At 64.1% G+C, this 111528-nt stretch carries 113 protein-coding genes (1 of these 113 only partly in view); 61 read left to right on the top strand and 52 right to left on the bottom strand.

Annotation, left to right across the window (positions count from 1 at the left end; genetic code table 11):
* The 3 genes in view from ACELLULO517_RS04880 to ACELLULO517_RS04870 are tightly spaced (at most 18 nt apart) and all read right to left on the bottom strand, a layout consistent with a single transcriptional unit that may run on beyond the window.
* Nucleotides 1-1013: the 5' portion of a DHA2 family efflux MFS transporter permease subunit gene (locus tag ACELLULO517_RS04880; protein WP_227306187.1), read on the bottom strand. The gene continues 556 nt to the left of window position 1, outside the view; only the first 1013 of its 1569 coding nucleotides appear in the window; the start codon lies at nucleotides 1011-1013; its stop codon lies off the left edge, out of view.
* Between the two features lie 18 nt (nucleotides 1014-1031).
* Nucleotides 1032-2177, bottom strand: a complete 1146-nt coding sequence (locus ACELLULO517_RS04875) for an HlyD family secretion protein (protein ID WP_227306186.1) — start codon at nucleotides 2175-2177, stop codon at nucleotides 1032-1034.
* 2 nt (nucleotides 2178-2179) lie between these two features.
* A complete protein-coding gene (locus tag ACELLULO517_RS04870) occupies nucleotides 2180-2671 on the bottom strand; it encodes a MarR family winged helix-turn-helix transcriptional regulator (RefSeq protein ID WP_227306185.1) in 492 nt (163 codons plus the stop codon).
* Between the two features lie 185 nt (nucleotides 2672-2856).
* Here ACELLULO517_RS04870 and ACELLULO517_RS04865 point away from each other — a divergent pair, with 185 nt between their 5' ends.
* From ACELLULO517_RS04865 to ACELLULO517_RS04855, 3 genes are all read left to right on the top strand, one after another.
* Nucleotides 2857-3519, top strand: a complete 663-nt coding sequence (locus ACELLULO517_RS04865; RefSeq protein WP_227306184.1) for a glutathione S-transferase — start codon at nucleotides 2857-2859, stop codon at nucleotides 3517-3519.
* A gap of 89 nt (nucleotides 3520-3608) precedes the next feature.
* Nucleotides 3609-4223 carry a TetR/AcrR family transcriptional regulator gene (locus ACELLULO517_RS04860; RefSeq protein ID WP_227306183.1) on the top strand — a complete coding sequence of 205 codons (615 nt, stop codon included), beginning with the start codon at nucleotides 3609-3611 and terminating at the stop codon, nucleotides 4221-4223.
* 22 nt (nucleotides 4224-4245) lie between these two features.
* Nucleotides 4246-5130, top strand: a complete 885-nt coding sequence (locus ACELLULO517_RS04855; protein ID WP_227306182.1) for an alpha/beta fold hydrolase — start codon at nucleotides 4246-4248, stop codon at nucleotides 5128-5130.
* 2 nt (nucleotides 5131-5132) lie between these two features.
* Here the strand turns inward: ACELLULO517_RS04855 and ACELLULO517_RS04850 are convergent, their stop codons facing one another.
* On the bottom strand, nucleotides 5133-5996 hold the full coding sequence (locus ACELLULO517_RS04850; protein WP_227306181.1) for a DMT family transporter: 864 nt from the start codon (nucleotides 5994-5996) through the stop codon (nucleotides 5133-5135).
* Nucleotides 5997-6128: 132 nt separating this feature from the next.
* Here ACELLULO517_RS04850 and ACELLULO517_RS04845 point away from each other — a divergent pair, with 132 nt between their 5' ends.
* Nucleotides 6129-7352: an MFS transporter gene (locus ACELLULO517_RS04845; RefSeq protein WP_227306900.1), complete on the top strand. Its 1224-nt coding sequence runs from the start codon at nucleotides 6129-6131 to the stop codon at nucleotides 7350-7352.
* A gap of 177 nt (nucleotides 7353-7529) precedes the next feature.
* Here ACELLULO517_RS04845 and ACELLULO517_RS04840 read toward each other — a convergent pair whose 3' ends face one another.
* Nucleotides 7530-8312 carry an alpha/beta fold hydrolase gene (locus ACELLULO517_RS04840; RefSeq protein ID WP_227306180.1) on the bottom strand — a complete coding sequence of 261 codons (783 nt, stop codon included), beginning with the start codon at nucleotides 8310-8312 and terminating at the stop codon, nucleotides 7530-7532.
* 97 nt (nucleotides 8313-8409) lie between these two features.
* Between ACELLULO517_RS04840 and ACELLULO517_RS04835 the strand changes: the two genes are divergently transcribed.
* Nucleotides 8410-9297, top strand: coding sequence for a LysR family transcriptional regulator (locus ACELLULO517_RS04835; protein ID WP_227306179.1), 888 nt, complete (start codon nucleotides 8410-8412; stop codon nucleotides 9295-9297).
* Here the strand turns inward: ACELLULO517_RS04835 and ACELLULO517_RS04830 are convergent.
* The 8 genes from ACELLULO517_RS04830 to ACELLULO517_RS04795 all read right to left on the bottom strand — a co-directional run bounded on the left by ACELLULO517_RS04830 (nucleotide 9287) and on the right by ACELLULO517_RS04795 (nucleotide 19743).
* Nucleotides 9287-9682, bottom strand: coding sequence for an NUDIX hydrolase (locus tag ACELLULO517_RS04830; protein ID WP_227306178.1), 396 nt, complete (start codon nucleotides 9680-9682; stop codon nucleotides 9287-9289). The two genes, ACELLULO517_RS04835 and ACELLULO517_RS04830, sit on opposite strands and share 11 nt — an antisense overlap.
* A gap of 7 nt (nucleotides 9683-9689) precedes the next feature.
* Nucleotides 9690-10340: a CoA transferase subunit B gene (locus tag ACELLULO517_RS04825; RefSeq protein ID WP_227306177.1), complete on the bottom strand. Its 651-nt coding sequence runs from the start codon at nucleotides 10338-10340 to the stop codon at nucleotides 9690-9692.
* A 94-nt stretch (nucleotides 10341-10434) separates the two neighbouring features.
* Complete coding sequence (locus ACELLULO517_RS04820) at nucleotides 10435-11145, bottom strand: CoA transferase subunit A (RefSeq protein WP_406566238.1); 711 nt, start codon at nucleotides 11143-11145, stop codon at nucleotides 10435-10437.
* Nucleotides 11145-12461 (bottom strand): AmpG family muropeptide MFS transporter, encoded by a 1317-nt coding sequence (locus tag ACELLULO517_RS04815; protein ID WP_227306176.1) that lies wholly within the window; start codon nucleotides 12459-12461, stop codon nucleotides 11145-11147. The genes ACELLULO517_RS04820 and ACELLULO517_RS04815 overlap by 1 nt, the downstream gene beginning before the upstream one ends.
* Nucleotides 12462-13335: 874 nt before the next feature.
* Entirely contained in the window at nucleotides 13336-14763 is a 1428-nt protein-coding gene (locus ACELLULO517_RS04810) for an efflux transporter outer membrane subunit (RefSeq protein WP_227306175.1), read from the bottom strand.
* Between the two features lie 2 nt (nucleotides 14764-14765).
* Entirely contained in the window at nucleotides 14766-17912 is a 3147-nt protein-coding gene (locus ACELLULO517_RS04805) for an efflux RND transporter permease subunit (RefSeq protein WP_227306174.1), read from the bottom strand.
* Between the two features lie 20 nt (nucleotides 17913-17932).
* On the bottom strand, nucleotides 17933-19048 hold the full coding sequence (locus tag ACELLULO517_RS04800; RefSeq protein ID WP_227306173.1) for an efflux RND transporter periplasmic adaptor subunit: 1116 nt from the start codon (nucleotides 19046-19048) through the stop codon (nucleotides 17933-17935).
* An 83-nt stretch (nucleotides 19049-19131) separates the two neighbouring features.
* The gene (locus tag ACELLULO517_RS04795) at nucleotides 19132-19743 is read right to left on the bottom strand and encodes a TetR/AcrR family transcriptional regulator (protein WP_227306172.1); all 612 of its coding nucleotides are present in this window, start codon (nucleotides 19741-19743) and stop codon (nucleotides 19132-19134) included.
* 159 nt (nucleotides 19744-19902) lie between these two features.
* On the opposite strand from ACELLULO517_RS04795, the gene ACELLULO517_RS04790 reads away from it, so the two are divergent.
* From ACELLULO517_RS04790 to ACELLULO517_RS04780, 3 genes are read left to right on the top strand one after another with little or no spacing between them, the layout of a single operon-like run.
* Entirely contained in the window at nucleotides 19903-20394 is a 492-nt protein-coding gene (locus ACELLULO517_RS04790; RefSeq protein WP_227306171.1) for a GNAT family N-acetyltransferase, read from the top strand.
* Nucleotides 20391-20966 (top strand): helix-turn-helix domain-containing protein, encoded by a 576-nt coding sequence (locus ACELLULO517_RS04785; RefSeq protein ID WP_227306170.1) that lies wholly within the window; start codon nucleotides 20391-20393, stop codon nucleotides 20964-20966. The genes ACELLULO517_RS04790 and ACELLULO517_RS04785 overlap by 4 nt, the downstream gene beginning before the upstream one ends.
* A gap of 2 nt (nucleotides 20967-20968) precedes the next feature.
* Nucleotides 20969-21487: a GNAT family N-acetyltransferase gene (locus ACELLULO517_RS04780; protein ID WP_227306169.1), complete on the top strand. Its 519-nt coding sequence runs from the start codon at nucleotides 20969-20971 to the stop codon at nucleotides 21485-21487.
* On the opposite strand, the gene ACELLULO517_RS04775 is transcribed toward ACELLULO517_RS04780, so the two are convergent.
* Entirely contained in the window at nucleotides 21450-22877 is a 1428-nt protein-coding gene (locus ACELLULO517_RS04775; RefSeq protein ID WP_227306168.1) for an MFS transporter, read from the bottom strand. The genes ACELLULO517_RS04780 and ACELLULO517_RS04775 overlap by 38 nt on opposite strands.
* Nucleotides 22878-22950: 73 nt before the next feature.
* Between ACELLULO517_RS04775 and soxR the strand changes: the two genes are divergently transcribed.
* A complete protein-coding gene (gene soxR / locus ACELLULO517_RS04770) occupies nucleotides 22951-23403 on the top strand; it encodes a redox-sensitive transcriptional activator SoxR (protein WP_227306167.1) in 453 nt (150 codons plus the stop codon).
* 51 nt (nucleotides 23404-23454) lie between these two features.
* On the opposite strand, the gene typA is transcribed toward soxR, so the two are convergent.
* From typA to ACELLULO517_RS04755, 3 genes are all read right to left on the bottom strand, one after another.
* Nucleotides 23455-25284, bottom strand: a complete 1830-nt coding sequence (typA, locus tag ACELLULO517_RS04765) for a translational GTPase TypA (protein WP_227306166.1) — start codon at nucleotides 25282-25284, stop codon at nucleotides 23455-23457.
* Nucleotides 25285-25582: 298 nt separating this feature from the next.
* Nucleotides 25583-25780 carry a hypothetical protein gene (locus tag ACELLULO517_RS04760; RefSeq protein ID WP_227306165.1) on the bottom strand — a complete coding sequence of 66 codons (198 nt, stop codon included), beginning with the start codon at nucleotides 25778-25780 and terminating at the stop codon, nucleotides 25583-25585.
* 232 nt (nucleotides 25781-26012) lie between these two features.
* A complete protein-coding gene (locus tag ACELLULO517_RS04755) occupies nucleotides 26013-27281 on the bottom strand; it encodes an RsmB/NOP family class I SAM-dependent RNA methyltransferase (protein ID WP_227306164.1) in 1269 nt (422 codons plus the stop codon).
* Nucleotides 27282-27361: 80 nt separating this feature from the next.
* Here ACELLULO517_RS04755 and ACELLULO517_RS04750 point away from each other — a divergent pair, with 80 nt between their 5' ends.
* Entirely contained in the window at nucleotides 27362-28204 is an 843-nt protein-coding gene (locus tag ACELLULO517_RS04750) for an undecaprenyl-diphosphate phosphatase (protein ID WP_227306163.1), read from the top strand.
* A gap of 11 nt (nucleotides 28205-28215) precedes the next feature.
* Nucleotides 28216-29070 carry a GDSL-type esterase/lipase family protein gene (locus tag ACELLULO517_RS04745; protein WP_227306162.1) on the top strand — a complete coding sequence of 285 codons (855 nt, stop codon included), beginning with the start codon at nucleotides 28216-28218 and terminating at the stop codon, nucleotides 29068-29070.
* 191 nt (nucleotides 29071-29261) lie between these two features.
* Here the strand turns inward: ACELLULO517_RS04745 and ACELLULO517_RS04740 are convergent, their stop codons facing one another.
* Nucleotides 29262-30242: a magnesium transporter CorA family protein gene (locus ACELLULO517_RS04740; RefSeq protein ID WP_227306161.1), complete on the bottom strand. Its 981-nt coding sequence runs from the start codon at nucleotides 30240-30242 to the stop codon at nucleotides 29262-29264.
* Between the two features lie 396 nt (nucleotides 30243-30638).
* Nucleotides 30639-31439 carry a type I methionyl aminopeptidase gene (gene map / locus ACELLULO517_RS04735; RefSeq protein WP_227306160.1) on the bottom strand — a complete coding sequence of 267 codons (801 nt, stop codon included), beginning with the start codon at nucleotides 31437-31439 and terminating at the stop codon, nucleotides 30639-30641.
* A 185-nt stretch (nucleotides 31440-31624) separates the two neighbouring features.
* Here map and ACELLULO517_RS04730 point away from each other — a divergent pair, with 185 nt between their 5' ends.
* From ACELLULO517_RS04730 to ACELLULO517_RS04665, 14 genes are all read left to right on the top strand, one after another.
* Nucleotides 31625-32608 carry a lytic murein transglycosylase gene (locus ACELLULO517_RS04730; protein WP_227306159.1) on the top strand — a complete coding sequence of 328 codons (984 nt, stop codon included), beginning with the start codon at nucleotides 31625-31627 and terminating at the stop codon, nucleotides 32606-32608.
* Nucleotides 32605-33492, top strand: coding sequence for an SPOR domain-containing protein (locus ACELLULO517_RS04725; protein WP_227306158.1), 888 nt, complete (start codon nucleotides 32605-32607; stop codon nucleotides 33490-33492). The genes ACELLULO517_RS04730 and ACELLULO517_RS04725 overlap by 4 nt, the downstream gene beginning before the upstream one ends.
* A gap of 49 nt (nucleotides 33493-33541) precedes the next feature.
* Complete coding sequence (locus tag ACELLULO517_RS04720; RefSeq protein ID WP_227306157.1) at nucleotides 33542-34783, top strand: D-alanyl-D-alanine carboxypeptidase family protein; 1242 nt, start codon at nucleotides 33542-33544, stop codon at nucleotides 34781-34783.
* A gap of 2 nt (nucleotides 34784-34785) precedes the next feature.
* Nucleotides 34786-35448: a dTMP kinase gene (gene tmk / locus ACELLULO517_RS04715; RefSeq protein ID WP_227306156.1), complete on the top strand. Its 663-nt coding sequence runs from the start codon at nucleotides 34786-34788 to the stop codon at nucleotides 35446-35448.
* A gap of 7 nt (nucleotides 35449-35455) precedes the next feature.
* On the top strand, nucleotides 35456-35887 hold the full coding sequence (locus ACELLULO517_RS04710; protein WP_227306155.1) for an FKBP-type peptidyl-prolyl cis-trans isomerase: 432 nt from the start codon (nucleotides 35456-35458) through the stop codon (nucleotides 35885-35887).
* The gene (locus ACELLULO517_RS04705) at nucleotides 35884-36888 is read left to right on the top strand and encodes a DNA polymerase III subunit delta' (protein WP_227306898.1); all 1005 of its coding nucleotides are present in this window, start codon (nucleotides 35884-35886) and stop codon (nucleotides 36886-36888) included. The genes ACELLULO517_RS04710 and ACELLULO517_RS04705 overlap by 4 nt, the downstream gene beginning before the upstream one ends.
* Nucleotides 36885-38423 (top strand): methionine--tRNA ligase, encoded by a 1539-nt coding sequence (metG, locus tag ACELLULO517_RS04700; protein WP_227306154.1) that lies wholly within the window; start codon nucleotides 36885-36887, stop codon nucleotides 38421-38423. The genes ACELLULO517_RS04705 and metG overlap by 4 nt, the downstream gene beginning before the upstream one ends.
* A gap of 2 nt (nucleotides 38424-38425) precedes the next feature.
* Entirely contained in the window at nucleotides 38426-39205 is a 780-nt protein-coding gene (locus ACELLULO517_RS04695; RefSeq protein ID WP_227306153.1) for a TatD family hydrolase, read from the top strand.
* Nucleotides 39202-39993, top strand: a complete 792-nt coding sequence (locus tag ACELLULO517_RS04690; protein ID WP_227306152.1) for an MBL fold metallo-hydrolase — start codon at nucleotides 39202-39204, stop codon at nucleotides 39991-39993. The genes ACELLULO517_RS04695 and ACELLULO517_RS04690 overlap by 4 nt, the downstream gene beginning before the upstream one ends.
* Nucleotides 39994-40070: 77 nt before the next feature.
* Nucleotides 40071-40298 (top strand): hypothetical protein, encoded by a 228-nt coding sequence (locus tag ACELLULO517_RS04685; protein WP_227306151.1) that lies wholly within the window; start codon nucleotides 40071-40073, stop codon nucleotides 40296-40298.
* Nucleotides 40299-40387: 89 nt separating this feature from the next.
* Entirely contained in the window at nucleotides 40388-41344 is a 957-nt protein-coding gene (msrP, locus tag ACELLULO517_RS04680; RefSeq protein ID WP_227306150.1) for a protein-methionine-sulfoxide reductase catalytic subunit MsrP, read from the top strand.
* A complete protein-coding gene (locus ACELLULO517_RS04675; RefSeq protein ID WP_227306149.1) occupies nucleotides 41341-41655 on the top strand; it encodes a hypothetical protein in 315 nt (104 codons plus the stop codon). The genes msrP and ACELLULO517_RS04675 overlap by 4 nt, the downstream gene beginning before the upstream one ends.
* 69 nt (nucleotides 41656-41724) lie before the next feature.
* Nucleotides 41725-42093 (top strand): DUF779 domain-containing protein, encoded by a 369-nt coding sequence (locus ACELLULO517_RS04670; RefSeq protein ID WP_227306148.1) that lies wholly within the window; start codon nucleotides 41725-41727, stop codon nucleotides 42091-42093.
* A 16-nt stretch (nucleotides 42094-42109) separates the two neighbouring features.
* Nucleotides 42110-42754, top strand: a complete 645-nt coding sequence (locus tag ACELLULO517_RS04665) for an FMN-binding negative transcriptional regulator (protein WP_227306147.1) — start codon at nucleotides 42110-42112, stop codon at nucleotides 42752-42754.
* A gap of 8 nt (nucleotides 42755-42762) precedes the next feature.
* On the opposite strand, the gene ACELLULO517_RS04660 is transcribed toward ACELLULO517_RS04665, so the two are convergent.
* The 8 genes from ACELLULO517_RS04660 to ACELLULO517_RS04625 form a co-directional block, all read right to left on the bottom strand.
* Nucleotides 42763-43587, bottom strand: a complete 825-nt coding sequence (locus tag ACELLULO517_RS04660) for a helix-turn-helix domain-containing protein (RefSeq protein WP_227306146.1) — start codon at nucleotides 43585-43587, stop codon at nucleotides 42763-42765.
* Nucleotides 43584-44522 (bottom strand): ABC transporter permease, encoded by a 939-nt coding sequence (locus ACELLULO517_RS04655; RefSeq protein ID WP_227306145.1) that lies wholly within the window; start codon nucleotides 44520-44522, stop codon nucleotides 43584-43586. The genes ACELLULO517_RS04660 and ACELLULO517_RS04655 overlap by 4 nt, the downstream gene beginning before the upstream one ends.
* Complete coding sequence (locus tag ACELLULO517_RS04650) at nucleotides 44522-45592, bottom strand: ABC transporter permease (RefSeq protein ID WP_227306144.1); 1071 nt, start codon at nucleotides 45590-45592, stop codon at nucleotides 44522-44524. The genes ACELLULO517_RS04655 and ACELLULO517_RS04650 overlap by 1 nt, the downstream gene beginning before the upstream one ends.
* A 5-nt stretch (nucleotides 45593-45597) precedes the next feature.
* Entirely contained in the window at nucleotides 45598-47091 is a 1494-nt protein-coding gene (locus tag ACELLULO517_RS04645; protein WP_227306143.1) for an ABC transporter ATP-binding protein, read from the bottom strand.
* A 9-nt stretch (nucleotides 47092-47100) separates the two neighbouring features.
* The gene (locus tag ACELLULO517_RS04640; protein WP_227306142.1) at nucleotides 47101-48087 is read right to left on the bottom strand and encodes a BMP family protein; all 987 of its coding nucleotides are present in this window, start codon (nucleotides 48085-48087) and stop codon (nucleotides 47101-47103) included.
* Between the two features lie 61 nt (nucleotides 48088-48148).
* Nucleotides 48149-48574, bottom strand: a complete 426-nt coding sequence (locus ACELLULO517_RS04635; RefSeq protein WP_227306141.1) for a RidA family protein — start codon at nucleotides 48572-48574, stop codon at nucleotides 48149-48151.
* Nucleotides 48546-49646, bottom strand: coding sequence for an LLM class flavin-dependent oxidoreductase (locus ACELLULO517_RS04630; RefSeq protein WP_227306140.1), 1101 nt, complete (start codon nucleotides 49644-49646; stop codon nucleotides 48546-48548). The genes ACELLULO517_RS04635 and ACELLULO517_RS04630 overlap by 29 nt, the downstream gene beginning before the upstream one ends.
* 168 nt (nucleotides 49647-49814) lie before the next feature.
* Entirely contained in the window at nucleotides 49815-50732 is a 918-nt protein-coding gene (locus ACELLULO517_RS04625) for a LysR family transcriptional regulator (RefSeq protein WP_227306139.1), read from the bottom strand.
* 201 nt (nucleotides 50733-50933) lie between these two features.
* Here ACELLULO517_RS04625 and ACELLULO517_RS04620 point away from each other — a divergent pair, with 201 nt between their 5' ends.
* From ACELLULO517_RS04620 to ACELLULO517_RS04590, 7 genes are all read left to right on the top strand, one after another.
* Nucleotides 50934-51722 (top strand): alpha/beta fold hydrolase, encoded by a 789-nt coding sequence (locus ACELLULO517_RS04620; protein WP_227306138.1) that lies wholly within the window; start codon nucleotides 50934-50936, stop codon nucleotides 51720-51722.
* Nucleotides 51723-51827: 105 nt separating this feature from the next.
* A complete protein-coding gene (locus tag ACELLULO517_RS04615) occupies nucleotides 51828-52787 on the top strand; it encodes an ABC transporter substrate-binding protein (RefSeq protein WP_227306137.1) in 960 nt (319 codons plus the stop codon).
* Between the two features lie 93 nt (nucleotides 52788-52880).
* Entirely contained in the window at nucleotides 52881-53606 is a 726-nt protein-coding gene (locus ACELLULO517_RS04610; protein ID WP_227306136.1) for a TenA family protein, read from the top strand.
* Nucleotides 53603-54352 (top strand): ABC transporter ATP-binding protein, encoded by a 750-nt coding sequence (locus ACELLULO517_RS04605; protein WP_227306135.1) that lies wholly within the window; start codon nucleotides 53603-53605, stop codon nucleotides 54350-54352. The genes ACELLULO517_RS04610 and ACELLULO517_RS04605 overlap by 4 nt, the downstream gene beginning before the upstream one ends.
* Nucleotides 54349-55119 carry an ABC transporter permease gene (locus ACELLULO517_RS04600; RefSeq protein ID WP_227306134.1) on the top strand — a complete coding sequence of 257 codons (771 nt, stop codon included), beginning with the start codon at nucleotides 54349-54351 and terminating at the stop codon, nucleotides 55117-55119. Before ACELLULO517_RS04605 ends, ACELLULO517_RS04600 begins: the two co-directional genes overlap by 4 nt.
* Nucleotides 55120-55160: 41 nt before the next feature.
* The gene (locus ACELLULO517_RS04595) at nucleotides 55161-56486 is read left to right on the top strand and encodes an amidohydrolase family protein (protein ID WP_227306133.1); all 1326 of its coding nucleotides are present in this window, start codon (nucleotides 55161-55163) and stop codon (nucleotides 56484-56486) included.
* Entirely contained in the window at nucleotides 56483-57802 is a 1320-nt protein-coding gene (locus ACELLULO517_RS04590) for an acetylornithine deacetylase (protein ID WP_227306132.1), read from the top strand. Before ACELLULO517_RS04595 ends, ACELLULO517_RS04590 begins: the two co-directional genes overlap by 4 nt.
* Here ACELLULO517_RS04590 and uxuA read toward each other — a convergent pair.
* A complete protein-coding gene (uxuA, locus tag ACELLULO517_RS04585; RefSeq protein WP_227306131.1) occupies nucleotides 57799-58974 on the bottom strand; it encodes a mannonate dehydratase in 1176 nt (391 codons plus the stop codon). The two genes, ACELLULO517_RS04590 and uxuA, sit on opposite strands and share 4 nt — an antisense overlap.
* Before the next feature lie 119 nt (nucleotides 58975-59093).
* On the opposite strand from uxuA, the gene ACELLULO517_RS04580 reads away from it, so the two are divergent.
* The gene (locus ACELLULO517_RS04580; protein WP_227306130.1) at nucleotides 59094-59879 is read left to right on the top strand and encodes an SDR family NAD(P)-dependent oxidoreductase; all 786 of its coding nucleotides are present in this window, start codon (nucleotides 59094-59096) and stop codon (nucleotides 59877-59879) included.
* A gap of 77 nt (nucleotides 59880-59956) precedes the next feature.
* Here ACELLULO517_RS04580 and ACELLULO517_RS04575 read toward each other — a convergent pair whose 3' ends face one another.
* Nucleotides 59957-60244: a hypothetical protein gene (locus tag ACELLULO517_RS04575; protein WP_227306129.1), complete on the bottom strand. Its 288-nt coding sequence runs from the start codon at nucleotides 60242-60244 to the stop codon at nucleotides 59957-59959.
* Between the two features lie 116 nt (nucleotides 60245-60360).
* On the bottom strand, nucleotides 60361-60585 hold the full coding sequence (locus tag ACELLULO517_RS04570; protein ID WP_227306128.1) for a hypothetical protein: 225 nt from the start codon (nucleotides 60583-60585) through the stop codon (nucleotides 60361-60363).
* Nucleotides 60586-60769: 184 nt separating this feature from the next.
* On the opposite strand from ACELLULO517_RS04570, the gene ACELLULO517_RS04565 reads away from it, so the two are divergent.
* Both ACELLULO517_RS04565 and ACELLULO517_RS04560 read left to right on the top strand, forming a co-directional pair.
* Nucleotides 60770-61051 carry a hypothetical protein gene (locus ACELLULO517_RS04565; protein ID WP_227306127.1) on the top strand — a complete coding sequence of 94 codons (282 nt, stop codon included), beginning with the start codon at nucleotides 60770-60772 and terminating at the stop codon, nucleotides 61049-61051.
* A 110-nt stretch (nucleotides 61052-61161) separates the two neighbouring features.
* Nucleotides 61162-61332, top strand: coding sequence for a hypothetical protein (locus tag ACELLULO517_RS04560; RefSeq protein WP_227306126.1), 171 nt, complete (start codon nucleotides 61162-61164; stop codon nucleotides 61330-61332).
* Nucleotides 61333-61340: 8 nt separating this feature from the next.
* Here the strand turns inward: ACELLULO517_RS04560 and ACELLULO517_RS04555 are convergent, their stop codons facing one another.
* The 7 genes from ACELLULO517_RS04555 to ACELLULO517_RS04525 all read right to left on the bottom strand — a co-directional run bounded on the left by ACELLULO517_RS04555 (nucleotide 61341) and on the right by ACELLULO517_RS04525 (nucleotide 68847).
* Nucleotides 61341-62135: an ABC transporter permease gene (locus ACELLULO517_RS04555; RefSeq protein WP_227306125.1), complete on the bottom strand. Its 795-nt coding sequence runs from the start codon at nucleotides 62133-62135 to the stop codon at nucleotides 61341-61343.
* The gene (locus tag ACELLULO517_RS04550) at nucleotides 62125-63003 is read right to left on the bottom strand and encodes an ABC transporter permease (protein WP_227306124.1); all 879 of its coding nucleotides are present in this window, start codon (nucleotides 63001-63003) and stop codon (nucleotides 62125-62127) included. The genes ACELLULO517_RS04555 and ACELLULO517_RS04550 overlap by 11 nt, the downstream gene beginning before the upstream one ends.
* 1 nt (nucleotide 63004) lies before the next feature.
* Nucleotides 63005-64165 carry an ABC transporter substrate-binding protein gene (locus ACELLULO517_RS04545; RefSeq protein ID WP_227306123.1) on the bottom strand — a complete coding sequence of 387 codons (1161 nt, stop codon included), beginning with the start codon at nucleotides 64163-64165 and terminating at the stop codon, nucleotides 63005-63007.
* A gap of 27 nt (nucleotides 64166-64192) precedes the next feature.
* Nucleotides 64193-65209 (bottom strand): ABC transporter ATP-binding protein, encoded by a 1017-nt coding sequence (locus ACELLULO517_RS04540; protein WP_227306122.1) that lies wholly within the window; start codon nucleotides 65207-65209, stop codon nucleotides 64193-64195.
* A 96-nt stretch (nucleotides 65210-65305) separates the two neighbouring features.
* On the bottom strand, nucleotides 65306-66271 hold the full coding sequence (locus ACELLULO517_RS04535) for an ABC transporter permease (protein ID WP_227306121.1): 966 nt from the start codon (nucleotides 66269-66271) through the stop codon (nucleotides 65306-65308).
* Entirely contained in the window at nucleotides 66268-67821 is a 1554-nt protein-coding gene (locus ACELLULO517_RS04530; RefSeq protein WP_227306120.1) for a sugar ABC transporter ATP-binding protein, read from the bottom strand. Before ACELLULO517_RS04530 ends, ACELLULO517_RS04535 begins: the two co-directional genes overlap by 4 nt.
* A gap of 66 nt (nucleotides 67822-67887) precedes the next feature.
* The gene (locus tag ACELLULO517_RS04525; protein WP_227306119.1) at nucleotides 67888-68847 is read right to left on the bottom strand and encodes a substrate-binding domain-containing protein; all 960 of its coding nucleotides are present in this window, start codon (nucleotides 68845-68847) and stop codon (nucleotides 67888-67890) included.
* A 478-nt stretch (nucleotides 68848-69325) separates the two neighbouring features.
* On the opposite strand from ACELLULO517_RS04525, the gene ACELLULO517_RS04520 reads away from it, so the two are divergent.
* The 3 genes from ACELLULO517_RS04520 to ACELLULO517_RS04510 all read left to right on the top strand — a co-directional run bounded on the left by ACELLULO517_RS04520 (nucleotide 69326) and on the right by ACELLULO517_RS04510 (nucleotide 72377).
* Complete coding sequence (locus ACELLULO517_RS04520; protein WP_227306118.1) at nucleotides 69326-70732, top strand: purine-cytosine permease family protein; 1407 nt, start codon at nucleotides 69326-69328, stop codon at nucleotides 70730-70732.
* A gap of 99 nt (nucleotides 70733-70831) precedes the next feature.
* On the top strand, nucleotides 70832-71158 hold the full coding sequence (locus ACELLULO517_RS04515) for a hypothetical protein (protein WP_227306117.1): 327 nt from the start codon (nucleotides 70832-70834) through the stop codon (nucleotides 71156-71158).
* A gap of 10 nt (nucleotides 71159-71168) precedes the next feature.
* Entirely contained in the window at nucleotides 71169-72377 is a 1209-nt protein-coding gene (locus ACELLULO517_RS04510) for an MFS transporter (RefSeq protein WP_227306116.1), read from the top strand.
* Between the two features lie 207 nt (nucleotides 72378-72584).
* Here the strand turns inward: ACELLULO517_RS04510 and ACELLULO517_RS04505 are convergent, their stop codons facing one another.
* The 3 genes from ACELLULO517_RS04505 to ACELLULO517_RS04495 form a co-directional block, all read right to left on the bottom strand.
* Entirely contained in the window at nucleotides 72585-73184 is a 600-nt protein-coding gene (locus ACELLULO517_RS04505) for a hypothetical protein (RefSeq protein WP_227306115.1), read from the bottom strand.
* 96 nt (nucleotides 73185-73280) lie between these two features.
* On the bottom strand, nucleotides 73281-74072 hold the full coding sequence (locus tag ACELLULO517_RS04500) for a gamma-glutamyl-gamma-aminobutyrate hydrolase family protein (protein WP_227306114.1): 792 nt from the start codon (nucleotides 74070-74072) through the stop codon (nucleotides 73281-73283).
* Nucleotides 74073-74188: 116 nt separating this feature from the next.
* Nucleotides 74189-74884 (bottom strand): GntR family transcriptional regulator, encoded by a 696-nt coding sequence (locus ACELLULO517_RS04495; RefSeq protein ID WP_227306113.1) that lies wholly within the window; start codon nucleotides 74882-74884, stop codon nucleotides 74189-74191.
* 101 nt (nucleotides 74885-74985) lie between these two features.
* Here ACELLULO517_RS04495 and ACELLULO517_RS04490 point away from each other — a divergent pair, with 101 nt between their 5' ends.
* From ACELLULO517_RS04490 to ACELLULO517_RS04465, 6 genes are all read left to right on the top strand, one after another.
* On the top strand, nucleotides 74986-76350 hold the full coding sequence (locus ACELLULO517_RS04490) for a glutamine synthetase family protein (RefSeq protein WP_227306112.1): 1365 nt from the start codon (nucleotides 74986-74988) through the stop codon (nucleotides 76348-76350).
* 2 nt (nucleotides 76351-76352) lie between these two features.
* Nucleotides 76353-77648, top strand: a complete 1296-nt coding sequence (locus ACELLULO517_RS04485) for an NAD(P)/FAD-dependent oxidoreductase (RefSeq protein WP_227306111.1) — start codon at nucleotides 76353-76355, stop codon at nucleotides 77646-77648.
* Between the two features lie 60 nt (nucleotides 77649-77708).
* Entirely contained in the window at nucleotides 77709-79079 is a 1371-nt protein-coding gene (locus ACELLULO517_RS04480; protein ID WP_227306110.1) for an aminotransferase, read from the top strand.
* Between the two features lie 112 nt (nucleotides 79080-79191).
* Nucleotides 79192-79809, top strand: coding sequence for a LysE family translocator (locus ACELLULO517_RS04475; RefSeq protein ID WP_227306109.1), 618 nt, complete (start codon nucleotides 79192-79194; stop codon nucleotides 79807-79809).
* Complete coding sequence (locus tag ACELLULO517_RS04470) at nucleotides 79806-80792, top strand: phosphotransferase (protein ID WP_227306108.1); 987 nt, start codon at nucleotides 79806-79808, stop codon at nucleotides 80790-80792. Before ACELLULO517_RS04475 ends, ACELLULO517_RS04470 begins: the two co-directional genes overlap by 4 nt.
* 138 nt (nucleotides 80793-80930) lie before the next feature.
* The gene (locus tag ACELLULO517_RS04465; protein ID WP_227306107.1) at nucleotides 80931-82523 is read left to right on the top strand and encodes an FAD-dependent monooxygenase; all 1593 of its coding nucleotides are present in this window, start codon (nucleotides 80931-80933) and stop codon (nucleotides 82521-82523) included.
* Here ACELLULO517_RS04465 and ACELLULO517_RS04460 read toward each other — a convergent pair.
* Both ACELLULO517_RS04460 and ACELLULO517_RS04455 read right to left on the bottom strand, forming a co-directional pair.
* A complete protein-coding gene (locus ACELLULO517_RS04460) occupies nucleotides 82483-83082 on the bottom strand; it encodes an isochorismatase family protein (RefSeq protein WP_227306106.1) in 600 nt (199 codons plus the stop codon). The genes ACELLULO517_RS04465 and ACELLULO517_RS04460 overlap by 41 nt on opposite strands.
* Nucleotides 83079-84179 carry an oxidoreductase gene (locus ACELLULO517_RS04455; RefSeq protein ID WP_227306105.1) on the bottom strand — a complete coding sequence of 367 codons (1101 nt, stop codon included), beginning with the start codon at nucleotides 84177-84179 and terminating at the stop codon, nucleotides 83079-83081. The genes ACELLULO517_RS04460 and ACELLULO517_RS04455 overlap by 4 nt, the downstream gene beginning before the upstream one ends.
* 238 nt (nucleotides 84180-84417) lie before the next feature.
* On the opposite strand from ACELLULO517_RS04455, the gene ACELLULO517_RS04450 reads away from it, so the two are divergent.
* From ACELLULO517_RS04450 to ACELLULO517_RS04435, 4 genes are all read left to right on the top strand, one after another.
* Nucleotides 84418-85548: an ABC transporter ATP-binding protein gene (locus tag ACELLULO517_RS04450; protein ID WP_227306104.1), complete on the top strand. Its 1131-nt coding sequence runs from the start codon at nucleotides 84418-84420 to the stop codon at nucleotides 85546-85548.
* A 448-nt stretch (nucleotides 85549-85996) separates the two neighbouring features.
* Nucleotides 85997-88690 carry a valine--tRNA ligase gene (locus ACELLULO517_RS04445; RefSeq protein ID WP_227306103.1) on the top strand — a complete coding sequence of 898 codons (2694 nt, stop codon included), beginning with the start codon at nucleotides 85997-85999 and terminating at the stop codon, nucleotides 88688-88690.
* A gap of 115 nt (nucleotides 88691-88805) precedes the next feature.
* Entirely contained in the window at nucleotides 88806-89144 is a 339-nt protein-coding gene (locus ACELLULO517_RS04440; RefSeq protein WP_227306102.1) for a hypothetical protein, read from the top strand.
* 91 nt (nucleotides 89145-89235) lie between these two features.
* Nucleotides 89236-89655: an OmpA family protein gene (locus tag ACELLULO517_RS04435; protein ID WP_227306101.1), complete on the top strand. Its 420-nt coding sequence runs from the start codon at nucleotides 89236-89238 to the stop codon at nucleotides 89653-89655.
* Nucleotides 89656-89666: 11 nt separating this feature from the next.
* Here the strand turns inward: ACELLULO517_RS04435 and ACELLULO517_RS04430 are convergent, their stop codons facing one another.
* Genes ACELLULO517_RS04430 through ACELLULO517_RS04420 form a run of 3 tightly spaced genes read right to left on the bottom strand, consistent with a single transcriptional unit; the run spans nucleotide 89667 to nucleotide 93279 of the window.
* The gene (locus ACELLULO517_RS04430; RefSeq protein ID WP_227306100.1) at nucleotides 89667-90002 is read right to left on the bottom strand and encodes a hypothetical protein; all 336 of its coding nucleotides are present in this window, start codon (nucleotides 90000-90002) and stop codon (nucleotides 89667-89669) included.
* Nucleotides 89999-90709: a ligase-associated DNA damage response endonuclease PdeM gene (gene pdeM / locus ACELLULO517_RS04425; RefSeq protein ID WP_227306099.1), complete on the bottom strand. Its 711-nt coding sequence runs from the start codon at nucleotides 90707-90709 to the stop codon at nucleotides 89999-90001. The genes ACELLULO517_RS04430 and pdeM overlap by 4 nt, the downstream gene beginning before the upstream one ends.
* A 44-nt stretch (nucleotides 90710-90753) precedes the next feature.
* Nucleotides 90754-93279, bottom strand: a complete 2526-nt coding sequence (locus ACELLULO517_RS04420) for a ligase-associated DNA damage response DEXH box helicase (RefSeq protein ID WP_227306098.1) — start codon at nucleotides 93277-93279, stop codon at nucleotides 90754-90756.
* Between the two features lie 229 nt (nucleotides 93280-93508).
* On the opposite strand from ACELLULO517_RS04420, the gene ACELLULO517_RS04415 reads away from it, so the two are divergent.
* On the top strand, nucleotides 93509-94168 hold the full coding sequence (locus ACELLULO517_RS04415) for a hypothetical protein (protein ID WP_227306097.1): 660 nt from the start codon (nucleotides 93509-93511) through the stop codon (nucleotides 94166-94168).
* Between the two features lie 131 nt (nucleotides 94169-94299).
* Here the strand turns inward: ACELLULO517_RS04415 and ACELLULO517_RS04410 are convergent, their stop codons facing one another.
* Nucleotides 94300-94548, bottom strand: coding sequence for a hypothetical protein (locus ACELLULO517_RS04410; RefSeq protein WP_227306096.1), 249 nt, complete (start codon nucleotides 94546-94548; stop codon nucleotides 94300-94302).
* 126 nt (nucleotides 94549-94674) lie between these two features.
* Here ACELLULO517_RS04410 and ACELLULO517_RS04405 point away from each other — a divergent pair, with 126 nt between their 5' ends.
* From ACELLULO517_RS04405 to ACELLULO517_RS04380, 6 genes are all read left to right on the top strand, one after another.
* On the top strand, nucleotides 94675-95229 hold the full coding sequence (locus tag ACELLULO517_RS04405) for a response regulator (RefSeq protein ID WP_227306095.1): 555 nt from the start codon (nucleotides 94675-94677) through the stop codon (nucleotides 95227-95229).
* A gap of 247 nt (nucleotides 95230-95476) precedes the next feature.
* Nucleotides 95477-96517 carry a ligase-associated DNA damage response exonuclease gene (locus ACELLULO517_RS04400; RefSeq protein WP_227306094.1) on the top strand — a complete coding sequence of 347 codons (1041 nt, stop codon included), beginning with the start codon at nucleotides 95477-95479 and terminating at the stop codon, nucleotides 96515-96517.
* A complete protein-coding gene (locus tag ACELLULO517_RS04395; RefSeq protein ID WP_227306093.1) occupies nucleotides 96514-98121 on the top strand; it encodes a cisplatin damage response ATP-dependent DNA ligase in 1608 nt (535 codons plus the stop codon). Before ACELLULO517_RS04400 ends, ACELLULO517_RS04395 begins: the two co-directional genes overlap by 4 nt.
* A gap of 183 nt (nucleotides 98122-98304) precedes the next feature.
* Nucleotides 98305-98931 (top strand): MarC family protein, encoded by a 627-nt coding sequence (locus ACELLULO517_RS04390; protein WP_227306092.1) that lies wholly within the window; start codon nucleotides 98305-98307, stop codon nucleotides 98929-98931.
* A 3-nt stretch (nucleotides 98932-98934) separates the two neighbouring features.
* Nucleotides 98935-100062 (top strand): HlyD family secretion protein, encoded by a 1128-nt coding sequence (locus ACELLULO517_RS04385; RefSeq protein ID WP_227306091.1) that lies wholly within the window; start codon nucleotides 98935-98937, stop codon nucleotides 100060-100062.
* 1 nt (nucleotide 100063) lies between these two features.
* Nucleotides 100064-101065 (top strand): hypothetical protein, encoded by a 1002-nt coding sequence (locus ACELLULO517_RS04380; protein WP_227306090.1) that lies wholly within the window; start codon nucleotides 100064-100066, stop codon nucleotides 101063-101065.
* Here ACELLULO517_RS04380 and ACELLULO517_RS04375 read toward each other — a convergent pair.
* A complete protein-coding gene (locus ACELLULO517_RS04375; protein ID WP_227306089.1) occupies nucleotides 101049-101867 on the bottom strand; it encodes a helix-turn-helix domain-containing protein in 819 nt (272 codons plus the stop codon). The genes ACELLULO517_RS04380 and ACELLULO517_RS04375 overlap by 17 nt on opposite strands.
* Nucleotides 101868-101990: 123 nt before the next feature.
* On the opposite strand from ACELLULO517_RS04375, the gene ACELLULO517_RS04370 reads away from it, so the two are divergent.
* Nucleotides 101991-102539, top strand: coding sequence for a carboxymuconolactone decarboxylase family protein (locus ACELLULO517_RS04370; protein WP_227306088.1), 549 nt, complete (start codon nucleotides 101991-101993; stop codon nucleotides 102537-102539).
* A 54-nt stretch (nucleotides 102540-102593) separates the two neighbouring features.
* On the opposite strand, the gene ACELLULO517_RS04365 is transcribed toward ACELLULO517_RS04370, so the two are convergent.
* A complete protein-coding gene (locus ACELLULO517_RS04365) occupies nucleotides 102594-105173 on the bottom strand; it encodes an HWE histidine kinase domain-containing protein (RefSeq protein ID WP_227306087.1) in 2580 nt (859 codons plus the stop codon).
* A gap of 343 nt (nucleotides 105174-105516) precedes the next feature.
* On the opposite strand from ACELLULO517_RS04365, the gene ACELLULO517_RS04360 reads away from it, so the two are divergent.
* Genes ACELLULO517_RS04360 through ACELLULO517_RS04345 form a run of 4 tightly spaced genes read left to right on the top strand, consistent with a single transcriptional unit; the run spans nucleotide 105517 to nucleotide 106972 of the window.
* Nucleotides 105517-105741, top strand: a complete 225-nt coding sequence (locus ACELLULO517_RS04360; RefSeq protein ID WP_319796409.1) for an antitoxin MazE family protein — start codon at nucleotides 105517-105519, stop codon at nucleotides 105739-105741.
* The gene (locus ACELLULO517_RS04355) at nucleotides 105738-106118 is read left to right on the top strand and encodes a type II toxin-antitoxin system PemK/MazF family toxin (RefSeq protein WP_227306086.1); all 381 of its coding nucleotides are present in this window, start codon (nucleotides 105738-105740) and stop codon (nucleotides 106116-106118) included. Before ACELLULO517_RS04360 ends, ACELLULO517_RS04355 begins: the two co-directional genes overlap by 4 nt.
* A 33-nt stretch (nucleotides 106119-106151) precedes the next feature.
* On the top strand, nucleotides 106152-106481 hold the full coding sequence (locus tag ACELLULO517_RS04350; protein ID WP_227306085.1) for a c-type cytochrome: 330 nt from the start codon (nucleotides 106152-106154) through the stop codon (nucleotides 106479-106481).
* 11 nt (nucleotides 106482-106492) lie between these two features.
* Nucleotides 106493-106972 carry a lytic transglycosylase domain-containing protein gene (locus ACELLULO517_RS04345; protein ID WP_227306084.1) on the top strand — a complete coding sequence of 160 codons (480 nt, stop codon included), beginning with the start codon at nucleotides 106493-106495 and terminating at the stop codon, nucleotides 106970-106972.
* On the opposite strand, the gene ACELLULO517_RS04340 is transcribed toward ACELLULO517_RS04345, so the two are convergent.
* From ACELLULO517_RS04340 to ACELLULO517_RS04325, 4 genes are all read right to left on the bottom strand, one after another.
* Nucleotides 106973-107404 (bottom strand): RES family NAD+ phosphorylase, encoded by a 432-nt coding sequence (locus tag ACELLULO517_RS04340; protein ID WP_227306083.1) that lies wholly within the window; start codon nucleotides 107402-107404, stop codon nucleotides 106973-106975.
* A 28-nt stretch (nucleotides 107405-107432) separates the two neighbouring features.
* Nucleotides 107433-107876, bottom strand: a complete 444-nt coding sequence (gene parS / locus ACELLULO517_RS04335) for a type II RES/Xre toxin-antitoxin system antitoxin (RefSeq protein WP_227306082.1) — start codon at nucleotides 107874-107876, stop codon at nucleotides 107433-107435.
* Nucleotides 107877-107933: 57 nt separating this feature from the next.
* Complete coding sequence (locus ACELLULO517_RS04330) at nucleotides 107934-108962, bottom strand: aldo/keto reductase (RefSeq protein WP_227306081.1); 1029 nt, start codon at nucleotides 108960-108962, stop codon at nucleotides 107934-107936.
* Between the two features lie 298 nt (nucleotides 108963-109260).
* Nucleotides 109261-110049, bottom strand: coding sequence for a class I SAM-dependent methyltransferase (locus ACELLULO517_RS04325; RefSeq protein ID WP_227306080.1), 789 nt, complete (start codon nucleotides 110047-110049; stop codon nucleotides 109261-109263).
* A gap of 641 nt (nucleotides 110050-110690) precedes the next feature.
* Between ACELLULO517_RS04325 and ACELLULO517_RS04320 the strand changes: the two genes are divergently transcribed.
* Nucleotides 110691-111528 (top strand): hypothetical protein (locus tag ACELLULO517_RS04320; RefSeq protein ID WP_227306079.1); only part of this gene is annotated, 838 nt, incomplete at its 3' end.

Below are 111528 nucleotides of genomic sequence, written 5' to 3'. Positions count from 1 at the left end.
ACCTTGGTGCCCAGGCGCCCGCAGATCATCATCGCGGCCATGGTGCCGAAGCCGCGCGGCGCCATCTCCAACCCGGCCGAGCGCACGGAATAGCCGGAGAGGCGCTGCAAATACGGGGCCAGCAGCGCCGAACTCGACAGCAGCACAAGCCCGACCAGGAACATCATCAGGATCGCGCTGAGCATATTGCGGTCGGTGAAGATGCCTTTCGGCAGCAGCGGCTTGTTCGACGTCAGCATATGGACGGTGAACAGATAGAAGCCGAGCGCCGCGATCACCGTTTCGCAGATGACCTCGTTCGAGCCGAACCAGTCCTTGGTCTCGCCACGGTCGAGGGCGAGCTGCAATCCAGCCAGCGCGATGCCGAGGATGGCGAAACCCGTCCAGTCGAAGCCCGGCACCGGCTTGTCGTCATCCTTGCTCATGAAGATGATGACGCCGATCGTCGCCAGAATGCCGAAGGGCAGATTGACGAAGAAGACGTAGCGCCAGTTATAGAGATCGGTCAGATAGCCGCCGAGCGTCGGGCCCAAAATGGGGCCCAGCATGACGCCCATGCCCCAGATCGACATCGCCGATCCGCGCTTCTCGATCGGATAGATATTGAGCAGTGTCGATTGCGACAGCGGCACCAAGGCCGCGCCGAAGACGCCTTGCAGGAAGCGGAAGATCACCATTTCGCCGATGCTGCCGGCGACACCGCACAGCATGGATGTGACGGTGAACCCGATCAGGCTGACCGTCAGCACGTTCTTGGTGCCGAAGCGCGCACTCATCCAGCCGACCGGCGCCGTCATGATGGCGGCGGCGACGACATAGGAGGTCAGCACCCAGTTGATCTGGTCGGAATTGGCCGAGAGCGTGCCTTGCATATAGGGCAAGGCGACATTCGCGATCGTGCTGTCCAGCGCCTGCATCAGCGTCGCCAGCATGACGCAGATGGTGACGATGGTCCGCGTCAGCGGCGTGATGCGCTCATGCAACGGAATGGGATTGGCGACGGTCGCGGACATTGTCTTGCTTTCGCGCGCTTACCAGAGATCCGAGAAATGGCGCTTATGTCCGGTATCGACCGAAACCTCGACGCTCATGCCCGCACGCAGCGGCAGATCCTTCGGCCCGCCGGTGATCTTCACGCGCATCGGAATACGCTGCACGACCTTCACCCAGTTGCCGGAGGAGTTTTCGGCCGGCAGGAGGGAGAATTGGCTGCCGGACGCCGGTGAGATGCTGTCCACGATGCCGGTCCATTTCGCGCCGGGATAGGAATCGACCGTGATCGTTACCGCCTGGTTCGGCCGCACATTCGTAAGCTGCGTTTCCTTGAACTGCGCCGTGACCCAGACATCGTCGGTGGAGACGATGCCGAAGGCGGAGGCGGCGGCCGTCAGATACTGGCCGCGCTGGAGGTTTTCCACATTCGTCACGATGCCGTTGAAGGGCGCGCGGACGATGGTGTGGTCAAGCTGGCGCTCCGCTTCCGCGACATCGGCCTGAGCGCTGAGGTAATCCGGCAACTGCTCGACCGGCGTGGTGATATCCCCGCCCAGTTTGGCGAGCTGCGTCTTGGCCTGTTCCTGCAAGGATTCCAAGCGCGACTGATCGGCCATCAGCTTGAAATGGGCGTCGTCATATTCGGCGCGGGTGACGCCGCCGCTATGGATGAGCGAGGCGTAGCGGCCGAAATCGGCCTGGTCCTGCGCGACCTGAGCCGAGGCCGTATCCACGTCCTTCAGCATACGCTGATAGTCTTCCTTGGAGGCGTTCAGCGTCTCCGCGGTCTGGGCCAGCTTGGCCTTGGCGCCGTCCACCATGATCTGGAAATGATGCTCGCCGAGATGGAACAGAACCTGGCCGGTCGTCACATGCTCGCCCTCATGCACCAGCACGCGGGAGACGATGCCGGAAACATCGGTCGTGGCATTCACTTCGGCCGCCTGCACATAGGCGTCATCGGTCGAGATATACTGGCCGCCGGTCAGCCAGACATAGCCACTGCCGACGATGACGACGGCAATGCCGCCCAGCATCAGGATCGGGCGCAGGACGCTGCGCTTGCGGCGCGCCGGCTTGGTGGGCGTCGACTGCGCGGGCGGCGGGGGCGGGGCGCTGGCTTCGGCCTTTCTGGCCTCACCGGCATCGGCCGTGGTGCGATCGCGCGTAGAGATCTGGTTCATGCTCAGACTGCTGCTTTGGTGCTGTCGGTTATGGGCTGCGGGAAGCTGTCGCCGCCCTTCAGCGCGTGGGAAACATTCGTTTTGATCCGCACCATGCCGGCCCGCATGGTGGCGATGGTTGTATCGTCAATGCCCTGGCCGATCATCGTGACGATTTCGCGGCGGCGTTCGGCCAGTTCCGCCAAGACAGGCTCGGCGGCGGGCAGCAGTTGCAAGCGCCAGACGCGACGGTCCTGCTCGTCCGGCACCCGTTCCACCAGGCCGTGGCTTTCCAGCCGGTCGACCAGGCGGCCGACCGTAATCGGCTCCACCGCCATCATCTGGGCGAGGTCTTTCTGCGAGAGGCCGGGATTTTGGGCGAGCTTGATCAGCAGAACCCATTGCGCCTTGGACATGCCGCGCGTCCGCGCAATGCGATCGGCATAGACGCCGATCAGCCGCGCGATATCGCCGATGAGGAAGAGGACATCTTCCTCCTGGGGGTAATTGGCCATCGCGAGATATTATAACGCCTGTTATTATATCGATAGATGCGATGCGGTTATGAGCACTCTAGCAACGATGTTATGAATGACATTGCCGAGACAGACGGAGACAGGGGGAGGGGCATGCGCTGCTGGCCCTTGCCCCGAGGGCTATCGATGATGTTTCTGGCCGCGCAAGAGCGGAGTGAAGATCCATGAGTGACGGTCGGCTTGTTATCGGCTCGCGTCGCTATTCCTCCTGGTCCATGCGGGGCTGGCTGCCCGTCGCGGCCGCAGGGCTGGACGTGTCGGAAGTCGTCATTCCTCTCCAGGGTGGCCAGACCGAGGCCGTGAAGGCGCAGTCGCCGAGCGGTCTGGTCCCTTATCTGGAGCATAACGGCGCCCGCATCTGGGAAAGCCTTGCGATCATTGAATATTGCGCGGAGTTCGACCAGACGCTTTGGCCGAAAAAGCGCCGTGCGCGGGCCTTGGCGCGGGCCGTCGCCGCTGAGATGCATGCGGGTTTCCGCGCGCTGCGTCAGGCCATGCCGATGAATCTCGGCCGCGACGATTACGCCGGCCTTGGCCAGACGGAATTCGCGCTGGACGATATCGCCCGCATCGAACACATCTGGGCGGAAGCCAAGGCCGAATTCGGCGAGGGCGGGCCCTTTCTGTTCGGGGAGCGTTTCACCGGCGCCGATATCATGTTCGCGCCGATCGTCGCGCGGTTCCTCACCTACCAGCCGCCGCTCAAGACCACGAGCCAGGAGTATTGCGAGGCCGTGCGCCAGCATCCGCTGGTCGATGCCTGGTACAAGGCCGCCGCCGAAGAGCCGGACGAGTGGAAGATCGAGAAATACGAAAACCTGCGCTAAGCCCCGGGAAAACCGGACCGACAGGAAGGGCGCTGCGGCGCCCTTTTTTGTGGCTTGATTATAGAATGATCATTTCCTAATGTCTTCTCATGAGCCAGAAAACAAACCTGACCCAAGCACGGACAGCGGGCCGCCCGCGCAGCTTCGATATGGCGGACGCGGTGAACCGCGCGGTCCTCGTCTTCAGGGAGCGCGGCTATCAGGCGGCTTCGATCGATGTCATCAGTCGCGGCACGGGGCTGACCGTCGGCAGCCTCTACAAGGCTTTCCGCGACAAGAAGGACATTTTCGCGGCGGCCTTCGCCCGCTACCTGGAAGAACGCCAGACGACCGTCACCGCGCGACTGGCCGGGGTGGAGACCGGGCGGGCGCGTATCGCGACCTTGCTCGACCTCTATCTGGAAGCCGCCAGCGGCGCGGAAGGCCGGCGCGGCTGTCTGGTGGTGGCCAGCCTGGCCGAGGCCTCGGGGCTCGACGCGACGCAGCGGGCCGCCTTGGCGGAGGCTATCGGCGCGAATGAAACGCGGCTGTGCGATCTGCTGCGCGAGGGGCAGTCGGACGGCTCCGTTCGGCTGGATCTTGATGTGCCGGCGGCCGCCGATGTGCTGCTCGCTTTGCTGCAGGGCATCCGGGTTCTGGGCAAGCTGCGCGAACCGCGCGACCGCATCGGCTTCATCGCCATGGCCCTGAAAACGCTCGACTGAAACCGACGGAAAGGAATGGATCATGCGTGATCGTGCGGCGGCGCCCGAAGGCTTTGCCCATCATTTCGAGACCGTGCGGGGGTTGCGCCTGCATTACGTCGCGGGCGGCGATGACCGGGCGGCGCCCTTGGTTCTGATCGCGGGCTATCCGGAAAGCTGGTACGCTTGGCGGCGCGTGATGCCACTGCTGGCCGGGCGCTTCCGGGTCATCGCGATCGATCTTCCCGGCCAGGGCGATTCCGACAAGCCGGCGGACGGCTATGACACCGGAACGATTGCCGAGATCCTGCATGACCTGTTGCGGCAGATCGGCCTGTCGCGGAACGGCTATGGGCTCGTCGCCCATGATGTCGGCGCCTGGGTCGCCTTTCCCTATGCGCTGCGCTTCTCGTCCGAGGTGACTCGGCTGGTGCTGATGGATGCCGGCATTCCGGGCGTGACCCTGCCGGACAGCCTGCCCACGGCGCCCGACCGCGCCTGGCGGACCTGGCATTTTCCCTTCCACGCCATCCCCGATCTGCCGGAACTGCTGATCGCAGGGCGGGAGCGGGTCTATCTCGACTGGTTTCTGCGCCGGAAGGCGGTCGATCCCTTCAGCTTCAGCGAAACCGATCTCGATGAATATGAGCGCATCTTCACCCAGCCCGGCGCCTTGCGGGCGGGGCTGGCCTTCTATCGCGCCGCGTCCCTGTCAGCCGTGCAGAACCATGCGCTCGCGGCCCAGGGCAAGCTGCCGATGCCGGTGCTCGCCCTCAGTGCCGATCAGGGCTCGATCCCGGATATGGCGGAACCGCTGCGCCCCTATGCCGCCGATATCAGCGGCGCGCGCCTGACTCGCTGCGGGCATTTTCTGCCCGAGGAACAGCCGCAGGCGGTCGTCGATCACCTGCTACGCTTCTTCGGCTAGCGCTAACGGACGTTGATCAGCCCGACCCCGACCAGAATGAGCAGAATGCCGCTCCATTGCCGCGCCGTCAGCCTTTCCTTCAGCAGCGCGAAGCCGAGGATCGCGGTGATGGTGCTGCAAAGCGAACTCAGCACCGCGACGATGGCGACCTGCCCGGTCGCGAGGCCGAGGGCGAGGCAAAGAAAAGCGAAGCCGGTCAGGGTGCCATAGCCGAACGTATAGGGCATCAGCCGGGCGGGTGGCGGCATCAGATTATGGCGCCGGACCGTGGCGACCGTGATGGCAAGCAGGATCGAGGATAGCGAACCGATCCAGAGCGGCGCCACCGGCCCCATATGCGGCATCACGAAACGCCCTTGCAGCCAAAGCGCGGTGCCGTAGCCGAAGGCGGCCAGCACCGCCCAGCCGATGCCAGCGCCACGATGATGAGGGTCGGTTGTGCGGGCACCGCGCCGCATGGCGGTGACGGCGATGCCGAGCACGGTCAGCGCAATGCCGATGGCGGCCGGCAGCGCCAGATGCTCCCCCGTCAGCACGGCCAGGACGGTGGAGACCGCGCCATAGCTCGCGACCACCGGGACGACCAGGGACAAAGCGCCGACGATCAAGCCGCGCACCATCGCGTAGTTCGACACCGTATTGATGGCGGCCGCCAGAAGGGCGAGACCCCAATAGGCATGGGGTGCGGCCAGGGCCGGATGGCGAAAGGCCGGGATGAAGATGAGGCAGACGGAAAAGATCAGGCAGCCGGGGATCTGGCCATAGAAGGTCGAGCGCCAGGGGCCGAGCCCCCGCGCGGAGAAGCGCGCCAGAAAATCCGCGACACCCCACAGAATCGCGGCGAGCAGCCCCAATGTGATCGCCATGGCACCTGCTAGCGAGGGGCCGGATGGCTGTCATCCGGTGGCCAATGCAGGGCGGACGCGCGCCAACCCCTTTCTCTTCTGACCTAGTCATGCTCTAGGCACAGAGGATCTAGAGAGAACTGCGTGTTGAATATGCAGGCTGTGGCGATGACGGGCAGCGGCAGCCCCAGATATCTGCCGGCAAGATGCGTCGTCATCCTGGCGGTCGCCATCGCCATGGCCGGCAGCAGCGCGCCTTCGCCGATCTACGGCCTTTATCAGCAGCATATGCATTTGAACCATATGATGCTGACCGTCATTTACGGCGCCTATTCGCTCGGCACGGTGGCGGCCTTGTTCCTGCTCGGCCGCTTGTCCGATCGCATTGCGGATCGCCGCGTGCTGCTGATCCTGGCGCTCGGCTGTTCGGTCCTGGGCAGCGTGCTGATGGCGATCGCGGGCTCCGTGCCGCTGCTGCTCGTCGGTCGTTTCTTTGCCGGCATGGGCACGGGCTGCATCATCGGGCCGGCGACCGCCGCTTTGGTGGAACTCGATCCCCTGCGGGATCGCGTGCGGGCCGCCGTCATGGCGACCGTCGCCGTCACCGCCGGCATCACGAGCGGCATCGTCATCACGGCTGCCGCCTTGGAAGCCAATTTCATCCCAACGCTGCTGGCCTTTCTGACGATCATCGTCGTCTCCGGCGCCGTCATCGTCATGCTGCTTCTGGTGCCCTGGGCGCCGCGCGATGTGCTGCCCGCGACGGCCCATCATTCATCCCCCGCCAAACCCTCGATGGCGCTGATGATCCGCGAGGCCGGGGTCGGATTCTGGATTTCCTGCGCCGGCATGGTGACGGCCTGGATGGTTGGCGGCTGCTTCCTGGCGCTCGGCGCGATCTTCGCCCGCCAGCTGGCCGGCATTCGCGACCCGGGCATGGCGGCGCTGACGGTCGCCGGGTTCCAGATCGTGGCCGGCTGCGTTCAGCTCGGCGGCCGCAATATGCCGCCGCGCCGGCTGCTGATGGCGGCGGCAAGCTGTTCGATCATCGGGCTGACGCTCGCGACGCTCGGGGCTGCGGTCGGGTCGGCGGCGTTATTCTGTCTCGGCGCGCTATTCACGGGCATGGGCTATGGCGGCGGCTTCTCGGCCTCCGCCGCCATCGGCAATCGCAGCGCCCCGGCGCGCGCGCGGGCGGCCATCGTCTCGCTCACCTATATCGCGGGCTATCTGGGCAATCTGTTTCCCGTCATCCTGCTCGGCGTGATCGCCGACCATTTCGGTCTTTTCGCGGCGATCACGGTTTTGACGGTCGGCGCGGCGGCCTTGGGCATCTCCCTCATTCTCGCCGTGCGCCGGTTGCCCGCAGAGAGCTAGAGCCTGTCAGGTTTCAATAAATAATACGTCATCCGCGGGCTCGTCCCGCGGACCTACCCGCCGCGGCGCCACATCGGCGTCTGGGCGCCGGAACGGGTAGACCCGCGGCATGAGGCTCGGCCGGACAGGCCGCGGGCGACGGACTTGGGGGCGTTTCCAACTAAACCTGACGGGGCTCTAACCGCTGAGGCGGCCCAGCATGTCGCGGCAGGCGTCCGCCACAGAATCGGGCGCTTCGAGCGGCGATAGATGGCCCGCGCCGGCGTTGACCCGGAACTTCGCCTGCGGCAGCTGCGCGGCATAGAGGGCGCGCAGGCGGTCCGGATTTTCGACCTTGTCGGCCGCGCCGACCAGAATGGTGACAGGACCGTCGAAAGCGCTCAGCCCCTGGCCAAGATCGGCGACCATGCCCGTCTCGGGCCAAGCGCGTTTCGCGCCGTCCGCGCCGCCCAGCGTATCCTCCGTCACCATGGCGCGGTCCTCGTCCGACAGCGGGCCATGGGTCAGCACGCCGATCGCCTGAGCGACGCCTTCGGCTGATTGGTAGGACGCCAGCATCGCCGCCCGGATTTCGGCTGGGACCGGCATGGGCGCGGTGGGGGCAGGGGCGACCAGCACCAGCCCGGCCAGACCCGGAAGCCCGCGCATCGCGAGCATCTGTGCGACCTTGCCGCCCATGGAGTGACCGACCAAGGCAAAGCGTGTCAGTCCCTTGGCCGCGATCACCGCCCCCACATCATCGGCCATGGCGTCCAGATCATAGCGCTCGTCATTCGCGACGGAGGCGCCCCAGCCGCGCAGATCGGGCATCAACAGATGCGCGTCGCCCAGGCGCGCGGCGACATGCCGCCAGGTGCGGCCGGAACCACCCCAGTAATGCAGGAAGACGAGCGCGGTCTTGCCCGATCCCTGTTCGGTCAGCGCGATCTTTGCCCCGGCCGTTTCGATGATGTCATGCATGATCCAACTCCTTGCTTGCGGTCATCGGAAGATGCATCCGGATGTGAAAACTGATAATCAGCCGTCTGTCAGATACGATCAGAACTGAGGATAGGTAATGGCCTTGGATCGGCTGACCGGCATGGCGGTGTTCCGCACGGCCGTAGAGGACGGCAGCCTTGCCGCGGCCGGGCGTCGGCATGGGCTTTCCGCCGAAATGGCCGGGCGTCATCTGCGCGATCTGGAGACGCGGCTCGGCCTGCGCTTGCTCAACCGCTCCACGCGCCAGCTCAGCCTGACGGACGCCGGACGGGTCTATCTGGCGCGCTGCATCGCGGTTCTGGACGAGATCGCGGCGGCGGAGGCCGAGGTCGGCGCGCAGCAGACCGAGCCACGCGGCCTGCTGCGGGTTGCCGCACCGCTCGCCTTCGGCACCGGCGCCCTGGCGCCGGCCGTCCATGCCTATATGGCCCGCTATCCGGACGTGACGCTGCAGATGGATCTGTCGGAGCGTGGGGTCGATCTCCTGGGCGAAGGGTTCGACCTCGCGCTGCGTCTCGGCACCTTGCCGGATTCCGGGTTGATCGCCCGGCGGCTCGCGACCTTTCCGCTGCTGATCGCGGCCAAGCCCGGTCATCCGCCGATCCGGGTGCCGGCCGATCTCTCGGGGCAGGAGATGCTGATCTACAGCCAGACCGCGACGCCGGACCGGCTGGCGCTGACAGGGCCGGACGGCAAGGTTGAGAGCATTGCCGTAAGCGGTCGGGTTCAGGCGAGCGATATCGGCTTTCTGCTCGAACTGGCCTTGCTGGGCCAAGGGCTGCTGGTGGCGCCGGCTTTCGTGGTTGAGCGTGCGATCGCGGAAGGCCGGCTGGTGGCGGTTCTGCCCGATTGGCACCTGCGCGATCTGCCGCTGCATGCGCTGGTGCCGCATCGCGCGCTGATGGCTGCCACCTTGCGCAGCTTCATCGACAGCATGGCCGCCTGGTTCGGGCCTAAAACCTGAGGGTCGCCAGCGCTTGCCGCGTCGCTTCGGTCAGCGGCGCGGGCAGGTCATCCAGCGCGAACCAGCCGAGACCAGCCAGCGCCTCCGGCTCCATCAGCCTGGGCTCGCCTTCGAAGCGGTCCACGCGATAGACCGGCGCCACCCAATGCTCCCCGGCTGCTTCGTCGATCTGGTTGACGATGCATAGCAAATGGCGGGCTTCGATGCGGATGCCGAGTTCCTCGGCAATTTCGCGCGCAACGGCGTCTTCCACGCGCTCGAAAGGATCGACCTTGCCGCCGGGCAGGCCCCAGCTTCCGGCCTCCGGTGCGCGGCGGCGCTGCACCAGAAGCAGAAACCCGTCCTTCAGAATGGCCGCGCCGCAGCCGACCCTAGGCAGGGACAAGGGAAGTTCAGGCCGCTTTCGCGAGATTGGTATGCACGGCGAAGGGCGCTTCGGTCTTTGCGCGCACGTCTTCCACCGTCACGCCGGGCGCAAGATCGACCAGCGTCAGTCCCGGACGACCGACATCGAAGACGCAGAGATCGGTGACGATAAGGTCGACCACGCCCTTGCCGGTCAGCGGCAGGGTGCATTCCTTGAGGATTTTCGCCTCGCCCTTGGCGGTATGTTCCATCAGCACGACGACGCGCTTGACGCCGGCGACAAGGTCCATCGCACCGCCCATGCCCTTGACCATCTTGCCCGGCACCATCCAGTTCGCAAGGTCGCCGTTCTCGGCCACCTGCAGCGCGCCGAGGATGGAGAGGTTGATATGTCCGCCACGGATCATGGCGAAGCTTTCGGCGCTGTCGAAGAAGCTGGTCGTCGGCAGTTCCGTCACCGTCTGCTTGCCGGCGTTGATGAGGTCGGCGTCTTCCTCGCCCTCATACGGAAACGGTCCCATGCCGAGCATGCCGTTTTCGCTATGCAGGATGATCTGCATACCGTCGGGGATGAAATTCGCCACCAGCGTCGGGATGCCGATGCCGAGGTTGACGTAGAAACCATCCTGCAATTCCTGGGCGGCGCGGGCCGCCATCTCGTCACGTGTCCAGGGCATCGGCTGTCTCCATGATCGAAAGTTTTTGCTTCTTTTTTCAAAAAGAAGCGCCTCCGTTCTTTTTTTAAAAAAAGAACCAAAAAACTTTTGTACTTTAAGCGGCGCGCTTGCGCACGGTGCGCTGCTCGATCCGCTTATCGACCGCATCCAGCTTCACGATCCGCTGCACATAGATGCCGGGGGTGATGATATGGTCGGGGTCGAAGGTGCCGGGCTCATACAATTCCTCGACCTCGACCACCGTTGTCTTCGCAGCCGAAGCCATCATCGGATTAAAATTGCGCGCGGTCTTGCGGTAGATGAGGTTGCCCTCGGTATCGCCCTTCCAGGCGTGGATGACGGCCAGATCACCGAAAATGCCGCGTTCCATGACAAACCAATTGCCGTCGAACTCCCGCGTCTCCTTGCCCTCGGCGACCGCCGTGCCATAGCCGGTGCGGGTGAAGAAGGCCGGAATGCCGGCGCCGCCGGCGCGAATACGCTCGGCCAAGGTGCCCTGCGGGTTGAATTCGATTTCCAGTTCGTTCGCCAGGAACTGCTGCATGAACAGCTTGTTCTCCCCCACATAGGAGGAGACCATTTTCTTGACCTGCTTGGTTTCCAGCAGCACGCCCAGGCCCACGCCGTCGACGCCGGCATTGTTGGAAACGATGGTGAGGCCGGTCACGCCGGCTTCGCGGATGGCCGCGATCAGCGCGCTCGGGATACCGCAAAGGCCGAAGCCGCCCGACAGGATCAGCATGTCGTTGCGGAGGAGCCCGGCCAGGGCCTCCGTGGCGCTGGCATGAACCTTGGACAAAGCCATCAGCTAACTCTCCCGTCTAATGCCCGCCTTTCCGGCGGATAGTATTTCAGCAGGTAGACCATCACCGCGATGGAGGGAAGCGTTGCGAGCGCCGTCATGACGTAGAAGCCGTGCCAGCCGAGCGTGGGCACCATAAAGCCCGACAGACCGCCCACGGTGCGGGACGCGAGGGCGGCGATCGAGGACAGAAGCGCATATTGGGTCGCGGTATGCGCAAGCGAACAGAGCGACGACAGGTAGGTAAGGAAGGCGGCATCGGCCAGGCCTTCCGCGAAGGATTCCACCACCGCCGTCGCCGTCAGCATGTGGTGGCTGCCGGCCGAATAGGACAGCAGCACATACATGAACATGCACAGCGTCTGAAAACAGCCGGTGATGAGCAAAGCGCGCCCGGTGCCGATGCGCGCCACCAGCCAGCCGCCGAGCAGCGCGCCGATCAGCACGGCTGCGAGCGAGATCGGGCCATTGGCGACGGCAACCTGCACGCGGTCGAAGCCCAGATGCCGGTAGAAGGGCACCAGCATGGTGCCGGCCAAAGCCTCGCCCAGGCGAAACAGCACGATGAACAGCAGGATCACGATCGCCCCGCGCCGGCGGATGAATTCCTGCAGCGGCTCGATCACCGATCGCGCGAAGCGCTGCGCGAAGGAGGTGTGGCCCGCCAGCATATGGGCGACGGTCGCGTCCGGCACCGGTTCCCGCGCCAACAGCGTGACGACGGGTCCGATCAGCGTCAGCGCGGCCATCACCGCGAAGACGCCATGCCAGCCGATATGCCCCACCAGCGCGATGGCGCCGGAGCCCGAGACCAGCATGGCCGCGCGATAGCCCCAGACATAGCCGGCGAGCGCCGTGCCTTGCCGCGCCTGCGGGAAGGTCTCGATACGCCAGGCGTCGATGATGGTGTCCTGACTGGCCGAGCAGAAGGCGAGGATGGCGGCGAAGACGATGAGCAGGGCCGGGGCCGTCGGGTTGCCCAGCACCATCAGCAGGCAGGACAAAGTGAGCAGCGGCTGCACCGCCATCAGCCAGCCGCGACGCCGGCCGAGGCGACGCAGGAAGCCCGGCGCGCCATTATCGAAGACCGGCGCCCAGAGGAATTTCAGGGAATAGGCGAGGCCGATTTCAGCGGTCAGGCCGATCAGCTTGAGGCTGACATTCCCCTCCGACAGCCAATAGCGGAGCGTAAAGCCTGAGAGCAGCAAGGGCAGGCCGGAGGCGAAGCCGAAGCCGATCATCAGCCAAAGCCTGGGATCGGCCAGCATGGCAGCGAAGGTCGGGCGGGTGTCGGCGGGCAGGGTCGCGGATTCGATCATCCGCCCAAGGTGTCACGGCCGGGTGAAAGCCGGAAGCGCTTCCGTCGCTCACACCCCCTATCGTCGCCCAAGCACGAAGCCATCACCACGCCCGCACCTTCCTACCGTCGCCCGCGGCCCCCTACCGTCGCCCGCGCACGTGTTGCGCCGGTCTACCCGTGCAGGCGCCATATCGGCGTCGCGACGCCCCGGCGGGTAGATCCCCGGCATGAAGCCGGGGAAGACGATAGGGGAGGTCGTGGGCGGCAAAAGTAGCGAGGGACGATTACGGATAAAGCGCCGCATCTCCCTATTCTTCGTCGCCCGCGCACGTGTTGCGCGTCTGGACAAGGCGATATCTGATCGCCGCGACAGAACTATTCATCGTCGCCCGCGCACGTGTTGCGCGGGTCTACCCGTTCAGGCGCCACATCGGCGTCGCGGCGCCCAAGCGGGTAGATCCCCGGCATGAAGCCGGGGAAGACGATAGGGGAGGCCGTGCGCGGCAAAAGTAGCGGGAGCCGATTGCGGATAAAGCGCCGCATCTCCCTATTCATCGTCGCCCGCGCACGTGTTGCGCGGGTCTACCCGTTACGGCGCCACATCGGCGTCGTGGCGCCCCGGCGGATAGGTCCCCGGGACAAGCCCGGGGAAGACGATAGGGGAGGTCGTGGGCGGCAAAAGTAGCGAGAGACGATTACGGATAAAGCGCCGCATCTCCCTATTCTTCGTCGCCCGCGCACCTGTTGCGCGGGTCTAACCGCCCAGGCGCCACATCGGCGTCGCGGCGCCGCAGCGGGTAGGTCCCCGGGACAAGCCCGGGGAAGACGAAGAAGGTGGCAGGCGGCAAAAGTAGAGCGCCCGAAAAGTAGAAGGCAACAATCGTCGAGAAAGCTCAGCTCTTCCAGCCGCCGCCGAGGGCCTTGTAGAGCGTCACCAGATTCTGCTGCTCGGACAGCTGCAGGGCGATCAGGTTCAGCTTGGCGCTGAACAGCGATTCCTCGGCCACCAGCACCGTCAGATAGGCATCGATCCCCGCCTTGAAGCGCATGGAGGAGAGATCGTAGTTCTTCTGATCCGCCGCGACCAAGGCCTGCTGGGCCGCGATCTGGTCGGCATAGGTGTCGCGGGAGACCAGCGCGTCGGACACATCATGGAAGGCCGTCTGGATGGTCTCCTGATAATCCGCGATCTCCACCCGCTTCTCGACCTTGGCGATGTCGAGATTGGCGAAGTTGGACCCCGCGTTGAAGATCGGCACGCTGACCTGCGGCTCGAAGAGCCAGCTACCCTGGCCGGCACCGAACAGATTGTTCAGCGCGCTGCTCGCCCGCCCGCCGCTCGCCGTCAGCGTGATCGACGGGAAGAACGCCGCCCGCGCCGCGCCGACATTGGCATTGGCGGCAAGCAAGGTGTGCTCGGCCGCGCGGATATCCGGCCGCCGCGCCAGCAGATCGGACGGCACGCCGGCGGACAGGGCCGGGAAGGTGGGTTCGTCGGAGAGGAAATTCACGGCCTCCATCCGCTGCTCGACGTCGCCGGGGATCGGCGCGCCGACCAGCAGAACCAGCTCGTCCATGTCTTCCGCGACGGCGCGCTGATATTGCGCCACACTTGCCTGCGCGGTGCGCAGCGTGACTTCGGCCTGCGCCTCGTCCAGCGCGGTGTCGGTGCCATTGGCCAGCAGAAGCTGGGTCAGACGCACCGAATCCGCCTCGCTCTTTACCGTATCCTGCGCAACCGCCAGGCTTTGGCGGTCGGCGAGCCAGGCGAGATATTCCGAGACGACCTCGGCCTCCAGCGTCAGCTGCGTGCCGATCGCCGTCTGCTCATTGGCGAAGGCGGTTTCCTTGGCCGATTTCGCCTTGCTGCGGATCGCGCCGAACAGGTCCAGCTCCCAGGACAAGGCTTCCGCGCCCAGGCTGTATTCGCGGACATTCTGCTGACCTGTCGTGCCGACGGTGTCACCCGGCGTCTTCGACGCCTCATACCCCGCATTGGCGTCGATGGCCGGGAAAAGGCTCGCGCGGTCGACCCCGTACTGTGCCTCCGCACTTTGCACGTTCAGCGCGGCCACGCGCAGGTTGCGGTTGTTCTCCAAAGCGAGACGGATGAGGTCCTGCGCCACCGGATCGGTGAAGAATTGCGACCAGCCGAGATCGCCGGCGGTCGCCCCGCCGATCGCCCCGGCGGACTGGCCGGCGGGACCGGCCGGCCAGGTGGGTGCGACCGAGCTGTCCGGCCGGTGATAGTCCGGGATCAGACTGCAGGCGGAAACGGATAGTAGCAGCAGGCTGCTCAATCCAAGGCGACGAATGCTCATGCTCAATGCTCCTTCGCCGGGGTCGTATGGTGCTTGCCCTCGATCGGCCGCGGCTTGACGCGGAACAGGCCGAGGACGGTGACGAAGAAGACAGGCACGAAGAAGATGGCGAGGATGGTCGCCGACAGCATGCCGCCGACCACGGCGGTGCCGATGGCGATACGGGAGGAGGCACCGGCCCCCGTCGCGATCGCCAGCGGGAAGGTGCCGCAGATGAAGGCGATGGAGGTCATCAGGATCGGCCGCAGACGTTCGCGGGCAGCCTCCAGCGCCGATTCCACCAGCGACATGCCGCTGTCGTAGAAATGCTTGGCGAATTCCACGATCAGAATGGCGTTCTTCACCGCCAGACCGACCGTCGTCAGCATGCCGACCTGGAAGTAGACGTCATTGTCCAATCCACGCAGCGCCGTTGCCGCCATGGTACCGATGAGACCCAGCGGCACCACGAGCATGACGGCGAAGGGCACCGGCCAGCTTTCATACAGCGCCGCCAGACAGAGCAGCACGACGAGGACGGAGATCGCGTAGAGCGGTCCGGTCTGCGATCCGGCCTGCACCTGTTCGTAGGACAAGCCGGTCCACTGGAAGCTGATGCCCTTGGGCAGCTTGGCGACGAGCTTCGTAATCTCGGCCATCGCGGCACCGGAGGAAACGCCTGGTGCCGGCGCACCCTGGAATTCGAAGGAGGTCAGACCGTTATAGATCTCGACCTTCTGCGGACCCGTGACCCAATGGCCGGTCACGAAGGTGCTGAGCGGCACCATGCCGCCGGTTGCGTTGTTGACATACCACTTGCCGATATCCGAGGGCAGCATGCGGGCGCTGTCGATACCCTGGACATAGACCTGCTTCACGCGACCGCCGCGCATGAACTGGTTGACGTAGTCGGACGCGAGCGCCCCCTGGATGGTGTCGTTGATGGCAGCGATCGTGACGCCATAGGCCGAGGCCTTCTCGCGATCGATATCGAGTTGGTACTGCGGCGCGTCGTTCAGGCCGTTGGGACGGGTCGCCATCAGCAACGGGTCTTTCGCGGCCATGCCGAGCAGCTGGTTACGCGCGGCATAGAGCGCATCATGACCGAGATTGCCAGCATCCTGCAGCTCGAAATCGAAGCCCGACGCATTGCCGAGTTCCAGAACCGCAGGCGGTTCCAGGATGAAGACCTGGCCATCCCGGTTGCCAAAGAAATGCCTGTTGATGGCCATCGCCACGGCGCCCGGCGTCTGGTCTGGCCTTGTGCGCTTGCTCCAATCCGTCATGCGGATCGCGACGAAGCCCGCGTTCTGCGCGCGGCCGGCGAAGTTGAAGCCATTCACCGTGAAGACGAGCTGTACGGTGCCTTTCTCATGCGCCAGCGTCCAGGCGGTCACATCATGCAGGAGTTCGCCGGTTTGCTCCGCCGTGGCACCTGCCGGCATGGAAACCTGGCCAAGCAGAAGCCCCTGATCCTCGTTCGGCAGGAAGCCTGACGGCATATGGGTAAACAGATAGCCGGCGCCGACGACGATGAGCGCGAAGACGAACATCGTGATGGGCGAGCGGCGGATCATGCCGCTGACGCCGCGGCCATAGCCTTTGCGTGCCCGCTCGAAGCCACGGTTGAAGATGGCAGCTGGGCTGCGGCCCACCATCGGGTCGCTCTTGCGCGGTTTCAGAATGGTGCCGCAAAGCGCCGGCGTCAGGATCAGAGCCACCAGCACCGACAGCGACATCGCCGAGATGATGGTGATGGAGAACTGGCGGTAGATCACGCCGGTGGAGCCGCCGAAGAAGGCCATCGGCAGGAACACGGCCGAGAGCACCAGGGCGATGCCGACGAGCGCGCCGGAGATTTCCTCCATCGACGCGATGGCGGCCTCTCGCGGCGAAAGCTTCTTTTCCTCCATCAAACGCTCGACGTTTTCGACGACGACGATCGCGTCATCGACGAGCAAGCCGACGGCCAGGACCATGGCCAGCATGGTCAGCGTATTGATGGAATAGCCGAGTGCGTTCAGCACGCCGAAGGTGCCCAGCAGCACGATCGGCACGGCGATCGTCGGGATCAGCGTCGCGCGGAAGTTCTGCAGGAAGATGAGCATGACGACGAAGACGAGGGCGATGGCTTCCGCCAGCGTCTGCACCACGTCTTCCAGCGACAGCGTGATGTAGGGCTTGCTGTCGATCGGGTAGGTCATCTGAATGCCAGGCGGGAAGCGCGTCTGCAGCGTGGCCAGTTCGGCCTTCACGGCTTTTTCGACGTCAAGCTGGTTGGCACCCGGCGTCAGCTGCAGGCCGATACCGGAAGCAGGCTCATTATTGTAAAGCGCGGACGCGCTGTAGCTCTGCGCGCCGAGTTCGACGGATGCGACATCGCTCAGCAGCACGCGGGAGCCGTCGGTCTCGACCTTGAGTAGAATATTATTGAACTGCTGCGGGTCCGTGTAACGCGTCGGACCCACGATCAGCGCATCCAGGCGCTGACCCTTGACCGCCGGCAGGCCGCCCAATTCGCCCGAGGAGACCTGGATGTTCTGCGCGGCGATGGCCGTCGTCACGTCATCGATCGTCAGGCCGTATTTGTAGAGCTTGTCGGGATCGACCCAGATGCGCATGGCGTATTCGGAGCCGAACAGCGTGTAGTTGCCGACACCCGTGATCTGCGTCAGCGGCGTTTCCAGGTTGGATGCGATGTAATCGGCAAGATCATGCTGACCCATGCTGCCGTCGGTGGAAACCAGGCTGACGATGAGGAAGAAGTTACGCGACTGCTTGACGACCGAGATGCCTTCCTGGGTCACCTCCGTCGGCAGCACGGCTTCCGCGAGCGAGAGTTTGTTCTGAACCTGCACCTGGGCAATGTCAGGGTCGGTGCCCTGCTTGAAGGTGAGGTCGATTTCCATCGAGCCGTTGGCCTGGGCCTGGGAGTTCACGTATTCCAGGCCGTCCAGGCCGGTCATATCCTGAAGGATTGGCCGAATGACGGTATCCGCGACGGTCTCGGCGGAAGCGCCGGGATAGGTCACGGTGATGGCGATTTCAGGCGGTGCGATGGAGGGGAACTGCGAAATCGGCAGCTGCATGATGGAGATGGCACCCATCATCATGATGACGATGCCGATGACCCAGGCGAAGACCGGGCGATTGATAAAGAAACGTGACACGGTGTCTTATCTCGCCCCGATCAGAACTTGGCTGTTTCGTCGACGGGCGTGACGGCCCCATTGTCCGAAACGCTGAGCAGCCCGTCGACGGCGACGCGGTCGCCAGCCTTCAACCCGCTCGTCACGATCCAATTGGCGCCGACGGCGTCACCGGTCTGAATGACGGTGAGATGGGCCTTGTTGCTGCTGTCGAGCAGGAAGACCGTCGGGTCGCCCTTTGTGTTGTGGGAGACGGCCTGCTGCGGCACCAGAATACCCTTGGCGTCCACGCCTTCCGTCAATTCGCCACGCACGAACATGCCGGGCAGCAGAATATGATTGGGATTGGCGACCAGGGCCCGCAGCAGAACGGTGCCCGTGGTCGGGCTGACCGTCACTTCGCCGAATTGCAGCTTGCCCTGAATGGGATAGGCGCTGCCGTCATCGAGCTTGATGGAGACCGGGGCGGTGCCGTCGGGCTCCATCTGGATCTGTCCGCTCGCCGCCGCCGCTTCCAGGCTGAGCAGCGCGGTCGCGGGTTCGTTGACGTCGATATAGATCGGGTCGAGCTGGGTGACGGTCGCCAGCGCCGTCGTCTGGTTCGCCGTCACCAGCGCGCCGGGGGTGACAGTGGAAGCGCCGATATGGCCGTCGATCGGGGACAGAACCTTGGTATAGGTCAGATTGATGCTGGCCTGTTCCAACGCTGCCTTGGCGATCAGGATCTGGGCCTCGGCTTCCTTGGTCGCGGCGACCGCATCGTCATAATCCTGGCCGCTGACCGCCTGGGCCTGGGCCAGCGGCCGGTAACGGGCTGATTTCGCGCGGGCGGCGACCAGGGAGGCCTGATCATAGGCCAGCGTCGCCTTATCGCTGTCATAGGTCGCCTGATAGGTCGAAGGGTCGATCTGGTAGAGCTGCTGCCCCGCCTTGACCTCGCTGCCTTCCGTAAACAAACGTTTCAACAGCACGCCCGTCACCTGCGGTTCGATGGCGGCCGTCATCACCGCCTCGGCCCGGCCGGGCAGTTCGATGGTGCGCGTCACCGGCTGCGTCTTGATGGTGACGAAGCCCACCTGAGGGGGTGGAGGCGCCGGGGCGGCAGCGGTCTTCTTGTCACAGGCGGACAGCGCGAGCGCGATGGCAGACAGGCTCACGGCAGCCCGCAGCCCAAGGCTGCGTGACGAAGAAGAAGTAACAAAATTTAACATTCGTCACCCTTTGGGCAAAAAAAATGAAATCACGAGACCGCTCGGGCGAGCAGGCGCAACTGGCGTTCCAGCCGCTCTTCAGCCGCTTCCGCGGCGATCCCGATCAGCATGAGAGGTTCGATCGAACAGGCGAGGCAGTCCAGCAAGGCAGTCGCAGTCATTGATGCATCATCGACACGAAGGCCGTCCTTCTCCACACCTTCGCGCAAGAGGTTCGCAAGTTCAAGTCGCAGTGTGCAATGGAGGAACTCACCCACGAAGCGCCATCGCTTTTCGCGCTTGATAATCGTGAACTCGATCACGTTTTGGAAAAATTGAGCGCCATGTTGCGAAACATTCGTCTCAATCATATCGATGAAGTGTCGGTTGACCGCACGAATGACATCTTCAATCCTGATCCAGGCCGGCTTCTGCTCGGCGCGGATGATCGGCAGAAGCTGCAGATGCAGTTCCCGCATGAAGTGTTCCCCGACAGCTTCGACAAGCGCGTCCTTGGTCTGGAAGAACTTGTACACATTCGCGGGAGACATATGAAGCTCGCGCGCGATATCGGCCACCGTCGTGCGGTGGGGACCGAAGCGCGAAAAAAGCTCCTTGGCTTTTTCGAGAATGAGACGATGCGTTTCAGCTTTGGGAGCCATTACAGAACACCATAGTGATGAATGACGTAATTCATCACCTGATCATGGTCAATCAGGCTCGCAGGCCAGAGCAGCCTTGCGTCGGCACAGTCGATCAATATAATGGACGATAGTCTTTTATAGGAAACGACAGCGCCGTTTCCCCGAGGAGTATCGCTCTTGATCATCCGCCCTGCCTCCGAAGCCGATCTACCCGGCATTCTCATTATTTATAACGACGTCGTTCGCACCTCCGCCGCGGTTTATACCGAGGAGGAGGCGAGCCTCGACAATCGTTTGAAATGGTATGCGGATCGACGGGCGCTCGGCTACCCCGTTTTGGTTGCGGAAGATAAAACAGGCGGGATCGCGGGCTTTTCCAGCTTCGGTGATTTCCGGCCTTGGCCGGGCTTTCGCCTGACGGTTGAGCACTCCGTCTATATTCGTGAGGATTGCCGGGGCCAGGGCCTGGGGTGCGCGCTCATCACGCCGCTTTTCGATGAAGCAAGGACCCTCGGCAAGCATGTCATGATCGGCGGGATCGACGCCGGCAATCCGGCCTCGCTGCGTCTGCATGAGAAGCTGGGCTTCGAGCGCGCCGGCACGCTGAAGGAAGTCGGCACCAAATTCGGCCGCTGGCTCGATCTTGTCTTCATGCAGCGCATTCTGTGACCGGACAAACGACGGAGGCCGAGACCGAGGCGCGAATCGCCCAGCGGGTGCGGCTGGAGCGGGACGCGCGGGGATGGTCGCTCGCCGATCTGGCCGAGCGCTCCGGTCTCGCCAAGGCGACCATCAGCAAGATCGAGCGCCAGGAGATGAGCCCGACGGCGGTGAGCCTGCTGAAACTCGCGACGGCCTTCGACCTGACGCTGGCCGGGCTTCTGCTGCGCGCCGAGCAGGCGACGGGGCGCGTATCGCGCGCGGCCGATCAGCCGCTGTGGCGCGATCCGGAGACGGGCTATCTGCGCCAGCAGATTTTCAGCCGATCGGATTTTCCGCTGGAACTGGTGCAGGTCACCATGCCGCCGGGGCAGCGCGTCACGCTGCCGGCCTCATCCTTCGTCCGGCTAAGGCAATTGCTGATGGTGCAGACGGGCACGCTGGTTCTGACCGAAGGGGCGAGTGACAGGCATGACCTCAAGGCTGGCGATTGCCTGGCCTTCGGGCCTCCGGCGGACGCGACCTTCGCGAATGAGGCGACGGAGCCTTGCACCTATACCGTCTTTCTGATGCGGAGCTGACCATGACGACGATCAAGATCCGGCCGCTTGTTGCCTCACCTGACACGCTGAGGATGCTGACCGATATTCTGGTGGAAACCGTGGCGGCGGGGGGCTCCGTCAGCTTCATGCATCCCCTCTCGCTTGAAAAGGCGAGGGCGTTCTGGCAGGGGTCGCTCGCATCGGCGGCGCTGGGCGAGCGTGTGGTCTTCGGCGCCTTTGACGGGGACAGTCTCGTCGGCACCACCACCCTCGTCACCGGCCTGCCGGAAAATCAGCCGCATCGGGCAGAGATCGCGAAGATGATGGTCGCCCTCCGCTATCGCGGCCAGGGCATCGCCTGCGCACTGCTGCGCGCGGCGGAGGCGGAGGCAGCGGCACAGGGCCGCACCCATCTGATGCTGGACACCGCGACCGATGGCGGCGCTGCCGGCCTGTATGAACGCCAAGGCTTCGTCTTCGCGGGGGAGATTCCGGATTACGCGCTCAAACCCCAAGGCGGGCTTACGGGGACAAGGCTTTACTGGAAGCGGATCGGATAGACGCCCGACCCTGGGCCGAGAAACGCCAGCAACAGACGAGGCCCGCCAGCAGCAGCGGGGCGAAGCCCGCGAAGATCCAGAACCCGACGCTGCGCGCCGTCGCCAGCGTGACATCGGCCGACAATCCAGCCGCATGGGCGGCGATTCCGGTCCCGGCCGCGCCCACCGCATAGCCTATCCGCTGCACGGTGCTGGCGGCACCGGCGGCGAGCGCGCGTTCCTGCGGGTCAGCGAGGTCGATGATACACTCGACGATCGCGGGCCAGCACAGGCCGAAGCCCGCCCCCTGCGGCATGGCACTGCCAATGATACCGGGGAGAGAACCGGCGGGGATGGCGAGCGACAGGCCGCCGATGCCGCCGAGGATGCAAAGGCAGCCCAGACGGATGAGCCAGCCTCCACGGAAGACGGGCAGGTTAGCGATCGTGATTGTGGCCAGGCTCCAGCTGATGGCTTCCACCGCCAGGATATAGCCGGAAAAGAGGGCGCTTTTGCCCAGGATGACGGTCAGCAGCAGCGGGCCGTAGGTCGCGAAGCCCGTCGTGCCGGCGGATAGGGCGAAGACCATGAACAGGCCAGCGCCGAGCGGTCGCCGAATCGCTAAAAGCCCTTGCGGCAGCAAAGGGTTTGCGGAGATCCTGTCGACGCGGGCCGCGCCGTAAAGCAGCAGAAGCCCGAGCGCACAGAGCAAGACAGGCGGGGCGCGGCCCGGCGCGATGCCGGCCTCGGCGATCGAAGCGGTCGCGAATAGCAGAAGCAGTATCTGGCGAAAGGGAAAGCTGGCCCGATCCCTTCCGTTCGGGCGATCAGCCGGCAGCCAACGGGCGGCGGCGATCCAGAGAAGAAAGGCCTGGACCGCGAAGCTGACGAAGGCCAAGCGCCACAGCCCGGCATCGGCCAGCACTCCGCCGATCAATGGGCCGAGCAGCGACCCCACGCCCCACAGGACCGAGACGACGCCGAATAATTTCGTCCAAAGATGTTGCGGGAAGGATCGCTCAATCGCGACATAGCTGAGTGTGACAAGCAATCCGCCGCCGATCCCTTGTGCCAGGCGGCCGACCAGCAGCATCTCCATGCTTCCGGCCAAGGCAGCGATGACACAACCGAAACCGTACAATGCAGATCCCAGCAGCATCACCTGTTTGATGCCCCGCTTGCCGCAGAGCATGCCAGCGGCGGCACCCGAGAGAATGGAACCGCATTCGTAGATCGCGAGATTCCAGCTCATGTAATCGACACCGCCGATATCGGCGACGACCTTCGGCAGGATGGTCGCGGTCACCAGCGTATCGGCCGCATGCAGCCAGACGCCGAGACAGATGAGAATGAAGCGGCCGAGCAATCCGGTGCGTCGCAGTTCAGCCCAGGCATCGTCCGTTCGTCGCATCCCGTCACCCGTTTCCTGATCTGGGTGAGACGGCTACAACCTCAACTATGGTTGAGGTAAAGGGGGTTTCGTCTTGGCCGGGGAATTGACCGTGGGCGCCGTCGCCAGCCGCACCGGATTGGCGGTCTCCGCCATCCATTTCTACGAGCGACGCGGGTTGATCCGCAGCCTGCGGACTGCGGGCAACCAGCGCCGCTATGACCGTGAGGTTCTGCGGCGCCTCGCACTCATCCAGGTGGCGCAGGAATTGGGGATCGGACTGGCAGAGGTGCAAGCGGTCTTCGCGACCCTGCCTGACGGCCGGACACCGACGCGAAAGGATTGGGAGGCGATTTCGCGCGGCTGGGCGGCCGATCTCGACCGGCGTATCGCGCTGATGCAGCGGCTGCGGGATGATCTGGACGGTTGCATCGGCTGCGGCTGCCTGTCGCTGGACCGCTGCGCGATCTTCAACGGCGAGGATATTCTGGCCTCATCGGGCCAGGGCGCGGTCCGTCTGCGCCGGGCGGCCAAGCGCCGCGCATAAAAAAAGGGCCGCAGCGGTTGCCCGCTGCGGCCCTTTTCGGCGTCGGTAGGATTACGCGGCGCTGGTGTCGGACGACCGATCGGCGCGCTTGCGCGCATTGGGGTCCAGATGGCGCTTGCGGATACGAACGGCGGTGGGCGTGACTTCGACCAGCTCATCGTCCTCGACATAGGCAATCGCCTGTTCCAGGGACATGCGGCGCGGCGGGATCAGAAGCATCGCGTCATCCTTGCCGGCGGCACGGATATTGGTGAGCTTCTTTTCCTTGATGACGTTCACGTCGAGATCATTCTCGCGGCTGTGCTCGCCCACGATCATGCCCGTATAGACCTTGTCGCCCGGATCGACGAAGAGCGTGCCGCGCTCCTGCAGATACCAAAGCGAATACTGCACCGCTTCGCCGTCGAGGTTCGAGATCAGGCTGCCATTGCGGCGGCCTTCGATCGCACCGGTCCAGGGGCCGTAGCCCGCGAACATGCGGTTCATGATGCCCGAACCGCGTGTGTCGGTCAGGAATTCGCTGTGATAGCCGATCAGGCCACGGCTCGGCATGCGGAAGGTGAGGCGAACTTTGCCGCCACCCGAGGGACGCATGTCCTGCAGCTGACCCTTGCGGCGGCTCAGCTTCTCGACGACGACGCCGGTATAGGGCTCGTCGACATCGGCCAGCACGTCTTCCATCGGCTCTTCGCGCTCGCCGGTCTCTTCGTTGATGCGCGTCAGCACGCGGGGACGACCGATGGTCATCTCAAAGCCTTCGCGGCGCATCGTCTCGATCAGCACGCCGAGCTGGAGTTCGCCACGGCCCGCGACTTCGAACGCGTCCGTCTCGCTGCTGATGGTGACCTTCAGCGCGACATTGCCCTGAATTTCGAACAACAGACGATCACGGATCTGGCGCGACGTCACCTTCTTGCCTTCACGGCCGCCGAGCGGGCCGTCATTGACGCGGAAGGTCATGGACAAGGTCGGCGGATCGACCGGGATCGCCTGGATCGGCGTCGTCAGTTCCGGCGCGCCGAGCGTATCGGGGATGGTGGCGTCCGTCAGGCCGGCGATGGCGATGATATCGCCTGCCTGCGCTTCCTCGACCGGGACGCGGTCAAGGCCGTTGAAGGACATCAGCTTGGTCAGGCGGCCGGTCTCGACCACCGTGCCGTCGGCGCGCAGCACCTTCAGCGGCATGTTGAGGCGGGCGCGACCCTGCTCGACACGACCGGTCAGCACGCGGCCGAGGAAGTTGTCGTAGTCGAGGATGGAGGCGAGCATCGCGAAGGGCGCTTCAAGGTCAACCTTCGGCGCCGGCACATGGCTGATGATGAGGTCGAACATCGGCGCCAGATCCTTACGCGCGCCTTCAACCTCAAGATCGGCCCAGCCCTGACGGCCGGACGCGAACAGCGTCGGGAAGTCGAGCTGATCCTCGTTCGCGTCGAGCGCGGCGAAGAGATCGAAAACCTCGTTATGGACTTCGTCGGGGCGGGCATCGCCACGGTCGATCTTGTTGACGACGACGATCGGGCGAATGCCGCGGGCCAGGGCCTTGCCGAGCACGAACTTGGTCTGCGGCAGCACGCCTTCGGCCGAATCGACCAGCAGGATCGCGCCGTCCACCATGCTCAGGATACGCTCGACCTCGCCGCCGAAATCGGCATGGCCCGGGGTATCGATGATGTTCAGACGGACGTCCTTCCAGATGACGCTCGTGCATTTGGCAAGGATGGTGATGCCGCGCTCACGTTCCAGATCATTACGGTCGAGCGCGCGCTCGGCCACCTGCTGGTGCTCACGGAAGGCGCCCGACTGCTTCAGCAGCGCGTCGACAAGCGTGGTTTTCCCATGATCGACGTGGGCGATGATGGCGATATTGCGAATGTCCATGACGTCTTCCGGTTCTGGACCCGGTAATGAGCCCGATAGTGTCAGCGGTCCGGCACATACCTGATACGAAGACGTATAGGCGTGTGACGTACGTTAAACGCCCCGCCGGTGGCGGATAGCCGCCAGAGGCAGGGCGCTTTTGTTGCGGCGCACAGATAACTGAACTTGTGCGCGGTGGCGAGAATAAAGAAACGGCTCTGCCCGCGTCAGGCAGGCGGGCGCCATGCGGCCAAGGCGGCTCAGGCCGCCAGCACCCTATAAAGGCCGCAACTCAAACCTAAGCCAAACCGAGCAGACCTCAGCGGAAGCTGACGTCGTCGTGCTCGGAATGCGCGTCGAGCGCCAGGCTCACCAGACGATGAATGGCCTCGGAGCGGTCGCCGATATGATGGGCGGCAGACCAGCTGTCGATAGCGCGGGCTTCGTCTGCGGTCACGGTCAGCGATACCGCCTCGCCGTGATCGGCGTTACGATGATCGTCCGAACGATAAGCCATGGGAAATGGTCTCCTGACAAAACATTTGCTCAGACAGACTACCTAATCTCACCGCCCATGCGATGCATAAAAAGCCGATACCTGCTTTGTTGTTGTTTTAACAACTGATTGGCCCCGGAAATCCTTCATTTCTAAGGACTTTCACGGTGGCGTGAGCGAAAATGACACAGTATCCGCCATGCTTGCGTCACAATCCTCCGCCACAGTCTTCAACCCGCTGACGGGCTTATGCTTACAGACGGCGCAAGCGGGCGATGAAGAAGCCGTCCAACCCGCCCAGATCCCCCCAAAGCCCGGGATGTGTGCGAACAAAACCGTCGCGCGTCACAGCGAATTCCAATCCCGGAATCTCGGACCGCCGGATCGGGTCGATCTTCACCGGCAGCCAGCTGAGCGCGGCGGCGATCCGGTCCGGCCCTTCCTGCGGCTGCAGCGAGCAGACGGCGTAGATCAGCCGCCCGCCGGGCTGCAGCATGCCGATGGCCGCCGTCAGCAACCGGTCCTGGGTCGCGGCCAGGCTCATCATATCGCCCTGCTGCTTCAGATAAGGCACGTCCGGATGGCGCCGGATGGTGCCTGTCGCACTGCAGGGCGCGTCGAGCAGGATGGCGTCCAGCTTGCCGTCCGGCTTCCAGGTCGCGGCGTCGCCGGTGATGATCTCGGCCGTCAGGCCCAGGCGTTCCAGATTGCCGGTCAGGCGGGGCACGCGGGCCGACATCAGTTCGATCGCGGTCACGCGGGCGCCGGCAGCGGCCATCTGCGCTGTCTTGCCACCGGGGGCCGCGCAAAGATCGGCGACATATTCGCCCGGCTGGGCGTTCAGAATGCGCGCGGGCAGGGCGGCGGCGGCATCCTGCACCCAGGCGCGACCGGCAACGAAGGCCGGAATATCGGCGACGCGCGTGCCGGCCGGGAAGCGGACCGACCCGGTCGGCAGCAGATCGCCGCCTTCGGGCACCGGCTCTCCCGGCATCAGCGTGATATCGAGCGGCGCTTCCGTCTGATGGGCGACTGCGATATCGCGGGCGTCCTTGCCCCAGCCGGTCCAAAGCCAGGGCGGCGTATCCAGGCGCGGCCCGTCCAATTCCTCCAGCGCGGCCTGTCCGTTCTCCGAGACGCGGCGCAGCACCGCATTCACCAAGCCTGCGAATTTTTCAAGTTTTCGCGCGCGCGCAAGCCCGACCGCCGTGGCGACGGCGGCATGGGCCGGCGTGTCCAGAAACAGCAGCCCGGCCGCGCCCAGGCGCAGCACATGCATGACCAGATCCGGCGGCACGCGCTTCAGATAAGGGTCCAGCACCGTATCGATGGTGCCGCGGCGACGCAGCGCGGTCGCGGCCAGCCGGTGGGCGGCGGCCTTGTCGCGCGCGTCCATCGGCGGCAGCGAATCGAGCCCATCCTCCAACGAGCGGTGCCGGTCCAGCACCGCTGACAGGAGAGAAAGGGCAGCCGAACGCGTGGGATCGGAGGCGAGGGGGGAGATATTATCGTCGTGCTTCACAGCCTGCCTATACCGCGTTCTGATGATTGCGACCTGTGCGAAGCGCGCTATGAAGACCGGCCCTGAGGAGAAGGCTGAGCATGGACCCGATACAAGCGATCGTCATTGCCGTCGTGCAGGGGGCGACCGAACTTTTCCCGGTCAGCAGCCTGGGCCATGCGGTCATCCTGCCGGCCCTTCTCCATTGGAATCTCGACCAGCACGGCGACAATTTCCTGCCCTTTCTGGTCATGCTGCATGTCGGCACCGCGCTCGCTTTGCTTGGCTTCTTCTGGCGCGACTGGCTGGCGATCCTGCGCGGCCTCATCGGTATCGGCTCGGCACATGAGGTGGCCGAGGCGCGGCGGGTGTTCCTGCTGATCGTCATTGCCACCATTCCGGTCGTCATCCTCGGCGGCGGGTTGGAGCATCTGCTGCGCCGCGTCTTTGCGACTCCGCTGATCGCCGCGATCTTCCTCGTCGTGAACGGTCTGGTGCTGCTGGTCGGCGAGAAGCTGAAGGGCAGCAAAGCCAGCACGCTGCCGCTGTCGAAGCTCGGCGCCCGCGACGCCTTCATCATCGGCTGCTGGCAGTGCCTGGCGCTGATCCCCGGCATGTCACGCTCGGGTGCCTCCATCCTCGGCGGCGTGCTGCGCGGGCTGGATCATGAAGATTCGGCGCATTTTTCCTTCCTCATCGCCCTGCCGGTGATCGTCGCGGCGGCAGTGCTGGAAGTGCCGAAGCTGATGCATGACCATGCGGCCCAAGGCACGATGAGCCTGGCCGTGATCGCGGCCGTCGTCGCCGGCGTCACGGCGCTGGCCAGCACCGCCTTCCTGATGCGCTGGTTCCGTGGCCATCAGAACTGGGCCATGACACCCTTCGCCATCTACTGCATCGTCGCGGGTGTGCTATCCGCAGGCTTCCTCGTCATTGCAGGTTAAAGACTCGTCTCATGAAACGGTGGATTCTCGCAGCCAGCCTGCTTCTGCCTCTGGCCTTTGCCGCTCCGGCGACAGCCGCGGAGCCCGGCGTGAAACCGGCGACGCTTGCCGTGGATCTTGCGACCGCGCCGATCGGCCGGTCCGAGCTGCCCTGGTGGCGGGAGCGATTCGACCGCAGCCTGGAGCGGGTGCGGCAGGGCCATGTCGATCTCATATGGCTGGGCGATTCGATCACCCAGAACTGGGAATTGGCGGGGCCTGAGCCCTTCGCCGATTACCGCCCGGTCTGGAACCGCTTCTACGGCGACCGTCAGGCCGTCAATATGGGCTTCCGGGGCGATACCACCGCCAGTGTCATCTGGCGGCTGGATCATGGCGAGGTCGCCGGGCTGAACCCGCGCGCGCTGGTGCTGCTGATCGGCGCGAATAATTTCGGCCATGTTCACTGGGATGCCAGCCAGACCTTGGCGGGCATCAATGCCATCGTCCATATCCTGCGCACGAAGCTGCCCGATACGCAGATCCTGCTGCTGGCGGTGCTGCCCAGCGAGCGCTCGCCCTGGATTACCGAGAATACGGCGGCGGTGAACGCCATGCTGGCCGCGTCCTATCGCGACCGGCCCTTTGTCACCTTCATGAATGTGGGCAATCTTTTCTACCGTGACGGCCGCGTGAACCGCGGGCTTTATCTCGACCCGCATCAGGCGGTGATGGCGAGCCACGCGGCGGGCCTGACTACGGCGACCGTGAACAGCATCGCCCTGCACCCGGACGCGCAGGGCATGGCCCTGATCGCGGAAACGATCGAGCCGGTATTGCACAAGCTGATGGCCGACCGCGATCACCGGCGCGTGCCGGCCGGCTGACCGACCGCTTGGGGCCGCGCTCCCGGATTAAAGCCTGTCAGGTTTCAATAGATAATTCGTCATCCGCGAACTTGTTGCGCGGACCTACCCGCCGAGGCGCCCAGACGGCCGCTTGCCTGCACGCAAGGGTCGATGCGCGGCATGAAGCCGCGCATGACAGATTTGGGGGCATTGCCAACTAATCAGACGGCTTAAAGCCAGCCGCGGACCTTGAACCAAATCAGCGGCAGCACGGCGGATAGGACAATCATGGCGATCCCGTACGGATAGCCATAGGTCCAGTTCAGCTCCGGAATATCCTTGAAATTCATGCCGTAGATGCTGGCAATCAGCGTCGGCGGCACACCGACGACCGAGACGACGGTCAGAACCTTGATGATGTTGTTCTGCGCGTTGTTGATCAGGCCAAGCGTCGCATCCAGCAGGAACTGCAGCTTGTTGTTGAGATGACCATCATAGTCGCTGAGGGAGGTGATGTCCTGCCGCAGCGACTTCAGCCGCTCGCGATTCTCGCGGTCGATCCAGGTCGCGGCGATCTGCCCAACATAGGGCAGGATACGGCCGACGCCGAGCAGGCTGTCACGAATGCTGGACATCAGATCGGCGGCGCGGCCCAGGCGTTTCAGGACGCTTTGCAGCTCATTGTCCAGCCTGCGCCCGTGCTTGGGGCCGGCGCCGGCATCGCTGAAGATCTGCTTCGAGACCGCATCCAACTCGTCGCGCATATTCTCAAGCAAGTCGGACATCCGATCGCTGATGGCTTCCAGCAGGGACAGGAAAATGTCGATCGGCTCGCCCGATTCCATCGGCTTGCGATGCTGCGTCTCCAGGAAATTATGGAAGGCGCGGCTGCGGTTGAAGCGGATGGTGACCAGCTTCTCGCGATTGAGGATGAAGCCGATGGGGCGGACATCGGCCGGCATGCCATCCATTTTGGCGACCAGCGGCATGCTGAGATAGATCGCGGTGCCATCATAGAAGAGCCGGCTTGATGTCTCGATCTCACTGAGTTCGTCTTCGGTCGAAACCTCCAGGCCGGTCGCTGCTTGGACCCTGGCCTTTTCCTCATCGGTCGGGTTGAGCAGGTCTATCCATTGTGCCTGCGACAGATCGCCCTCGGCGGGAAAGTCACAGAGGGGAATCCCTTCGCGCGCGGCATAGGCACCCAGCATAGAGACGTCCTTAAACAGAGAAAACCGAAGGCCGAGCGGCCTTAGCCTAGCGCGGGCAAGGTGGCAGGTGACAAATTGGTGTCACAGGCGGCAGAAATCATGGTCGCAATGTCGGATAGGCACCACCAAAACGGCTTTCGGCCGGGCAAGGCCCCCGCATATGGCTTGCCTGGTGACAGTGCAAAGGCCTGTCGCTGGATCTTGTCACAAGCTGAATAAGCAGGCGCCTAGAGCAGATCCCGGTCAGATAGAATCATCTGACCGGGTGAAGATGCTCGCAAAAACAATAACCTAGAGCGGCACCTGTGAGCGTAAGCGAGCAGGAAACGCTCTAAGGTCAGCATCGGCCCGGACGCTCTCGCCATGCTGGTGCGAAAGCGTCCGTCCGGAGGCCGATCAGGCGTAAGGCGGCTTGGTATGCCCGGCCGGCGATAGCGTAAAAACCTCGCAGCCGGTCTCGGTAATGCCGATCATATGCTCGAACTGCGCCGACAGGCTGCGGTCGCGCGTCACCGCGGTCCAGCCGTCATCCAGGATCTTCACCTCGGGCCGGCCGGCGTTGATCATCGGCTCGATGGTAAAGACCATGCCGGGGCGAAGCTTGGTGCCCAAGCCGGGGCGGCCGTAATGCAGGACATTGGGCGGCTCATGAAAGCGCAGGCCGATACCGTGGCCGCAGAAATCCCGCACGATCGTCAGGCGCTGCGGCTCGACATAGCTTTGGATGGCGTGGCCGATATCGCCCAGCGTATTGCCGGGGCGGGCGACGGCAATGCCGCGCATCAGCGACTCGTAGGTGATATCCATCAGCCGCTTGGCCTTGGTGCTGGGCGTGCCGGCCGCATACATGCGGCTGCTGTCGCCGTACCAGCCGTCCAGAATGACGGTGATGTCGATATTCAGGATATCGGCTTCTTCCAGCTTTCGCGCGCCGGGAATGCCGTGGCAGACGACATGGTTGATGGAGGTGCAGATCGATTTCGGATAGCCGCGATAGTTCAGCGGCGCCGGCACGGCCTTATGATCCAGGATAAAATCGTGGCAGAGCTGATCCAGCCGCTCGGTCGTGACACCGGGCAACACGAAAGGCGCGATCATATCCAGCGTTTCGGCAGCCAGCCGTCCAGCCGCATGCAGCGCCGGGAAATTTTCCTGCGCGTAAAGGCTGATCTGCCGCGCGTCCGTCTCGCCATCCATACCCTGATCTCCAACGCCTTTCTTGGCCTGTTTTTGGGCCCACAAGCGGCGGAGAATGCGCTGCGCGCCTCGCCGCGTGCAAGGGCGATGCGGGCAGGGCAGGGTTCGCCGCGTCCGATGGGGCTTGGGCCCAGGTGACAATCCCGTCAGTTGCTTGACAGCGCAGCCTCTGGCAGACAGCGGACATGCGCCGCCGCACCCTTCTCCACGCGATTCCCGCTGCTTCCGCGACCCTGCTTCTGGGTAGCGAGGGGGCGGCGTGGGCCGCCACCGGCAGCTTCCAGAGCTTTCTGGTCGAGGTCGATCGCATGGCCGCCGGGCAGGGCGTCAGCTACGCCACCCGCCGCGCCGCGCTCTATGGTCTGCAGCCGAATTCGGACGTCATCCGGCTCGACAATTATCAGGCGGAATTCACCCAGACCTGGGCGCAGTATTCGGCCAAGCGCCTCTCCGCCGCGCGGGTCGCCGCCGGGCAGCAGAAATACGCGGCGAGCCAGCAGGTTCTGGCGGCGGTCCGCACGGAATACGGCGTCGATCCCGGCGTCATTCTCGGCATCTGGGGGTTGGAGACCAATTACGGCAGCTATACCGGCGGTTTTTCGGTCGTGCAGGCTTTGGCGACCCTGGCCTGGTCCAGCCATCGCCCGGCCTATTTCCGCTCGGAACTGATCGCGGCCCTTCATATTATCGACAGCGGCGCGGTCTCGGCCCAGGGCATGACCGGCTCCTATGCCGGGGCCATGGGCCAGCCGCAATTCATGCCGAGCGTCTATCTCAAGCTCGCCGTCAGCTTCTCCGGCCAAAGCCGCCCGAATATCTGGACGAATATACCGGACAGCCTGGCCTCCATCGGCAATTACCTGCGCGTCTCCGGCTGGAAACAGGGACAGCCCTGGGGCGAGCAGGTCATCCTCGGCCCCTCGGTCGACGCGCCGGCGATCGATCCGGATCAGGCGCAGCCGCTGTCGCAATGGCTCGCCATGGGCGTGCGGCGCTTGCCCGGCCATGCCTATGTGTCCGCGTCCCTGCCGGGGCGCGTGATCCAGCCGGACGGCGTCGGCGGCGCGGCCTATCTTGTCTATCCGAATTACAAGGCGATCCGCCGCTATAACCCGTCCGACTTCTACGCCCTTTCGGTCGGCCTGCTCGGCAATCTCGTTACCGCATGAAGCTCGTCACTTTTGCCGCTTTCGGCGCGATGATGGCGGTCGCGGGCTGCGTCAAAAGCGGGCCGCCGGTTGCCTCCCATCCGCATTACGTCATCGGCCAGGGCTATCAGGCCAATGGCGCCTGGTACTACCCGCGTGAGGATTACGGCTATGACCGCACCGGTCTCGCCTCGGTCTATGGCGATGACGCTTCGCCGCTGACGACCGACGGCGAAGCCTATGACGCCGGGGCGCTGACCGGTGCCAGCCAGATCCTGCAACTGCCCTGCATTGTCCAAGTGACCAATCTGCAGACCGGCCGGCAGATCCTGCTGCGCGTGAATGATCGCGGCCCCGGCAATCCTGGCCGTATCCTGGCGGTGACGCCGCGCGCGGCGCAGTTGCTCGGCATTCCGGCCGATGGCGCGGCCGAGGTCAGGGTCACGATCCAGAAGGACGCAAGTCAGGCGCTGGCCGACAGCCTCGGCGGCGGCATCAAGATCGCGGCCGCGCCCATGGGTGGTTTTCAGGCCGAAAGCCTTGCCCCGCCGACCGGCGTCGCGTCTGCCGGCGGTGCGGCCGTCGTGCAGACGGATCGCGCCAATACCGGCTCGATCACCGAAACGGTGCCGCCTTTGCGCCTGCCCGAGCGCGTGACACAGCTGCCGCCCAGCCCCGGCGCGCTCTATGTCCAGTCCGGCAGCTTCGGCCATCGCTATGACGCCTATCGCCAATCCGCGCGCCTGTCCGGATTACCAAATGCTCATGTGATCGCGATCACAGGGGGAGGGCGCATGCTCTACGGCGTGCAGAGCGGCCCCTATTATACGGTGCCGCAGGCCGATGCGGCGCTTTCGTCCAGCCTCGCCGCTGGCGCCGTGGACGCCACCATCATCGTGCAGTAAGCCGGGCAAGCCAGTCAGACCCGCTCGTGCTCCGGATCGGAACCGCCTCATGAATTCTCGTCGCTTCCTGCTTCTCTCTGGCGCTGCCTTGTCCAGCTTTGCCGCCGTCCCGGCCTGGGCCAAGCGCAAAAAGGCCGCAGCCAAGTCAGCGGCGAGCGGCGATGAGGGCGGCCCCGGCACGGCGACGGCCGCCGTCTCCACCCCGGCCGATACCCCCGTCGGCCCTGTGGATACGGTCGCGAGCCATGCCATCGTCATCGATTTCAACACCAACGCGGTGCTGCTGACGAAGGACGCGGATACGCCCAGCCCGCCGTCCTCGCTGACCAAGCTGATGACCATCTACATCACCTTCACGCAGCTGAAGGCCGGCAAGCTGACGCTCGGCCAGACCTTCACCATCAGCGAGCACGCCTGGCATATGGGCGGCAGCCGCATGTTCCTGCAGGTCGGCACCCAGGTGACGATCGAGGACCTCATCCGTGGCGTCTTCGTCGATTCCGGCAATGATGCGGCGGTCGCTTTGGCCGAAGGCATCGCGGGGTCGGAAGACGCTTTCGTCGCCATGATGAATGCCGAGGCCAAGAAGCTTGGGATGAACGATTCCCACTTCATGGATGCCTCCGGCTGGCCGGCGGACGGGCATGTCATGTCCGTGCGGGACATCGCGACGCTCGCCACCCATATCATTCGCGACTTCCCGGACTATTATCATTACGCGGGCGAGCAGACCTTCACCTATAACAAGATCACCCAGCAGAACCGTAATCCGCTGGTCGCGGCCGGGCTCGGCGACGGTCTCAAGACCGGTCATACCGAGGAGGGTGGCTATTCCGAGGCGGGTTCGACCGAGCGCAATGGCCGTCGCATCATCGTGGTGCTGAACGGTCTGCCGACCTGGGATTCGCGCGTCACCGAATCGAAGCGTCTGATGGATTGGGCCTTCAATACCTTCCAGGACGTCCCGGTCTTCGCGGCCGGGCAGATCGTGAGCCAGGCGCCGGTCTGGCTGGGCCAGGTGCCGACCGTCGGGTTGACGGTGCAGGGCGGGCTGACCGTGACCTTGCCGAATAACTGGCGCGACGGCGTCAAGATCGCGGTCGATTACCCGGCCCCGATCCCGGCCCCGGTGATCAGCGGCCATAAGGTCGGTCAGATCAGCCTCAGCGGTACCGGCATCCCGCCCGGCCAGATCATCACGACCGATCTGGTGGCGGCCGGCGACGTGCCGCGCCTCGGCCTGCCGGGCCGGGCCATGGCGCGCCTGAAGCACTTCATCACGGGTGCCTGATCATGGGCCGTAAATCCGGCCGCTTTATCGTCTTTGAAGGCGGCGACGGGGCCGGCAAGGGCTCTGTCCTCGCCGCCGCCGCCGAGGCGTTGCGCGCGGACGGTTTCGACGTCCTGACGACGCGCGAACCCGGCGGCACGCCGGAAGGGATGGAGTTGCGGGCACTGCTGCTGTCAGACGCCGGCCATGTCTGGGATCAGGGGTCGGAACTGCTTCTGATGACGGCGGCGCGCGTGCAGCATGTGACGCGCGTCATCAGGCCTGCGGTGGCCAGCGGCCAGATCGTGCTGTGTGACCGCTATGTCGGCTCCACCCTCGCCTATCAAGGCGGCGGGCGGGGGATTGCCCTGCCGCTCATCCGCCAGCTGCACCAGGATTTCGTCGGCGATTATTGGCCGGATCTGACGGTGCTGCTTGATATTCCGCCGGCCGAAGGCCTGCGTCGCAGCCGCCGCCGGCTTGCCGATAGCGCGACCGATGAAGGCCGGTTCGAGGGGCTGGCGCTCGATTTTCATGAGCGCGCGCGGGCCTCCTTCCTCGCCCAGGCTGAGGAAACGCCAGAGCGTTTCATGGTCGTCGATGCCGGCCCGCCGCTCGCCGATGTGCAGGCGGATGTCCTGGCCGGGCTTCGGACCTGGCTGCAAACCTCACTCACGACAGGATAAATTGCCCATGCGCCGTTTTATGCTGCCTATCGCCGGACTGACGATGATGGCCTTGTCCTCGGCCGCTTTCGCGGCCGCGCCCGCCGGCTTCACGACGCTGTCCGACGGCGTCATGGAGCAGGACAGCGTCGTCGGCACCGGACCCGTCGCCCAGCCCGGCCAGACGGTCGTCGTCATGTATACCGGCTGGCTCTATCAGGACGGCCAGAAGGGGCAGAAGTTCGACAGCTCCTATGACCGCAACCAGCCCTTCAGCTTCGTGCTCGGCAATGGCCAGGTCATTGCCGGCTGGGATGCGGGCGTGGTCGGAATGAAGGTCGGCGGGGAGCGCACGCTCATCATTCCGCCGGACCAGGGCTATGGCGACCAGGGTGCCGGCGGCTCCATTCCGCCGGGCGCGACCCTGATGTTCGACGTCAAGCTGCAGGGCGTGAACTGACGCACCTCCCGCCACGCGAAAACCCAGACCTGCTCGGCCATGATGCGGCCGAGCGGCTATGGCGCGCTGCGCGCCGCAGCGGCCGGCTGCACCATGCCTGGCTGATCACCGGCACGCGCGGCATCGGCAAGGCGACGCTCGCCTTCCGGCTGGCGCGCGCGCTGCTGGCTGGCCTTCCGCCGGACGCCGATTTGCAGATGGACCCGGCCGAGCCGGTCTTCCGCCGCATCGCGGCCGGCACCCATGCCGGGCTGATGGTGTTGGAACGCAGCGCGGACGAGAAGACCAAGCGCATGCGCCGCGACATCGTGGTGGATGAGGTGCGCGCGGTGACGCAGTTCCTGCGCCGCACGGCGGGCGAGGGTGGGGCGCGCATCGTCATCGTCGACGGCGCCGAGGATATGAACACCAACGCTGCCAATGCCTTGCTGAAATTGCTGGAAGAACCGCCGCCGGGCGCGCTGCTGTTTCTGGTCTGCCACGCGCCGGGCCTGCTGCCGACGACCATTCGCAGCCGTTGCCGTCGCCTGCGCCTGTCGCCGCTGACCGAACCCGATGTCGAGACGCTGCTCGGCCGCTATCTGCCGGACCTCGGTGTCGAGGAGCAGGCGGAAATGGCAAGGCTGGCGGAGGGCTCCATCGGCCGGGCTTTGACCTTGGCGGCCGGCGACGGTCCGGCGATGGCGGCCGAGGTCCATCGCGTGCTCGCCACCCTGCCGACCGGGCAAGCCGCGCTGCATGTGGCGGACGGCGTGGCGCGCGACGAGGACAGTTTCGGCCTGTTCATGGACCTGCTGCGCCAGGCCATAGCGGATGTGGTGCGGCAAGGCGCGCGCGGTGCGCTGTCCAGCCATCAGACCGGTCTGCTCGCCCGCCGTTCCATTGATGACTGGGGTAAGGTATGGCAGGCCCTGACTCAAATCCAGGATGAGACGGAACGCTTCGCTTTGGATCGCCGACAGGCGGTGCTGGCGGGGCTGAGCCTGATGGCGGGAACATGACCAGAAGCTTCTACGTGACGACGCCGATCTATTACGTGAACGGGGCGCCCCATATCGGCCACGCCTATACGTCCATCGCAGCCGATGTGCTGGCGCGGTGGAAGCGGCTGGACGGGTATGACGTCTTCTTCCTGACCGGCACCGACGAGCACGGGCAGAAGGTCGAGAAGGCGGCGCTGGACGCCGGCGTCGACCCGCAGACCTTTACCGATCAGGTGGCCGAGCAGTTTCAAAGCCTGGCCGCGACGCTCGGCCTGTCCAACGACGACTTCATCCGCACGACGGAGGAGCGGCACAAGATCGCCTGCGCCGCGCTTTGGACCAAGCTGCTGGATGCCGGGCACATCTATCTGGACCATTACGAAGGCTGGTACGCCGTCCGCGACGAAGCCTTCTATGGCGAGGATGAGCTGACGACGAATGTCCACGGCATCCGCGTGGCGCCTTCCGGCGCGCCGGTCGAATGGGTGCGCGAGCCGAGCTATTTCTTCCGTCTCTCGGCCTGGCAGGACAAGCTGCTGGCCCATTACGAGGCCAATCCTGATTTCATCGGCCCCCATGGCCCGCGCAATGAAGTGGTGAGCTTCGTGCGCGGCGGGCTGATGGATCTGTCCGTCAGCCGCACCAGCTTCACATGGGGCGTGCCGGTGCCGAACGATCCAGCCCATGTCATGTATGTCTGGCTGGATGCGCTGACCAATTACCTGACGGCCACAGGCTACCCGGACGCCGACGCCCCGCGCGCCAAATTCTGGCCGGCGGATGTGCATATGGTCGGCAAGGACATCATCCGCTTCCATGCCGTCTATTGGCCGGCCTTCCTGATGGCGGCCGAGATTCCCCTGCCGAAGCGCGTCGCCGCCAATGGCTGGTGGACGGCGGACGGCGAGAAGATGAGCAAGTCGGTCGGCAATGTCGTCGAACCGAATGCCCTGATCGCGGAATTCGGGCTGGATGCCGTGCGCTTCTTCCTGCTGCGCGAAATGCCCTTCGGCAATGACGGCGATTTCAGCCGCCGCGCGCTGATCTCCCGCCTGAACATCGAACTCGCCAATGACCTCGGCAATCTCTGCCAGCGCAGCCTGTCGATGATCGCGAAGAACTGCGAGGGCAAGCTGCCGCCCGCGCCCGACCCGCTGACGGAGGCCGACGTCGCGCTGCTGTCCCAGGCGCAGGCGCTGCCCGCGCTGCTCGGCGCCGCGATCGAGGTCCAGGCCTATCACGTCGCGTTGGAGGAGGCGTGGAAGGTGATCCGCGCCGGCAATGCCTATATCGACCATCAGGCGCCCTGGGCGCTGAAGAAGACCGATATCCTGCGCATGGGCTCCGTGCTGCGCGTGCTGGCCGATACCATCCGTCATATCGCGACGGTGCTGCAGCCTTTCATGCCGGACAGCATGGGGCGGATGCTCGATCAACTTGTGGTGCCGGCCGATGGCCGCACGCTCGCCGGGCTCGCGATCCCGCTGGTGGACGGCACCGTGCTGCCCGCGCCGCAGGGCATCTTCCCGCGCTTCGTGGACGAGGTCGCCTGAGCGTGCTGATCGATAGTCATTGCCACCTCGATTACTTCAAGGACGAGGAACTGGACGCCGTCATCGGCCGCGCGCGGGCGGCCGGGGTGGGGGAAATGGTCTCCATCGGCACCAGTCTGGAGCAGTCCCGGCGTATTCTGGCGCTGGTCGAGGACAAGCCCGGCATCTGGTGCTCCATCGGCATTCATCCGCAGCATGCGCATGAGGAGCCGGTGCCGGCGGTCGAGACTTTGGTCGCGATGACGCAGCACCCGAAGGTGATCGGCATCGGGGAAACCGGGCTCGATTACTTCTATGATACCGCACCGCCGGATGTGCAGAAGGCGGGATTTCGCGCCCATATCCGTGCCGCGCGGATCGCCGGCGTGCCGCTTGCCATCCATGCCCGTGACGCTGACGCCGATATCGCGTCGATCCTGCAGGAGGAGCGGGCCGAGGGCGGTCCCTTCGACTTCCTGCTCCATTGCTTCTCGTCGGGGCGCGGTCTGGCCGAGGCCGCGATCGAGATCGGCGGCTATCTCAGCTTCTCGGGCATCCTGACCTTCCCGAAATCGACCGAGTTGCGGGAGATCGCGGCGGATGTGCCGGCCGACCGCCTGCTGGTCGAGACCGACAGCCCCTATCTGGCGCCGGTACCCTTTCGCGGCAAACGGAACGAACCCGCCCATGTCGCCCATACCGCCGCCAAGCTGGCGGAGGTGCGCGGATTGACCGCCGAAGGCCTGGCCGAACTGACTTCCGCCAATTTCCGCCGCCTTTATCCGAAGACGGTCGCAGCATGAAGGCCATCGTTCTCGGCTGCGGCGGCTCCGCCGGCGTGCCCATGATCGGCGGGGCGGACGGGCGCGGCGATTGGGGTGTCTGCGACCCGGCCGAGAAGCGCAACCGCCGCACGCGTTCCTCCATCGTGCTGCAGGGCAATGACGGCCGCCGCATCCTGGTCGATACCTCGCCCGACATGCGCAACCAGATGGTCGATCACGGCATCCGCTCGATCGACGCCATTCTGTACACCCATTCCCATGCCGACCACATTCTGGGGTTGGATGATGTGCGCATCCTCAACCGCATCATCGACCGGCCGATGCCGGTCAGGGCGGATGCGCATACGCTGGAAGAACTGCAGCGGCGCTTCGACTATGCTTTCCTGCCCTGGCGGCCGCCCGGTTTCATCCGCCCCGTGCTGGAGCCTGAGCCCGTGCGGCCGGGCGAAAGCGTCAATCTGGCAGGCATGGCGCTTTCCATCTTTGAACAGGACCATGGTTTCGGCACCACGCTCGGCCTGCGCCTGGGTCGTTTCGCCTATTGCACCGATGTCGTCGATCTGGACGACGCGGCTTGGGAAACGCTGGCGGGGGTCGAGACCTGGATGGTCGATTGCTTCCAGCGTGACCCGCACCGGACCCATGCCTGGCTGGCGCTGGTCGTCGAATGGGCGGCGAAGCTCGGCGCGCGCCGCACGATCCTGACCCATATGGGCAATGACATGGATTGGGGCTGGATGATGCGCAACCTGCCGCGCGGCTTCGAACCCGCCTATGACGGAATGGAAATTTCCATCCCTGAGTGAGGTCAGCCTGGTGTCTTTCGGCTAGGTTGAAGGCGGTTTGGTTCAAGATCATAATGCTGTCCTTCGGAGGGAACAGCTTGTCCGAAACCGCACCAGAACATGACCTTGATATCAGAGAGCAGATCGTTCGTATCGATCGCGCCCTGGCGGAAAGTCGCAAGTTCCAGGCTGAGCAGCAGAAGCTTATCGCGGAAGCCGCGAAATATGAGCGGGAGCGGAGCCTTGCTCCCTTGGTCATTGCCGCGTCACTGGGCGCTGGCATCATCGCGGGCGTGGTGAGCCTGCTTGGAAGATTTATTCCCTGACGAAGGGTTAACGCTCGACGTTGAGACGTGAAACTATGCCTCCCGTCCTGGCGTATAGACTAAGTAGTCAAGGAATGAGGGACGGCACAATGCTGATCAAACGGCTGCGCGGTTGGGAAGCTCCGGGGCGGGATATCACGCCGGAAGAGGATTTTTTCAGCCGACGCGCGGCGATGACATCGGCCGCCGTGATCGGCGGCGCGATCGCCGTCGGCGGTCTTGGCATCACCGCCGCCCGCGCGGATGCGCCGCCGCCCGGCATCCCGGCCTCGGCCATGCGCTACAAGCCCGGCCGCGCGCTGACCGCCCAGAAGGTCGCCGAGACCTATAATAACTTCTACGAATTCAGCACCGACAAAGACCTGTGGCAGATGGCCCAGAGCTTCCCGCAACGCCCCTGGTCGATCGCCTTCGACGGCATGGTTGAGAAGCCTTTCACCATCGCGATCGACGACCTGCTGAAGCAGATGCCGATCGAGGAACGGGTCTATCGTCATCGCTGCGTCGAAGCCTGGGCGATGACGGTGCCCTGGACCGGATTTGCGCTGTCGAAGCTCGTCGCCCTGGCGAAGCCGACCGCGGGCGCCAAATACATCGTCTTCACCAGCGACGCCGATCCCAAGGTCATGCCCGGCCTGGGCGGCTTCATGCCCTGGCCCTATGTCGAGGCATTGACTTTGGCGGAGGCGAATAACGAACTCGCCTTCATCGGCACTGGCCTGTACGGCAAGCCCATGCCGCCGCAGAACGGCGGTCCGATTCGTCTCGTAACACCTTGGAAATACGGCTTTAAGTCCGGAAAATCGATCGTCAAGATCAGTTTCGCGGACAAGCAGCCGGATACGTTTTGGGCGCAGCTGGCGCCGGATGAATACGGGTTCTGGGCGAATGTAAACCCGGCCTTCCCGCATCCGCGCTGGAGCCAGGCGCAGGAACGACTGATCGGCACGGATCAGGTCGTCGATACGCAAATTTACAACGGCTACGGCCAGTGGGCCGCTTCGCTCTATGCTGGAATGCCACAGACGCGTAAGCTGTTCATGTGATCATCGTCCGTATCCTGTCTGTGCTTGCAGCCATCTTTCTGGTGTCGGCCTTCGCCGTCGCCAGCATCTGGCCGCCTGATATGGATCTGAAGACCCTGATCAGCATGGCCGATCCCGGTTTCATGCCCGCGTTTCAGGGTTTCGTGACGGATAATTTGCCGCCTTGGGCCTGGACGGAACTTGCCTGGCCGCTGTTGCAGCGCCCGGCCTGGCTGCTGCCGACCGCGATCGGCCTTGTGCTGTTCGGCGGTGCGATCAGCCTGTCCGGCCCGAAAGGCAGCCGCACCAGACCGCGCCGCTGGCGCGGCTGACGGTCGCTCACCCTATAAAACCAAGGCGGCATCATAAGCCGCCGGTAAGAACGGGAAGGAAAAGGAACAATGGAGCCATCCGTTGTGCGGGTCACGGCGACGCCGGAAGCCCTTGATCTGATCGCCACACTGGCCGGCGAAAACGGCCCGATTCTGTTTCACCAATCGGGCGGCTGTTGCGACGGGTCTTCCCCCATGTGCTATCCGCGCGGCGATTTCATGACCGGGGATAGCGACGTGCAACTGGGGGAAATCGGCGGCGCGCCGTTTTTCATGAGCCGCTCGCAATTCGACTATTGGAAGCATACCCAGATCATCATCGATGTGGTTGCCGGTCGTGGCGGCATGTTCTCGTTGGAGAATGGTCGCGGCGTGCGGTTTTTGACGCGGTCGCGCGTTTTCACCGATGATGAGGTAATGGGGCTCGCGCCCGTATAACTGAGAGGACATCCGCTTGTATTTGCCGCGCCAATTCCGGGAAGACCGGACCGATGTCCTGCATGCGGCGATCCGCGATTATCCCATGGCTCAGCTGGTGACTTTCGGCACGGCCGGGCTGGAAGCCACACCCCTGCCGCTATTGCTGGACCTGTCGGATAGCGGCGGGCAGGGCCATCTGCTGGGTCATGTGGCGCGGGCCAATCCGCAATGGAAAACGACGGACCAGTCGGTCGAGGCGCTGGCCATCTTCTCCGGCCCTGACGGCTATGTCTCCCCCGGCTGGTATGAGACGAAGCGGCAGACCGGCAAGGTGGTGCCGACCTGGAACTACGTCACCATCCAGGTGCGCGGCCGGATTTCCTTCTTCGACGATGCGGCCGGGCTGCTGGATATCGTTCGTCGCCTGACGGAACGGCATGAGGATGGGCGCGACGCGCCCTGGGCCGTCGCGGACGCACCGGCGGATTTCATCGCCAGCCAGCTGCGCGCCATCGTCGGCCTGCGGCTGGAGATCACCGAGATCACCGGCAAATGGAAGATGAGCCAGAACCGCAGCGAGGCTGACCGCGCCGGCGTGATCGAGGGGCTGCGATCCGAGGGCAATCCGGGCGCGGATGCCGTCGCCGAAGCCGTGGCGACAGCGATGACGGAAGACTGACACAGGACCTACGCGGCTAGACCCAGCGAGCGGCCGTCCCTGGCATTGCGGTAAGCCGAGGGTGAGACGCCGTGGACGTCCTTGAAGATGCGGCTGAAATAGGCGCTGTCATTGAACCCCCAGCGAAAGCAGATCGCGGAGATGGACTGGTCCGCATAAAGCGGATCGCGCAGGTCGTCGCAGCAGCGTTCCAGCCGGCGGCGGCGGATCAGGTGATTGGCATTCTCGCCCGTCGCCTCGAAAAGCTGCTGCAGATAGCGCAGAGAAATACCGGCATAGTGCGCGACCAGGGCCGGTGACAAATCGGGGTCCGGCAGATGCAGCTCGATCACCTGCATGGCCCGCAGCGCGATGGCGTTCTTGCCGGCGGAACCGTTAAGCACGCGCGCGGCCAAGGCATTCGCGGCCAAGGCCGATGCCACCAGCTCCGCCAGCGCAATCTCCAAAGGCCGCATCTCGGCTTCGGTCAGCCGGTCAAGGCGGTCCACGGCGGCGCGCAGAAGCTCGCCCAGAATGCCGGCGCTGAGAACCGAAAGCGGCGCGGCCAGGGGCAGGGTGGCGAGACGCGCGCCGCTGCCCTGACGCGGAAACAGCGCCGCCTGTACTGTCAGATCATGGCTGTCGGCGATCGATAGACGCCGGCCGATGCGCCCGAAGACGAGGTCACCGGCCATGACTGCGACGTGGGCGCCGTCCATCTCAAGCCTTGCCTGCCCCGTCCCGATGCGCAGAAGACAGAAGCCGCCGAGATGCCCGGCCCAGGCCTGCGGCATCGCGCCATCGGACAGGCGCAGGTCTGCGAGGGCCAGGCCGCTCATTAACAGACCGCTCACTTCTGGCCTCTGAGGAACGGAAGGCCGATTTCGCCGGGGCCGGTCTTGCCTTTGCCCATCAGCACCCAGGCGACCAGCGCCAGCACGAAGGGCGACATCAGCAGCAACGGCGGCGGGATGGAGAGGCCGATCGCCTGCCCCTGATACTGCAAGGCATCCGCGCAGCCGAACAGGATGGAGGCAGCCAGGATCCAGATCGGCCGCCAGCGGCTGAAGATGACGACAGCCACCGCCAGATAGCCACGCCCGGCCGTCATATTATCCACGAAGACACCGCCCGAGGCGACGATGGTGAGATAGCCGCCGCCGAGACCCGCACAGAGGCCGGTGAAGGCCATGGCGCCGAAGCGCACGACCGTGACGGAAACGCCGGCGGCGTCAGCCGCGCCCGCGCCTTCGCCGACCGCGCGGATGATCAGCCCCAGACGGGTGTATTTCAGCATCAGGCCGAGCAAGATGGCCAGCAGGACCGCGCCGTAGAAGACCGGGCTTTGCATGAAGAAAGCCCGGCCCACGATCGGCCAATGATACAGGACAGGAATACGATAGAGCGAGACGGCACGCAGCGACGGCGCGTTATAGCTCGGGTTCAGCGCCACCTGCCGCAGCAGCGATGTGGCGCCGAGCGCCAGGATATTGAAGCCGATGCCGATGACGATCTGGTCGGCGCGCAGCAGTGCCACCGCCAGCGCCAGAATGGCAGCAGCACCGAGGCCCCACAGCGCACCGCTGAGCAGGCCGATCAGCGGGTCATTGCTTTCCTGCAGGCCCAGCACGGCGCCGAAGGCACCGAACAGCATCAGACCCTCAAGCCCGATATTGAGCACCCCCGCGCGTTCGGAGACGAGTTCGCCGAGGGAGGCGAGCAGCATCGGCGCGCTCAACCGCACGGCGGCAGCCAGCAGCAGCGAAATGGTGATGGGATCGAAGAGCATCAGCGGCGCCCCTTCACAAGCCGATAACCCTGGATGCTGGCCAGGAACAGGATCGGCAGACCGCTCATGATCATCGCCATGGCGGAGGGGATGCTCAGCACGCTTTGCAGCGCGATGGTGCCGCTATTGATGGCGCCGAAATAGAGCGCGACGATCACCGCGCCCAAGGGTTCCAGCCCGCCGAGCAGGGCGACGGCCAGACCGTCGAAGCCGAAATCGGCGCTGAACCCCTCGATCAGCCGGTATTGCACGCCCAGCACCTCAATCGCGCCACCCAGGCCCGCGATGGCGCCGGAAATGAGCATGGAGGACAGGATCAGGCGTGACAGCGGCATCCCCTGCAGGCGCGCGGCGCGCGGACTGAGCCCGGCGGCGCGGAGGCGGATGCCGAAGGTGCTGTGATAGAGCAGGACCCATAGCAAAGCCGCGACCACGACCGCGATGACGGCGCCCAGATGCAGCCGCGTGCCGGGCAGAATCAGCGGCAGCATCGCCCCGGTCGCGACCTTGGCCGACATGTTGAAGTTGGAGCCCGCCGGCTGCAGCGGCCCTTCCACCAGATATTTGACGAAATAGATGCCGATGAAATTCATCATCAGCGTGACGATGATTTCATTCGCACCGCGCCACAGCTTCAGCACCGCCGGAATAAGCCCCCAAAGCGCACCGAAGATGGCGCCCGAGATCAGCGAGATCGGCAGCAGCAGCAGGCCGAGGGAATGCGGCAGCATGGTCGCCGGCAGCACGGCGCCGACCGCACCCAGTTGCAACTGCCCCTCCGCACCCAGGTTATAGAAACCGCAGCGAATGGCGATGAGGGCGGCCAGTGCCGTCATCAGCCGGGGCGTCATGAAGACCAGCGTATCGCCGATCGCCATACGGGACCCGAAGGCCCCGCCGATCATCACGCCAAGCGCCCGCCAGGGCGATACGCCAAGGGCCGCGAGGATCAGCAACCCGACCGCGAGGCTGGCGGCGAAGGCGATGATCACGACCAGCGCATAGCCCTGGCTCAGTTTCTGGGCCGCGCTGCCGGCGCGGTCGCGCCAGCGCGTCCTGGTTTCGGTCATGGTCGTCAATGCGCCGCGCCCCCGGTCATGAGTGCGCCGATTTCCGCGCGGGACGCGCGACCGTCCAATTCGCCGACCGCACGGCCGGCATAGACAATGATGATGCGGTCGCTGATGCGCATGATCTCATCCAGATTGCTGGAAATGAACAGCACTGCGCGCCCGCCATTGGCGGCATCGCGCAGGCGCCGCAGAATTTCCTCGCTCGCCGCCACATCCAAGCCGCGCGTCGGCTGATAGACAGCGATGATATCGGCGTCCTCGTTCATGGCCCGCGCCAACACGATCTTCTGCTGATTGCCGCCGGACAGAATGCGCGGTGTCACATGCACGTTGCGGCTGCGCACGTCGGACGCGGCGCGCATCTCCTCCGCTCGCGCGGTAATCGCCGCATGGTTCAGCCGGCCGGCGCGGGCATAGGGCGCTTCGTCGATCTTGTTGAGCAGCAGGTTGATGGCGATCGGCAGGTCAAGCACCAGGCCTTCCTGATGGCGGTCTTCCGGCACCAGACCGGCGCGCGGGCGGCCATCGGCATGGGTACGGCCAGCCTCCACGCGGCCGCTGTCGGGCAGGATGGTGCCGGCCACGAGTTCGAACAGCTCACGCTGGCCGTTGCCCTCCACACCCGCGATGCCGACGACCTCCCCGGCGCGCAGCGTGAGCGAGGTATCGCGCAACCCGGAGGAGGAGGGCGTGGCTGCGACGGAGACGTTGTGCAGGGCGAGCCGCACAGGGCCGGGGGCTTCGCCGGTGCCGTCCAGTGCGGCCGACAGATCGACCTCATGCCCCACCATATCGCGCACGAAATCCTCCCGCGCGCGGCCGGCGACGGGGCCGGAGCTGATCAGCTGCCCGCGCCGGATGACGGAGGCATGCTGCGCATGTTCGGTAACTTCGTTCAGGTGATGGGTGACGACGACGACAGCCCTTCCCTCGGCCGCGATCTGCTGCAGCACCTTGTAGAAGGCGTCGATCTCGGCCGGATTCAGAATCGTTGTCGGCTCATCGAACAAAATCAGCTCGGCGCGGTTGATCAGCGCCTTCAGAATCTCCACACGCTGCTGCAGGTACAAGGGCAGGGTGGAGACGATGGCTTTCGGGTCGATAGCAAGACCGAAGCTGTCAGCGAGCCTGGCAATATCGGCATTGCGGGCCAGGCTGGGCCTGATGGCGGGCGGTGCGGCCAGACGCAGATTTTCGGCGACCGTAAAGGTCGGCACCAGTTTGAAATGCTGATGCACCATGCCGATACGGTTGGCGATAGCGTCTGCCGGGGAGCGGTGAATAACCTCACGCCCCTCCAGCAGAATGCCACCCATATCGGGCTGATACATGCCGAACAGGATGTTCAGCAGGGTGCTTTTACCAGCCCCGTTCTCACCCAGGATGGCGTGGATTTCCCCACGCCGGACCGTGACCGTGACATTGTCCAGGACAGGATGTCCGGGAACGAAGGCCTTGGTTATGCCTGTGAGGGTGAGAAAGGGGTCTGTCGGCATGGTCAAAGACTATTCAACCGAGATCTGGTTCTTCGCGATCTTGCTCATCAGGTCGACAATCCGCGCCTGAACGCTGGCATCGACATGACGGAAGGGGGTCGCCATGGTCCAGCCGTCATTCGACAGATCCATCGTATAGATCGTGCCGTTCAGTTTGCCCTCGGTGAAGAACTGGCCCATCTGGTCATAGGCCTTGTTGAAGTTCAGCACCGTGCTGGTGACGACCGCGTCGGGGTAATCCTTGCTCTGATCCATATAGGACCCGATCGTGAAGGCCTGATTGTCTTCCGCCGCCTGCTGGGTGCCGACATCGGCCAGATCGGCGGAGGGGATCAGCACATCCACGCCGCGCGCGATAACGCCGGTCGCGATTTCCTTGGCCTTCGCGATATCCGTGAAGGAGCCGGTATAGATCGTCTCGACCTTGATGTCCGGCGTCACGGACTTCGCACCCTTGATGGTGAATTCCACAGCGCGTTTGGCGGAGGGGATTTCCTCGCCGGCAATGATGGCGATGTGCTTGGCCTTGCTGGACACGGCGGCCGCCGCACCGGTGACGAAGCCATACTGATCCCAGTTGACCGACCAAGCGGAGTAGTTCTTCAGTCCGGCAGTGTCAGACGCGTAGCTGTAGATGACGAACTGCGTGTTCGGATATTCCTTCGCCACTTCCTCGACCGCCGCCGAATAGCCGGAGCTGTGGCAGATGATCATCTTCACGCCGCGCGCGGCCATCTGGCGCAGAATGGCGGGGGCGGCCTCATAGGTCGCGTTATCGACATAGGAGGGCTTGAAGTTATATTTCTTCGCCATCGCCGTGAAAGCGGCATAGCCCGGCGGGTCCCAATTGCCCTGCGTCACGGAACCCGTGAACAGACCAGCGACTTCCGTCGGGTCAGCGGCAAAAGCGCGCGCGCTGCCGAAGCCCGCGCCCGAAAGAACAGCCGTGCCGAGAGCCATGCCCACGAAACGGCGACGATCAATGCTATAGGTCATCTGACGAAGAGATCACTTTCTCTCTGAATGTTTCGGAAAAGGCCTTTGGGGCCAAGGCGTGTCAGCGCTTGTCGGCAATCATGACGACAAGGTCGATTTCGAGCAGCAGGTCCGCATCCGCGAGACCCGCGACATGGATGAAGGTGCTGGCCGGAAGCTCCACACCGTCAAAGAAAGCCAGCCGTCCGCGATGGATGGCGGGGGCGAAGCCAGGATCGGTGACATAGGTCACGGTCTTGACGATATCGTCCGGCGTCGCCCCGAGCCCTGCCAGCAGCAGGCCGATATTCCTGTAGGTCTGGGCGACCTGGGCATCGATATCGCCAGCACCCACAACCGCGCCATTCTCATCCCAGGATACCTGACCGGTCGGAAAAACCGGCGTGCCGGGACGGATCTTGACGTGATTATAGTAGCTCTGCTGCTTCAGGCCGCGCGGGTTGATGACGGTCATTGTCTTACCCGCCGTGCTGATGCTGATAGGCATTGGTCTGCACGCCAAATTCGCGCAGACCTTCGACCACGGGAATGCCGATCGTCTTCAGGTCGTCGATGAAGTCCGGCACGATGACGGTGATACCGTCCAACTTGCCGTTGATGACGATATCGGCGAGCTTGCGCGCGATCGTCTCGGGCGAGCCGATGATCGCCGCCGGAGACATGGAATTACGGCTCTCGCCCTGGGCGATGAAGCGGTTCGCCATGGTATTCTGCTTCAGACTGGGGTCAGACGAGTATTCGCGCGTCTGATTGTCCAAGGCTTCGACGTCGACGCCGGAATTGAAGTAATCGACGCGTTCTTGCGCCTGCCTGTCGGTCTCACCGGGAACGATGGTGAAAAGACCATAGGTCTTGAAGTCGTCACGGCCCATTTCGGCCGAGAGTTCCTTCGCCCGCAAAGCGGTCTTGACGAAATCATCCCGATTGCTGCCGAGCAGAAAGCTGCCGGTGCAATTCTGGATGGTGAAGCGGAAGCCACGGTCGGAAGCGCCGGCGCAGATGATCGGCGGCGCCTTTTTCGGCTTAGGATTGGACATGCAATCGGTCAGGTTGAAGAACCGGCCGTCATGATCGACGCGATCTTCGCTCCATAGCCGCTTGGCGACAGTGATCCATTCTTCCGCCAGCGCGTAGCGGCCTTCATGGTCCAGATCGCGCCACAGGCCCATCTGGCCCTGATCGACCGGGTTGGAGCCTGCGACAAGGTTCAGGCCGAAGCGCCCGCCGGAAATCTGGTCGATGACGGCGACCATTTTCGCGACCACGGCCGGGTGGAAGATCATCGTATGCACGGTGCCCCAGACGCCGATGCGGCTTGTCGCTTCGGCCAGGCCCGACATCGCCGTCAGGGATTCGAGCGTGACATCCCAATGCTGGCTGGGACCGCCATAGCCGCGCCATTTCGCCATGCTGAGCGCGAAGTCGAAACCCATGTCTTCGGCCAGCAGCGTCACCGCTTTGTTGTACTCGTAGGTCGCGGGAAGCTGCGGGCTCGTCGTCGACGTAATCCAGCCGCCGTTGCCGACCGGCAGGAACACACCCAATTCGACAGAGGTCATAGCCTTATCCATATCTCAGCCCTCAGAGATGCTGCCGTTGGGCAGAACCGTCATCGCAATGCAGCAAAGCTATCAGCAAAGCCCCCGCAGGCGTGCTCCAATCTGATCTGCATCGCGTTGCGTTTCCGGCAACACAAGCCATGCTGAAAACGAGGTCAGCGGGCGCGCCTATGCAAGCCCGCGCGGGGAATCCACGGCAGCGCGGAAGGATTTCACCAGCCGCTTCAGAAACTCCGCCGCCGCATAGGACAGCCGGCGGTCACGATGGACGCAGACGGCCGATGTGGCGGAGGTGAAATCCGGGTCGGAGATCGGTATCGCCTTCAGCCTGCCGTCCGACAGCTCCTTCCGCAGTGCCAAAGCAGGGGCGATCGCCAGCGTCTTGCCGGTCAGCGCCATGGCCTTGGTCATCTCCAGATGATTGGTGGAGACCAGGATATCCGGCGTCAGCCGCTGCTTCGCGATGGCCTGGTCGATGAACTGGCGCAGGCCGAAACTGGCGACCGGCAGGGTGACCTGCTGGCTGCAAATCTCCGCCAGGGACACGCTGTCGCGGGACGCGAAGGGGTGAGACGGGTGGGCGATGCACATCACCGGCTCGGTATATTGGGCCGCCACCTCAATGGAAGGGCGGGGTTTGACGTTGAACACGATGCCGATCTCGGCCTCGTCACGGATCAGCGCCTCGATGATACGGTCGGAGGATTCGGAATAGACCGAGAATTTGATCGCCGGGAATTCCTCGTTGAATTCGGAAATGGCGCGCGGCAGAAAGTCCAGCAGCAGCCCCTCGATCACCCAGATCTTCACCTCGCCCAGGCGTAAGCCCTTCATATTCTTGATGCTTTCCTGAACGCGCTCCAGGTCGCGGAACATGTGGCGGGTATAGCGTTCCAGCACCAGACCGGCCGGGGTCAGCTGAATGCCGGTATTGGTCCGCTCCAGCAGCAGCGAGCCCAGCGTGCGCTCCAGAATGGCGATCTGCCGGCTGATGGCCGAGGGCGCCACATGCAGCCGGTCGGCCGCGCGGCGGATCGACCGGGTTTCCGCGACCTCATTGAAATAGCGATAGGCGCTCAGGTTCATGGGTGGGCTCCGTCATCGGCGGGTAGCAAAAACAGGCCGGATGATGCCATTGGTGTTGCCCAAACGGCAACATGGCGTGCAACACATTCGGCTAGGGACTTCGCGTCCGGGGTTCTTATGCTCGCCCCCGCAACGTTGTGTCTCTGCCCGCCGGAAGTGCGTGCGCGGCCCCGATTGGGGCAAAGGATCAGGAGTAGCTGGATGCCGTCTGTGCAGGTTCGGGGCGAAGAGTTCCATTACGAGGTGTCCGGCAGCGGGCCGACGCTGCTTCTGGTCACTGGCCTGGCCGGCACCGCCTCCTATTGGAACCCGAATATCGAGGCCCTGTCACAGCATTATCGCGTTATCCGCTACGATCATCGCGGCACCGGCGCCAGCGTGCGCACGGAAGGCGCCTATTCGATCGAAGGACTGACCGAGGATCTGGTCGGGCTGTTGGACGCGCTGGGGGAGAAGAGGGTGCTGTTCCTCGGCCATTCCACGGGCGGGGCCATCGGCCAGGTTCTGGCCGCGCGCTACCCCCTGATGGTGGAGCGGATGGTGCTGTACGGGTCATGGGCGACGCTCTGCCCGCAGATGGCGCTCGCCATGGAGATGCGGCTGAAGCTGCTGAAGGCTTACGGCCCGGCCATGTATCACCGCGCCTCGCCTGTGTTTCTGTTCCCGCCGCGCTATCTCTGCGAGAAGTGGGATGAGATCGAACCGGCGCTGATCCGCAATGCCGAGCAGTCCACGACAGCGAGTATTCTGGAAGCGCGGGTCAATGCTGTGACGGCTTTCGACGGTCGCGCCTATCTGCCCGAGATCACCTGCCCGACGCTGGTTCTGGTGGCGCGGGACGACAATCTGACGCCGCTGGAATCCGCGGAAGAACTCGCTCGCGGGATCGAGGGCGCCGCGTTGCAGGTTCTGCCCTATGGGGCGCACGCGGTCTCGCAATGCGAGCCGGAGATCTTCAACAAGGCCGTGATGACCTTTCTCGCCTATTGAGGCGGGGGGCCGTCGTACGGTCGGCGGCCGGGCGATTGCAAGGCGGCTATTGACAAGAATATCGCCGCGGCATCGTGCTGTGCGCGCCGATCACAGGAGGGTTCTTTGCTGCGCAAATTGTTGCTGAGTGCTTGCGTGCTGGCCATTGGAATGCCGATCATGGGCATGCCGAAGGCCCATGCCGACCAAAAGATGACCATCCTGCTGGATTGGTTCGTCAACCCCGACCATGCACCGATTCTGGCGGCGGAATATTCGGGCGCTTTCAAGCGCCACGGGCTGGATGTGACGATCATCGCGCCCGCCGATCCCAGCCTGCCGCCGCGCCAGATCGCGGCCGGACAAGCGGATCTGGCGCTGACCTATCAGCCGCAGCTTTATCTGATGGCGGATGAGGGTCTGCCCGTCGTGCGCGTCGGCACGCTGATCAACAAGCCGCTGAACGTGCTGGCCTCGATCGACGGCAGCGGCATCAAGACGATGGCGGATTTCAAGGGCAAGAAGATCGGTTATTCGGTCGCCGGGCTTGATGATTCCGTGGTCGACACGATGCTGGAACATGCCGGCGTCTCGCCCAAGGATGTCACCCTCGTCAATGTCAATTTCGCGCTCGTGACGGCGCTGACCTCCCATCAGGTCGATGGCGTGATCGGCGCCTATCGCAATTTCGAGGTCAACGAGCTTAAGGACATGGGCAAGACCCCCGTTGTCTTCATCCCCGAGGATTACGGCGTGCCGGCGGATGACGAGCTTGTGCTGATCGCGAACAAGAAGGAAGCGCATGATCCGAAGATCGCCGCTTTCCTGGAAGCGATGCAGGAAGGTGCTGCCTATCTGCAAGCCCATCCGGATGAAATGTGGGCCGCTTTCATCAAGCAGCACCCCGACCTCAACAACAAGCTGAACAAGACGGCCTGGTATCAGACGCTGCCTTATTTCGCGAAAGATCCCTTCACCCTCGATCAGAAGCGCTACACCGATTACGAGCAGTTCATGCTTGACCACAAGCTCATCAAAACCAAGCCCGCTCTGGCGGATTACGCGATTGAGCTTAAGGCGCCCTGATCAAGGGCTTATGCGATTGGCCTGTCAGCGACAGCTTGGCAGGCCAACTGCCTGAACGAGCCGATTCTTGGATAGAGAGGATAGACGGTAGTGTTGAGTGATACAGCAGGGCCCGCGCTCGATTTTGATTTTGGGCTGTTCGGCCGGCTGCGGCGCGACGCGGCGACGGAATGGCGGTCCTATATCGCCCATCCTTTCGTCAAGGCATTGGGACGCGGCACTTTGCCGCAGCCCTGGTTTCAGAATTTCCTTATCCAGGACTATCTCTATCTCATTCAATACGCGCGCGGTTACGCGCTGGCGGCCTATAAAAGCGAGAGTCTGGCCGAGCTTGTCTCCGCCAATCGCACCATGACGGCTTTGCTGGATGTCGAGATGCCGCTGCATGTCTCCTATTGCCGCGACTGGGGTATTTCCCAGGCCGAGCTGGAAGGGGCGGCGCCTGACCTGCGTATGACGGCCTATGCCAATTTCTTCCTGGAACGCGGCGCCTCCGGCGACCGGCTTGACCTTGAAATCGCGCTCGCCCCTTGCCTGATGGGCTATGCGGAAATCGCCGAACTTATTCTGGCCGATCCCGAAACCGTGCTCGAGGGCAATCCGTACGAGCCCTGGATAAGCAGCTATTCGGGCGCCGAGTATCGCGCGACGGTCGCCCAGTCGATCATCGATCTGGATGCCTTCGGCCAGCGTCGTGGCGCCGATGCCCGCTACGCCTCGCTGCTGCAGACCTTCCGCACGGCGAGCGCTCTGGAAGCGCAGTTCTGGGAAATCGGCTGGCAGCACGGCACGGATGAAAGCGCCGGGAGCAAGGCATGACGCCTCCCGCCGCCGCCACTTGCCCTGGCATCATCATCGAAGGCCTGACGCTGCGTTTTGGTGAGCGCACGATTTTCGAGGGACTGAACCTTGAGATTACCGGCGGCCAGTTCGTGGCCCTTCTGGGCACCAGCGGCGTCGGCAAAAGCAGTCTGCTCAAGATCGTCGCGGGCCTGTCCAAGCCTTCCGCCGGGACGGTGCGCGCCAGCGACGGCCGCCCGCTGCAAGGTCGCATCGCCTATATGGGCCAGACCGATCTTCTGTATCCCTGGTTGACGGTGCAGCAGAACGTCATGCTCGGCACAAGGCTGCGCGGCGAGAAGCCGGACGTGGAGCGCGCGATGCATCTGCTCAAGCGCGTGGGTCTGGCGGAACGCGCCAAGGCCCTGCCGATGGAGCTGTCGGGCGGCATGAAGCAGCGCACGGCCATTGCCCGCACGCTGTATGAGAACCGGCCCATCGTGCTGATGGATGAGCCCTTTTCGGCGCTTGATACCTTCACCCGCGCCCGCATTCAGGAACTGGCCGCCGAATTGCTGGTCGACCGGACCGCGCTGCTGATCACGCATGATCCTTTCGAGGCCTGCCGCCTCGGCCATCATCTGGTCGCACTCGCCGGCCATCCGGCGGTGCTCGGTGCGCCGATCCTGGTGCCGGGCCAACCGCCGCGCGCCCCGGATGATCCGCATCTGCTCGAAACCCAGGGCCATCTGATGCGCGTGTTGACGGAGCTTGAGACAGAATGACCCGTCAAACACTCGGCAAGATCTTCCGCCCGATCGTCACGCTGGTTGTGCTGATCCTGGTGTGGTGGGCGATCACCGCCTTCACCTCGCTGCCGCCCTATATGCTGCCGAGCCCGGTGACGGTGGCCCAGGCCTTGGTGGCCCAACAGCAGACCCTGGTTTGGGCGACGGCGACCACATTCTCGGAAATCATCCTGGGTCTGGCGGCGGGCACGATCCTGGGCATGGCGCTGGCGCTGGCCATGGTCTTTTCGCCCATCCTGCAACGCTGGCTGATGCCGCTGCTGCTGCTGAGCCAGGCCATCCCGGTCTTCGCGCTGGCGCCGCTGCTGGTGCTGTGGTTCGGCTTCGGCATGGCGTCCAAGGTCGTCATGGCCGTGCTGGTCATCTTCTTTCCCGTCACCGCGTCCTTCTTTGACGGTTTGCGGCGGGTGGAGATCGGCTGGCTTGATCTGGCACGGACCATGAATGCCAGCCCTTGGGCGATGCTGCGCCATGTGCGCCTGTTCGCAGCCCTGCCGGCCTTCGGCTCGGGCTTGCGCGTCGCGACCGCCATCGCCCCCATCGGCGCCATCATCGGCGAATGGGTCGGGTCTTCCGCCGGTCTTGGCTATGTCATGATGAATGCCAATGCGCGCATTCAGACCGACGTCATGTTCGCCGCGCTGACCATTTTATCCGTCATGGCGATCGTGCTCTGGGTCATCGTCGATCGCGTGCTGAAGCGCATTCTCTATTGGGCGCCGGATACGATCGCGGCACCCTGATTTTTTGAATCTGCCGACTATCAATAGGAGATTCCCTGCCCATGTCGCGGATAGTCATTCGCAATGGTATGGTCCTGACCCTGGACGATGCCGCCACCTATTTCGAGCTGGGTCGCGTTGTCATCGATGCTGACCGTATCGTCGCGGTCGAGCCGGAATCCGCGCCCTTCATCGCCCTGCCGGATGATCTGGTGATCGACGCGACCGATAAGGTGGTGATGCCGGGTCTGGTCGACCTGCATTTCCATACGGCCATCGGCAAGGGCTACAACGACCATATGCCGCTCTGGGAATACCTGGACGAGTGCTGGTATCCGCTGATCCGCGCGCTGGACCCGGAAGCCGCCTATTGGGCGGCAGCGGCGAGCTATATGGAATCGATCAAGTCCGGTGCGACGACGATCAATGACATGTATCGCCAATTGGGCTCTCTGGCGAAAGCCGCCGAAGATATCGGCATCCGCGCCGTGCTCTCGAATGATGTCGCACTGCCCGAGCATGATCTGGACAGTCTGCAGGACAATCACGATGCTTTCGTCGGCCTGCACGGCCGCGCCAATGGTCGCATTCAGGTCCGTATCGGCATCGAATGGCTGCCGCTCTCCTCGGCCGATTTGTTGCGGGAAGCGCGCTCGCTGGCGAATTCCCTTGGCGCCGGCGTCCATGTTCATCTGAACGAGAGCAAGACCGAGGTTGATTTCTGCCTGGAGAAATTCGGCAAGCGCCCGACCGAACTCGCTTATGAATGCGGCCTGCTCGGCCCGGATACGGTCGCGGCCCATTGCGTCTGGCTGGATGACCGCGAAATGCAGATGATGGCGGAGACGGGGACCCATATCTCCCACAACCCCAATTCCAACGCCAAGCTTGGCAATGGCATTGCGCGCGTGCCGGAAATGGTCGGCCTCGGCATCAATGTCGGGCTCGGCCATGACGCGGTCGAGTGCAATAACAGCGCCGATATGTTCGAGGTCATGAAATACGCCTCGCTCATGCAGCGGGCGAGCCGGGTCGACGCAACCTTGATGCCGGCCGATCAGGTGCTGCGCATGGCGACCCGCAACGGTGCTCGTGCTTTGGGACATGAAACCGGGCAGCTGGTGGCGGGGGCCAAGGCCGACGTCATCCTCATCGACACCAATAACGCCATGTTCACGCCACTGCTGCGGGACAAGGCAATGCATCTCTCCAGCCATCTTGTCTTCGCGGCCAATGGCAGCGTTGTCGATACATCCATCATCGACGGTCAGATCGTCATGCAGGGGCGTCGCATGACGCGTATCGACGAGGCGCAGGTGGTGCGGGAAGCCAATGCGGCCTTCCGCCGTATCAAGGATAAGATGACGGTCGTGAGGCGCGCACAATGAGCGTCGCTCTCGACCAGCTTCTGGCGGCCGTCGACGCCCGGCAGGGCGAACTCGTTGATCTTCTCTGCAAGCTTGTGACCTTCGAGACGCCGGCACCGCCGGCCCGCAATACCGGTGACGCGCAGGCCTATATTGCCGGCTTGCTGCGCGATATGGGCGCTGAGCTCGATATCTGGGACGTTCACCCGGGCGATCCCAATGTCGTCGGCACCATCAAGGGCAGCGATTCCGCTGGCTATAACAGCCTGATCATCAACGGCCATATCGACGTCGCGGCGGTCGAGGAAGGCGAGCCCTGGGAGACCGGCCCCTTCCAGCCGATCCTGCGGGACGGTTTCATCATCGGTCGCGGTACCGCCGATATGAAGGGTGGCCTGGCGGGCGCCTTGCTCGCGCTGCGCATCCTGAATGATCACGGCGTCACGCTGCCCGGCGACGTCATCTTCCAATCCGTCATCGGAGAGGAAGTGGGGGAGGCGGGCACGCTGGAGGCCTGCAAGCGTGGCTATACCGCCGATATGGCGGTCGTCGTCGATACCACGGATCTGCGCATCCAGGGCCAGGGCGGGGTCATCACGGGCTGGATCACCGTCAAAAGCCCGCAGACCTATCATGACGGCACGCGCGGCCGCATGATCCATGCCGGCGGCGGGCTGTTCGCTGCCAGCGCCATCGAGAAGATGGCGAAGATCATTCAGGGATTGGGTGAGCTGGAACGCCATTGGGCGGTGACGAAGCAATACCCCGGCTGCCCGCTGGGTTCGACCACCATCAACCCGGCCGTCATCGAAGGCGGGCGTCACGCGGCCTTCATCGCCGACGAATGCCGCCTCTGGATTACCGTCCACTACTATCCGAACGAGAATTACGAGGATGTGGTGCGCGAGATCGAGGCGCATGTCGCGGGTATCGCGGCCGGCGATCCTTGGCTCCGCGTCAATCGCCCGAGTTTCGTCTGGGGCGGCACCTCGATGATCATCGACCGGGGCGAGATTTTCCCCTCGCTGGAAGTCGATCCCGAGCATCCCGGCACCAAGCTGTTCATGGCCATGCATGAGCAGGTGACGGAAGCCCCCGTGACCTTGACGGTGTCACCCAGCGTCTGTGACGGCGGCTGGTTCGGCGATGCCGGCATTCCCGCGCTGATTTACGGGCCGGGAACGCTGAAGGAGGCCCATAGCGTCAACGAACAGGTCTCCATCGCACAGCTCGTGACCTTCACCAAGGTTCTGATGGCTTTCATTCTGAACTGGACATCGACGAAGGCGGATCGACCCGATCAGACGATCCCATCCGACCGGGTCGATCCGGTCTAAACCGCCATCGCTTCCAGCGTCGTCATGACGCCGCGAAGCTCAGCCAGGCCCTTCAGCCGGCCGATATAGGAATAGCCGGGATTGCTGCGGCGTTCGGTGTCGAAGCCGAGCAGATGACCGTGATCCGGCCGCATCGGGATCGGTGCCTTGTCGCCCTGTGCGGCGCGGCGCCGTTCCTCGCGGAGCAGCACGCAGATGAGCTGAACCATATCGACGTCGCCGTCGAGATGGTCGGATTCCACGAAGGACCCGTCAGGCTCCTTCGCGACATTGCGGAGATGGACGAAATTGATGCGCGCGGCGAAACGCTCCGCCATGGCCGGCACATCATTGTCCGGCCGCGAACCGTAGGAGCCGGCGCAGAGGGTGAGGCCATTGGCGGGGCTCTCCACCGCCGCCAGGATCGCCGCCGCGTCATCCGGCGTCGAGACGATCCGCGGCAGGCCGAACAGCGAAAACGGCGGATCATCCGGATGGATGGCGAGTTTCACGCCGCATTCCTCCGCGACCGGCACAACTTCCTGCAGGAAGGCAATGAGGTTGGCGCGCATATCGGCGGGCGTGACGCCGTCGAAGGAGGCGATGCGGCGGCCGATGGCCTCGCGCGTATAGCTATCCTCGCCGCCCGGCAGGCCGGCGATGATATTGGTCTCCAGCTTGGCTATTTCCGCTTCCGTCTTGCGCGCGACAACGCTGCGGGCGCGGTCGAGCAAGGCTTGCGGATAGTCGCTTTCAGCACCCGCGCGTTTCAGCACGAAAGCGTCATAGGCGATGAATTCCAACATATCGAAACGCAGCGCGCGGCCGGTGCTCGGCATCGCATACATCAGGTCCGTGCGCGTCCAATCGACGACCGGCATGAAGTTGTAGCAGACGGTCGGAATGCCGGCGCGGCCGAGTGCGGCCAGGCTGTCCTTCCAGGCGTCGATATACTGCCGATACGGCCCCTGGCGAAGTTTGATGGCGGTGTGGACGGGGATCGATTCGCAGACATTCCAGGTCAGGCCGGCCGCTTCGATCATCGCCTTGCGCGTGCCGATATCCTCCGCCGACCAGGCGCGGCCGTCATAGATATGATGGAGTGCGGTGACGATGCCGGTAGCACCTGCCTGCCGGACATGGGCCAAGGGCACCGGATCATCCGGGCCGAACCAGCGCCAACTCTGTTCCAAGCTCGTCTCCATTTGCTGGTCTTGTTCCGCCGAGGCTCGTCACTTCGCCGATCGCCGTCAAGCGTTGCGGCGCGCGTTCAGCTAGGCGAGAACGGCATGAAACGCGGAGGATGAAAAAGATGCACGAGTCACGGAAACGGGTGGCTCTCGTCACCGGCACCACCGGCATCGGCCGGTCGGCGGCCCTGACGCTGGCGCGGCAGGGTTATGCCGTGATGGCGCTCGGCATCGACGCCACCGGCAATGACGGGCTGACCACGCTGGCGGTGGAGGAGGGGTTGACCGTCACCGTCCGCCACGCCGATGTCAGCGATCCGCATGCGGTGGCCGAGGCGGTGGCCGAGGTCGCGCGGATCCATGGCGGCCTTGACGTCATCGTGAACGCGGCGGCGATCCACCCGTACGGCGATGCGGTCGAGACCGATCACGCGACCTTCATGCGGTGCATGGCAATCAATGTCGGCTCCATCCACCTGACGGCGCAAAGCGGCGTGCCGGAGATGCGCCGTCGTGGCGGCGGGGTTATCGTGAACCTCTCCAGCGTGCAGGGCTTCGCCTGCCAGGCCGGCGTCATGGCCTATGTCGCGTCCAAGGGCGCCATCCATGCCATGACGAGGGCCATGGCGCTGGATTTCGCGGCCGATCAGATCCGGGTCGTCTCGATCAGCCCCGGTTCGATTCGCACGCCGATTTTGACGCTCGCGGCGCATACCTTCGACGGCCCGGATGCGGATATCGAGGATGCTTTCGCGCGCTTCGGCGCGGCCCATCCCCTGGGCCGGATCGGAGAGCCGGAGGAGGTCGCCGACCTCATTGCCTTCCTCGTCTCCGATAAGGCGAGCTTCGTCACCGGCGCCGATTTCAAGATCGACGGCGGGCTGACGGCCGGCATCGGGGTGCGCTGACAGGCACCCGAATCAGAAAAGGCGGAGGTCCCTGGGGGAACCTCCGCCTTTTTCAGACTAGTTGGTCGAGCCAGCGATTAGCCGGCCTGGCCGGGCTCAAGAAGCTGGAAGGCACCGGCGCGCTCCTGATGCGTCGAGCCAGCGCCGAGGTCCTGGGCGCTGGCGGTGTTCACCGTCTCGCCGGGCTTCAGGAAGACGATGCCGACATTCGCTGTGGGGGCGGGGGCTGCGGCGGCAACCGGCGTCGGCGCCTGGCCCGGCGTCAGCGAGATCGCGTTCGGGGCGGCATATTGCTGCGCAAAGACAGCCGTGCTGCCGAGAAGCATGAGGCTGGCGGTAGCGGACAGGAAAAGACCGGATTTCATGGTAACAAACTCCATCGCTTAAAATTTCGACGTCTTGCTTAGCAAATGTGCAACGGCGCTTGGACTCCATATGGTGCAGTGCGGCGGCCTGAGAAATGTAACGGCCGGCATATCATTCATGACTGTACCAGAAGAAGATTGCCCAAGGGCTGGGCATCGGACTCCGCCGCCTGTCGCCCGAAAACCATGAATTCCGCTTGGATTGCCAAGGCTATACGGGTGGCCATCGCCTGCCGCAGACGTTGGTCGGCGGGGTGGGCGGACCGCCGCTGTCCATCCGACAGGGCAGCCATGACGGCGTTCCGCAGGGACGCCATCTCGACCTGATCTTGCAATGCCACCGCGCTCTCCATCTCGCTCACCAACATGAACAAAACAAGAACTAAACCCGAAAGCAAGAGGTGGGACGCCATACCACTTCGTCATCACGCAGCGATGATGCGCACAAAAGCGGGAAGACTCTGGATCACGCCGAGCAACCACCCGAGGTGACAGGCCGGAAATCGAGATTTTTGGAGCGCCCCGATGAACCGAACTTGGACGTTTGCGACCCTCGTCCTGGGCTTGCCCCTGGGCCTCGGGGGTTGCGACATGATGGGACCGACAAAAGCGCCTCCGCTCGGCGCTGTTCCGGCGGCGTCGGGCAGTATCAACCCCATTTCCGCGCAAGTGCAGACAGGCGCCGGGACCCAAAGCGGGCCGAGCGTCGGACCGGAAGGGGGAGCCACCCAAGCAGGCATTGGCACCGGCAATGCGGTCGGCAGCGGTGCAGGCCCGAGCTTGAACCCGCCGGGCACAGCCCCCTGATCGCTGCCCGCTTCACGACAGGAATCTCCGATCCTCGGACCGAAACAAGATTGCCGCTGCGATCGGTTTATGGATTATAATCGCGACGCCGATGGGGAAAGGGTGGACCCATGCCATTCGACGGTACGAATTTCCATGAGCGGCCCTCGAAGCCGGGCCCTGAAATGCCGAGCGACAAGGTGCTGAGCCGCTTCGTGCTGTTCCTGGCGGTCGCCTTGTTTGTGCTGCCCTTTTCGATGTTCGGTCTGGTCGACCTCGTTCATTTCATCCTGGGCAAATAGAGCCGCGCTTATTTGTGCAAAAGCGCGGCGCGGCCCATCAGGCGCTGCGCCAGCAGCACCGGCACGATCGTGAGCAGGATCACGACGCAGACCACCACATTGACCTCCGGCAGATGCTGACCCAGGCGGATCGCACCGAAGATCCATAGCGGCAGCGTCGTCTGTGCGCCGGCCGTGAAGGTGGTGACGATGACCTCATCGAAGGACAAAGCGAAGGCCAGCAGCGCCCCGGCGCCGAGCGCGCTGGACAGCATCGGCAGGGTGATGAGGCGAAAGGTGCGCCAGGGCCCGGCCCCCAGATCGGCCGAAGCCTCGGCCCAGGACGGCGGCAGCCGGCGCAGCCGCGCGATGACGTTGTTATAGACGATGACGGTGCAGAAGGTCGCATGGCCGATAACGATGGTCGTGAAGGACAGATTGATCCCCCAGAGGACGAAATAGGAATTCAGCGCCATGCCGGTCAGGATGCCGGGCAGGGCGATGGGCAGCACGATGGCAAAGGCGATGGCCTCGCTGGCCGCGCCTCTGATCCGGTAGACGGCCAGCGCCGCCAGCAGACCCATGAGCATGGCGAGCGCGGTCGCGACGACCGCGACTTCGATGGATAGCCAAAGCGCCGAGCGCACTTCGTCATCGGCGAAGGTCCGGGCGAACCATTGCAGGGTAAAGCTTTGGATCGGCCAGCCCTGAATATTCGAGGCCGAAAAAGCATAGACCATGATGATGGCGACCGGCACGAACAGAAACGCCAGGATCGCGACGACCGAAGCCCAAAGTAGGGTGCGGGCCAGATCAAAGCGCATCGAAGGCGCCCAGCTTGCGGGCGATCAACAGGTAGCCCGCCATGACCAGCAGCGGCAGCACGGCGAAGGCGGCCGCGAAGGGAATGTTGTTCGACACGCCGACATTCGCATAGACGACATTGCCGATGAAATCCGATCCCGGACCGCCGACCAGCAAGGGCGTTATGTAATCGCCGAGCGTCAGCGAGAAGGTAAAGATCGAGCCTGCGACAAGCCCCGGCATCGCCAGTGGCACGATGACGCGGCGAAACGTCCGCCAGCCGGCCGCCCCCAGGTCCGACGAGGCTTCCAGCAGCGACGGCGGAATACGCTCCAAGGACGCAAACAGCGGCAGGATCATGAAGGGCAGCCAAAGGTAAGTGAAAACGATCCACATCGCCCAGTTGGAATAGCCAATGGAGGCCGCCGGCAGGCCCAGCCCATGCAGCAGCCAGTTCAGCGCGCCGTCATGCGCCAGGATCAGCCGCCAGGCGTAGACGCGGGCGAGGTAGCTGGACCACAGCGGCAGCATGACCAGCGCCATCAGGGCCGGGCGCAGACGCGGCCCTGCGTAACGGGCCATGACATAGGCGAAGGGCCAGGCCAGCAGCCCGTCGGTGAGGGTGACAGCCGCCGCAATGCCGATGGTGCGCAGCGCGATACGGCCATAGGTCCAGTCGCCCAGCAACTGGCGGAAATTATCCAGCGTCCAGCCCGGCTGAATCTCCCCCGACAATTCATCGACCGTATGGAAGGAGGAGATGAACATCGCGGCCAGCGCCGCCAGATAGAACAAAACGAACCAAACGGCGGGCAGGGAGATCAGTGCGGCGACGCGCAAAGCCGGGCGCCGCCACAACAACCCCGTCAGAGAGGCAGAGACGGGCATGTCAGCCCTTGATCTCCTGCCACGCCCGCTGCCAGGCGCCGTAATCCAGGCAATTATCCTGGCCGTTGCCGCAGGCCTTCAGCGGCGTTTTCCAGAAATGGATCTGGTCGAAATAGCTCGCCCCCGCATCGGCGTGATACTGCTTGCAGGACCCGGCCTGCTGCTTGTCCATCTCGGCGCAGGCCAAGGTATTGGCCGGCGTTTCGCCGAAATAGATCGCCTGCTGCGCCTGCACATAAGGCGTCGTCACGTAATTGATCCATTCATAGGCGCAGTTGGGGTGCGGGGACTTGGCCGAGACCATCCAGGTATCGGCCCAGCCGGTCACGCCCTCGGTCGGCAGCGTATCGGCGACCGGCACTTTCGCTGCCTGCAGCGTATTGGTCTGATAGGGCCAGGCCGCGCCCAGCGTCGCATCGCCATTGCGGAAGAGGTCGATTTCGTCCGAGGCGAGCGCCCAGTATTTGCGGATCAGCGGGCGCTGCTTTTTCAGCAGCACGACGACCGCATCCATCTGCGGCTGCGTCAGCTCATACGGATCGGTGATGCCCAGGCTGGGAGTGGTCTTGGACAGATAAAGTGCGGCATCCGCGATCTGGATCGGATTGTCCGGTACCGTGATCTTACCCTTGTTCGCCTCGTCATAGATGACGGACCAGGAAGTCGGCGCGGGCGTCACCTTCTGCGTGTTGTACAACAGCGTATTCGGTCCCCATTCGTAGGAGACGCCGTAATGCACGCCCTTCACGGTATTGAAGGACGGGCCTTGCAAAGCGGGAATGAAATTCGTCCAAGCCGGGATCAGGGCAATATTGATCGGCTGCACATTATGGCCGTAGATCAGCCGCAGCGTCGCGTCACCCGAGGCTGAGACGAGGTCATACTGACCGCCGCCGCCCGAGCGCATCAGCGCGACCATTTCATCGGACGAGCCAGCATATTTGCGATTGACCTTGCAACCGGTCTTGGCCTCGAAGGGCTTCACCCAGTCATCCTGCGCATAGCCTTCCCAGGCCACGATATTGAGCGCGCCTTCACCCTTGCCGATGGCCGAGAGCGGCTCGGCAGCCGAGGCTGCCTGCCCGAAGGGAAGCGCGAGGGTCACGATCATCGCGGCCGCCATCCTGGCGGCACGCGTCAGGCACGACATCGAGACTTTCATGATCCGGCTCCTCCGAGGGGTGAATTGTCAGGCGGCCAAAGGCCAGGGCGCTTCGGCCGACCAGGCGGCCAGCACGGCGCTGCCCTGGGTCAGTCGCGGCGCCTCTGCACGATGGGCGATATTCTGTTCGACGACGGTCAGCGTGCGGCCATCCGCGCAATGCAGCAGAAACCGCGTCGACATGCCGAGATAGCTGACGGCCTTGACCGTCGCCGGAATCGCTTCCTGCCCCTCCGGCCGCGCGTCGGGCGACAGCAGGCGGATCTTTTCCGGCCGCAGCGCGAAGCGCGCGCCGTGATGCTCGATGATATTGGTGATGCCGACGAAACCCGCGACGAAAGCCGTCTGCGGCTGCTCATACAGCGTCCAGGGGCTGGCAACCTGCTCGACCCGGCCGTGATTGAAGACAGCGATACGGTCGCTCATCGTCAGCGCCTCATCCTGATCATGCGTGACATAGATGAAGGTAATGCCGGTCTGCTGCTGCAAAGCCTTCAACTCAACCTGCATCTGATGGCGGAGTTTCAGGTCCAGCGCGCCCAGCGGCTCGTCCAGCAACAGCACGCGCGGGCGGTTGACGATGGCCCGCGCCAGCGCCACGCGCTGCCGCTGGCCGCCGGACAGCTGGCCCGGACGGCGGGCGCCGAAATCCCCGAGTTGGACGGAGGCCAGCGCCTGTTCGGCGCGCTGTAGCGCCTCCTGGCTCGGGATTTTCTTGGCGCGCAGCCCGTAGGCGACATTCTCCAGCAAGGTCAGATGCGGAAACAGCGCGTAGTCCTGAAAGACCGTGTTCACGTCGCGCCGATGCGGCGGCAGGCGGGACAGGTCCTGCCCGTCCAGCTCGATCCGTCCGGAATCGGGCTGCTCGAAACCGGCGATGATGCGCAGCGTCGTGGTTTTGCCGGAGCCTGATGGCCCGAGGAAGGTAAAAAACTCGCCGGGCGCGATCGCGAGGTCGAGGCTTTCGATGGCGGCGGTGCCGCCGAAAACCTTGCGCACGCCCGAGAGGCGAATGAGTGGTGCCTGCTCGTTACCCTGTTGCACCCAAGCCCCCGCGTTGATCAGCCGGGGCTATCTTGTCTTGGCAGAAACGAATTTGTCCAGAGCCGGCGCGGTCGCCCCGCCGGCTCTGGTCTTTCGTCAGGCGGCGCTGCGCGGACGGAAGCGGGCGCGCAGATTGCCCCATTGCTGATCGACCGTGACGCCGATCAGAATGACGGTGCCCATGACAGCGAAGTTGAGGGAGGAGGGGATGCCGAGCAGATTAACAAGATTCTGCAACTCCTGCAGCAGCACCACGCCCAGGATGACGCCGACCAGCGACCCTTCGCCGCCGCGCAGCGAAAACCCGCCCAGCACCGCTGCCGCAATCGCATAAAGCTCGTAGAAATTACCCTGCGAGGCCGGGCTGATGGAGCCGGTATACATCGCGAAATACATGGCCGCGATCGCCGTCAGGATCTGGCAGATGATATAGGCCCAGATGATGACCTGATGCGTGCGAATCCCCGAATAGCGCGCGGCCTCCTCGTTCTTGCCGACGGCAAACAGATAGCGGCCGAAGACCGAACGGTGCAGCACGATCCACATGATGACGCCGACGATCAGCATGGCAATGAAGGAATGCGGCACGCCGTAGCTGCGTCCGACCGTCAACCAGTTCAGCACCGGGAAATTCTGGCCGAAGCCGAAACCCGCCGTGCCGTCCTGCGTGTAGAAGCGCGCCACGCCGCGATAGATCAGCAAGCCGCACAGCGTCACGATGAAGGGCTGCAGCTTCAATTTGGTGATGAGCAGGCCATGGATAATGCCGATCAGCGCGCCGAGTGCCAGCATCAGCACGACCGCGAGCGGCCAGGGCACGCCTTCATTGGCAACGAAATCGACGAAGAGCACGCCGACAAGGGCGATGACGGAACCGACAGACAGTTCGATACCGCCGGTGATGATGACGAAGGACTGACCGATGGCCGAGAGGCCGAAGAGCCCGACCAGATTGGCGGTATTGGAAATATTGATCGGCAGCAGGAAGCGAGGGTTGAGGATCGCGACAATGACGCCGACGACGATGATGAGCGTGAGCAGCCCTAAGTCTTTTTTATTCATGCCGCGACATTATCCTGAATCTTCTTGCCGACCGCGAGAAGAAGCACGTTCTCCTCGCTGAATTCGGCAGGTGAGAGATAGCCCGAGATCGCACCCTCATGCATGACCGCGATCCGGTCGGAGGCACCGATGACCTCCTCCATGTCGCTGGAGATCATCAGGATGGCGACACCGGAATCCGCCAATTCGCGCATGAGACGGTAAATTTCCGCCTTGGCGCCGATATCGATGCCGCGCGTCGGCTCATCGAAAATCAGCACGCGCGGCTTCATGGCCAGCCATTTCGCCAGCACGACCTTCTGCTGATTGCCGCCAGAGAGAGAGCGGGCAGGGTTCGACAAGGTCTTGGTTTTGATGGCGAGGTTGGTGCGCTGGGTCTCGGCCGTCCGCATCTCCAGCAGGCGCGACACAAGGCCGCGCCGCGCATGGGCCGGCAGGTTCGGCAGCGAGATATTCTCCGATATCGGCAGGTCCAGCAGCACACCGTTGAGCTTGCGGTCCTCCGGCACCAGGAAAATCCCGGCCTTCACGGCATCCGTCGTCGTGCGCAGCCTGGCCGGCTGACCGTTCAGCGTGATCGTGCCGCCCAGGGGCCGGTCGACGCCGAAGAAGACGCGGGCAAGTTCCGTGCGGCCGGCGCCGACCAGACCGGCGAGGCCCAGAATCTCCCCACCATGCAGATCGAGATCGACCGCTTTCGTGGGACGGGTGGGCGTGCGGATACCGCGAGCCGATAGCACGACAGCACCGACCGGCCGGTCGCCATGGGCAGCGTCGCGTTTGAGGTCACGGCCGATCATCAGCTTGACCATACGGTCATGCGTGATTTCGGCGCGCGGCAATCCGCCCGCCAGCCTGCCGTCACGCAAGGCGACCACGCGATCCGCCGAACGCTCGATTTCATGCAAGCGGTGGGTGATGAAAATCACCGCGATGCCGGCGCGTTTCAGATCGGCGATGACATCCAGCAGCTTCTCGGTCTCAGCCATAGGCAGGCTCGACGTCGGTTCATCCAGAATGACGAGCCTTGCGTCCATCGACAGCGCCTTGGCGATTTCGACCATCTGGCATTGCGCCAAAGACAGGTTGGCGACCGGCGTATCGGCGCTGAAAGTGGCGCCGACCCGTTTCAAAAGCGGGGTGACGGCGTCCCGCTGCGCGCGTCGGTCAAGCAGCGACAGCAGACCGCCCTGGCGCTTCTCGCGTCCGATCAGGACATTGCCGGCGACATCCAGATTGTCGAAAAGGTTCAGCTCCTGATGCACGAAGGCGATGCCCGCGCCCATGCTGTCCGCGACGCTGAAACCGGCATGCGCGACGCCATCGACCGTGATGCTGCCGCTGTCGGGCAGGATGACGCCACCGAGGATTTTCATGAGCGTCGATTTGCCGGCGCCGTTTTCGCCGACGATGCCGATGACCTCGCCAGGGGCGACCGTCATCGAAAAATCCATCAGCGCCTGAACCGGGCCGTAGGATTTGCTGAGGTGATTCAAAACAAGCCAGGGAGCCGATGTCTCAGCGCCGGACGTGCGGTCCTTGGTCTCCATTTAGCCTCCCGCTATCAGGGATAGAAAGGGCGCATCTCCGACAGGGAGATGCGCCCTTAGCCTTTATTATTGAGCCAGCGCCTTCTGTTCGGCGACATAGGCATCGACATTATCGGCCGAGACGATCTTTGTCTGGATGATGTCGAGCCCGTTGGCCGGGATCGCTGACTTGTCACCCTTCAGATAGGACGCGATCATCTTCATGCCTTCGTAGGCCCAGACGAAAGGCTGCTGCACCACGGTGCCCGCGATGGTGCCTTCCTTGACGCCACCGAGCGTGACCGGGTCGCCGTCGAAGCCGACGACGGTGATCTTGCCAAGCTCACCACCTTCCTTCAGCGCGGCATAGATCTGCGGCGTATTGTAGGAATAGAAACCGACCAGGCAAGTAATCGCCGGGTTGGCGACCAGAATATCCGACACGTTGGACTTCGCGCGGGTCATGTCCATATCGTCGCCGCGCACGTCGACCAGGGTGATGCCGGTGCCGGCCAGGCCCTGCTTGAAGCCCTGGATACGCTCACGCGCATTGTCGGCGCCGAGCAGCCCGACGAAGCCCATGCACTTGCCGCCCTTGGGCATCGCCTTCTTGGCGATATCGGCGGCCTGTTCACCGGCCAGGATATTGGAGGAGCCGACATAGGCGATGCGCTTGGTCTGCGGAGCGTCGCTGTCCGTCGTGAACAACGCTGTCTCACCGGCCAGCTTGTCGAATTCGGCGGTGGAATTCTTGGGATCGACCGCCGAAACGATGATGCCCTTGGCGCCAGCGCTGACGAGGTTGTCCATCAGCTGATTCTGCGAGGCGACGGTCGCCTGATCGGGATATTGCAGTTCCAGCTTGTAATCCGGCAGTTCGGCCTGCGCCTTCTTCACACCGGCAGCGGCGGCCTTCCAGAAGTCGGACGCGCCATTGGTGACGAAGACGATGGTGGGCTTGCTTTGCGCATGGGCGCTGATCAGGGCGGAACTGCCCAGCAGCATACCGGCGGCGGCGAAGGCTGCGAGAGAGCGCGTGAATGTCATGGCCGATGTTCCTCCTGCCGCTTCATGTTGAGCGGCTTGTATAATGGGTGTGACGCGATCAAAGCCCAGCACCGACTTATGGTTGTCGCTTGGCGTGCCGTGGAGCCGTGAATCATCAGACCATTACTTTGTAGAGAGGTTCAAATCGTCCTGTCAACGGAGACAAGGCGGCCGATATCGCTAACGTTTCCCTGGAAAACTGCGCAAATGAGCGGTGCCTGCGCATGTGCCAACCCGGTTGTGCGGTGCGGCATTCACCGAAACGATCAACGGCCCGGCGTCAGACCAATGCAAGGCGCCGCTTTGATCCGTCAGCCCAGGCTTGTCGGGGCATGGTCCGGTCCGTCTTGCCCGGTCGCCTGCGCAACACGGCGCGCTTTCGCGCAGAATAAAACCGCCGCATCTCTGCGGCTGGCATCGCTTTCGCGCTTGGCTTAGACCCAAATCACGGCATGGATGACGGGCGAGGCCAGCGATTGTGAGTGGGCAGGATCTATTGGGCCGTATCGAGCGGCGGGGCATCGGATTCATCCCCGAAGCCGAGCGGCATTCCAGCCCGCGCGCCATGGGCTTCGTCTTCTTCGGGACCCAGATGACGTATGGCTCGGTCGCGATCGGCGCGCTGCCGGTGGCCTTCGGCCTCGGCTGGTTTTCCTCTTTCCTGGCGATCCTGGCCGGCACTTTGATCGGCGCGGTCTTCGTGGCGATGATGGCGCTGATGGGACCGAAATCCGGCACCAACGGCACCGTCACCAGCGTTGCCTTCTTCGGCCTGCGCGGGCGCTATATCGGATCCTTCATCACCCAGATCATCGATCTCGGCTTCTTCGCCATGATCCTCTGGGTCAGTGCGCCGCCATTGGTGCAAGCCGGCCACACGCTTTTCGGCTGGGGCGCGGGCAGCGTGGCGCTGACGGTCGCGCTGTTGCTGACGGCCCTGCTGGTGCTGGCGCTCGGCATCTTCGGTCATGCGACCTTGGTGTGGTCGGAAACCATCGTCTCCTATGCCAGCCTGATCGGCTTGCTGGTCCTGGCCATGGTCTGCCTGCCGCATGCGGCGGCGGCCCCGAACCCCAAGACCAATCCGCTGGTGCTGGGGCAATACTGGCCGAGCCTGATGCTGGCCGTGACGGTGACGATCGCCAATGCCATTTCCTATGCGCCTTTCGCGGGGGATTACGCCCGCTATCTGCCCGGCCGCACGCGATCGACAGCTTTGTTCCTTTGGCCCTTCGGCGGCATGGTTCTGGGCTGCCTGATCGCCTGCCTGTGCGGAGAGATCATCGGCCTGGCCGTGCATGACCCGTTCAACCCCAATGCGCAGATGCTGGCCTTTCTGCCCCATGCGCTGATCCTGCCGGTGGTTCTGATCGGGCTGATCGGCAATGCCGCCAATGGCGCCATGGTCGTCTATAACGGCATGCTGGATCTGCAGGCGATCCTGTGGCGGCTGCGCCGTGTGCAGGTGGGCGTCATCTTCGGCGTGGTCGGCTTCGCGCTTGCCTATCTCGGCCTCATCGTCTTCGGTGCCGCCAATGCCATTCTGGCCCTCTGCTCGATCGTGACCGTGCTGGTGACACCCTGGAGCATTATCAATATCCAGGGCTATCTGCGCCAGCGCGGAGGCTTTCAGCCGGCCGCCCTGCAAGCCTTCGGCCCAGCCGGACCACGCAGCCCTTATTGGTATAAAGGCGGGTTCAACCTCGCCGCCGTCATCGCCTGGACGGTCGCGAGCGTCACCGGGCTGATGTTTTCCGATACGGCGCTCTTTGTCGGGCCTTTATCCCAGGCGGCCCATGGCATCGATCTGTCCTTCCTCAGCGCGGCGGTCCTGGCCGCGATCCTCTATCCGCTCCTGAGCCGCGCTTTTCCCGACCGGGATTAGCGTGGTCCCGCTGCCAAAATCCTCGGGTCGCCCTATATTGCCCGCAGATACCATCGCCAGTGCGCCCGTCGCGCTGCCATAACGAGGAAACGAGACCGCATGACCCAGGTTCTGAGCTTCCCCCTTCGCGCTCTGCCGGTCATGGGAGCGCTCTGCCTGCTCTCGGCCGGCTTTGTTTCTGCGGGTTTCATCGGCCAGGCCCATGCCAGCGCCGCGACCGCCCAGGCTTGCGCCGGCAACCTGACGCCCGAGGCCAAGTCGATCTATGACCGCGCGGCGCCGAGCGTGACGCCCAGCACAGACCTGGCACCGCTGCTGAAATCCATCGTGCCCGGCATGGTCTTCTCGGGCGACGTGAAGGCCGGAACAGCGCGCGACTCCGCCATTGCCGCCGCGCATTGCCTGCGGGACCTCAAATCCAACTGAGGACAATGTTTTGACTGACGTCTTATCGAAGCCCCAGGCGGAAAGCGCCGGCGGCTTCAACTGGCCTTTGCTCGCGCTCGCCATCGGCGCCTTCAGCATCGGCGTCACCGAATTCACGCCGATGGGCCTGCTGCCGATCATCGCCCATGGCGTCGATGTCAGCATCCCCACCGCCGGGATGCTGATCACCGCCTATGCCGTCGGTGTCATGGCCGGTGCGCCGATCATGACGCTGGCGCTGAGCCGTCTGCGCAAGCGCACGGCGCTGATCTTGCTGATGGGCATCTTCACGATCGGCAATATTTTCGCGGCGATCGCGCCCGGCTACGGCTTCCTGCTCGTGGCGCGGCTGATCACCAGCATGAACCACGGCGCCTTTTTCGGCCTCGGCGTGATCGTCGCCGGCAGTCTGGTGCGGCCGGAAAAGCGCGTGCAGGCGGTCTCCACCATGTTCATGGGGCTGACCATCGCCAATGTCGGCGGCGTGCCGGCCGCGACCTGGCTGGGCCAGCAGATCGGCTGGCGTGCGGCCTTCGGCGTGACGGCGCTGCTCGGCCTCATCACCATCGCCAGTCTGGTGCGCGCGCTACCGGCGGGGGAGCGGGGCGAGAAGCCCGACCTGCTGCGCGAACTCGGCGTGCTGGCGCGCCCGGCCGTGCTGCGGGCCATGGGCACGACGGTGATGGGCGCGGGGGCGATGTTCACGCTCTACACCTATGTAGCGCCGACCTTGACAAGCCTGACCCATGCCTCGGGCGGTTTCGTGACGCTCAGCCTCGTCCTCATCGGGATCGGCTTCACCATCGGCAATCTATTGGGCGGCCGGCTGGCCGATTGGTCGCTGGACGGTTCGGCCAAGGTCTTCATGGGTCTGATGGCGCTCATCATGCTGGCGCTGCCCTTTGCCATGGCGACGCATCTGGGGGCGGCCGTCGGCCTGCTGCTGTGGGGCGTCGCGACCTTCGCCATCGTGCCGGCCGTGCAGGCGCGGGTAATGGCGGCGGCGGCGGACGCACCGGCGCTTGCCTCCTCCATCAATATCGGGGCCTTCAACCTCGGCAATGCGCTGGGGGCCGCGATCGGCGGCGGCGTTCTCAGCCTTGGTCTCGGCTATGCGGCGGTTCCCATCGCGGGCGGCATTCTGGCGGCGGTGGGGTTTGGCCTCGTCTTTATCGGCGGACGCAACCGCCCGGCCGAGAACTGCGCCTGCGAGGCTTAGAGTCCGTTGGATTTCATCCAAAATTCGTCATCCGCGCACTTGTTGCGCGGACCCACCCGCAGCGGCGCCCAGACGGCCACTTGCCTGCACAAACGGGTAGATGCGCGGGTCCAGGCCCGCGCACGACGGAATGGGGGGCGCAGTCCGCGCGACAAGCACGCGGATCACCAATTATCTAAAAGCCCGCTACCTTAGCAACCCCGCCGTTTACTGGGGCGGGGTCAGACCGTCCTCGCCATAGGCGATGCGGTCGGCGACCTTCGGGTCCTTCGGGCTGGGGAAGACGATCACCTTCATGCCCGGCTGCAGCGCATCGTAATTGCCCGGTCCGGGCGCGACGATGGGGGTGCCGGGCGGCACGACGATGATCTGGGTGCCGCCATGATAGGTGACCGTCAGAACATCGCCATTGGCCTGCTTCAGGGCACCGACGGTGCCGTTCGTCATCGAGCTATGCGGTGCCAGATCCCAGTCGCGATGGCCTTCGCCCGCGCCCTTCATGCTCGGCGGAAAGACCGTCACTTCCAGCGCGGTCAGGGTGCCGTTGCCGCCCGGAATGGCCGCGCTGCCGATGTAGCTGCCGGGCTGGATGGCGGAGAGTGCGAGCTTTCTCTCCGTCGCATAGCGGGTCTGGGGCGTGATCGCGAATGTGCGGCTGTCACCGGTCAGGCTGCTGACCACGATCTGTTGCGGCGAGACGGACAGGATACTGCCCCGCGCGCGATGGATTGTCGTGGCCGCCGCAGCGTCAAATCTCCAGGCGAGCAGACCGGTGAGGGCGGCGACAGCGAGATGAGACGCGCGCATGCAATCCTCCGAAAACTCTGGCTCAGGTCGCGAACGGCAGCGCCCTTGCCCCCCCACTTGAGCATGGACGCCGCCGGCCGAAACGCCAAGCACAGTTCAGCGGGCGCGGCGGATCTCCATACGCGCCCGCGCGGCGGCGCCAAATTCACGGAAGATCGCGCTGGACAGATTATCCTCGCCGAACCGCCATTCCGGATGCCACTGGATGGCGGTGGTGAAGGTCTTCGCACCCGGATGGCGGAAGGCTTCCACCACACCGTCCGGCGCGCGGGCTTCGACCACCAGGCCCGGCGCCAGCCGGTCGACGCCCTGCTCGTGCAGGGAATTCACCCGCCAGCTGGTGTCGCCACCGACCCAGCCAGAAAAGACGCCGCCGGGTTCCAGCGCCACCTGATGCACGGGGGCGTATTGTTCCGGGATCGGCAGGTCTTTCTGGTAGCGATGGTCAAGCTCGCCCGTGCTGACCTCATGCAGCTTCGGATGCAGCGTGCCGCCGAAGGCGACATTCATCTCCTGGCAGCCACGGCAGACGCCCAGCATCGGCACGCCGGCCTCGAAAGCCGCGCGGATCAGGCCGATGGACAGCGCATCACGATTGGGGTCAGCCGGCAGAACCTGGTCTTCCGGCGGGCGGCCATACAGGGCAGGGGCCACATTGGACGGGCTGCCGGGCAGGAAGATGCCATCCACCAGCTCCAGAATCTCGGCATAGTCGACGGATTGCGGCAGCGGATTGCCGTCGATATCCGAAAGTCGGCCGGGCAACAGAATGGCCTGCGCATTCGCGCCCGCCGCTACGGCCGAGATGTATTTCTCCACGACCAGATGCGCCGGATGGCCCGACACCGCGGTCACGTCGCATACAAATCCAATCACCGGCCTGCGCATCGGAACCCCTAACCTTATCTGAATCTGTTAGCCATTGTGATCACATAGGCGGCAGCCTGACGGCTGCCCATGGCGTTTAGCCGCAACCCTGGGCGGGCGGCATCGCGCGTCTCACGTCAGGCCGCGACCGCGATCAGCTTGCCGGACAAGGCGAGATGCCCGATGCCGGTGCGGATATCATGCGCAATCGCCTGGCGCAGTGCGGCCTCATCCCCCGCCGCGATCGCGTCCAGCGCCGCCAGATGATAGTCATAGCCATCCGCCGCCGTCGGGAAGGCTTCCAGGGCCGCGCGCATGAAAGGCCCCGTCTGCAGCCAGACGGATTCGATCAAGGGCACCAGCACGCTGTCCCGACGCGCGCTGTAGAGCGTTAAATGGAACAGAAAATTCTGCGCGACGACGGTTTCGGAATCCCCCGATAGGATCGCCGCATTGATCGTCTGGTCGATGGCGCGAAGCTTTTCCAGACGCGCGGCATCCACCAGCGGCAGGGCGCGGGACGCGGCCTCCACCTCCAGCGCCGTGCGCGCCGCATAAAGTTCCTCGAACCGCTCAGGCGTCATCTGCGGCACGCGCACGCGGCGATTGTCGAGCAGCGTCAGCGCGCGTTCGGCGACCAGGCGCCGCAGCGCCTCCCGCACCGGCATGGCGCTGACCTCCATCGCCTCCGCCAGACCGCGGATGGTGACTGCCTGGCCCGGCGGAAAGGCGCCGGACATGATCGCGCGCCGCAAGCCACGAAAGACCCATTGATGGATCGTCTCTCCGGCTGAGCGGGCAGGCATGGTCAGCTTGGGGGCGTCGTCAGTCATGTCGATCTCTTTAACAGCGATTCCGCGCGATGACAGGGATTGCCGCTTGCTCAATGTGATCACATTGCGCTGTAATAGGCAAAGCAAAAACGGAGAGAGTTATGACGGTGCTCCCGCGCGTCACGGTCGGTGGAAAGTCGAAGAAGTCGGAGGGTGGCGCGATCGTCGAAGCCTTCGTCGTCGACGGAAACGGCGTGCCGCGTGGCAAATGGGTGCCGGCCGAGAAACTCTCCGATGTCAGCGACAAGGGCGTGCTGATCCCGCGCTCGGTCTTCGCCCAGGATATCTGGGGCCGCGACGCGGATGAGGCGGGGCTCGCCTGGGGCACCGGCGATCCGGATGGGCTGTGCAAGCCGGTCGAGGGCTCGGTCCTGCCGATCTCCTGGCTGTCCCGCCGGGCGACCCAGGTCATGCTGCGCATGGTCGATACCGACGGCAGCCCTTATTTCGCCGATCCGCGCACGGTGCTGGAAAACGTGCTGGAACGCTTCAAGCTGGCAGGGCTGACGCCTGTCGTCGCGACCGAGCTGGAATTCTATTTCATCCAGCCGGAGGAGCTGGCCGGCGCCAAGCCGCGCCCCTACGGCGCGGACGCGGAGGGCTGGAAGGGCTGGGCGCAGAATGTGCTGAGCCTGGACGAGTTGCATGCCTATGACGCGATCTTCGCTGACATCGCGCGCTACGCCAATGAACAGAATATCCCGCTGGACGGCATGGTGCGCGAAAACGGGCCGGATCAGTATGAGCTGAACTTCACCCATACCGATGATGTGGTGCGCGCGGCCGACTGGACCGTGATGATGAAGCGCATCGTCAAAGGGGCGGCGCGCCGCCACGGCATGGACGCGACCTTCATGGCCAAGCCCTATGGCGGGCTCGCGGGCTGCGGCATGCATACCCATCTCAGCCTGCTGGACCGCGCGGGCGCCAATATCTTCGTGGCCGACGGGCACGAGGCCGGCGGCAAGCTGCGCCAGGTCGTGGGCGGGATGCTGAACACGATGAAGGACAGCATGCTGGTCCTGGCCCCGCACGCCAATTCCTATCGCCGGCTGACGCCCGCGACCCACGCGCCCACGCGCCTGTCCTGGGGCATCGACAACCGCACGGCCGCCATCCGCGTGATCGAGGCTGGCCTCGCCACACGCGTGGAGCATCGCGTGGCGGGCACCGACACCAACCCCTATCTGACGCTCGCCATCATTCTCTCCGCCGCTCTGCACGGGCTGGAGACGGCGGCCGAGCCGCCCGAGCCCATGGGCGGCGAGCATAGCCAGTCCGGCGCTGAGACGCTGCCCGCCACCTGGGACGAGGCCTTGGCGCGGTTCGAGGCTTCGCCCTTCATCGAAAAAGCCTTCGGCAAGCGTTATCAGCACGTCTTTGCCTGCGTGAAGCGGCAGGAGATTGCGGAGTTCCGTGAGCATGTCACGGAATTCGAGTATGACGCCTATCTCAGGACCGCCTGACCATGTCCGTCCCGGCGCGGGCCGCGCATGCGCCGTCCTATTACGCGGCGACACGGAACCCGGCACCGCTGCGCCCGCCGCTGGTGGGCGACGTGCGGGCGGATGTCTGCATCATCGGTGCCGGTTTCACCGGCATCTCGGCCGCATTGACCCTGGCGGAGGCCGGCATTCGGGCGGTGGTGCTGGAGGGCAAGCAAATCGGCTGGGGCGCGTCGGGCCGCAACGGCGGGCAGATCGTCAATGGCTATAGCCGGGATCTGGGCGTGATCGAATCCCGCTACGGCGCCACGGCCGCCAAAGCCCTGGGCGTCATGGCGCTGGAAGGTGGCGACATCATCCGCGAGCGCGTGGCGACATACGACATTCAGTGCGACCTTGTGCCCGGCGGCTATTTCGCGGCGCTGACCGAGCGCCAGATGCGGGAGCTGGAGCATCAGAAGCGCGTCTGGGAGAAGCACGGCCATAACGGGCTGGAAATGGTCGGCCGTCAGGCCTCCCAGGACATCGCGCGCACCCGTATCTATTGCGGCGGGATGATCGATCATCGCGCCGGGCATCTGCATCCGCTCAACCTTGTTCTGGGTGAGGCAGCAGCGGCGGAATCCCTCGGTGCCGTGATCCATGAGGACAGCCCGGTCACGGGTATTGCGGATGACGGGTCATCGGTGACGGTCAGCACCGATCGCGGGCGGGTGATCGCCAAAACCGTGCTCGTCTGCGGCAATGCCTATCTGGGTGACGCCGTGCCGGAACTCACCAACAAGATCATGCCGGTCTCGACCCAGGTGGTGGCGACCGCACCGCTTGATCCCAAATTGCTCGACAGCCTTCTTACGAGGAATTTCTGCGTCGAGGACTGCAACTATATCCTCGACTATTACCGCCGCACGGCCGATCACCGGCTGCTGTTCGGCGGCGGCATCGTCTATGGCGGCACCGACCCGGCCAGTATCGAGGGCAAGATCCGCCCGCATCTGGACAGGACCTTTCCCGAACTGCGCGGCGTGACGCTCGATTTCGCCTGGAGCGGCAATTTCGCGCTGACGATGACGCGCGTGCCCCATGTCGGGCGGCTGTCGCCGAATGTGCTGTTCAGCCATGGCGATAGCGGCCATGGCGTGACGACGACGCATCTGCTCGGGCGTCTGCTGGGCGAGGCCGTGCAGGGCCGCATGGCGCGTTTCGATACCTTCGCCGCACTCCCTTACTTCCCGTTTCCGGGCGGACAGCGCCTCCGCGTTCCGCTGACCGTGCTCGGCGCCTGGTGGTACGGTCTGCGCGACCGGCTGGCGTTTTAAAACAGCGCTTCTTTTGGAAAAAAGAAGCAAAAATTTCTGATCGTTAGAAAGCATCGCACCATGCTCGACATTCCGAACGACATCGACCATCTCCGCGCCGTCGATAACGCGCATCACTTCCATCCCTTCACCGACCACAAGTCGCTGCATGAAGGGCGCGTGCGCGTCATCACCCGCGCGGAAGGCGTGTGGATCTGGGACGGTGACGGGCACCGCATGCTGGACGGCATGGCGGGCCTGTGGTGCGTCAATGCCGGCTACAGCCAGCCGTCTCTGGTGGAAGCCGCCGCGCGCCAGATGGCGACACTTCCCTATTACAACTGCTTCTTCAACAGCACGACACCGGCGGTCGCCGCCTTGTCCGAGCGCTTGGCGCGGATTTCGCCCGCCGGGCTGAACCACGTTTTCTATGCGTCATCCGGTTCGGAAGCCGTCGACAGCGCGCTGCGCATCGCGCGCCAATTCTGGAAGCTGCAGGGCAAGCCCGAGAAGCGCATCATCGTCAGTCGCGAATACGGCTATCACGGCTCCACCATCGCCGGCGCGTCCGTGGGCGGCATGAAGGACATGCATAAGCAGGCGGGCGACCTGCCCGATTTCCATCAGGTCATGACGCCCTATACCTGGCGCGACGCGGGCGATCTGTCGCCGGAGGAATTCGGCCTGAAAGCCGCGTTGAGCCTGGAGACCTATATCCAGCAGGTCGGCGCCGATAAGATCGCGGCCTTCATCGGCGAGCCCATTCAGGGGGCCGGCGGCGTCATCATCCCGCCCGACAATTACTGGCCGGAAATCCAGCGCATCTGCCGCGAGAACGATATCCTGCTGATCGCGGACGAGGTCATCTGCGGCTATGGCCGCCTCGGCAGCATGTTCGGGTCCGACGTCTATGGCATCCAGCCGGACCTGATGACGACCGCCAAGGGCATCACCTCGGGCTATGTGCCGCTATCGGCCTTGTTCGTGGGCGATCGTGTGGCCGAGACCTTCATCGAGCAGGGCGGCGAATTCTATCACGGCTTCACCTATTCCGGGCATCCGGTGGCCTGCGCGGTGGCGCTTGCCAATCTCGACGTCATCGACAGCCAGAACCTTGTCGGGGCAGCGGAACGGCAGGGGGCGAAACTGCTCGACGGCCTGCGCGCTTCGCTCGGCGACCATCCGCTGGTCAGCGAAATCCGGGGCAAGGGTTTGATGATCGCAATGGAACTCGCGGAGGATAGAGCCGGCCACAAAGCCTATCCTTCGGCGCGAAAAGTCGGCCTCACCTGCCGTAATTTCGCGACCGATGAGGGGCTGGTGATGCGCGCCTGCCGCGACACCATGGTGCTGGCCCCGCCGCTGGTGATTTCCGATGAGGAAGTCAGCCTGGTGGTGGAGCGTGCGACCCGCGCCGTCGACCGCACCTGGGCCGAGGTCAAGGCCGGCTGACACCGGGTTTTCCGGGCCTTTGCCCTGTCTTCCCTCGGGCAAACCAGTCTTCCCTCTGGCGAAACTGCCTACAGCGGTCTAGCTTTCTCCGGAGAAACCTTTGGGGGTGGCGATGGACTGGCATCTCTATTGCGGATTTGTCGGCGTCACCCTCATCCTCGGCTGCATTCCGGGGCCGAATGTCGCGCTGATCGTCGCCAATAGCGTCGCCCATGGCGTGCGCTACGGTCTGGCGACGGTCGCCGGCACCGTTTCGGCCCAGGTGATCCAGCTCATCGCCGTCTCCCTCGGCCTGACAGCCTTGCTCGAAAGCATGGGCGTCTGGTTCACCCTGCTGCGCTGGGTCGGCGTGGTCTATCTGCTTTATCTCGGCTACCGGCAGTGGCGCGCGCCGGCGGTGGATCTCAGCCGGGTTCATGCCGGGGCGAAAATCCCCCTGCGTTCCATGCTGCCAAGGGCGGCGGCGGTGTCGCTCACCAACCCCAAGGTGCTGCTGTTTCTGGGCGCGCTGTTTCCGCAGTTCATTGCGGCCCACCATGCCGTGCTGCCGCAGGTGGCGCTGCTGGCCCTGACCTTCCTCGTCATCATCGGGATCATGGATTCCGGCTGGGCAATAGCGGCCGGCCGCGCGCGGCGCCTGCTGTCGCGCCACGCCCGCCTGCGCAACCGGCTTTCGGGCGGCATGCTGATGGCCGCCGCCGCCGGCCTCGCGGTCGCGCATAAGCGGTGAGCATTGATGACCCCCAGGTGCAGGAGCGTCTGCGCGCGGCGCTGATCGCGGCCTTCGGCTCCGCGCAGGCCGATGCGATCGAGCCCCTGCAGGGCGGGGCTTCCACCGCCTTTCCCTTCCGCGTCGACCGGGGCGACCAGCGCTTTGTCGTGCGCGTGGAAGGCGAACGCAGTCCGCTGCGCAACCCCCATCAATACGAGTCCATGACGCGGGCCGCGCAAGAAGGGCTGGCCCCCCGGCTTTACTACACGAACGAAACGCTCGGCGTCGCGGTCATGGATTTCATCGACGCAAAACCGCTCAACACCTATCCGGGCGGCAGCGCCGGTTTCGCCCAAGGGATCGGCGGGCTGATCGCCCGCCTTCAGGCCGTGCCGGCCTTTCCCCATTTCGTCGATTACACGGACATGGTCGGCCGTCTTTGGACCTATCTTTGCAGTACCGGCCTGTTTGCCCCTGGTATTCTGGATAGGACGAGCGCGCGTCTGGCGCGCGTCAGCGAGGCCTATCGGGCCGGGTTCGAATGGGGTGTCGCGAGCCATAACGATCTGCTGCCGCATAACCTGCTGTTCGATGGTTCGCGGCTTTGGCTGATCGATTGGGAATCCGCCTATCTCAACGATCCGCATATCGATATCGCGATCGCGCTCGACAATTTCGCGCCCGATCCGGCTTGTGCAGAGCTTCTGAAACAAGCGGCCAGCGCCCATTGGCCGGAACGTATCGACCCGACGCGGCTGGCACTCGCCCGCGCCTTGGTGCGTCTGTATTACGCCGGCGTGCTGCTCAGTGCGGCCTTCGCGGCGCTCGGGCCGCTTGAGGATCGTAATCTCTCGGCCCCCAGCGCCGAAGCGTTTGAACGCGCCGTCCGCCTGGGCGGCATGCGGCTGGACGCGCCGGAGACCAAGCATCTGCTCGGCAAGGTCTTCCTGGCGTCTTTCATGACCGGTGCCGCGCCGCCGCGCCTTGGCGGCAGCGCCTGACCGGCGCTGGACTTGTGTCAGTTCGGCAATTATTGTTTTATCCGATCCATAAATCTTCTGAATTTATCTCGATCTGCGGTTTCCGCAGCGCGCCCGCCTCGCCAATTGCCGCTGACGGATGTTAGGGAAGACAAGGTCATGGATCAGGATGTTCTGATCGTCGGCGCCGGCCCGACTGGCCTGGCGCTTGCCATCACGCTTCGCCGCTTCGGCGTCTCCGTTCGTATCATCGATAAACTGACCGAACCCGCAGCGGTCTCCAAGGCGCTGGTGATCTGGAGCGCGACGCTGGAGGCGCTGCAGGGCATGGGGATCGTCGACAGGTTCCTGGCCACCGGCCGGCAGATGCATGCCGTGCGCGTCGGCGACGGGCACCGGGAATTGGGGCAGATCGTGGTGGGTGACGGGATCGACAGCGCCTTTCCCTTTCCCATTCTGCTGTCACAGGCCGGCACCGAACGGAAGCTGCGCGAGCGGCTGGCCGAACTTGGCGTTACTGTCGAGCGCGGTATCGAACTGACAAGCGTCACCCAGGATGAGGCAGGCGTCACCGGCATTCTGCGCAGCACCGACGGTGTCGAGAGCACAAGCCGCACGCGCTACGTCCTGGGCTGCGACGGCGCGCGCAGCGTCGTGCGGCACGCCATCGGCGCGGAATTCGAGGGGCTGACCGAGCCGCAGACCTTTCTGCTCGGCGACGTCAAAATCGACGGCGGCGATCTGGATGATCGCAGCCTGTACATCTGGTGGCATGACGGCGGCACGGTCGCGCTGTTCCCCTTCGAGGAGGGCGTCTGGCGCATCTTCACGATGCGTGACAGCGGCCCCAGCAGCGATGAGCCGACCAGCCTGGCCGAATTGCAGGAGAAGATGGACCGGCATTTCCGGCCGGGTGCGACGCTGCGCGACCCGACCTGGCTGTCGGTCTTTCACATCAATGAACGGCTGGCCTCGCATTACCGGAAAGGCCGTTGTTTCGTGGCGGGCGATGCCGCGCATATCCATAGCCCCGCCGGCGGGCAGGGGATGAATACGGGCATCCAGGATGCGGTCAATCTCGGCTGGAAGCTGGCCTATGTCATCCAGGGTCGCGGCGACCCGGATGTGCTGCTGGATAGTTACGAGGCCGAGCGGCGCCCGGCCGCGCGCGCTGTCGTGGACGAATCGACACAACGGCAGCACATGGCCTTCCGGGGCGGGCTTCTGATCGATACGGTGCGCGATCTGGCGATGACGGTCGTCGGCAAGCTGCCCGCCGTGCAGAAGATGATTCAGGTGCAACTGTCCGAAACCTCCATCACCTATCACGACGGCCCGTTGGTGGCGCTGGGTGAGCCGGGGCGCCGGCCGAAGCGCGGCGATGTCGGCACCAGGGCGCTGGACGCGACCTGGACGGATGCGGCGACGGGCGAAAGCCGCAGCCTATGGCCGTCGATTTCCGGCGAGCGGCATTCCCTTCTCGTCTTCGAGGATGACGGCGGGACGATCGATTTGTCCGGCGTGCCGGAAGCCGCGACCAGCGCGATCGACGTGCTTCGCTTCGATGCGGCGACCGACCCCGATCAGGCCATCCGCAAGCGCTATCACCTGTCTGGGCCCGGCTGGGTGCTGATCCGCCCGGATCAGGTCATCGCGGCGCGCGGCGAGGGCAACGATGTCGCTGTGCTCGCGCGCTATGTGGATCGCGTGATCAGCGTCGATCCTGGCTTTGCGTCAGCCGCGCCGTCGTGATGACCGCGGCGCCCTTGTCCAGAAATTCAGCGTTATGCCGCGCGATAATCGCGGCCGCCGCTTCGGTCTCGCTATCCCAGGTGCTATGCGCGTCGCCGACGACCGTGACGGCCAGGCCAAGCGCCAGACCAGCCCTTGTCGTCGCGCCGACGCAATAATCGGTTTGCGCCCCGAGAAGGATGACGCTGGCTGCGCCCTGTTCGGCGACCCAGGCAGCGAAAGCCGGGTTGCTGAAGGCATCGAGTTCATTCTTGCTGAAGGTCGGCTCGTCCGCCGCTTGGCCCAAAGCGGGCCATATCGGCCATCCTGGCGCTTCGGGTGCCAGCGCATCGTCAGGTGGGCCATCATGCCGGATGAAGGCGATGGGGCGTCCGTCACGCCTTGCCCAGGCGATGGCCGCATGCGCGCGCGCCAGCAGCCCATCCGCATCATGCAAAGGCGGCTGCGTCGCACCGCTGAACATGTCTGTTTGCAAGTCGATCACGACCAATGGCGCGCGGCGATCCGGGTGAGGGCGCTCCGTGTTTTGCGCCGGCAGATCGGACAAGGGCAGCGTCATATCGCCCTTGCCGCCTGGAACGCCGCAATCTCGGCCTGGGTGAGGGAGAGCGGCAGAGCGCGACCGGTGGCGGCCGACTGCTCCCCCGCTTCGATCAGCGCCATCAAAGCCAAGGCCTCGGCCGGCGGCACCGGGTTCAGACCGCTGCCCAGAATCGCATCGCGCACACCTTCGTAATAGCGGCGATAGTCGCCGTCGACGGCGGCCATGATTTCGGGCTCGGCGGTCGCGCCGTCGATCAGCGTCGCGGCATCAAGATCGATGCCCCAGTCCAGATCGCCCGGCACCATGCCCTGACGCAATTGCGTCTCCTGCACATCGACGCCGGATTTGACGAAGCTCGCCTCGGTGCCGTGCAGGGTGAAGCGATTGGTGCCGCCCGAGACAAGACAGCCGGCGCCCAGGATCACATGCAATCCGCGATAGGTCAGCACGGCATGGAACCAGTCGGGCGCGGTCCCTTCCGCACGCTGGCTGGCGGTATGCACATCGACACTGTCGGGAATGCCGAACAGCTTCAGCGCCTGATCGGCAAGGTGCGAGCCGAGATCGAACCACAGGCCGGTGCCGGCGCCAGGACGTTCGCGCCAGCGGTCCTGCGTCTGCGGCCGGTAGCGATCGATACGGCTTTCGAACTGCACCAGCCGGCCTAGCCTTCCGCCGGCGATGGCAGCCTCGGCGGTTAGGAAATCGCTGTCGAAACGGCGGTTCTGGAAGACGGATAAAATCCTGCCGGATTTTTCGGCCGCCGCCGCGACGGCGCGCGCTTCCCCCAATGAGACCGTGAAGGGCTTATCGATCACCACATGCTTGCCGGCCTCCAGCGCAGCGATGGCCAGCCGCGCGTGACTGTCATTGGGCGTAGCGATGACCACCAGATCGATATCCGGAGCGGTCGCGGCCGCCACGGGGTCCGCGATGACCACCGTATCGGGCGCGGTTTCATGCACGACATCCGCTGTCTGGCTGGAGCCGATCACCGTCAGCGCCAGTCCCGGCACGGCCAGGAGAAGGGGCGCGTGGAAGGTGCGGCCGACATAGCCATAGCCGATCAGGCTGGTGCGGATGGGCGAGCGGGAAGGGGCTGCGTCTGCCATGGGCGTCTGCTCTCTGTGTTCGGGGGGCTGGTCCAACCCTCTGCCATGCTCGGCCGGCCGCGCGGGATTTTCAACCTACGATACCGTCACAACCCAAATGCGAGAGCCCGCCATCAAGACTATGGCCTTACCCGCCCGATCAAGCTAATCTTGGTACAGTAAAAACAAAAAAGCGGCTTGCAAGCTAGCTTTGCGCGGCAGACGTTAGGCGTATTCAGACCAGCGGGGAAACGGATTAATGGCTCAAGTTTCGATCAGAACCCTCAAGAAGACCTATGAAGGCAGCGATGCGCTGGCCGTTAAGGGTATCAATCTTGAGATTAAGGACGGCGAATTCGTCGTCCTCGTCGGCCCCTCGGGCTGCGGCAAATCGACCACGCTGCGCATGATCGCGGGACTGGAAGAGATTTCAGGCGGCGAGATCGACATTGGCGGTCGCGTCGTCAATGACGTGCCGCCGCGCGACCGTGACATCGCCATGGTCTTCCAGAACTACGCGCTCTATCCGCATATGTCGGTCTACGACAACATGGCCTTCGGCCTGAAGCTGCGGAAGTTCCCCAAGGAAGACATCAAGCGCCGCGTCGAGGACGCCGCCCGCATCCTGCATCTGACGCCGCTGCTGCAGCGCAAGCCCCGCGCGCTGTCCGGCGGCCAGCGCCAGCGCGTTGCCATGGGCCGCGCCATCGTGCGCAACCCGAAGGTCTTCCTGTTCGACGAGCCGCTGTCCAACCTCGACGCCAAGCTCCGCGTGCAGATGCGCACCGAAATCAAGAAGGTCCATAACACCGTCAAGACGACGACGGTCTATGTGACGCATGATCAGGTGGAAGCCATGACGCTGGCCGATCGGGTCGTCGTCATGAATCAGGGGCTGATCGAGCAGGTCGGCCCGCCGCAGGAACTGTATCATCACCCGGAAACCCGCTTCGTCGCCGGGTTCATCGGCAGCCCGGGGATGAATTTCATCCCCTGCACGCTGGTGAAAACAGCCGAGGGCCTGACCGTGCAGCTGACCAACGGCGTCAACCTGCCCGTTCCCGCCGAGCGCGTCAGCCGTTATGCACCCTATGCCGGCAAGGAGATGATCTTCGGCATCCGCCCGGAACATTTGCCCGTCTATACCGGCGACAACCGCCCCGGCTTCGCGACGGTGGGTGTCGATATCGACATCACCGAGCCGATGGGCATGGAGACGGTGATCTATTTCTTCCTGGAAGGGGACACCGCCAGCCGCGACGTGACGACCTTGCCCTTCTGCGCCCGTATCGACCCGCTGGTCGAAGTGGGTCCGGGGTCGAAGCTTCACCTGTCCGTCGATATGAACAATATGCATCTGATCGATCCGACGACCGATAAGGTGGTTTGAACCCTTCTTCATAGTCATCCAAAGAACGCGCGCCTCTACAGAACTCGTCATCCCCGGCTTCGTGCCGGGGACCTACCCGCTGCGGCGCCCTGACGCCGTTTAGACGCCCGAACGGGTAGACCCGCGGCATGAAGCCGCGGGCGACAGGATTGGAGTTGGCGGGCGACTGAGGGTGGCAGTCCGCAGGCGACGATAGAGAAGGTGCGCCTCTACGGAACTCGTCATCCCCGGCTTCATGCCGGGGAACTACCCGCCGCGGCGCCCTGATGGCGTTTGGGCGCCTGAACGGGTAGACCCGCGGCATGAAGCTCGGCCGGACAGGCCGCGGGCGACGATAAAGAAGGTGTGCCTCCACTGACTTCGTCATCCCCGCTCTGACAGCGTTACATCGCGGGTGCCCCGCATTTCCCCCTCTTTATGAGGCGCGCAGTCTCCGCTAGGTCAGGGCATGCTCGACAAGACATTCGCCCCCGCCGAAGCCGAAGCCCGGCTGTATAAAACCTGGGAAGAAAGCGGCGCCTTCGCCGCCGATCCAACCTCCGACGCGACCCCCTTCACGGTCATGATCCCGCCGCCCAATGTCACGGGCAGCCTGCATATGGGGCACGCGCTGACCTTCACGGTGCAGGACAGCCTGATCCGCTATCGGCGGATGACCGGGCGCGACGCGCTGTGGCAGCCGGGCACGGACCATGCCGGCATCGCGACCCAGATGGTGGTCGAGCGTCTGCTGGCGACCGAAGGCAAGACCCGCAAGGAGATGGGCCGCGAGGCTTTCCTGGACCGCGTCTGGCAGTGGAAGGGCGAATCGGGCGGGAACATCACCCGCCAGCTGCGCCGCCTCGGCGCGTCGCTCGACTGGCCGCGTGAGCGGTTCACGATGGATGCGGGCCTGACGCGCGCCGTGCGCCGCATCTTCGTCATGCTGCATGCAAAGGGTCTGATCTATCGCGACCGCCGCTTGGTGAACTGGGACCCGAAATTCCAATCCGCCATCTCCGACCTTGAGGTCGAGAGTAAGGAGATGGACGGCAGCCTGTGGCATCTGCGCTATCCGATCGCGGGTCAGGACGGCCGCTTCATCACCGTCGCGACCACCCGGCCCGAGACCCTGCCGGGTGACGTCGCCGTCGCGGTGAACCCGGAAGACGAACGCTACCAGGATCTGATCGGCAAATTCGCCATCCTGCCGCTTGTCGGCCGGCTGATCCCGATCGTGGCGGATGAGCATTCGGACCCGACCAAGGGCACGGGTGCCGTGAAAATCACGCCCGCGCATGATTTCAACGATTTCGCGGTGGGCCAGCGCCACAGCCTGCCGATGCCTTCCATCCTCGACCGTCAGGCGGCCTTCACGCTCACTGAGATCGCGGACGAGCTGCGCGCTGTGCCGGGTGTCGCGGAGCCCAGCTTCCTGCAGGCGCTGGCCGGTGAAGACCGTTTCAAGCTGCGCGCGGCCATCGTGGCGGAACTCGAACGTCTGGACCTCCTCGACAAGGTCGAGAAACATCGCAATCAGGTGCCGCATGGCGACCGCTCCGGCGTGCCGATCGAGCCGCTGCTGACGACACAATGGTTCTGCGACGCCGCGACCCTCGCCAAGCCCGCGGTGGAGGCGGTCGAGCAGGGGCGCACGGTGTTTGTCCCGAAACAATGGGAAAACACCTTCTTCGCCTGGATGCGGGATATCGAGCCCTGGTGCATCAGCCGCCAGCTTTGGTGGGGTCATCGCATTCCGGCCTGGTACGGACCGGACGGCGTCGTCTTCGTGGCGGAGGATGAGGCGGGCGCCGCTGCCCAGGCCTTAGCGCATTACGGCGAGGCCCAGCCGCTGGCGCAGGACGACGACGTGCTGGACACCTGGTTCAGCTCCGGCCTTTGGCCTTTCTCGACGCTCGGCTGGCCGGATCAGACGCCGGAACTGCCCCGCTATTACCCGACCGACGTGCTGGTGACGGCGCATGACATCATCTTCTTCTGGGTCGCCCGGATGATGATGATGGGCCTTTTCGCCATGGATGATGTGCCCTTCAAGACGATCTATATCCACGGGCTGGTGCGCGATGAGCGCGGCCAGAAGATGTCGAAGTCGAAAGGCAATGTCATCGATCCTCTGGAATTGATCGATCAATACGGCACGGATGCGCTGCGCTTCACCATCTGCGCGCTGACCGGCCCCGGCCGTGACGTGAAGCTTGGCCCGGCGGTCGTCGAAAGCTATCGGTCCTTCGTCACCAAGCTGTGGAACGCCGCGCGCTTCCTGGAGATGAACGAGGTCAAGCCGGTAGCGGACTTTGATCCGGCAAGCGTCAAGCTGCCTCTGTCACGCTGGATTTTGGACACCGCCAATACCGCGATTGCGGAAGCGACGACCGCGTTCGAATCCTACCGGCTGGATGATTACGCATCCGCAGGCTATCGCTTCACCTGGAACAGTTTCTGCGACTGGTTCATCGAGTTCGCGAAACCCGTCTTCGCCCAGGGTGACACGCCGGAAGCGGCCGAGGTGCGGGCGGTGGCCGCCCATGTGCTGGGCATTATCCTGAAGCTGCTGCACCCGGCCATGCCCTATGTGACCGAAGTGCTGTGGGGCGAATTCGGCTTCGGCGCCGAAGGCACGCTGATCAAGGCCAATTGGCCCGAGGCTGTCGCGGTGCCCGAGGCTGCCGCCGCCCGCGCCGAGCTGGACTGGGTGGTCGGGCTGATCACCGAAGTCCGCGCCGTGCGGTCCGAAATGCGGGTGGCGCCATCCGTGCTGGCACCCATTCTGCTGAAGGACGCCAGCGCCGAGGAACTCGGCCGCGCGGCGCGCTGGATCGACCCGATCCGGCGTATGGGCCGCGCCTCCGAGGTCAGCCCGCTGGCGGGCGAGGTGCCGAAGGGCTCTGCCCAGGCCATCCTGGGCTCTGTTACAATTGCCATCCCGCTCGCTGACCTGATCGATCTCTCGGCCGAGCGCGCGCGGCTGGAAAAGGAACGCGCCAAGGCGCTGGACGAGGCGCAGAAGGTGCGCAGCAAACTCTCAAATGAGAGCTTCGTCGCCCGCGCCAAGCCCGAAGTGGTGCAGGAAAATCGGGACCGTCTGGCCGCCTTCGAGGCTGAGGCAGCAAGGTTGGAAGCGGCGCTGATCCGGCTCGGCTGAAACCGGCGGGCAGGGGCTGACAGCCCAATTTCCGTAACAAACCTGCCCTCGTTTTGCCTGCTCGGACGTGCTCCATACGACCGTCCGAGGAAGTCCTCAGCATTAAGGAGAGACGATGATTAACGATCCGAAAACCCTCGCGCGGCGCGGGCTTCTGCGCCGCATTGGTCTGGGTGGCCTGGCCTTGGCTGCCGGTGGCGTCGCTATTGCCAGCATCGCCCCGGCTGACGCGCAGGGCTATCCGCCCATGCCGCCGCCGCCCTTCGAGCGTCGTCCGCCCCCGCCGCCGCCGGGCATGATCTGGGAACCCGGCCACTACCGCTGGGACGGCTATCGCTATATCTGGGTCGGCGGTCATTATCGCCGTGGCGGTCCGGGTTATGCGCAGTTCATACCGGGTCATTGGGCCTGGCGCGGCGGCCGTCAGGTCTGGATCCCGCAGCATTGGCGTTGAGCCTTTAAGAGCGTTTCCTACGTCATTGAATTGACGGTGAAACAGCCGTGATTTAGAGCCAGCGTATCAAGTCAACCTGATAGGTAAGACCATGCGCTGGCTCATCGGCCTCCCCCTGCTTCTTTCGGTCACTGCCTGCGCGGCCTTCAATCCGCCGCTGACACCGGGCAACGGCCAGCGCTTCCCGATCTTTTTCGCGCCCGTCACCTCGACCCTCGCGAATGGCGCCGATTCCGTCGTCGCTTCGGCCGCGAAATTCGCCCAGGCGAACCCGACCGATCCGGTCACCCTGGTCGCCTACGGCGCCCCTCCGGGCCATAACTATGTCGAGCCGGCCGATATCGATGCCGAGCGTGCCAGCGCGGTGACGGCCCAGCTGATCGCCGATGGCGTTGATAAGAACCGCATCAGCGCGGTGGCCAAGGGCCCGGTTCAGCCGGAAGTGCCGATGTCCAAGATCGAAGTCCGTCGCGTCGATATCATCGTCGGCACCCCGCCCGCCAACCCGTAAGATCTGCTCCCTCAGGCGCGCCAGAAGGTCATGACCAGCGCGCCTGACAGGATCAGCCCGCCGCCCAGCAGAACGGGCGCTGTGGGCGTGACCCCGAAGGCGCAGCGGTTGATGACCTGCGCCACGACGAAGAACAGAGCCACATAGACGCCGAGCAGCCGCCCGAAATCCCAGGGCGGCAGATTGACGGTGACGCCATAGGCGGTCAGCACCAGCCCCCCGGCGACGATCAGGCCCAGGCGCAGCGCCAGGCCCTCCGCATGCAGCCCGCGCCGGATGATGGCGTCGCCACCGGCTTCCAGCACCGCTGCGACCGCCAGGATCAGGAAGGCGAGGCCCGGCTTCATGCGGCCGCGCCAGCGCTGGCACCAGCCCGCGCCCGGCCGATGGGGAAATGGAACAGCCGCCCTTGGCCGAGCAGAAAGATGCGCGCGCCGCGCGGAAACAGCCCTGCGATGGCAGGGTCCGCGACATCCAGCCCGCCGGTATAGGCACCGAAGGCCGGCAGGATCAGACGCTTATGGCCGTCCGTGATGAAGCAGGGGCGGGTGACGGCGGCGCCGCGCACCGGCACCGTCGCTTTGGGGTGGTAATGGCCGGACAGCTCGAACGCGCCCGCCGTGGTCGGTCCCGCCTCATGGCGGAATCGGAACGGCCCGTCGCTCCATTCCACGCAGATATCGCCCGGCAGGAAGGCCGGCAAACTAGGGTCATGATTGCCCAGAACCCAGATGAATTTGGTTTGGCGCGCCATGGCGGCCAGCCTTGCCTGATCGGCGGGGGCGAGCCTCTCAGCCCCGCCGGCGTCATGAAAACTATCGCCGAGACAGAGTACGTATTTTGGTGAATAATGCCGTATTAACAGCGACATATTATCCAATGTTGATCTTGTGTCATAGGGTGGCAATAGCCGGCCACGCGCCGCCGCCGCCGAGCCTTTTTCCAGATGCAAATCGGATAAAATCAACATGCTACGGGACGGCCATGAGACGGCACCTGAGGGATCGAGCATCAAACGCTCGGTCCCGATATGCAGCGGAGCGGCGGCGCTCATGACATCGCGGCTTGCAGGCAGGCATTCGGCAGGCTGCTCATAAATCAGATGAACCCCAATTCGGAGAGAGATGATTGTGCAAGAACGTTCTCGGGATGTTCTTCTCCTGTCGCTTCTTTGACAAGGGCTTCGGCCTCGGCCAGCAGATCTTCCTGACCCTGACCGGCCACACGTTCCCGCCCGACATCGAGGATGATGGGCACGGCGAGGGGCGACACCCGATCCAGCGGCACATGCCGGACCTTTCCGCGCACCCGGCGCAGCATGCCGGCGACACGGCCCAGATCGGTCAGACCGCCGCGCGCATCCTCCCAGGTCGCGCGCAGCAGAATATGGTCCGGCTGATGGCGACGGAGCACGTTGTAGATGAGGTCGGTATTGACGGTCACCTGCCGGCGAGACCGTTCGGCGCCCGGCATCTGCCGGTCGATCAGGCCGGAAATCACCGCGACATTGCGAAAGGTCCGCCGCAGCATGGAGCTTTCCGCCATCCAGCTTTCCAGATCGTCGCCCATCATGTCTTCCGAAAACAGCGCGTCCATGTCGCGCGGCGGATGGGCGGACCAGACGGCGATGACGTAATCGGTCGCGACGAAGCCCAGCGGCCCGATGCCGAGACGTTCCATCCGGCGCGTCAGCAGCATGCCCAGCGTCTGATGCGCGTTGCGGCCTTCGAAGCAATAGGCGACCAGATACCACAGGTCCTGGCGCGGAAAGGTCTCCACCAACAGGTCATCGCGCCCCGGCAGAACGGACCGCGCCTGTTGCAGGCTCAGCCATTCCTGCACCGGCTCGGGGAAGGCAGCCCACTGCGCCGGGTCGTTCATGATGGCGCGCACGCGGGCGGCGAGGCCGGTCGTCAGCGGCATGCGCGCGCCCTGATAGGCCGGCACTTTCGGCGTGCCGCCGCCACCGTCCACCACTTCGGCCCAGGTCTCCTGCAACCGCACGAAGCGCAGCAGCCGGCCGGCGAACATGAAAGTATCGCCCTCGGATAACTGGCTGACGAACCATTCCTCGACCTCCCCCAGAACCGGGCCGCGCGAGAGGCGCAGGCGGATCATCGGCGCTTCGACAATGGTGCCGATATTCATCCGGTATTGCCGCACGATGCGCGTGTTCCGGAGATGCACAAAGCCTTCCGAGTCGCGAAAAAGTTTCTGATAGCGTTCATAGACTTGCAGGGCGTAGCCGCCATTCTCTACGAAGCCGAGAACGGCGTCGAAGGTGGCGCGGTCCAGCGCCGCATAGGGCGCCGCGCGCGTGATCTCCCAGAAGGCCGCGTCGGGGTGGAACGGCCCAGCGCAGGCCAGGCCCAGCAGGTGCTGCGCCAGCACATCCAACCCGCCGGGACGCGGCGGGTCACCGTCCAGTTCCCGCGCCGCGACACCCTGCCGCGCGGCCTCGCATTCCAGCACCTCAAACCGGTTGGCGGGGACGAGGATGGCGTGGCTCGTCTCATCCATGCGGTGATTGGCGCGGCCGACGCGCTGCAGCAGGCGGGACACGCCTTTGGGCGCGCCGACCTGAATGACCTGATCGACGCTGCCCCAGTCGATGCCGAGGTCGAGGGAGGCGGTGGCGATGACCGCGCGCAGCTTGCTTGCCGCCATCGCGGCCTCCACCTTGCGCCGCTGCGCCACGTCCAGGCTGCCGTGATGGATGGCGATCGGCAGCGTCTCCTCATTGATGCGCCAGATATCCTGGAACATCAGCTCGGCCTGGGCGCGGGTATTGACGAAGATGATGGTGAGCCCGGCCTGTTTCACCCGCGCCAGGATATCGGGCGCGGCAGCCAGACCCATATGGCCGGCCCAGGGCAGATGCCCTTCCGGCAGCATGATCGACAGATCGGGCGGGGCGGGGTCCGCCACTTCCAGCAAGGTCAGCCCGCCGCCCTGACCGTCGGCCGAGATATATGCCGCAAGTTCAGGCTTGTGCGCGACGGTGGCGGATAGGCCGATGCGCCTTGCACCAGGCGCGATGACGGCCAAGCGCGCAAGGCCGAGGGCGAGAAGATCGCCGCGCTTGATGCCGGCCAGCGCATGGACTTCGTCGATAATGACGGAGCGGAGGTCGCGGAACAGGTGAGGGGCATCCTCCTGGCTCAGCAGCAAGGCGAGGCTTTCCGGCGTCGTCAGCAGGATATCGGGCGGCGTCTCGCGCTGGCGTTGACGCCGGTTCTGCGGCGTATCGCCGGTGCGGGTCTCGATGCGGATGGGCAGGTCCATCTCCGCCACCGGATCCGCCAGATTGCGCGCGATATCGGTCGCCAAGGCCTTGAGCGGGCTGACATAGATCGTGTGGATGCCCGATCCCTCGGGCCGCGCGACGGCGAGGTCCACCAGGCTGGGCAGAAATCCGGACAAGGTTTTGCCGCCGCCGGTCGGCGCGATCAGCAGTACATCCTGGCCTGACTGGAGCAAAGACAGAACTTCAAGCTGATGCGGCCGGGCAAGCCAGCCTCGGGCCGTGAACCAGGCCGTAAAACATGGCGGCAACAGCCCCGAAGCGACTGGTTTCGCGGATTTTCTTCGGCGCGCGGGGGCGCGGGCGGCGCTGTCGCTCATCACATGAGAACATAGCGCGAATTAAGGGCGGAACCCAAGTCAGCAATCCGGGATCGGGATTTTATCCACAGGCGGCTGTCTTCGCCGCAGCCGGACGGGAACCTTCCGACGTTAACTTTCATGTAACTCCAATATAACGTTATTGACGTTTTTAAACGCTTATGTCTTTTGGGGAGGCGATGAGACGCCATCTCACCGTTGTTTGTGGCATTTTAGGATAGGAAAGAAAATGTCGCGCAGCCGCAGCCCGAATTACCCGCAACTGAACCTGAAGGAAGCGGTCAGTCGCGTCGCCAGCGTTTATAAACGCGACTACCAGACGGAAATTCCGCGCGCTGTGGCGGCCGAGCGGCTGGGCTATTCCGGACTAAACGGCAAATCGCTCGCCGTATTGGGCGCGCTGTCGAAATTCGGGCTGATGGACGGGCGCGGTGACGCGCTGCGGGTGAGCGACCTGGCCTTGCGCATCATCGCCCATCCGCCCGGTTCGCCGGAGCGGCGGGCGGCCCTGACCGAGGCCGCCGGCCGGCCGGATCTGTTTCAGGACCTCGACCAGCGTTTTCCCGGCGGGCGGGCGTCCGACGCCGGCATTCGCGCTTTCCTGCTCACGCAAGGCTTCATCCCGCCGGCCGCCGAGACGGCTTTGCGCGCCTGGCGAGAGACAAGGCAGATGCTGGACGTGGAAGCCGGTTTCGATCAGCCGGCGCCCGAGCCGGAGCCTGAGGAAAAGCCGGAGGAGATCGGCCTGCGCCGCGCGGTGTTCGGGCTGGCGGAAGGCGAGGTGGTGATCACCGCGCCGGTCTTCCTCTCGCCCGAAAGCGTCAATGATCTGCAGGACTATCTGGACGTCTTCATGAAACGCGCGCGGCGGGAAGCCGGGCTGGCTTAACATGCTAACTTAGCTGCCGTAGGTCCAAGGTGCACGGGCGCAGCTTCAACCTTTCGCGCTGACCGACAGTCAGCAAAATTCCCGGAGGGAAGGATCAAAAAACTTCATTTCCAAGCCAATGCAAATTACGATCAAAAATCACGCCGCCCAAGGTGGCGAAGGGCCTGTCCGATCCGTTTTCCCAGAGATAGCGCAATCCAACTGTAGCGTGACCACATGATCGGCTCCAATTTTCTAAAAGATTTTGGTACGACCGCGAAAAGCCTGTCGGGAAATCCTCTCGGCATAATCGCACTTTTCATCGTATTGGTGTACGGCTTGGCATGCATGGTAATTATCACTGGGGCATCCCTGACGCCGCCAGAGAAGTTGCCCATCATATATTTTCTGATTTCCTTTCCCTATGTTGTTCTTGCTGTGTTTACTTATCTCGTTGCTTTTAGAGCAGGGCAACTTTTTGCCCCCGGGGACTTAAAAAAGAAGAAAACTACTTGGAATTACAAAGGATGCGACTTTCAGCGGTCGCATCGCTAACTGCGGCAAAACAGACCAAAAGCCAGGACCGATCCACTACCACAAATGTTCAAATTGAAGATGTTGTCCGAAGCGTTGAAAGTGCCGTAAATCTTGTGCAGGAAGGTGCGAATAATCCCTTGATTCTTTGGGTTGATGACAACCCGATGAACAACATCTACGAACGGCAAGCATTGGAGTCGGTAGGGATTCGTTTCGTTCTGTCTGAGGACACGACAGATGCATTGAACATACTGTCGAGGCAGTCGTTTGGCGCTATGATCTCGGACATGGGCCGGCGTGAGGGGCCCCAAGAAGGCTATGCGTTGTTGGATAGTCTACGTGCTCGGGGCGACAATACGCCGCTATTTTTCTTTGCCAGCAGCAATGCGCCCGAGCACAAGCGCGAAACTCTAGCGCATGGAGGCCAAGGCTGCACAAACGACGGTCAAGAGCTTTTTGATATGGTGACAAGGGCAATTTTTGGTCGGCATCCCTCGAAAGTCACGACAAACGGTACTTGGAGATTCCGGGGAGTGGAGCATTAGGGTCTGCCAAGTCTGATCGGAATCGCCCCTAAATCTGTCGCCCGCGGACTTGTTCCGCGGGTCTACCCAAGCGGGCAGGCAAGCGGCCGTCTGGGCGCTGCGACGGGTGGGTCCGCGCAACAAGTGCGCGGATGACGAATTTTCTATCAAAACCTGCCACACTTTAGGCTCGCAAGCGTGGGGAGCATTGTCCAGGGTTCGCCGGCCGCATTGCTTCCGGCTCGCGGCGGTCCATATTTCAGGGATCATGACCGCACCTCACCCCGATACCTGGCTGCGCGTTCTGCCCCAAGGGCTCTACTGCGAGCCGGGGGATTTCTTCATCGATCCGCTGCGGTCGGTCGCGCACGCCGTTATCACCCATGGCCATTCCGACCACGCCCGGCCCGGCCATGGCAGCGTGCTGGCGACGGAGGCGACACTCGCCATCATGCGCGTGCGGATGGGCGAAGGCCGGGCAGGGGAGACGCAGCAAGCGCTCGACTATCACACGCCGCTCACCCATCAGGGCGTCGACATTACCCTTGTCCCCGCCGGGCATGTTCTGGGCTCCGCGCAAATCGTGCTGGACTGGCAGGGCAGCCGCGCGGTCGTCAGCGGCGATTACAAGCGGCAGCGCGACCCGACCTGCGCTCCCTTCGAGCCTGTCACCTGCGATGTCTTCGTGACGGAAGCGACCTTCGGCTTTCCGGTATTTCGGCATCCGGACCCGGCCCATGAAATTGCCAAACTCCTCAAGAGCCTGACAATCTTCCCCGACCGCACGCATATCGTCGGCGCCTATTCGCTCGGCAAGGCGCAACGCGTCATCGCCCTGCTGCGCGAGGCCGGATGGGAGCGGCCGATTTTCATCCATGGCGCGCTGACCGCGCTTTGCGCACTGTATGAGGCGCATGGCGTGCCGCTGGGTCCACTGCTGCCCGCCACGGGCGCGAGCAAGGACGATCTTAAAGGCGCCATCGTCATCGCGCCGCCCGCCGCCGCCGCCGATCGCTGGTCGCGGCGCATGAACGATCCGCTGATCGCCCGCGCCTCAGGCTGGATGCGCGTGCGCCAGCGCGCCAAGATGGCCGGCGTGGAACTGCCATTGGTCATTAGCGACCATGCCGATTGGGACGATCTGCTGCGAACGGTTGAGGAGACAAGGGCACCGGAAGTCTGGGTCACCCATGGCGCCGAGGAAGCCCTGATCCACGCGCTGTCGCTGCGGCAGATTCGCGGCCGCGCGCTGAGCCTGATCGGCTATGAGGATGAGGAAACTTCCTCCGAAGAGGAGGCCGAGGCATGACGCCCTTCGCGGACCTTCTGGAACGGCTGGTGTTCACGCCCGGCCGGCTCGCCAAACTCGCGCTGCTGCGGGACTATTTCACCCATACGCCGGACCCCGATCGCGGCTATGCGCTGGCCGCCATCGCCGGTGACCTGTCTTTTACGGCCGCCAAGCCAGCGATGATCCGGCAGATCGCGACCGACCGCGTGGACCCGACTCTGTTCGCCTGGTCCTATGATTACGTGGGCGATCTGGCCGAGACGGTGGCGCTGATCTGGCCGGGCAGCCGCGAAGGCCAGGCGCCACGCCTGTCCGAGGTCGTGGCGATCCTCAGCGAAACGCCGAAAAGCGACCTGCCTGCCGTGCTGGCCGGATGGATGGATGTCTGCGACGCGTCCGCGCGTCTCGCTTTGCTGAAGCTCATCACCGGGGGTCTGCGGGTCGGCGCTTCCGCGCGCCTCGCCAAGATCGCGCTGGGTGAGATGGCGGGTGTGGCAGCCGATGATATCGAGGAGGTCTGGCACGGCTTGGCGCCGCCCTATGGCCCCTTGTTCGACTGGCTGTCGGGCCGGGCCGCGAAGCCGGATGCGGCCGGTGCGCCGGTCTTCCGCCCGACGATGCTGGCGCATCCGCTGGAGGAGGCGGACGCCGCCGCGCTCGACTGGGCTGGCTATCGCGCCGAATGGAAATGGGACGGTATTCGCGTGCAGCTGGTCGCGACCGCGCAGGGCAGGCGGCTCTATACCCGCACGGCGGAGGATATCTCCCACGGCTTTCCGGAGATTCTGGCGGCGATGGATTTCCACGGCGTGCTGGACGGCGAATTGCTGGTGATGCGCGATGGTGAGGTGGCACCCTTCGGCGATCTGCAACAGCGGCTGAACCGCAAATCGCCGGGGCCGAAAATGCTGAAGGATTTTCCGGCCGGCGTGCGTCTGTATGACATTCTGTTCGATGGTGACGACGATCTTCGAGGCCTCACCTTCGATGATCGGCGGGTCCGGTTGGAAGATTGGTACGCGCGCCACCAACCGCCGCGCATGGACCTGTCCGCGCTTATTCCCTTCGCGGGGCAGGAGGATTTGGCGGCGCTGCGCTTCGGCGCCAGGGCCGCGAGCATCGAAGGGCTGATGCTGAAGCGCGGCGACAGCCCCTATCTCGCCGGACGCCCGAAAGGCCCTTGGTGGAAGTGGAAGCGCGCGCCGCTGACCATCGACGCCGTGCTGATGTATGCGCAACGCGGCCATGGCCGCCGGTCCAGCATCTATTCCGACTATACTTTTGGACTATGGCGAAAGGATGGGATGCTGGTGCCGGTCGGCAAGGCCTATTCCGGCATCACCGATCAGGAACTGGCTTTCATCGATCGCTGGGTGCGCGGTCATACGATCGCGCGCTTCGGCCCGGTGCGCGAGGTTGAGAAATCCCTGGTCCTAGAAATCGCCTTCGATGCGGCACAGACGTCGAACCGACATAAATCCGGTGTGGCACTGCGCTTTCCGCGCATCAGCCGCATCCGCACCGACAAGCCGGCTGAGGAAGCGGATAAGCTGGACAGCCTCATCGCGCGCATCCCGGCAAGTGGCGTCGCCAAGGGTGAGACCTTGGAGGAGGAGGGCTAGGGGGCTCATCCGACAGGGCCGCCTTGCGGGTCTCTCTTATTCTCCCTGTCGAACACTAAGCAGTTTTTATTCGTCCACATCACGCTTTCGCGCGTTCTCTCTTTACGAGTTCGGTACAATCAGGATAATAGTTTCGGCATTGGCTGAGGCAGGGTCCGCCTTCGCGAACGGAGGCGGTTCTGCGTGAATGCTATAGATATTCTATTGCTTCTCTGCGTGACGATCGGGCCGACCAAGGCGGCCGCGATGTATCTGTCGCTCACCGCCGGCACGGAACCCGCGTTCAAGCGGCGTGTCGCCATCCGCTCGGTTCTGACGGCGACGATCGTGTGTGGGGTTTTCGCCCTGCTGGGACAGGCTCTTTTAGGTCTGTTCCATGTCACCATTCCCGCGATGCTGATTGCCGGCGGCATCATCCTGTTCATTTTCGCGGTGCAACTGGTGCTGGGCGAAGACCATTCCGACGACGGCACGGCAGGTTTGGCCCGCGTGCCATCTTTGGACATCGCATCCTTCCCCCTGGCGGTGCCGCTGATGGCCTCCCCGCAGGGGCTGGTCGCGCTTGTCGCCATTGCGGCGGCGCAGCCGGGCATGAAAACGCAACTGCTGCTATTTGTTCTCGTGCTGGTCATGATGGCCTTCAACCTCGTCTTTCTTCTCTTCGCGGATCGCATCTTCAGCAAGATCAGCCCCGGCATCCTGAAAGTCGTCATGCGGGTCTTCGGTCTGCTGCTGTGCGGCCTGGCGGTGCAGCTCGTCATCATCGGATTGCAGAAGCTGGGCGTCTTGGCAGCCGCGGCCGGTCACTGATCCATGGATAGCGAGACCGATGTCCCCTCAACGCCGTCCTTGACCAATCCGCCGGCCAAGACCAAGATCAAGACCAAAACGCGCGACCCGGTGCGCCGCGCGGTGCTGGGGCTGCTGGTGCTGGCCGCCATCCTGTTCGTCTATACGGTGATTGCGGACAAGCTGACGCCCTTCAGCAGCGAAGCATCGGTGCAGGCCTTCCTGGTGCGCATCGCGCCCGAGGTTTCCGGCCGCGTCGACAATGTCGCGGTCGATGACAATTCGATGGTCAAGACCGGCGACCTGTTGTTCCAGATCGACCCCAGCGCCTATCAGATCGCGGTCGCCCAGGCCTCGGCACGACTGGCCCAGGTGGGACAGACGCTGGGCGCCTCGACCGCCGGCGTCGATACCGCGCAATCCCGCGTGGCGGAGGCGCTGGCCACCCGGAACAATGCGCGCGACCAGGCGTTTCGCGTGCTGGAACTGGTGCGGCGCGGCGTCTATTCGCATGCGCGCGGTGACGAGGCCGCGGTGACGCTGGCCCGCGCCGAGGCCGGTTTGCAGGGCGCCAATTCCGAGCTGGAACGTGCGCGTCTCGAACTCGGGCCAAGCGACGCCAATAACCCGCAATTGCGCGAAGCCCTGGGCGGGCTTGAACGCGCGAAGCTGGATCTTGTCCATACGCAGGTCTTCGCGCCCGGCCCCGGTGTCGTCACCAATGTGCAATTGGCGCCCGGCACCTTCATCAGTGCCGGCCAGCCGGCGCTGACCTTCCTCGACTCCCGCGCCATCTGGATCACGGTGATGATGCGGGAGAATAGCCTGGAATTCATCAAGGCCGGAACGGAAGCGAGCCTGGTCTTCGATGCGCTGCCCGGGCGCGTCTACCACGCGCGTGTGGAAAGCACGGGCTGGGGGATCGGCGGCACCACCGCGATTGACTCGACCACCGGCCTGCTCACGCAACCCCGCATGAACGGCGACCCGCGGCGCTTTCCGGTCACTTTGGTGCTGACCTCGGACTATCCGGGGCATTTGCGCTATGGCAGCCAGGCGACGGTGCTGTTCTACGCCCATGGCAATCTGGTGATGAACGCCATCGGCGCGATCGTGCTGCGTGCCTATAGTCTGCTCACCTATCTGTCCTGAGATGACGGATAGCAGGGCCGCCTTCCGGCTCGGGCTGGCGCCGGTCCTGCTGCTGGGCTTCAATATCGCGAGCGGCAATCCGCTGCCTTTCCTGGCGCCCAGCCTGGCCGTGACCCTGCTGGTCGCGTCCCGCCGGCGGCCGCCGCTGCGCAATCTGGCAGCGGCGCTGGTTTTGGTGGTCGGGCTGACCTGGAGCCTGGACCATCTTTTCGCCCTCGTCAGCGATAGTCCGATCTCCGCCTGGCTGGTGTTTCTGGCGCTGACGACGGCGGCCTTCGCGCGGCTGGCGCAGCGCCCCGGCAATATGCCCGCGATGCTGACGCTGATCTGCGCCAGTATCGTGGTGGTAATCCGTCATTGGGCGCAGGGGCTGGACCTGAGCGTGACGAGCGTGATGGGCTGGGCGGTTGTGCAGGCGATTGTCGCGACCTTGCTGGCGCATGCCGTTCTGCCCTCCGTCACGCCTGCAGTGGCGGCCCCGCGGCCGGGGAGCATCGGCCAGGGCGATATCCTTCAGGTTTTCGGCCGCAGTATCGCGCTGCTGGGCGCACTCGGCTTCGCTTTGCTGCAGGAGGATAACAGCGCCATCCTGGTCGCGCTGACGGCCGTCAATATCCTGGCGCTGCCCGCCTGGTCGGCCGCACAGCGGCAAGGGCATGCGCTGCTGATCGGCAATGCCGTGGCAGCTGCGATGATTGTTCCACTGATCATGGTCGCGGCCCTACGCCCCGATCTGGTTCTGCTTGTGCTGCTGGCTCTGGCGGCCGCGCTCTGGATGGCGAAAGGCCTGGATGGGGACGGCACAAGGCGCGTCATCGCGCAGGCCGGTCTGCCCGTCTTCGTCATCCTGCTCGGGGTGGTTTTGCCAAAGGCCGGTGATACTGCCTTGCCGGTGCTGACGGACCGGTTGCTGACTTTGGGTCTGGTGATGCTTTATGCGATCGCGGTCCTGGCCCTGCTGACGCCAAGGCCCGCGGAGGCCCTGCCTAGCCCATCAGCTTAGAGTGATAGGCTTCGGTCGCCTCATCGGCCGGATACATGCATTCGATGCGCAGTTCTTCCGCCGCTATCGTTTGCGGCGTGCCGACCGTCGTGATCATCGAGAAATAATTCAGCACGCGTTTGTCTTGGACGAAGCCGATGGGGACCATCGGTAAAACGGGCGATGGAGACAGCAGCGTTTCCTGACCGACATCGGCATAGGCGCGCAATGCGGCCAGGAGCGCCTTCGTCTTCTCATCCAAAACCCGGCCGATGGACTCCCGATAAACGCGAGCGAGCAGACTTTGCGAGACAGATTCCCAATCCGCGATGAAGGGCCGCATGCCATCGGGGTCGAACATCAGATGCAGCAGATTGCGCGGTTTCGGCCGCGCGTCCATGTCGATGAACGTTCCGAAAAAGCGCGGTGCTGCGTCATTCGTCATGACCACGTTCCAGTAGCGATCCATGACGACGGCCGGGAAGGGCTCATGCTGACGCAGAACGCGCCGCAATACTGTCGTGATACTTGCCATTTCGGGCGCATCCAGCCCGCTTTGTGAATAGATCGGCGCATAGCCGGCTGCCAGCAGCAAGGCATTGCGCTCGCGCAGCGGGATATCCAGCCCTTCCGCGATCTCGGTCAGTTTCTGCCGGCTGGGGCTGCTGCGCCCGCTTTCGATGAAACTGATATGCCTTTGGGAGACGCCGGTATCGAGCGCCAGATCCAGCTGGCTTTTGCCGCGAACCTCCCGCCAGGTGCGGAGCAGGGCGCCGACCTCGCTTTGGCCCGAGGCCGATACGCGTTCCGCAGATCTGGCCATGCGCAGCTCCTGTCGACTTGCCGGGAAGGCCTTAGCAGGTTTTTTGATTACCTAAGAGGTAATTGAGATCATTCAGTCGGGCGTTTAGGTCTGTCCCCACACCCACTGAGAAGGTCCAAGGCCATGACAAATTTTCCCGTCCATACGATCGAGACCGCGCCCGCAGGCGCCCGACCCGCGCTGGAAAACCTGCAAGCGAATTTCGGCATGATCCCGAATATTCTGGGATCGATGTCGACCTCGCCCGTTCTGATCAACAGCCTGGTCGGTCTGTTCGGACAGGTTCATGGCGGCAGCTTCACGGAAGCGCAGATCCAGACGCTGCTACTGACCAATGCGGTGACGAATGAAAGCGCCTGGGCGGTCGCCTTCCATACGGCGCTGGCGCTGAAGGAAGGGCTGGACGCCGCCGATGTTCAAGCGATCCGCGAGCGCCGCTTGCCGCAGGACGAAAAGCTGGCCCGGCTGTCAGCACTGGCGCAAAGCCTGATCCTCAAGCGCGGCCATCTCGACCAACAGGATATCCAGGCATTTCTGGCTGCCGGTTTCGAGAAGGGTCATGCCCTTGAAGTCATTGCGGTCGTCGCCGCATCGACGATCACCAACTATACGGGCAGCGTGACGCAAACGCCGCTGGAGGCAGCGTTTCAACCCTATGCCTGGACGAAGTAACAGGCTGCGCGACAGGCTGGGGCGCGACGGCTGTCAGCCGTCGAACCGGCACCGTCATGACGCCTCGGATTCCGGCGTCAGCCCCAGCAGTTCTTCCACGGCGCGCGCAATATTATGCGTCGTATAGGGTTTCTGGACGACGGCGCGAGACCGGTGCTCGCCAGGCAATTGCGCCTGTTCGCCGTAGCCGGAGGCGAAGAAGAACGGAATGCCCTTGTCATGCAGCCGGTCGGCGATGCCGAAACTGGTCTGATCGCCGAGATTGATGTCCAGAATGGCGAAATCCGGTGTCAGGTCGTCCAGCGTGTCATGCGCGGCATCCGAGGTGGACGCGGTCGCGATCTCGGCACCGAACCGCGTCAGGATATCCTCCGCGTCCAGCGCGATGATCAGACTATCCTCGACCAGCAGCACAGACCGGCCGGCGAGCAGATCCGGTCTCACCGGCGCATGATGCGGGTTTCGGGCCACCGGCAGCTTGATGACCTTGCCCTGGAAATTGCGGCGTTCCGAGACATGGCGGGACGGGATGCGGAACTGTGCCCGCACGCCCTCCGGATCATAGTGAATCTCGGCCGCGCCGCCGAGATCGTACGGCACCGAGCGATCGATGATCGTCGTGCCGAAACCCTTGCGTGTCGGCTTTTTGACAGGCGGGCCGCCGGATTCCTGCCAGATGAGAATAAGGTCGTTCTCGTTGTTGCGGTGCCAATTGATGGCGACGACACCGTCCCCGGACAGGCTGCCGTATTTCGTGGAATTGGTGACCAGTTCATGGACCACCAGCGCCATCGTCGAATAGGCCTGCGGGTTCAACAGGATCGGCGGCCCGTCCGAGAGAATGGAGGTTTCCTTGGTCGCCGCGAAGGCCGCCGCTTCCGCGTCGATCAGCGCCTGCAGCGGCGCCGGTCCCCAGTGATCGTCGGTGATCTGGTTATGCGCGCGGGCGAGCGAATGGATGCGCCCATCCACGACTTTGACGAAGTCTTTCACGACCTGCTGGTCAGGCTGGGATTGACGAATCAGACCGCGAATGACGCCGAGGATATTGCGCACGCGGTGATTGAGCTCGGCGATCAGCAATTCCTGCCGCGCATTGGCCTGATGCCGTTGCGCGGCGGATTCGTCCGCCAGGCGCAGCACGACCTCGATCAAGGTCGCGCGCAGCGTCTCCGCCACCCGCAATTCCGACGTGGTGAAGGGCTTGGAATGCCCCTCCACCTGCTCGCGCCATTCGGCAAAGCTTTCCCGTGGGGTCAGGCGCGGGCCGTTGGGGCCGTAGGCGACGGGCTTATGCGGATCGCCGGCCCAACGCACGGCACTGCGCAGTTCGGACCGGAACAGCACCACATAGTCGCGCGGCGAGCGCGAGATGGGGATGGCCAGCAGGCCGGAGACTTGTTCCGCGAAAGGCTTCGCCCGGTCGATCAGCGACCCGATATGGTCGGTCGCATAGACCCGGCCAGCCGCCGTGCCGTTCAGCGCACGGATGATGCGGCGGAAATCATCGGTCGGCGGGGTCACGCCGGAAAAGGCGTAGCTGCCATTGATCCAGACGCCGACGCCATCCGCCGCGATCGCATTGGTCAGGATATCGCCCAGCCAGTCGGGATCATTGAGCAAGGTCTCGTCCGACGCGACGGCGCCGAGCAGCTGGTCCGAGATATCGCGCGCCCGCCTTTCGTATTCGACCAGGGCGCGGCGTTCGCGGCTTTCCAGCCGCATGGAAAACATTTGCGAAAACAACTCGCTGACCGAACGCCGCTCGAAACTCGGCGCGCGGGGCGCGTAATGGTGGCAGGCGAACAAGCCCCATAGCTCGTCATCGACGATGATCGAGATCGAGAGCGAGGCCTCGACCCCCATGTTCTTGAGATATTCGATATGGATGGGAGAGACCGAGCGCAGCACCGACAGCGACAGGTCCAGCGGCTTGCGATTTTCGTCCAGCGCCGGGATGATGGCGACGGGCTCGGCCGTGACATCGCGGATGACGCGCAGCAGATTGCGCTTATACAGCGCGCGCGCTTGCTGCGGAATGTCGGACGCCGGGTAATGCAGTCCTTTGAAGGACCCGATGCCGCCCTTGCAGGCCTCGGCCACCACCTCGCCGGCACCGTCGGGCGCAAACTTATAGACCATGACGCGGTCATAGCCGAGCATGGCCCGCACCTGGCGGGCGCCCTCGCGGTAGAAGCTCGGCAGATCGGGCTGACCGTCAAGACGCGTTATCATCGACCGCACGGCACCGGTCGCATCGATATTGCTGTGGCTGCCGGGCTCGGCCTCGATCACGATCTGGCCGCCGGAGAGATGGATCGCGATGTCGAAGGGCTCGCCACCGGGGCGAAGCTCGCACCCGAACAGCCGCTCCACCGTGTCGCGCGCATTCAGATAGGCGACGCGATTGCGCAGGTCATGGATGAGTTTCGGCGGCAGGAAATCGGCCAGAAGATTGCCGATCATGGTCACGGGCTCGAAGCCCAGAAAGATGCCGATATTGGCCGAGGCGCGAGCGACGATCCAATCCGTGCTGATGGCGATCAGAAAGCCGACGGGCTGGATCGCGCCCAGAATATGGATGGGTTCGCGGTCGCAATTCGTGAGATCGACCTGTGTTTCGTCTGCCGCCAATGCCTGTTTCCGCCAACCTATGACTGTGCCATCAAAGTCGCTCGGGGATCACGCCGTCCCCGACGTCGCCGTCTCCAGAATTCCAAATCTCCAGAAACCCAAGTCTCCAGAGTTCCAAAAATAGGGATAAAGCTCCTGGCTTGTAGGGGACGCGGCGCACAAACTTATCTGCGCCCTGAGCGTCACGCATGCTGCCTGGGCAAAAGCCCCGGGGGTTGACAATGGCGGGTCCAGCCACATCCGCACCATCAGGGCCAAGAGTAAGCCGTGACGCGAAACAGCGCTGATGCTAGGTTACATGTAACCCGGATGTTTAGTCCCGGCATTTGATGGAGCGATAGGCTTGTCTGCCCTGCCCCCCCGCCAGTCGTCTCAGGAGAAGGTGCGCCAGCACCGGGCGCGGCTGCGCGCTCAGGGGCTGCGGCCCATCCAGATTTGGGTGCCCGATGTTCGGACGCCGGCTTTTATGGCGGAAGCGCATCGTCAATCGCAGCTGGTGGCAGATAGCCACCAGGAAGCCGACGATCAGGCCTTCATCGACGCCGTCTCGGATTGGGATGAGGCTTGAAGCGTGGCGAAATCTGGACTGTGTCCGGTGGCCCCGATTATGCCGGCAAACCCAGGCCGGCCGTGATCGTGCAGGACGATCGTTTCGACGCCACGACCTATGTCACCCTCTGTGCCTTCACGACGAATGAGACCGAGGCGCCCTTGTTGCGCTTGCTCATCACGCCGACCGAGAGAAATGCTTTGCGGTCGCCCTGCCGTCTCATGATCGACAAAATCACCACGGTACCGAAAAGCAAACTCGGCCATCCTATCGGGCGGCTGGATGACGAGGATATCCTGCGGCTCAATCAGGCCATGATGGTGTTCCTGGGGCTGACGAGCCCCATCCGACAGGATGGCGGCAGCTCCCTTGCTGCCCAGGCGCCCGCCGCCTAGGGTCCCGCGGTCAGACGAGGCAAGGTTGAGACCATGGCAAGTGCTTATCGGCGGCGGGCGCGATGGATGGCGACCGCCGTCTTCCTGTTCGGCCTGTCCCCCTTGGCGGCCCAGGCTGCCGGCACGCCGGCTTTGGTGCCACTCTGCGCCTCCTGCCATGGCGAACAAGGCATCTCGGCCTCGCCGATCATCCCCGATCTCGCCGGGCAGCAGCAGGGCTATCTCGACAATGCCTTGCATGACTATAAGGCCAATCAGCGCCAGGGTGGCTCGGCCGCGATGATGAACGGCATCGCCGCCCATTTGAGCGATGCCGATATCGCCGCGCTTTCCGCCTATTACGCCGCTTTGAAACGAAACTGACAGGGCCGGGGATGCCGATCCCGTTCTATGCCTGCATGGTCGCCGCCGCGACCGCCTTTCACTTGCCCGTGCATGCCTTGCCCGCGATTCAGCGGGCCGAGGGCGGCTGGGTCGGTGCTGTGCAGCCGAACAAGGACGGCTCGCACGACCTCGGGCTGATGCAGGTCAATACCCGCTGGATCAAGCCGCTGTCGCAGGGCACCGGCCTGCCGCCGCAGACGGTGGCGACGCGGCTAATCCTGGAACCTTGTTTCAACATCACCATGGCCGCCTTCATCCTGCGCAATTACGTGGATGAGGAGCATGGCAATATGTGGCAGGCGATCGGCGACTATCACTCCCACACGCCGGGGTTGAACACGGCCTATAAGTTCCGCGTCATGCAGGAAGCGCTGAACCTGCCGCCGCTGCCGGCGCCCGCCACCCACGCCAAGCCGCATGTGAAAAAGCACGCGCGTCGCCACAAGCCGGAAGCGCTGGCGGCGGATTAGCTAATTGCCTGCCCAAAGCCTGGCATCGAAACGGAACGGCCGTCTGCTGGCGATTTGCGCGGCAGAGGCTTTCGGGTGCCGCGGATTGAGCAGCAGGTTATGGCTTTCCGGCACGATCGCGGATGGCACGCGCAGCAAGGGCGAGCGGCCTTGCCTTAACCAGAGTTCGCCGAAAGCCTGCGGATCGACCGGGTTTTGCGCCAGTTTTTCCACCGGAAGATCCCCCAGATCAACGGACACCAGACAGAAATCCTCGGGCAGCAATTCCGGCGGCAGGTCGAGATGGACGCGGACTTCCAGCACCGTCAGCGCGGCCGTCTCGGCCAGATAGACCAAAGGATGGCCCGGGCTGTTCCAGCGCCCGCCGTACAGCGCGGCACCTTGCCCCGACAGATCGGCATAGGCTTCACGGCAAAGGCGCCAGCCGATCATGGGCGAGGGGGCTTAATCGAGGCTGATGTCAGGCAGCGATGCCATGGCCGATGCGGCCGAGCAGCGTTTCCACCCGTCGCGCGCCTTCATCCGTATCCAGCAATTCCAGCGGTTTTTCGCCAGCCAGCGCCGTGGTCGGCCGGCGCAGCCAGATATGCGCCTTGTCGGCGCTGCCGAAGGTTTCCTCCGCCGCCGCGATCAGCCGCGCGACACGGACCAGACGATCCGACTGTTCGGGCGTCAGCGAGCCGAGCTTGCGACGATGCATCAGCGTCTTGCGCGGCAGCACGATACGGTCAAGCTCCGCCAGCGTCAGCTTTCCGCTGTCGAGGATGAATGCGACGGTCGAGACCGGCAGGCCACGGCGGATGAGGGGAATGATATCGGCATTCGCGCCCAAAGCTGCGACACCGCCAATGACATCTGCCATATGGATCGCGGTCGGGAAAAGCGTTGGATTGGTGATGCTCATGGTCGCCTCCTGGCGATATGCACCTTATACGCGTGCATATCGCCAAAAGCAAGCCTGTCAGATAGCCGTCCTGGCGGGGCCACGACCGGCGCCGGTCTCCTGGATCGCTGCGGCAATCTCATCCAGTTCCGGCGGTGAGAGCGAGAGATAGGCGCCCGGCACCCAGCCATCGACCTGCGCGGGGCTACGCGCACCGACGATGGCGCCCGTAACGGCCGACCAGGACAATACCCAGGCGATGGCGACGGCCGGCACCGGCACCGCTCGCCGCGTGGCAATCGCCCGGAAAGCCTCGGCGAGTGCCAGATTTCGGCGCAGCGATTCTCCCTGGAAATTGTCGCTGCGCGAGCGCCAGTCATCGGCGCCGAGCTGGCTTGCACGGTCCTCCGTAAACCCGCCGCTCAGCAGCCCGGCCTGCAGCGGGCTATAGACGATGACGCCGGTGCCATGCGCCTCGCACCAGGGCAGCACGGTCTCGGCCGCGCCGCGCTCGATGGCCGAGAAAGGCGGCTGCAGCGTATCGACATGGCCGAGCGCCTCGGCCGCCGCCAGTTGCGCGGGGTTATGGTTGGACAGGCCGACGGCGCGGACCTTGCCCTCGGCCTTCAGGTCCAGCAGCACCTGCCAATATGCCTCAAGCGGCGTGCCGTCCTGCGCCGGCCAATGCATCTGATAGAGGTCGATCCGCTCGATGCCGAGGCGGCTGAGCGACGCCTCGACCTCATAGCGCAGACTGTCCGGGCGGCCGACGCGAGCGGGAAAGGCCTGGGGATTGGCCTCATCCCAGATCAGACCGCCTTTGGTGAAGATGAAGGGCCGGGCGTCGGGCCGCATGCGGCGCAGTGCTTCGCCGACCACGGTCTCGGACCGGCCGAGGCCATAGACGGCCGCCGTGTCGATCCAGTTGACACCATGATGCTCGACCGCATGGCGGATGGCGGCGATGGAGGCCTCGTCATCCTGCGCGCCCCAGCCGGCGGCCCAATCGCCACCGCCGAGCGCCCAGGCGCCGAAACCGACAGGGGTGATTTTCAGATCCGTCTGGCCCAAACGGCGCAGCGGCATGGGCTCATTGCTGTCACTCATGGCCGGGTCCTCCTGTATGGCGATCGTCTTGTTCAGGATGCCAGATGGGGCGGCCGACCGAAAGCGCCGGTGTTTTGCGGAAAAGCTGCCCCGGTCGCTGAAACTGCGAAATCTCCCCACGGCTCCGACACCGTTAATTTAACATAATATATCTTCTGCGATATTTACGTGCTAGCGCGTGTAGAAGCAATATAGAGATGTCACCCTCTGCAAAATAGAAGTGTCACTGTGTTCCGGCCCGATCTCCTTCATCACAAGGCGATGTGCGGTCAAACCTGCCGCATCAGTCGCGCCCGGATCAGATCAGGATAAATCCCTTGGGCTGCATATCAACGAGGCGCCGCACGATTTGCAGGTCCAGGGCCGGCCTGTCTCCGCTTACCGCCACATGCCAATCATCCGTCAGGCTTTCATACCGCAGCCCCGCCTGGCCGAGGAGCAAGCCGAGGCTCTCCCCGGAATAGAGGCTGACATGGCCATTTCTTGGGCCCAGATACCACCAGTCGCCTTTTTGACTGTCGATATCCTCCGGCAGGGTCTTGGTCGAAAACACAACGACCCCGCCGTCGCTCAGCAATGCCGTCCAATCCTTCACGAAGCTCTCCGGAAACGGGATATGCTCCACGACCTCGGCACAGAATATGAAGTCGTATTTTGATGCCGGCAAACGATCGAATGCGGGGTTCATGGCATCGAAATTGTCGACGGCGATATCGGGCTGCAGGATCTGCGACAGCAGGCCGCTCCCTGCCCCGTAATCCAGCACCCGCGCAAGGCTGTCGCCCGTCCAGGCCTCCGACACGATCTTACCGACGAAACGGGCATTGATTTCCGGCCGAATGCGGGGATAAAGCGGATCGAACTTCACGTAGTCGTCGTTATAGATGAGGCGGCACAGATCGTCCTTCGTGTAATCATCCAGGTAGGTCGAAAACAGAAAGCCGCAGGATTCGCACCTGAAATAAGAAACCGCGACCCCGGTCTTCGGCCAGGCCGGATCAAGCTGCATATTGCAATGCTGCGAACTATCCACCGATGCAAAAAACCGGGCGTCCTTGCCGCAAATCTTGCATGCGCTCTTAACCATCGGGCAGTCTCTCATCTCGTCCGTTCGCAGCCCAATAGGTCTCTTTGGATAATGGAAACGGAGAGATCCAGGCTTGGTTTGTAGTCCCATCTCTACCGGAGCACTGGCCGCCGGAGCAATACTAACGGTCAGGGTCTGAACGGAAGACCTATTGGCCCCGGGGCTGCGGACCTAGTCACCCTCGGATAGACCAAGCCTTCCTGGCCAGGCCTCCTTGGCCTGGCTTTCTGGCCAGGCTTTTTGGCGGGTCTGGCTTCATGGCCGCCCTGCCCTGTTTTCCGCGTCCGGCCCCTCGGACGGAACCGCGGGCCCTCGCCAGCGATTGGGGGGCTCTTCAGCCGCCTTCCGGAGGGGCCGCACCCTATCCCGACCACCGCGAATGCTCCTATTCAGCGTTTGTGTGCGCGCCTGAGGTAACGCTTTTGTCAAGACCCTAAGCATCAGATATTGCATGCGAAATCGTGAACATTGCGCTGTCATGTCTACGGCGAATGTTAACGAAACTGCCTCACGACACATTTTGCAACTTTGCTAGGTTTCCCGCCGACGACAGGACGCATAAAATTTATCGATGCTCAGCCGAGGAACAGCGTTCCCCGGCGAGTTCTGTCGTCCGTGGAATGGCAAAAAGGGCGGCGGGCATGGCGACGATCGATTGGAACGGCGGATCCGGTGACTGGAATGATCCGAGCGACTGGACGCCCGAGCAGGTACCGACAACGGGTGATACCGCAACGATCACCGGCACCATCGCCTCCGATGTACTGATCAACGGGAACGAGACGGTCTCCGTCGCCGGCGTGACGATTGATAACCCCCTCGCCTCGCTTGAGGTCGATGGCTATCTCTCCGCCGACACGATTGCGCTCCAGGCCGGTACGATCACGGATGACGGCACGATCGCGAATGCGACGATCGCCCTGGACGGTGGCTCGCTCGATTTCGGTTTCGGCCTTCTTTACAATGATAAGATCGAAGGCGCCTTGGTGCTGGGCGGAAGCGGCACGGCCGAGATCCAGGGGACCTTCGCCGCGACCGGCATCGACGGCACCGGCCCCGGCACCATCACCATCGACGGCGCGGACAGCACCCTGCTGTTCAACGACGCGACCGACAGTCTCGACAATACCACCATCACCATCGGCAGCGCCGGCGGCCTCGACAGCCTCAGCGCCGGCGGCGTCCTGACGCTCGGCACCGGCGTCGTCGTCCAGACAACCACCACGGCCTTCCTTGACGTCGCACTCGCCAGCGACGGCGCGGGCACCATCATCAACGACGGCAGCATCATCGCCGACGCGGCTTCCGGCGAGATGGATCTGGAGAGCCCGGCCTTCATCAACAATGGTGCCATCACCGTCGCAGGTGGTGCGGATCTCGAGATCACCCCCTACGGCACCTTCGCCAATACCGGCCTGCTCACCATCGGCAATGCCTCCACCGCGACGATCGCCTATCTCAATACCTTCACCAATACCG

The organism is Acidisoma cellulosilyticum (assembly GCF_020621385.1).
GTDB lineage: Bacteria > Pseudomonadota > Alphaproteobacteria > Acetobacterales > Acetobacteraceae > Acidisoma > Acidisoma cellulosilyticum.
Note: the sequence above shows the minus strand (reverse complement) of the source record. Positions and strands in the feature narration are given on the sequence as shown.

What these genes read in the sequence shown, in the direction of transcription:
- ACELLULO517_RS04380 (WP_227306090.1), top strand. Translation starts at nt 100,064, where the DNA reads ATGACGGATAGCAGGGCCGCCTTCCGGCTCGGGCTGGCGCCGGTCCTG.
- ACELLULO517_RS04650 (WP_227306144.1), bottom strand. Translation starts at nt 45,592, where the DNA reads ATGACCGAAACCAGGACGCGCTGGCGCGACCGCGCCGGCAGCGCGGCC.
- ACELLULO517_RS04815 (WP_227306176.1), bottom strand. Translation starts at nt 12,461, where the DNA reads ATGATCGAATCCGCGACCCTGCCCGCCGACACCCGCCCGACCTTCGCT.
- ACELLULO517_RS04590 (WP_227306132.1), top strand. Translation starts at nt 56,483, where the DNA reads ATGAGCGTCGCTCTCGACCAGCTTCTGGCGGCCGTCGACGCCCGGCAG.
- ACELLULO517_RS04560 (WP_227306126.1), top strand. Translation starts at nt 61,162, where the DNA reads ATGCCATTCGACGGTACGAATTTCCATGAGCGGCCCTCGAAGCCGGGC.
- ACELLULO517_RS04555 (WP_227306125.1), bottom strand. Translation starts at nt 62,135, where the DNA reads ATGCGCTTTGATCTGGCCCGCACCCTACTTTGGGCTTCGGTCGTCGCG.
- ACELLULO517_RS04440 (WP_227306102.1), top strand. Translation starts at nt 88,806, where the DNA reads ATGATTAACGATCCGAAAACCCTCGCGCGGCGCGGGCTTCTGCGCCGC.
- ACELLULO517_RS04740 (WP_227306161.1), bottom strand. Translation starts at nt 30,242, where the DNA reads ATGCTGGGTGCCTATGCCGCGCGCGAAGGGATTCCCCTCTGTGACTTT.
- ACELLULO517_RS04710 (WP_227306155.1), top strand. Translation starts at nt 35,456, where the DNA reads ATGCGCCGTTTTATGCTGCCTATCGCCGGACTGACGATGATGGCCTTG.
- ACELLULO517_RS04580 (WP_227306130.1), top strand. Translation starts at nt 59,094, where the DNA reads ATGCACGAGTCACGGAAACGGGTGGCTCTCGTCACCGGCACCACCGGC.
- ACELLULO517_RS04655 (WP_227306145.1), bottom strand. Translation starts at nt 44,522, where the DNA reads ATGCTCTTCGATCCCATCACCATTTCGCTGCTGCTGGCTGCCGCCGTG.
- ACELLULO517_RS04835 (WP_227306179.1), top strand. Translation starts at nt 8,410, where the DNA reads ATGGCCTTGGATCGGCTGACCGGCATGGCGGTGTTCCGCACGGCCGTA.
- map (WP_227306160.1), bottom strand. Translation starts at nt 31,439, where the DNA reads ATGGATGGCGAGACGGACGCGCGGCAGATCAGCCTTTACGCGCAGGAA.
- ACELLULO517_RS04725 (WP_227306158.1), top strand. Translation starts at nt 32,605, where the DNA reads ATGAAGCTCGTCACTTTTGCCGCTTTCGGCGCGATGATGGCGGTCGCG.
- tmk (WP_227306156.1), top strand. Translation starts at nt 34,786, where the DNA reads ATGGGCCGTAAATCCGGCCGCTTTATCGTCTTTGAAGGCGGCGACGGG.
- ACELLULO517_RS04525 (WP_227306119.1), bottom strand. Translation starts at nt 68,847, where the DNA reads ATGACATTCACGCGCTCTCTCGCAGCCTTCGCCGCCGCCGGTATGCTG.
- ACELLULO517_RS04405 (WP_227306095.1), top strand. Translation starts at nt 94,675, where the DNA reads ATGCGACTTTCAGCGGTCGCATCGCTAACTGCGGCAAAACAGACCAAA.
- ACELLULO517_RS04565 (WP_227306127.1), top strand. Translation starts at nt 60,770, where the DNA reads ATGAACCGAACTTGGACGTTTGCGACCCTCGTCCTGGGCTTGCCCCTG.
- ACELLULO517_RS04495 (WP_227306113.1), bottom strand. Translation starts at nt 74,884, where the DNA reads ATGACTGACGACGCCCCCAAGCTGACCATGCCTGCCCGCTCAGCCGGA.
- ACELLULO517_RS04505 (WP_227306115.1), bottom strand. Translation starts at nt 73,184, where the DNA reads ATGCGCGCGTCTCATCTCGCTGTCGCCGCCCTCACCGGTCTGCTCGCC.
- ACELLULO517_RS04550 (WP_227306124.1), bottom strand. Translation starts at nt 63,003, where the DNA reads ATGCCCGTCTCTGCCTCTCTGACGGGGTTGTTGTGGCGGCGCCCGGCT.
- parS (WP_227306082.1), bottom strand. Translation starts at nt 107,876, where the DNA reads ATGAGCATCACCAATCCAACGCTTTTCCCGACCGCGATCCATATGGCA.
- ACELLULO517_RS04825 (WP_227306177.1), bottom strand. Translation starts at nt 10,340, where the DNA reads ATGCCCTGGACACGTGACGAGATGGCGGCCCGCGCCGCCCAGGAATTG.
- ACELLULO517_RS04620 (WP_227306138.1), top strand. Translation starts at nt 50,934, where the DNA reads ATGCCGTCTGTGCAGGTTCGGGGCGAAGAGTTCCATTACGAGGTGTCC.
- ACELLULO517_RS04775 (WP_227306168.1), bottom strand. Translation starts at nt 22,877, where the DNA reads ATGCGACGAACGGACGATGCCTGGGCTGAACTGCGACGCACCGGATTG.
- typA (WP_227306166.1), bottom strand. Translation starts at nt 25,284, where the DNA reads ATGGACATTCGCAATATCGCCATCATCGCCCACGTCGATCATGGGAAA.
- pdeM (WP_227306099.1), bottom strand. Translation starts at nt 90,709, where the DNA reads ATGAGCGCCGCCGCTCCGCTGCATATCGGGACCGAGCGTTTGATGCTC.
- ACELLULO517_RS04530 (WP_227306120.1), bottom strand. Translation starts at nt 67,821, where the DNA reads ATGGAGACCAAGGACCGCACGTCCGGCGCTGAGACATCGGCTCCCTGG.
- ACELLULO517_RS04840 (WP_227306180.1), bottom strand. Translation starts at nt 8,312, where the DNA reads ATGCATGACATCATCGAAACGGCCGGGGCAAAGATCGCGCTGACCGAA.
- msrP (WP_227306150.1), top strand. Translation starts at nt 40,388, where the DNA reads ATGCTGATCAAACGGCTGCGCGGTTGGGAAGCTCCGGGGCGGGATATC.
- ACELLULO517_RS04645 (WP_227306143.1), bottom strand. Translation starts at nt 47,091, where the DNA reads ATGCCGACAGACCCCTTTCTCACCCTCACAGGCATAACCAAGGCCTTC.
- ACELLULO517_RS04730 (WP_227306159.1), top strand. Translation starts at nt 31,625, where the DNA reads ATGCGCCGCCGCACCCTTCTCCACGCGATTCCCGCTGCTTCCGCGACC.
- ACELLULO517_RS04370 (WP_227306088.1), top strand. Translation starts at nt 101,991, where the DNA reads ATGACAAATTTTCCCGTCCATACGATCGAGACCGCGCCCGCAGGCGCC.
- ACELLULO517_RS04465 (WP_227306107.1), top strand. Translation starts at nt 80,931, where the DNA reads ATGGATCAGGATGTTCTGATCGTCGGCGCCGGCCCGACTGGCCTGGCG.
- ACELLULO517_RS04720 (WP_227306157.1), top strand. Translation starts at nt 33,542, where the DNA reads ATGAATTCTCGTCGCTTCCTGCTTCTCTCTGGCGCTGCCTTGTCCAGC.
- ACELLULO517_RS04795 (WP_227306172.1), bottom strand. Translation starts at nt 19,743, where the DNA reads ATGGCTCCCAAAGCTGAAACGCATCGTCTCATTCTCGAAAAAGCCAAG.
- ACELLULO517_RS04485 (WP_227306111.1), top strand. Translation starts at nt 76,353, where the DNA reads ATGTCCGTCCCGGCGCGGGCCGCGCATGCGCCGTCCTATTACGCGGCG.
- ACELLULO517_RS04810 (WP_227306175.1), bottom strand. Translation starts at nt 14,763, where the DNA reads ATGAGCATTCGTCGCCTTGGATTGAGCAGCCTGCTGCTACTATCCGTT.
- ACELLULO517_RS04475 (WP_227306109.1), top strand. Translation starts at nt 79,192, where the DNA reads ATGGACTGGCATCTCTATTGCGGATTTGTCGGCGTCACCCTCATCCTC.
- ACELLULO517_RS04820 (WP_406566238.1), bottom strand. Translation starts at nt 11,145, where the DNA reads ATGGCTTTGTCCAAGGTTCATGCCAGCGCCACGGAGGCCCTGGCCGGG.
- ACELLULO517_RS04850 (WP_227306181.1), bottom strand. Translation starts at nt 5,996, where the DNA reads ATGGCGATCACATTGGGGCTGCTCGCCGCGATTCTGTGGGGTGTCGCG.
- ACELLULO517_RS04745 (WP_227306162.1), top strand. Translation starts at nt 28,216, where the DNA reads ATGAAACGGTGGATTCTCGCAGCCAGCCTGCTTCTGCCTCTGGCCTTT.
- ACELLULO517_RS04445 (WP_227306103.1), top strand. Translation starts at nt 85,997, where the DNA reads ATGCTCGACAAGACATTCGCCCCCGCCGAAGCCGAAGCCCGGCTGTAT.
- ACELLULO517_RS04640 (WP_227306142.1), bottom strand. Translation starts at nt 48,087, where the DNA reads ATGACCTATAGCATTGATCGTCGCCGTTTCGTGGGCATGGCTCTCGGC.
- ACELLULO517_RS04860 (WP_227306183.1), top strand. Translation starts at nt 3,609, where the DNA reads ATGAGCCAGAAAACAAACCTGACCCAAGCACGGACAGCGGGCCGCCCG.
- ACELLULO517_RS04625 (WP_227306139.1), bottom strand. Translation starts at nt 50,732, where the DNA reads ATGAACCTGAGCGCCTATCGCTATTTCAATGAGGTCGCGGAAACCCGG.
- ACELLULO517_RS04845 (WP_227306900.1), top strand. Translation starts at nt 6,129, where the DNA reads ATGCAGGCTGTGGCGATGACGGGCAGCGGCAGCCCCAGATATCTGCCG.
- ACELLULO517_RS04385 (WP_227306091.1), top strand. Translation starts at nt 98,935, where the DNA reads ATGGATAGCGAGACCGATGTCCCCTCAACGCCGTCCTTGACCAATCCG.
- ACELLULO517_RS04490 (WP_227306112.1), top strand. Translation starts at nt 74,986, where the DNA reads ATGACGGTGCTCCCGCGCGTCACGGTCGGTGGAAAGTCGAAGAAGTCG.
- ACELLULO517_RS04780 (WP_227306169.1), top strand. Translation starts at nt 20,969, where the DNA reads ATGACGACGATCAAGATCCGGCCGCTTGTTGCCTCACCTGACACGCTG.
- ACELLULO517_RS04600 (WP_227306134.1), top strand. Translation starts at nt 54,349, where the DNA reads ATGACCCGTCAAACACTCGGCAAGATCTTCCGCCCGATCGTCACGCTG.
- ACELLULO517_RS04325 (WP_227306080.1), bottom strand. Translation starts at nt 110,049, where the DNA reads ATGGTTAAGAGCGCATGCAAGATTTGCGGCAAGGACGCCCGGTTTTTT.
- ACELLULO517_RS04330 (WP_227306081.1), bottom strand. Translation starts at nt 108,962, where the DNA reads ATGAGTGACAGCAATGAGCCCATGCCGCTGCGCCGTTTGGGCCAGACG.
- ACELLULO517_RS04635 (WP_227306141.1), bottom strand. Translation starts at nt 48,574, where the DNA reads ATGCCTATCAGCATCAGCACGGCGGGTAAGACAATGACCGTCATCAAC.
- metG (WP_227306154.1), top strand. Translation starts at nt 36,885, where the DNA reads ATGACCAGAAGCTTCTACGTGACGACGCCGATCTATTACGTGAACGGG.
- ACELLULO517_RS04870 (WP_227306185.1), bottom strand. Translation starts at nt 2,671, where the DNA reads ATGGCCAATTACCCCCAGGAGGAAGATGTCCTCTTCCTCATCGGCGAT.
- ACELLULO517_RS04500 (WP_227306114.1), bottom strand. Translation starts at nt 74,072, where the DNA reads ATGCGCAGGCCGGTGATTGGATTTGTATGCGACGTGACCGCGGTGTCG.
- ACELLULO517_RS04855 (WP_227306182.1), top strand. Translation starts at nt 4,246, where the DNA reads ATGCGTGATCGTGCGGCGGCGCCCGAAGGCTTTGCCCATCATTTCGAG.
- ACELLULO517_RS04435 (WP_227306101.1), top strand. Translation starts at nt 89,236, where the DNA reads ATGCGCTGGCTCATCGGCCTCCCCCTGCTTCTTTCGGTCACTGCCTGC.
- ACELLULO517_RS04395 (WP_227306093.1), top strand. Translation starts at nt 96,514, where the DNA reads ATGACGCCCTTCGCGGACCTTCTGGAACGGCTGGTGTTCACGCCCGGC.
- ACELLULO517_RS04420 (WP_227306098.1), bottom strand. Translation starts at nt 93,279, where the DNA reads ATGAGCGACAGCGCCGCCCGCGCCCCCGCGCGCCGAAGAAAATCCGCG.
- ACELLULO517_RS04340 (WP_227306083.1), bottom strand. Translation starts at nt 107,404, where the DNA reads ATGATCGGCTGGCGCCTTTGCCGTGAAGCCTATGCCGATCTGTCGGGG.
- ACELLULO517_RS04630 (WP_227306140.1), bottom strand. Translation starts at nt 49,646, where the DNA reads ATGACCTCTGTCGAATTGGGTGTGTTCCTGCCGGTCGGCAACGGCGGC.
- ACELLULO517_RS04350 (WP_227306085.1), top strand. Translation starts at nt 106,152, where the DNA reads ATGGCAAGTGCTTATCGGCGGCGGGCGCGATGGATGGCGACCGCCGTC.
- ACELLULO517_RS04455 (WP_227306105.1), bottom strand. Translation starts at nt 84,179, where the DNA reads ATGGCAGACGCAGCCCCTTCCCGCTCGCCCATCCGCACCAGCCTGATC.
- ACELLULO517_RS04375 (WP_227306089.1), bottom strand. Translation starts at nt 101,867, where the DNA reads ATGGCCAGATCTGCGGAACGCGTATCGGCCTCGGGCCAAAGCGAGGTC.
- ACELLULO517_RS04875 (WP_227306186.1), bottom strand. Translation starts at nt 2,177, where the DNA reads ATGAACCAGATCTCTACGCGCGATCGCACCACGGCCGATGCCGGTGAG.
- ACELLULO517_RS04545 (WP_227306123.1), bottom strand. Translation starts at nt 64,165, where the DNA reads ATGAAAGTCTCGATGTCGTGCCTGACGCGTGCCGCCAGGATGGCGGCC.
- ACELLULO517_RS04670 (WP_227306148.1), top strand. Translation starts at nt 41,725, where the DNA reads ATGGAGCCATCCGTTGTGCGGGTCACGGCGACGCCGGAAGCCCTTGAT.
- ACELLULO517_RS04750 (WP_227306163.1), top strand. Translation starts at nt 27,362, where the DNA reads ATGGACCCGATACAAGCGATCGTCATTGCCGTCGTGCAGGGGGCGACC.
- ACELLULO517_RS04865 (WP_227306184.1), top strand. Translation starts at nt 2,857, where the DNA reads ATGAGTGACGGTCGGCTTGTTATCGGCTCGCGTCGCTATTCCTCCTGG.
- ACELLULO517_RS04430 (WP_227306100.1), bottom strand. Translation starts at nt 90,002, where the DNA reads ATGAAGCCGGGCCTCGCCTTCCTGATCCTGGCGGTCGCAGCGGTGCTG.
- ACELLULO517_RS04460 (WP_227306106.1), bottom strand. Translation starts at nt 83,082, where the DNA reads ATGACGCTGCCCTTGTCCGATCTGCCGGCGCAAAACACGGAGCGCCCT.
- ACELLULO517_RS04575 (WP_227306129.1), bottom strand. Translation starts at nt 60,244, where the DNA reads ATGAAATCCGGTCTTTTCCTGTCCGCTACCGCCAGCCTCATGCTTCTC.
- ACELLULO517_RS04760 (WP_227306165.1), bottom strand. Translation starts at nt 25,780, where the DNA reads ATGGCTTATCGTTCGGACGATCATCGTAACGCCGATCACGGCGAGGCG.
- ACELLULO517_RS04410 (WP_227306096.1), bottom strand. Translation starts at nt 94,548, where the DNA reads ATGATGGGCAACTTCTCTGGCGGCGTCAGGGATGCCCCAGTGATAATT.
- ACELLULO517_RS04605 (WP_227306135.1), top strand. Translation starts at nt 53,603, where the DNA reads ATGACGCCTCCCGCCGCCGCCACTTGCCCTGGCATCATCATCGAAGGC.
- ACELLULO517_RS04690 (WP_227306152.1), top strand. Translation starts at nt 39,202, where the DNA reads ATGAAGGCCATCGTTCTCGGCTGCGGCGGCTCCGCCGGCGTGCCCATG.
- ACELLULO517_RS04450 (WP_227306104.1), top strand. Translation starts at nt 84,418, where the DNA reads ATGGCTCAAGTTTCGATCAGAACCCTCAAGAAGACCTATGAAGGCAGC.
- ACELLULO517_RS04415 (WP_227306097.1), top strand. Translation starts at nt 93,509, where the DNA reads ATGTCGCGCAGCCGCAGCCCGAATTACCCGCAACTGAACCTGAAGGAA.
- ACELLULO517_RS04480 (WP_227306110.1), top strand. Translation starts at nt 77,709, where the DNA reads ATGCTCGACATTCCGAACGACATCGACCATCTCCGCGCCGTCGATAAC.
- ACELLULO517_RS04595 (WP_227306133.1), top strand. Translation starts at nt 55,161, where the DNA reads ATGTCGCGGATAGTCATTCGCAATGGTATGGTCCTGACCCTGGACGAT.
- ACELLULO517_RS04400 (WP_227306094.1), top strand. Translation starts at nt 95,477, where the DNA reads ATGACCGCACCTCACCCCGATACCTGGCTGCGCGTTCTGCCCCAAGGG.
- ACELLULO517_RS04535 (WP_227306121.1), bottom strand. Translation starts at nt 66,271, where the DNA reads ATGAATAAAAAAGACTTAGGGCTGCTCACGCTCATCATCGTCGTCGGC.
- ACELLULO517_RS04515 (WP_227306117.1), top strand. Translation starts at nt 70,832, where the DNA reads ATGACCCAGGTTCTGAGCTTCCCCCTTCGCGCTCTGCCGGTCATGGGA.
- ACELLULO517_RS04345 (WP_227306084.1), top strand. Translation starts at nt 106,493, where the DNA reads ATGCCGATCCCGTTCTATGCCTGCATGGTCGCCGCCGCGACCGCCTTT.